Raw genomic sequence first — 115343 nt, forward strand, 5'->3', positions numbered from 1 at the left:
GCGGGTCTTCGCGGCCGTCGCCAAGCCGCTCATCATCGTGCTCAACGGCTCGGCCAACCGCTTCCTGCGCGCGGTGGGCATCGAGCCGCAGGAGGAGCTGTCGGGCGCGCGCACGCCGCAGGAGCTCGCGAGCCTCGTGCAGCGTTCCGCCGACGCCGGCACGCTCGACATCACGACCGCGCGCATGCTCACCCGCTCGCTCGGCTTCGGCGAGCGGACGGCCGACGACGTCATGACGCCGCGGGTGCGCTGCACGGGCATCCACCGCGACGAGTCGGCCGAGGACGTGCTGCGCCTGTCGCGACGCACCGGCCACTCCCGCTTCCCGGTGCTCGGCGACGACTGGGACGACATCGACGGCGTCGTCCACGTCAAGAAGGCGATGGCCGTGCCGCACGAGCGGCGCAAGGACGTGCCGGTGTCGGCCCTGATGTCCGACCGTCTCGTCGTGCCCGAGACGATCCGCCTCGACCCGCTGCTGCGCGAGCTGCGTGAGGGTGGTTTCCAGATGGCCGTCGTCGTCGACGAGTACGGCGGCACCTCGGGCATCGTCACCCTCGAGGACGTCGTCGAGGAGATCGTCGGCGAGGTCGCCGACGAGCACGACCGCACCCGGCAGAGCGGGCGCGAGCTCGTCGACGGGTCGTGGACGGTGCCCGGACTGTGGCGCCCCGACGAGGTGCGTGACGCCTTCGACGCCGACGTGCCCGACGGCTCGACCTACGAGACCATGGGCGGCTTCGTCATGAGCAGCCTCGGCCGGGTGCCCGTCGTCGGCGACGTCGTCACCCTGCCCGGCTGGCGGATCGTCGTCGCCGGCATGGCCGGCCGTCGCGTCGACCGGCTGCGCTTCGTGCCCGACCCCGACTCGCTGCCGCCGGATGCGTCGGCGGGGGCATCGGCGACGTCGTCGCCCGCGTCCTCGCCTCCTGCGGAGGGTCAGCCGTGAGCGGGCCCTGGGTCTACGTCGTGTCGTTGCTGCTCCTGCTCGGCAACTCCTTCTTCGTCGGCGCGGAGTTCGCGGCCATGGCGGTGCGCCGCTCCACGCTGGAGCCCCTCGCGGATGCCGGCAGCAAGCGCGCCGCGTCGTGCCTCCAGGCGCTCGAGCGGCTGGGCTCCATGCTCGTCACGGCCCAGCTCGGCATCACGGTGTGCTCGGTGGGTCTCGGTGCGCTCGCCGAGGCCGCCCTGCACCACCTCTTCGAGCCGATCTTCCACTCCTGGGGGCTCTCCGACGCGTGGGCCAGTGGCGTCGCGCTCGCGATCGCGCTGCTCATCGTCAGCTACCTCCACGTCGTCGTCGGCGAGATGATCCCGAAGAACCTCGCGATCGCCGGACCGGACCGCGCGGCGCTCGTCCTCGTGCCGCCGCTCTTCTTCCTCGCCCGCAGCCTGCGCCACATCGTCAGCGCCATGGAGAGCACCGCGAAGTGGATGGTGCGCCGCTTCGGCATCGAGCCCAAGGACGAGATCGCCTCGGCCTTCACCGCCGAGGAGGTCGCGCACATCGTCGGGGAGTCGCGCCGGGAGGGGCTGATCGAGGAGGAGCGCCACGGCCTCGTCGCCAAGACGCTGGAGTTCTCCGACAAGCGCGCGCACGAGGTCGCGGTCGGCCTCGACGCGCTGACGACCGTGCCGCTCGGGGCCACGCCGGCAGACATCGAGCGGCTCGTCGCGAAGCAGGGCTTCTCGCGCTACCCCGTGCGTGACGCCGCCGACGAGATCGCGGGCTACCTCCACCTCAAGGACGTCCTCTACGCCGACGACGAGCGGCACGAGCTGCCGATCCCGCCCAAGCGCATCCGCCGTCTCGCGACGGTCCGTCAGCAGGACGAGGTCGAGGACGTGCTCGCGACGATGCAGCTGACCGGCTCGCACCTCGCCCGCGTCATCGACGACGAGGGTGTGGTCACGGGCGTCGTCTTCCTCGAGGACGTCATCGAGGAGCTCGTCGGCGAGGTCACCGACACCACTCAGCGCTGACGGTCAGCTCCCTTGCCGTGCAAGCCAGTCGAGGTATGCCGCCCCGCGGGGTGAGAGCTCGTAGCCGACGTCGTGGCTGATGGTGAGTCCCAACGCCTTGAGCTTGCGGATGTCGACCTTCATCGGCAGCAGCTCGACGTCGCGCAGGGCCGCCAGCTCCTTGGAGACGACATGGGGGTTGTCGCGGATCCACTCGAGAATGTCTCGGGTCCACGGGCCCGAGGGGCGGGCGTCGAGGCGCGAGAGCCGCGTCCGGATGTCGATCAGCGTCTCGTCGTCGGGGAGATTGTCGCGCAAGGCGATTCGCGGATCCTCGCCGGCCCAGCTCAGTCTGATCCGATAGACCTTCTCACCGCCGCGCCCTCCCCGCGCCGAAGGCTTGCGCGTCGTCGGCGCGAGGAACCTCTGCAGGGTGGCGAGGTCCTTGACCCCGGCCCGCTTCGCGTCGCGCTCGGTGAGCCGGGAGGGGTCGCGGACCTGGCTCACGGCCTCGAAGCGGACGAGGCCCGACGGGGTCAGCTGCACTCCACCGACCTTGACTCGTGGCGCGTCCCACCGGCGGAAGGCCTGCGTCACCGTGCCGGCACGGATCGCCTCGGCGACGGGCTTCGAGATGAGCACGCCCCATCGTGGCACGACGCAGCGGGGTAGCGTCGGTGCGTGGAGACGCGACGAACGGCCTTCGTGCTCGGTGGTGGCGGGCTGCTCGGCGCCGTGGAGGTCGGCATGCTGCGCGCTCTGCTCGACGCCGGCATCAGGCCGGACCTCGTCGTGGGCACGTCGGTCGGTGCGCTCAACGGTGCTCTCGTCGCAGCGGATCCGACGCCGGCTGTCGTCGACCGGCTCGTCGGCCTGTGGCGCAGTGCGTCGGAGGGGCGCGAGATCTACGGCGACAACGTGCTGCGCCAGGCCGCCCGGGCCATGCGCACCCGAACGCACCTGCACTCGGCAAACCCCTTGCGCCAGCGCATCGCCGAGGAGCTGGGCGACCGGACCTTCGCCGACCTCGCCGTGCCGTTCCAGTGCTGCGCGGCCTCCATCGAGCGGGCGACGGAGCACTGGTTCACCTCCGGCAGTGTCGTCGACGCGGTCGTCGCGTCGGCCGCGGTGCCCGGCCTGCTGCCCCCGGCCGAGGTGGACGGCGAGCACTACCTCGACGGCGGCATCGTCAACTCGATCCCGCTCGGGCGGGCCGTCGAGCTCGGGGCCAGGCGCATCTACGTCCTCCAGGTGGGCCGGGCCGAGAAGCCGCTGACGGTGCCGACACGCCCGTGGGAGGTCGCTCGCGTCTCCTTCGAGATCGCCCGTCGCCACCGCTACGTGCGCGAGCTCGCCGCGGTTCCGGCGGGGGTCGAGGTGCACGTCATGCCGACCGGGAGCACGGGTGAGGGCGACGACTCCATCCTCGCCTACCGGAGCTTCGGAGCCGTGGGCCGACGGATCGAGCAGGCGCACCTGGCCTCGGCGGCATACCTCGCGGGGGTGTCGTGACGGGCTTGCTGCGCCGCACGGCGCTCGGCGTCGCGATGGTCGCGCTGACGGTGCTGCTCGTCGTCACAGTGCCCCTCTGGCTCGTCGTCGCAGCAGCGGCCTCACCCCTGGTGCCGGGCCGGCTGCGCCCGCTGCGGCTCGTGTGGCTGCTCGTGCTCCACATGGTCCTCGAGACGGCGATGATCATCGTCATGCTCGTGCTGTGGCTGGCATCGGGCTTCGGCTGGGCCATCCGAAGGCCGTGGTTCGAGCGAGCGCACTACGGGCTCATGCGGGGCTACCTCGTCGTGATGTTCCGTGCGGCGCGGCGCGTCCTCAGGCTGCAGATCACCGTCGAGGGCGAGCCGCCCCGACCGACCGAGCCCGGCGGCATCCTCGTGCTCTCGCGTCACGCGGGGCCGGGCGACTCGTTCATCCTCATCTATGCGCTGCTCCACTGGTACGGCCGCGAGCCCCGCGTCGTGCTCAAGGACACGATGGCGCTCGACCCTGCGATCGGGCTGCTCCTGCACCGCCTGCCGGCCCGCTTCATCTCCCCGAACCCCGGCTCCGCAGAGGCGGGTGCTGCGGTCGAGGCGCAGATCACCGAGCTCGCGACGGGGCTCGACGACGACGACGCATTCGTCATCTTCCCGGAGGGCGGCAACTTCACCGAGGCGCGCCGCGACCGGGCGATCGCCTCGCTCCACCGTCTCGGGCTGCACGCCATGGCGCGACGGGCGGAGCGGATGACGAACGTGCTCGCGCCCCGCCCAGGCGGTGTGCTCGCCGCGCTCGACGCGGCTCCCGAGGCCGACATCGCGCTCGTCGGGCACACGGGGCTCGACCACATGGTGACGGTCACCGACATCTGGCGCGAGCTGCCGATGGACAAGGAGATCGTCATGCGGTGGTGGCGGGTGCCCCGCTCCGAGGTGCCGCAGGGGCGCGACGAGCGCATCGACTGGCTCTTCACCCGCTGGGAGCAGATCGACGCGTGGATCGACGAGCACCAGCCGGTCGACCTGCCGCACGGCCGCCTGCCGGCCCACCCGGTCCTCGAACGGCCCGCACCGACGCCGTGAGGCGCGCCGCACCCCGGCCCAGCGGCCGGGCCCGGTGGGTGGAGGTCATACTTCGTGCAGGGACGCGACAGGGTTGGGAGCGGATGTGGACAACGACGGGTCGGCCATCGGGATGCTGCGGCCCCAGAGCCTCGTCGAGCTCGCCACCGACCGGCTTCGCAGCGAGATCCTGTCCGGTGCGCTCGTGCCGGGGGAGCGGCTGGTCGAGGAACAGCTGACGCAGCGCTTCCAGATCAGTCGCGCGCCGCTGCGCGAGGCACTGCGCCTGCTCATGGAGCAGGGCCTCGTCGAGCACCTTCCCCGCCGGGGTGCCCGCGTGCAGACCTACTCCGACCGCGACTTCGATGAGCTCTTCGCCGTGCGCAATGCGCTCGAGCGCTTTGCGCTGACGCAGACGGGGGACCAGGGTCTCGAGGGGCGCGACCTCAGCGGGGTCGAGTCCGCCCTCGCGACCCTGCGTGACGCCGCCCAGCGCAGCGACCGGCTGGAGGCGAGCAACGCGCACCGGGCCTTCCACCTCGCTCTCGTCGCCCTCGCCGGCAACCGACAGCTGCTCGTGTCCTACGAGCCCATCATCGTCAAGCTCCAGCTCTACATGGCGGCGAACCTCCGGCGCGAAGCGGACACGAGCTCGCCCATCGAGGGCGTGCGTCGCCACGAGCGGCTCCTCGAGGCGCTGCTGTCGGGTGACCCCGTCCGGATCGGCGATGAGCTCGACCGCCACGGGGCACGTCGGTACTTCCACTAGCCACAGCCGGTGGCGGACCGGTATGCCCGGTTCCGAAACGTGACCTTTACGTCCGCGCAACCTGCGTTCCCTGCAAACGGTCGACAATCGACATCAAGCAGCGATGAGCAGGAGGTGAGGAAGATCGACACACGCACCATCCCCGTGAATCGAGCGCCCGAACGTGTCGGGCGCACCGAGAGCTGGTCCGTCGGACCGGTCGCGGCCACGCCCTATGCCTGGCCCTACGACGGTCGAGTCGACACCCGGCACCTGGCCGTCATCTGCATCGACTGGCAGGTCGACTTCTGCGGCCAAGGCGGTTACGTCGACCGAATGGGCTATGACATCGGCCTGACCCGGTCGGGCCTCCCGGCCACCGCGATGCTGCTCGAGCACGCCCGGGCAACCGGCATGACCGTGATCCACACCCGGGAGGGTCACGCTCCCGACCTCGGGGACCTCCCGGCGAACAAGCGCTGGCGCTCGGCGCAGATCGGGGCCGAGATCGGCTCGGTGGGTCCACGCGGACGCATCCTCGTCCGCGGCGAACCCGGCTGGGAGATCGTCCCGGAGGTGGCACCTGCCCCCGGCGAGTTCGTCGTCGACAAGCCGGGCAAGGGGGCGTTCTACGCCACCAACCTCGACCTGCTGCTCCGCACGAACCAGATCACCCACCTGCTGCTCACGGGCATCACGACCGACGTGTGCGTCCACACGACGATGCGCGAGGCCAACGACCGTGGCTACGAGTGCCTCGTCCTCTCCGACTGCACGGGGGCCACCGACCCGTCCAACCATGACGCTGCCCTGCACATGGTCACGATGCAGGGTGGTGTCTTCGGTGCGGTGGCAAAGGCGGCCGACGTCATCGCCGCAACCTCCGGAGGAGAACAGCAATGACCGAGATCATCGTCGAGGCCGCGCCCTCGCCGTTCCGCTTCGACCCGGCCAGCACCGCCCTGGTGCTCATCGACATGCAGCGGGACTTCGTCGAGCCCGGCGGCTTCGGGGAGTCGCTCGGCAACGACGTGTCAATCCTCCAGGCCGTCGTGCCTCCGCTCCAGGCCGTGCTGGCAGATGCTCGCGAGCGCCGGCTCACGGTCATCCACACGCGTGAGGGCCACCTGCCCGACCTGTCGGACTGCCCGACCGCCAAGCTCACGCGGGGCGCACCGTCGATGCGGATCGGCGACCCGGGTCCCAAGGGTCGCATCCTCATCCGTGGGGAGTACGGCCACGACATCATCGACGACCTCGCACCCCTGCCGGGCGAGCTCGTCGTCGACAAGCCGGGCAAGGGTTCCTTCCACGCGACCGGGCTGGACGAGCACCTGCGCGATGCGGGCATCACGTCCCTCATCGTCACCGGAGTCACGACCGAGGTGTGCGTGCACACCACGGTGCGTGAAGCGAACGACCGCGGCTACGAGTGCCTGGTCCTGTCGGACTGCGTCGGCTCGTACTTCCCGGAGTTCCAGCAGGCAGCGCTGGCCATGATCAGCGCGCAGGGCGGCATCTTCGGCTGGGTCGCCCCGTCGGCCGCCTACCTGTCGGCCCTCACGGCGGACACGACGACACTCCCCGCCTGATCTCCTCCAGCCCCCATGAGTGGGCAGCGCGCGAGGGCCAGCGACATGGTCCGGGCGTCAGCTCCCACCGACAGAACCACAGAAGACGGGTCCCCTCGCAACCCGCGAGTGGTCCTGCACTGCCAACGCGTGATCCCTGCGTGCCCAGCACCGACGTCCAAGGAGGAAGTCCCATGTCCGTCCTCACCCGCCCGTTCCGCCCCACGCCGAAACCCGACCTCCATCTGCCGTGGTGGACGCCGGGCGACACCAACGCCGCCTTCGGACTCGGTTTCAACGTCCTCGTCAACGTGCTCGTCCTCAGCTCGCTGTGCATCGGGGTCCTGCGGATGTCCGAGGCCAGCGTCTACGGGGTCATCGTCCCGGCGCTCGGGATCCAGCTGCTCATCGGCAACGTCTACTACACCTATCTCGCCCGCCGGCTGGCCTATCGGGAGAAGCGCGACGACGTCACCGCGATGCCTTACGGCCCCAGCGTGCCCCACATGTTCATCGTCACCTTTCTCATCATGCTGCCGGTCTACCTCGCCACCAAAGATCCGATCAAGGCCTGGCAGACCGGCCTCGCGTGGGCCTTCATCATCGGCATCATCGTCGTCATCGGGGCGTTCGTCGGCCCCTACATCCGCCGCTTCACGCCACGAGCCGCGATGCTCGGCACCCTGGCCGGCATCTCCCTGGCGTTCATCTCAATGCGTCCGGCAGCCCAGATGTGGGACACCGCGTGGATCGCGCTTCCCGTGTTCGTCATCATCCTGGCCGGCTTCTTCGCCAACGTGAGGATGCCCTTCGGCCTGCCGGTCGGGCTGGTCGCACTGCTCGTCGGCACGGCCATCGGCTGGGCCGGGGGGTTCATGTCCGCACCCGACGTCGCGTCCGCCGCACGGGATATCGCGATCGGGCTCCCGTCCCTCCAGCTCGACCTGCTCGTCAACGGCCTCAAGGACATCCTGCCGCTGCTCGCCACGGCCATCCCGCTGGGGATCTACAACTTCACCGAAGGCATGAGCAACGTCGAGAGCGCTGCCGCCGCCGGTGACAGCTACAACCTCCGGAGTGTTCTTCTCGCGGACGGGGCGGGTGCCATCGTCGGCTCGGCGCTCGGCTCGCCGTTCCCGCCCGCCGTTTACATCGGTCACCCCGGGTGGAAGGCCGCCGGCGGGCGGACCGGCTACTCGCTCGGCAGCGGTGTCGTCATCGCGCTGCTGTGCTTCGTCGGCCTGTTCGGCCTGATCAACACGCTGCTGCCGACTCCCGCCATCGTCCCGATCCTGCTCTACATCGGCCTCGTGATCGGTGCCCAGGCGTTCCGCGCGGTGCCGAAGGCCCACTACGTCGCAGTCGTCATCGCCATCATCCCCAACATCGCGGCATGGGCCCAAGGCCTCATCGACAACGCCCTCGGTGCCGCCGGGACGTCTGCCGCCAAGGTGGGGGAGGCCGCTCTCGAGAGCAACAGCGTCCTCTACCACGGCCTGCTCATCCTCGGCAGCGGCGCGGTCCTCGCCGGCATGATGATCGGGGCCGTGGTCGCCTTCATCGTCGACCGCAACTTCGTCTGGGCTGCGGGCTACCTCGTCGGGGCGGCCGCGCTCAGCTTCTTCGGCATCATCAATGCCCAGCAGGTCGAGCTCAACGCCAATGCGGAGGTCACCCTGGGCTACCTCTTCGCCGCGGCCGTCTGCGTCGCCTTCGCCATGATGAGGCTCCCTCGCCGAGAGAAGGATGCCGACGAGCTCGAGCTCGACGCGGAGGAGGGCATGGTCTCGCGCCCTGCCGACGTGGCGGAGCCCGAGCCGACCGGGGCGGCCTGACCGTGTCGTCCACGAGATCCGTTCACGAGACCGAGGTGGACGAGGTGAGGCGATGCTTCATGGCGTACGAGGCAGCCCTGTCGGCGGGCGACACAGCGCAGATGGACTCCTGGTTCGCAGCCGACTCCCGGACGATCCGTTTCGGGATCGGCGAGGAGCACTGGGGTGCGGACGCGATCCGGCGGTGGCGGCACAGTGCCTCGCCGGTCCCGCCCGGGCGCCTGCTCAGCGAGACACGGGTCGACCTCTGGGCCGATGATCTCGCCGTGGTGACGACGCTCTTCACGTACCCCTCGTCGAGCGCGGTCGGGCGCCAGAGCCAGACCTGGCTGCGGACCCCTCCGGGGTGGCGGATCGTCCATGCGCACGTCTCCGAGCGGGTGTGAGGCCGATGACTCATCCGCCGGCGACCCAGCGCTGGGACGTCGACTCCGCCGTGACGCGCGCACGGCTGCTCGACAACCCGGCCTTCATCAGCTTCTTGGATGACTCGAGCGGCGCTGACCCGGAACACCTTGTGGGACAGAGTGATTCGTCTGAACGGGAGGGGGCGTCCGTGTCGCGGCCCCTGCTCGGAATGCCGTTTGCCGTCAAGGACAACATCGACGTCGCGGGTCTGCCCACGACAGGCGCCTGCCCGACGCTGACGACGCCGGCCGTGCGGAGCGCGCACGTCGTCGAGCTGCTCGTGGCGGCTGGGGCCATCCCCATCGGCAAGACGAACATGGACCAGTTCGCCACGGGGCTGGTCGGCACACGGTCGCCGTACGGCGAGTGTCACAGCGTGGACTCCGAGGATCACGTCAGTGGAGGCAGCAGCTCGGGTAGCGCTGTTGCCGTGGCAGCGGGTGTCGTGCCCTTCGCCCTCGGGACCGACACCGCGGGCAGCGGGCGCGTCCCGGCGGCGTTCAACGGCCTCGTCGGGTACAAGCCCACGCGTGGGCTCGTGAGCACCCGAGGTGTGCTGCCTGCGTGCCCGTCCCTCGACTGCGTGTCCGTCTTCACCGGGACGGTCTCCCTCGCACGAGCCGTCCACGACGTCATCGTGGGCTTCGACCCCGAGGACCCGTGGTCTCGTTGGCGCCCCAGCCCTCCGCTTGCCGGGATCGCCCGGGTCATGGGCGTCCTCGGCGTGCCGGACGCGCCGATCGATCTGGAGCCGGGGCATCGCGTCGCGTGGGAGGCGGCCCTCGAACGCTTCTCCGGGCTGGTCCGTCTCGTGCCCGTGGACGTGTCGGCGATGCTCGAGGCGGCGACCCTGCTCTACGACGCCCCTTTCGTCGCGGAGCGACTCGCTGCGTTCGGACACCTGCTCGATCCGGACGGGCCGCACCTCGACCCGACCGTCCGCGGGATCGTCCTCGGCGCACGGGGGATGCGGGCGGATCGCCTCTTCGCCGCTCAGCACCGTCTGGCGTGGCTGGCCAGAGAGGCTGCTGTCGCGACGGCTGGCGTCGACGCGGTCCTGCTGCCGACGACGCCGTTCCACCCGACGCTCTGCGCTGTCGCCGCCGACCCCATCGGGACGAACAGCCGGCTGGGGACCTACACCAACATGGCCAACCTCCTCGACCTCTGCGCGGTGGCCATCCCGGCCGGGCGGCGCCCTGACGGCCTGCCGTTCGGTGTCCAGGTTGTCGCGCCTGCCTTCTCGGACGAGTCGCTCCTCGACCTGGCCTCGCTGCTCGCCGGTGAGCGGGCGGCCGATGGCGGGGCTCCCGTGCCGTCGGGACGTCGCCTGCTCGCCGTGTGCGGGGCACACCTCTCGGGGCAACCGCTGAACGACGTCCTGACCCGCGCCGGTGCACGGCTCCACCGGCGCGGACGCACCGCGCCGGGCCACCGGATGGTCCGCATCGACGGCGCCATACCCCGCCCCGGGCTGCTCGACGACGGCACGGGCCCCCACGCCGGCATCGAGGTCGAGCTCTGGGAGGTGTCGGACGAGCTGCACGCGCAGCTCGTCCTCGACGTCGATCCGCCGCTCGAGATCGGCATCGTCCGGCTGTGGGACGGCTCGGAGGTCCAGGGGTTCGTCGCGAACGCGGCTGCGCAGGGCGAGCCGGACATCAGCGCGGCCGGGAGCTGGCGCGCCCACCTCGCAGGCCTCCCTGCGGCGCGGGACCGTCGCTGACTCCGGCCGCCCCCGTTCCACGTTTGGCTCGCCCGGCTGCTAATCTCACCGGGCGCACGCAAACACGTGCCCGCCCCCGTAGCTCAGGGGATAGAGCACCGCCCTCCGGAGGCGGGAGCGCAGGTTCGAATCCTGCCGGGGGCACAGAAGATCAGGGCCGGTGTGACCGCTGCGAAGCGAGGTCACACCGGCCCTGATGCGTGTGGCCCCGGGCCTCAGCCATTTCTCGGGTGCCGGCTCCTCGCGCGTGGTTCGATGGCGACCCTGCTGGGTCGCGAGTGCGTGGAGGCTGAGATGGAACCCACCGAGGGCGCTGCCGTCCACGAGGTCGAGGGCGAAGCGGCCTCCCCTCAGGGCGAGCGGCGCGAGCTGAAGAGCCCCGGCTACGAGATCTTCATCGCCGCGCTGTCGATCCTGTCCATCGTCAACCTCGTGCTGGGCCTCGTCGTGAGGGAGGCCGCACTCGATGCGGTCCTCAGCGCAATGAATGCGGGCCTCAGCGTCATCCTCTTCATCGACTTCCTCGTGCGGCTGCGCACGGCACCGTCGCGGTCCGACTACTTCTTCCGCAGCTTCGGGTGGGCCGACCTGCTCGCCAGCCTGCCGCTGCCACAGCTGAAGATCCTCAGGCTCTTCCGCCTGGCACGCGTGTACCGCCTCCTCCGGGCCTACGGAGCGCGCAACATCGGTCGCAGCCTGCTCCGTGAGCGCGCCGGCAGCGCCCTGCTCAGCCTGCTCTTCATCGCCATCCTCGTCCTCGAGTTCGGCAGCCTGTGGATGCTGCGCCTCGAGTCGACCGCCACCGACCACAACATCACCACCGCCTCCGACGCGATGTGGTACGTGATCGTGACGATCTCGACGGTCGGCTACGGCGACCAGTACCCCGTGACCACCTCCGGCCGGGTGCTGGGCACGATCATCATCGTCCTCGGTGTCGCGATCTTCGGCACCCTCACGGGCTACCTCGCCAACCTCTTCCTCTCTCCCACGTCGGACGACAAGGCTGGCAGTGACGACACCGCCGGCGCCGCGGAGGATGCTCGCGACCGTCGCCTCGCGCAGCTCACCCGAGCCGGGGAGCTGCACCGTGCCGGCGTGCTGAGCCAGGCGGAGTTCGAGCTCTTCAAGGCCGAGATCCTGTCGGCGCCCCCGGCCTGAGCCGGCGCCCCGTCTGCTGCTCCAGGGTGCTGGCGCCCTTTCGTAGACTCGGGCCATGACGCCCGAGCAACTGCGCGACCTGCTCGTGGCCGTCGCCGCGCGGGCCTCGGACGTCGGGGCCCTCCCGGAGGGTGCCGAGGCCGGTCCACCCGCCGGGGTGCTCTTCCGGCCGGCCGAGCCGCGGGGTGCGGGAGTCGTCGCCGACTGGGTCACGCCCGTGGCCCAGCGCTGGGTGCGGCTGCTCGACACCGACCTCGAGCCGCGCGCGTTGGCTCGCGTCCTCGCCCAGGGCCTGTCGGAGCGGCGCGAGGTCGAGGCCGTCGAGGTCGCGCCGTCGGGGCTCATCGCGATCACCCTCGACGACGCGGTGCGCGCGAGCATCATCGACGTCGTGCGCAGCGCCCCCGAGACGTATGCCGCGAGGCCGGGTGGGCGCTACCGTCCCGTCGTCGAGCGGCCGGGGTGGCGCGCCCTCGACGACCCGCTGCGCGGCGTGCAGCACGCTCACGCGCGCCTCTGCCGGTTGCTGCGCAACGCCGCGGCGACGGGGGTGCAGCAGCGGGCAACCGACCGGCTGGAGGTGCTCACCCACGTGCCGGAGCGCCACCTGCTCGTCGCCGTCGCCGACCTGCCCCAGCGCCTCGAGGCCCACGCCGGCGATGATCACGCCTGCCGCCAGGCGCTCGTCGAGCTGGGGCGCCTCGCCGACGCCTGGGACCACCCCACGCGGCCCCTGCTCGTGGGGGCTTCACCCGAGCACGTCCACGGCGCCCGGATGGCGCTGGCCGACACCGTGCGCATCGTCTTGCGCAATGGACTCGCCCGGCTCGGCGCCGCGGCCCCCGAGAGGATGTAGGGATGCACGCACACGAAGCCGGAGCGCTGCACGCAGAGGGTTATCGCGGTCCGTCATGGCTCCGGACGCCGGTCGACGTCAACGCCCTCGTCCCCTCCCTCTGGGCGACCTCCGTCGGTCGTGGTGGCGACGGCGTGCTCACCGTCGGGGGAGTGAGCGTCACCGAGCTGGCACGCGAGTTCGGCACGCCGGCATACGTCATCGACGAGGACGACTTCCGTTCGCGCGCAAGGGATTTCAAGCAGACGTATGCCGAGGTGTTCGACGGCCTCTCAGGTGGAGCCGACGTCTTCTATGCCGGAAAGGCGTTCCTCTGCACGGAGGTCGCCAGGTGGATCCACGACGAGGGCCTCTACCTCGACGTGTGCACCGGCGGCGAGCTGGCGGTCGCGATCCGGGCCGGGGTGCCGGGGGAGCGGATCGGTCTGCACGGCAACAACAAGAGCGTCGCCGAGATCCGCGCAGCCCTCGAGCACGGGGTCAGCCGCATCGTCATCGACTCCTTCGACGAGATCGAGCGCGTGTCGTCCGTGGCGAGCGAGCTCGGGGTCGTGGCACCCGTGCTCATCCGCGTCACGGTCGGCGTCGAGGCGCACACGCACGAGTTCATCGCGACCGCGCACGAGGACCAGAAGTTCGGCCTGTCGCTCTCGGGCGGCCACGCCTTCGACGCGGCACGGCGCATCCTCGAGCGGCCCGACACGCTGCGCCTGCTCGGCCTGCACAGCCACATCGGGTCGCAGATCTTCGACACGTCCGGCTTCGAGGTGTCGGCGCGCCGCATCCTCGGTCTGCACACCCAGATCGCGAAGGAGCTCGGCGTGGAGCTGCCCGAGCTCGACCTCGGCGGCGGCTTCGGCATCGCCTACACGACCGAGCACGACCCGTTGCCGCCCAAGAACCTCGCCGCCGGCATGGCCGAGATCATCGAGCGCGAGTGCCGCGCAGACGGCGTCGCGGTGCCGCGCATCTCGATCGAGCCGGGCCGCGCGATCGCCGGTCCGAGCACCTTCACGCTCTACGAGGTCGGCACCGTGAAGCCGGTCGACCTCGACGGGGGAGCGTCGCGGGTCTACGTGTCGGTCGACGGAGGCATGAGCGACAACGTGCGCACGGCCCTCTACGACGCCAACTACTCCTGCACGCTCGCGAGCCGCACCTCCGAGGCCACCCCCGCCCTGGCCCGCGTCGTGGGCCGGCACTGCGAGAGCGGCGACATCATCGTCAAGGACGAGTTCCTGCCGGCCGACGTCACCGCCGGCGACCTCATCGCAGTGCCCGGCACCGGCGCATACTGCCGGTCGCTGTCGAGCCAGTACAACCACACCCCGCGACCGCCCGTGATCGCCGTGCGCGACGGCCGCGCCCGGGTGATCGTGCGCCGCGAGACCATCGACGACCTGCTCGCCCTCGACGTCTGAGATGCGGGACATGAGGCGCAGATGTCGCAGATCCTTCGCCGCCGATGTCCGGATCGCGAAACAATGAGCGTCCATCAGGCGGACAGACGGCAGGATTCGCAGCGTGGATAGCGCCGTGAGCACCCAACGACCGCTGCGCGTGGCCCTTCTCGGGGCCGGCGTGGTCGGCGGAGCCGTCGCGCGCCTGCTCACCGAGCACGCCAGCGACATGGCAGCCCGGGTTGGCGCGCCACTCGAGATCGTCGGCATCGCCGTGCGCCGGGCCGGGCGCGACCGGTCCGACCTCGGCATCGACCCGAGCCTCTTCACGACCGACGCCGACGACCTCGTCACCCGTGCCGACGTCGTCGTCGAGGTGATCGGCGGCATCGAGCCCGCCCGCTCGCTCATCCTCAGCGCCATGAAGCACGGCGCCTCGGTGGTCACGGCCAACAAGGCGCTGCTCGCCGAGGACGGTCCGGCGCTCTACGCCGCGGCCGCCGAGCACGGCGTCGACCTCTACTACGAGGCCGCCGTGGCGGGAGCCATCCCGCTTCTGCGGCCGCTGCGCGAGTCGCTCGCCGGTGACGACGTCACCAAGGTGCTCGGCATCGTCAACGGCACGACCAACTACGTGCTCGACAAGATGGACACGACCGGTGCCGGCTTCGCCGACGCCGTCGAGCAGGCCCAGGCGCTCGGCTACGCCGAGGCCGACCCCACGGCCGACGTCGAGGGCTTCGACGCGGCTGCCAAGGCCGCGATCCTCGCCTCGCTCGCCTTCCACACCCGTGTCTCCGGCGCCGACGTCTACCGTGAGGGCATCACCGAGGTAACCGCGTCAGACGTCGCGGCGGCCCGCGAGATGGACTCCGTCGTCAAGCTGCTCGCGATCTGCGAGCGCACCGAGGCCGGCGTCAGCGTCCGGGTGCACCCGGCGATGATCCCGCGGTCGCACCCGCTGGCCGGGGTCCGCGAGGCCTTCAACGCCGTCTTCGTCGAAGCCGACGCCGCCGGGCAGCTGATGTTCTACGGCCGCGGTGCCGGTGGCGACCCGACCGCGTCGGCCGTGCTCGGCGACCTCGTCGCCGTGGCCCGCCACCGGGTCGGCGGTGGGCTCGGCCCGGGGGAGAGCAGCTATGCCGACCTGCCCGTGCTCACCATGGGCGACGCGCTGACGCGCTACCACATCAGCCTCGATGTCGAGGACCGCTCCGGTGTCCTCGCCCAGGTCGCGGCGGCCTTCGCCGACCACGACGTGTCGATCGAGACGGTGCGCCAGCAGCTCGTCCGCGAGGAGGGCGACGGAGGCCATCGCGCCAACCTCATCATCGTCACGCACACCGCGACCGATGCCGCACTGTCCTCCACTGTCGAGCGCCTGCGTACGCTCGACGTCGTGCGAGGTGTCAACTCCGTCATGCGCGTCGAAGGTTCGTGATGGCCCACCAGTGGCGCGGCGTGATGCGGGAGTATGCCGACCGGTTGCCGATGCTCGACGGGGCCCCCGTCGTGACCCTGCACGAGGGCGGCACGCCGCTCATCCACGCGGAGAAGCTGTCGGCGCGGGTCGGCGCCGAGGTCTACCTCAAGTACGAAGGTCTCAACCCGACCGGCTCCTTCAAGGACCGCGGCATGACGACCGCCATCAGCCTCGCCGCCAAGCGCGGCGCCAGGGCCGTCATCTGCGCGAGCACCGGCAACACGAGCGCGTCCGCCGCGGCCTATGCCACCAAGGCGGGCATGACCTGTGGCGTCCTCGTGCCCGACGGCAAGATCGCGATGAGCAAGCTGAGCCAGGCGATCGCCCACGGCGCCACACTGCTCCAGGTCGACGGCAACTTCGACGACTGCCTCACCCTCGCGCGCAAGCTCGCGGAGGCCTACCCCGTCGAGCTCGTCAACTCGGTCAACCCGGCGCGTATCGAGGGCCAGAAGACGGCGAGCTTCGAGGTCGTCGACGCCCTCGGCGACGCTCCCGACATCCACTGCCTGCCCGTCGGCAACGCCGGCAACATCACGGCCTACTGGAAGGGCTACCGCGAGTACGTCTCCGACCCCTCCGTGAGCGACCAGCCGGGTCCGGCGACGCACCTGCCCGTCATGTGGGGCTTCCAGGCGGCCGGGGCGGCCCCGCTCGTCCTCGGCCACCCGGTCGACGACCCCGAGACGATCGCCACGGCGATCCGCATCGGCAACCCCGCGTCCTGGGACCAGGCGATCGCGGCGCGTGACGAGTCCGGTGGTCGCATCGCGGCCGTCACCGACGAGCAGATCCTCGAGGCGCACCGCTACCTCTCCTCGCAGGAGGGCGTCTTCGTCGAGCCGGGCTCGGCGGCGTCGGTCGCAGGCCTGTTCGCGAGCCACGCCGAGGGTCTCGTGCCGCCCGGCGCTCGGATCGTCTGCACCGTCACGGGCCACGGCCTCAAGGACCCCCAGTGGGCCCTGCGCACGGCCGACGGCAGCGAGATCGTGCCGACCCGCGTCTCCGTCGACGCCTTCTCGGCCGCGCAGGCGCTCGGTCTCGAGGGGTGACCGCGTGAGCCGCGTGCCCGGGGGACGCTCCGTCCTGGTGGGGGTGCCAGCGAGCAGCGCGAACCTCGGCCCGGGCTTCGACTCCATCGGTCTGGCCCTCGGGCTCTGGGACCGCTACGTCATCACCACCTCGGACACCCCGGGCCTCGTCATCGAGGTGTCGGGCGAGGGCGCCGACGACGTGCCGACCGACGAGCGTCACCTCGTGCACGCCACCATGCGGCATACCTGGGCGGTGCTGGGGTGCGAGCCCCCCGCGGGCCTGCGCATCGAGGCGCGCAACGGTGTGCCGCACAGCCGCGGGCTCGGGTCGTCTGCGACCGCGATCGCTGCGGGGGTCGTTGCGGCGCAAGCACTTTCGTCAGACACCTACCCCGCCGAGGGAGAGCCGGTCGAGCTCGACCGGGGGCTGGCGACGCACATCGCGAGCGTCCTCGAGGGTCACCCCGACAACGCATCGGCGAGCGTGCTCGGCGGCCTCACGGTTAGCTGGATGCCTGACGACAGCGGCCTCGACCGCGGTGACCGGACGGTCACGGCCTCGATCGCGCTGCACCCCGAGGTGGAGGTCGTCGTGCTCGTCCCCGAGACGCAGCTCGCCACCCGCACAGCGCGGGCGGTGCTGCCCGCGACCGTGCCGCTCGCGGCTGCGGCGGCCGGTGCGGGGCGGGCCGCCCTGCTCGTGCACGCGCTGACGTCCGACCCCAGCCACCTCCACGCCGCGACCCGCGACTGGCTGCACCAGGAGGCGCGACGGCCTGCCTACCCCGAGACGATGCGCCTCGTCGATGCCCTGCGGACCGAGGGACACGCCGCCGTCGTCTCCGGCGCTGGGCCGAGCGTCCTCGTGCTCACGACTCGTGGGGCCGTCGACAGCGTGCAGGTCCCCGCAGGGTGCGCGGGCTGGCGACGGCTGACGCCGGGGGTGCCCGTGCGAGGTGCCATCGTCACCGCGTGCTGACCTGCGCTCCTGCCGCCGGTGTCGGGGTGTCGGGTGGTATCTTGAGCCTCGCACCACTCGCCGCGTTCACGCAGGCCGGTGCACCACCCCCACGCTGAGGCAGTTCTTTCTGCCTCTCGGTGCAGTGCACCGATGTGGTTCACAGTCGGCCAGAGACAACTGGCCCCAGTTCGGCTCCGCGAGGTCTTCGCCGGGTCGCGAACGAGGGGGAAGGATCCTTCGTGTCAGAAACCACCACCCGTCCTGTGTCTGGCCTCGCCGCCATGAAGCTGGACGAGCTCAAGGGCGTCGCCTCGTCCATGGGCATCAAGGGCACGACGAAGATGCGCAAGAGCGATCTCGTCGAGGCCATCAAGGCACGCCAGGCCGGCGGCAGCGCCGGGCAGGGGTCCACCCCCTCGTCCGCCCCCACCGCTGCTGCGGCCACCACCGAGCGCCAGGAGCCGGCCACCGACGCCGGGGCCGGCGCCGCCAAGGCTGACGAGCCCGCGCCGCAGCGTCGCGAGCGCTCGACCCGACGTCAGGACACGGAGCCCGCCTCCGAGCAGGTATCCGACCAGGCATCCGGGCAGACGTCCGAGCGCCCAGCCGAGTCCGACGGCGACGCGTCGCAGGGTTCGACGCAGGGTGCGCCCGACCGCGCGCCGCGGCAGGAGCGACGCACGAGCCGCACCGGTCGGACCAGCCGTGAGACCCGCGAGCCCCGTGAGGAGCCGCGTCTGCCCGAGGGCATCGAGCTCGCCGAGGCGGCCGTCGACCGGGCCGAGCGCACGCAGCGCGGCGACCGTCAGCAGGAGCGTCAGCAGGGCGACCGTCAGCAGGATCGTCAGCAGGGCGACCGCCAGCAGGACCGCCAGCAGCGTGACGACCGTCAGCCGGATCGTCAGCAGGGCGACCGTCAGCAGGACAGCTCCACCCAGCCCCGCCAGGGTGCGCAGAGCCACCAGGGCGGCCAGAACACCCAGAACACCCAGGGCGGCCAGGGCCACCAGGGCAGCCAGTACTCCCAGGGCGGCCAGGCCAACCAGGGCAACGGCCCCCAGGGTCGCTTCGATGACGACGACGACCGCAACGGCACGCGCCGCAGCCGCAACCGCCAGCGCAGCCGTGACCGCAAGCGTGGTCGCACGCGCGACGGCCAGGACTGGGTCGAGACCGAGCCGCAGGTGCAGGAGGACGACGTCCTCGTGCCGGTCGCCGGCATCCTCGACGTGCTCGACAACTACGCCTTCGTGCGCACGACCGGCTACCTGCCCGGCCCGAACGACGTCTACGTGCCGCTCGGCATGGTCAAGAAGCACGGGCTGCGCAAGGGCGACGGGGTCACCGGTGCGGTCAAGGCGCTCCGCGAGGGCGAGCAGCCGTCGGGCAACGTCGGCCGCCAGAAGTTCAACGCGCTCGTGCGCCTCGACTCGGTCAACGGCGCGACGCCCGAGGAGTCGCTCAAGCGCGTCGAGTTCGGCAAGCTGACACCGCTCTATCCGCAGGAGCGCCTCCGCCTCGAGACCGAGAGCACCGCCCTCACGACGCGGATCATCGACCTCGTCGCCCCCATCGGCAAGGGCCAGCGCGGTCTCATCGTCGCCCCGGCCAAGGCCGGCAAGACGATGGTCATGCAGGCGCTCGCCAACGCGATCACGACGAACAACCCCGAGTGCCACCTCATGGTCGTCCTCGTCGACGAGCGGCCCGAAGAGGTCACCGACATGCAGCGGGCCGTCAAGGGTGAGGTCATCGCCTCCACCTTCGACCGCCCGGCCGAGGACCACACGACGGTTGCCGAGCTCGCCATCGAGCGGGCCAAGCGCCTCGTCGAGCTCGGTCACGACGTCGTCGTGCTCCTCGACTCGATCACCAAGCTCGGTCGCGCCTACAACCTCGCCGCCCCGGCGAGCGGGCGCATCCTCTCGGGCGGTGTCGACTCGGCCGCGCTCTACCCGCCGAAGAAGTTCTTCGGCGCCGCGCGCAACATCGAGAACGGCGGGTCGCTGACGATCCTCGCCACGGCGCTCGTCGAGACCGGCTCCAAGATGGACGAGGTGATCTTCGAGGAGTTCAAGGGCACCGGAAACATGGAGCTCAAGCTCTCGCGCGAGCTCGCCAACCGGCGCATCTTCCCGGCGGTCGACATCAACGCGTCGGGTACCCGCCGCGAGGAGATCCTCCTCGCGAGCGAGGAGCTGAAGATCATGTGGAAGCTCCGGCGCGTGCTCGCCGCCCTCGACCCCGTCCAGGGCATCGAGCTGCTGACCGACCGCCTCAAGAAGACCCGCACGAACTACGAGTTCCTGCTCCAGGTGCAGCAGACCTCGTCGATGAAGATCGACGACGAGGCCTGACCCGCACTCCACCAGCACCATCCCGTATGCCGCTCGCCCACCCCGGGCGAGCGGCATACGTGCGTCTGACACCCCCGAGCCTGCACGGGTGCCAGACGCACGATCAGTCGCGCGATCGGCACCTTCAGCCGCTGGCAGGTGCCAGACGCTCAGGCAATTCCCGGGACCAACGCCGGTGAGCCCGGACGACCTGGTTGAGGAAGGCGTTGGGGTCAAGGCGCAGGCCGAGCACGGGGATGCGCAGGACGCGCTCGGAGCCGAGCACGACCTCGTTCTGGCGCAGGGCATCGTCGACGGGGTTGAGGGCGAGGGCGTGGTGGCCCCCGTCGATCTCGACCACGAGCCCGATCTCGTCCCAGGCGACGTCGAGGTAGATCCGACCGTTCGGGAACACCCGCACCGCCTGCCGGCTCGGCTCCGGCAGGCCCCGGCCACGACAGTGTGCAGCGAAGTCGAGCTCACCCAAGGACTGGGCGCCGTCGCAGACGTCGCGCACGACGGAGTCGATGAGGGACCGACGGGCCGACCGGGTCACGCCTTGCCAGGCCGAGAGCAACGCCGCCGGCGGCACGAGCCGCTGCTGCAGCGCGAGGCATAGGACGAGAGCGGCCTGACGGTCGGAGCGGGCCGACTGTGCGGCGTGGATCACCGCCAGCTCCGGCCGCACCCGAGGGATGCCGACCCCGACGACGGGCAGTGGGCTGACCCGCCGGTGCCGGCGCACCCCCGCCACCGTATGTCGTCGGTTGTCGGTCGGCAGCGAGACGTCGATCGTCTCGGGCGCGAACCCCGTGAGCCCGGCGGCCAGCAGCGCTGCGGCCCCATCGAGGGCGGCGCCCGAGCCGGTCTCCCAGACGGCCCTCCACCACAGCGCTTCACCGGTCGGGCAGCCCGAGCCGATGACCACGGTGTGGCGGCCGGCCCGTTGCCAGCGACCGGCACGCACCTCGGATGCCACGTCATGACGCGACAGACCCGCCGCCCGGAGCTCGGACCGGTGGGCCACGCCGTCGTGGAGGGCCGCGATCGACGCGCCCACCCGTGCGCGGACCTGCCGACTCTGTCTCGTCGTGCGTGTCGCCATGCCGTCGAGTCTGACGAGCCGGACGCCTGCCCCGCTGCCGTCGTGCACAGGTGCTCTCCGCGCATCTGACACCTGCGACATCGAACAGGTGCCAGACGCTCGATCTGTCGTGCGTCCGGCACCCCTACCGCGCCGAGGGTGCCGAACGCACGCGCGGGGCGGGTTGCGGGAATGCCGGGGCGGGTGCTGACGTTTTGGGTGACGTGCCACACCTCTGGCACAATCTTCCTTTGGACCGGTTCACGGACGAGCAGGCGCCCCACGGGCGCTGCGAAGACTCCGACCCGGCCACCTCATCTCAAGGAGACGCTGTGAAGAAGGACCTGCACCCCGCCTACGTCGAGACCACGGTGACCTGCACCTGTGGCAGCACGTTCACGACGCGTAGCACCGAGACGTCGGGCAAGATCTCGGCCGACGTGTGCTCGCAGTGCCACCCGTTCTACACGGGCAAGCAGAAGATCCTCGACACCGGTGGCCGCGTGGCCCGGTTCGAGGCCCGTTACGGCAAGAAGGCCGCCAAGTAGGTCTCCCGCACGCCGGCTCCCACGACTTCGGTCGTCGGGGGCCGGCGTTCGTTTTGACCATGACGTGACCGCGACCTCCACCTGCGAGAGGTGACCACCGTGCTCGACTCCGTCCAGTCGATCCTCGACGAGTACTCCGAGCTCGAGCGTCGCCTTGCCGACCCGGCCGTCCACACCGACCAGGACCTCGTGCGCACCCTCAACAAGAGGTATGCCGCGCTGGCCCCCACCGTTGCAGCCGCCCGGTCCTGGCAGGCGGCCGTCGACGACCTCGGGGCCGCACGCGAGCTGGCGACCGAGGACGAGTCCTTCGCCGCCGAGGTGCCCTCGCTCGAGGCCCGGGAGGCGGCGGCCGAGGAGCACCTGCGCCGGATGCTCGTGCCACGCGACCCCGAGGACGACCGCGACGTCATCCTCGAGGTCAAGGCGGGCGAGGGCGGCGACGAGTCGGCCCTGTTCGCCGGCGACCTGCTGCGCATGTACCTGCGCTACGCCGAGCAGCGTGGCTGGCGCACCGTCGTCGAGGACGCGACCGAGAGCGACCTCGGCGGCTACAAGGACGTCCGCGTCTCCGTGCGCGCCAAGGGCACGCCGGGTCTCGGCGAGGGCCCGTGGGCGCGCCTCAAGTACGAAGGCGGCGTGCACCGGGTCCAGCGCGTGCCCGTCACCGAGAGCCAGGGCCGCATCCACACCTCCGCGGCGGGCGTGCTCGTCATGCCCGAGGCCGAGGAGGTCGAGGTGACGATCGACCCGAACGACCTGCGCATCGACGTCTACCGCAGCAGCGGGCCCGGCGGCCAGAGCGTCAACACGACCGACTCCGCCGTACGGATCACCCACGTGCCCACCGGGCTCGTCGTCTCGTGCCAGAACGAGAAGTCGCAGCTGCAGAACAAGGAGGCCGCCATGCGCGTCCTCCGGGCGCGCCTGCACCAGCTCGCCCAGGACGAGGCCGACGCCGAGGCGAGCGCTGCCCGCCGCTCGCAGGTGCGCACCGTCGACCGCTCCGAGCGCATCCGCACCTACAACTTCCCGGAGAACCGCATCTCCGACCACCGCACCGGCTACAAGTCCTACAACCTCGACGCCGTGCTCGACGGCGACCTCGACCCGGTCGTCCAGTCGGCGATCGACGCCGACGAGGCCGCCAAGCTGAGCGCCCTCGCCGGGGCACCCGAATGAGCCGTCGGTGACGGACCTGCGTGTCGGCATACGTGCTGCGACGGCGCGGCTGGCCGAGGCCGGAGTGCCCTCCCCGCAGCCTGACGCCCTGGCTCTCGCCGCCCACGCGCTCGGGGTCGACGTCGCCGAGGTGCGCCGGCTCATGGTGCTCGGCGGACGCACCCTCCCACCGGCGTATGCCGTCCTCGTCGACGAGCGCGCCCGTCGCGTGCCGCTCCAGCACCTCACGGGCCAGGCGGACTTCCGGCACCTGACGCTCGCGGTAGGCCCCGGGGTCTTCGTGCCGCGGCCGGAGACCGAGGTCCTCGTCGACCTCGCGCTCGCCGAGGTCGACCGGGTCAAGGATCTGGGCGAAGGGCTCGACGAGGCGCGAGCCGTGCGGGTCGTCGACCTCTGCTCGGGATCCGGCGCGATCGCCCTCTCGATCGCGCACGAGCGGCCGGGCGCCGAGGTGCGCGGCCTCGAGGTATCGCCCGAGGCGTGGGCCTGGTCGACCGCGAACCGCGACCGGCTCGGGCTCGACGTCGACCTCGTCCTCGGCGACGCGACCTCGCCCTGCTTCGAGGACTGGACCGGCACGGTCGACGTCGTGACGGTCAACCCGCCCTACATCCCGGTGGGAGCCGTCCCGGTCGACCCCGAGGTGCGCGACCACGACCCACAGATCGCGCTCTACGGAGGCAGCGAGGACGGGCTCGCCATCCCGCTCGCAGTCGTGCGGGTCGCCGCCGGTTTGCTGCACCCCGGGGGCCTCGTGCTCGTCGAGCACGCCGACAGCCAGGGCGAGAGCCTGCCCCGGCGGATGCGGGCCACGGGGGAGTGGTCGGAGGTCGGCGACCACCTCGACCTCGCCGGACGTCCACGGGTGACGACCGCGCGCCGGTCTCCCACGAGCGCGGACTAGGCTTCGGGCCGTGAGCGAGCGCTACGACTGCACAGACCCGAGCGGCCGCGCCGAAGGGGTGCCCGCGGCTGCGGGTGCGATCCGCCGCGGCGAGGTCATCGTGCTGCCCACCGACACCGTCTACGGCATCGGGTGCGACGCCTTCGACGCCAACGCCGTGGCCTCGGTCCTGGCCGCCAAGGGGCGCGGCCGCGACATGCCGCCACCCGTGCTCATCCCGACCGCGCGCACGGCCCAGGGGCTCGCGACCGCGGTGCCCGACTATGCGCAGCGGCTCATGGAGAAGTTCTGGCCGGGACCGCTCACGGTCGTGCTCAAGGCCCAGACCTCGCTGCACTGGGACCTCGGCGAGACCAACGGCACCGTCGCGCTGCGCGTGCCCGACCACGAGGTCACCCTCGAGCTGCTCGGCGACGTCGGCCCGATGGCCGTGACGAGCGCCAACACGACCGGCGACCCTGCTGCGCGCACGGTCGACGAGGCGCTCGCGATGCTCGGCGAGTCCGTCTCCGTCTACCTCGACGCCGGCCCGGCCGGCGAAGGCGAGCCGTCGACGATCATCGACTGCACGGGCGAGGCCCCCGTCACCCTGCGCCTCGGGGCGATCCCGCAGGCCGACATCGATGCCGCGCTGCTCCCGGCCGACGACGTCGTCGTGGGGGACGACACCGAGCCTTCGGACGAGCCCGCCGGTGATGTGGCGGACGAGCACGCCAGCGAGCCGGCCGACGAGCCCGCCGCCGACGCCGATGCAGATCTCGGTGCTGAGGCGGCTGGTGCAGCTCCCGAGCCGACCGCCGACGCCGACACGACCGGCTCCTGGCCCGAGGTGGCGCAGGAGGAGCACCCGGACCCCCTCGCCGAGGTGCCGGCCCCCACCGTCGGCGACACCGTCGACGAGTGGCACGACGTGGCGCAGGACGCCCGCCCCGATGTCACCGCGGACCCGCCGGACCGGGCCACCGGCGCCGACCCGCTCGCTCCGATCGCGGAGTCGCCGGACGCCCCCACCGACACGCACGCCACCAACGGCGGCGCGCCCACGCAATAGAGTTGGCACGCGCCCGACTCCCGAGACCCCAACCGGAGATGCACCATGGCTGACGACACGTTCTACGGCTCCGACTTCGGTGCCCTGCAGTCCCTCGACCCCGACATCGCCGGGGTGCTCCTGTCGGAGCTCGACCGCATCCGCGGCGGACTGCAGCTCATCGCGAGCGAGAACATCAGCTCGCCCGCCGTGCTGACGGCCCTCGGGTCGACCCTGTCGAACAAGTACGCCGAGGGCTACCCCGGGCGGCGCTACTACGGCGGCTGCTCCGAGGTCGACAAGGCCGAGCAGATCGCCATCGACCGGGCCAAGGAGCTCTTCGGTGCCGACCACGCCAACGTCCAGGCGCACTCGGGCGCGAGCGCGAACCAGGCCGTCTACGGCGCCTTCATGGCCCCGGGCGACACCATCCTCGCGATGTCGCTCCCGATGGGCGGCCACCTCACCCACGGCACGAAGGTCTCCTTCTCCGGCAAGTGGTTCAACGCCGTCCACTACGGCGTCGACAAGCTGAGCGAGGACATCGACTACGACCAGGTCGAGGCGCTCGCCAAGGAGCACCGCCCGAAGGTCATCTGCGCCGGTGGGTCGGCGATCCCGCGCCTCATCGACTTCGAGCGCTTCCGCGCGATCGCCGACGAGGTCGGCGCGATCCTCTGGGTCGACGCCGCCCACTTCATCGGTCTCGTCGCCGGCAAGGCCATCCCGTCGCCCGTGCCCCACGCCGACGTCGTCACCTTCACGACGCACAAGGTGCTGCGCGGCCCGCGGTCCGGCGCCCTCGTCTGCAAGGCCGAGCACGCCGCGGCCATGGACAAGGCGATCTTCCCGATGATGCAGGGCGGCCCGCAGATGCACACCATCGCGGCCAAGGCGGTCAACTTCAAGGAGGCCGCGACCCCGGAGTACGCCCAGTACGCCAAGGACGTCATCGCCAACAGCCAGCAGCTCGCTGCGAGCCTGCTCGAGCTCGGCATCCGCCCGACCACCGGCGGCACCGACACCCACCTCGCCCTGCTCGACCTGCAGGGTGTGGGCGTCACGGGCAAGGACGCCGAGGAGCGCGCCGACGCCGCCGGAATCGTGCTCAACAAGAACGCCATCCCCTTCGACCCGCAGAAGGCCAACATCGCCTCCGGCATCCGGGTCGGCACGCCGTCGGTGACGACGCAGGGCATGGGCGTCGAGGAGATGAAGCAGATCGCCGCGCTCATCCACAAGGCCGTGACCGAGGGTGACGCCGATCCCGACCACGCGGTGAGCAAGGACGTCCGCGCGCAGGTCACGGACCTCGTGACGCGCTTCCCGGCATACCCCCGCTGACTCCGGCGACCCGCCAGCGTCGGCGCCCGAGCGAAGGTCGGTAGGTGCACGAGTACGTTCTCGTCCTCATCGTGGCCGCGGCGGTCACCTACCTCGTGACCCCGTTCATCCGCAGCCTCGCCGTGGCCACGGGCGCCTTCACGGCGGTGCGCGAGCGCGACGTCCACACGACCCCGATCCCGCGGCTCGGGGGAGTGGGCATCTACATCGGCTTCGTCGCGGCCGCGCTCGTCGCCCGTGCGCTGCCCTACCTCGGCACGCTCTTCTCGACGCGCCAGATCCTCGGGGTCATCGCGGCAGGCGGCGTCGTCTGCCTCCTCGGCGCGTTCGACGACATCCGTGAGCTCGACTGGGTGACCAAGCTCGCCGGGCAGATGCTCGCGGCCGGCCTCATGGCCTACACCGGGGTGCAGCTGCTGTCCCTGCCGATCTTCGGCACGACGATCCTGCCGGTGCCGGTGCTCGTCAGCTTCACCGTCATCGTCGTGCTCGTGTGGACCAACGCCGTCAACTTCATCGACGGCCTCGACGGGCTGGCCGCTGGGGTCGTCGGCATCGCCGCCCTCGCCTTCTTCACCTACAGCTACCTCGTGTCGCGCTCGTTCGTGCCGGCCAACGTCTTCTCGACCGCGACCTTCATCTCGGCGGCGCTCGTGGGCTGCTGCGCCGGCTTCCTCCCGCACAACTTCCACCCCGCGCGCCTTTTCATGGGCGACTCCGGGGCCCTCACCCTCGGCCTGCTCATGTCGGCGGCGACGATCACCCTGACGGGCAACGTCGACCCCACCCAAGTGAGCACCAACGAGGTGTCGGCGGCGTTCCTGCCCATCCTGCTGCCGCTCGCGGTGCTCCTGCTGCCGCTCCTCGACATGGTGCTCGCGATCGTGCGCCGCACCATGGCGGGGCAGCGGCCCTGGCACCCGGACGCCAAGCACCTGCACCACCGCATGCTGAGCATCGGTCACACCCACCGGCGGGCCGTGCTAATCCTCTACCTGTGGGCCGCGATCGTGGCGCTCGGGTCGGTGTCGTTCGTCATCTGGGACGGGTGGCGCCCGCTCGTCGTCGTGGCGGCAGCCGCGGCGGTCGGCGTGGTTCTCACGGTCCGGCTTCCACGGTGGAGGGCGTCCGAACGCTTGTGATAGCATTCACAAGCACCTTGGGAGAACCTGAGAACCGGTCGCCAGGTGGTGCGGAAAGCCTTCCCGCACAAGACGATCGAGCCCGACCCGGCCCCGCCAGCAACACGCCTCACGACGCAGACCAGGCAGGTTTTTCTTGAGCGCCACACCGGCCCGCACCGCATCACAGTCCGATGCGTTCGCGCAGCTCCTCCGGGGCTCGCTCCTGCCGACCGTCGTCGCCGCGCTCGCCTGCATCGTCGTGGGCCTCTTCTCGAGCCCCAAGGCCGCGTGGTCGGCCGCCCTCGGCGCCGCTCTCGTCATCTTCTTCTTCAGCCTGACGCTGCTCGTCATGAAGCGCACGGCCGACCTGCCGCCCACGACCGTCATGATCGTCGTGATGCTGACCTACACCTTCAAGGTCGTCGTGCTCGGCGTCGCGATGTTCCTGCTGCGCGACGTCAGCTGGGTGTCGGGGTATGCCGTGGGGCTGGCCATCACCGTCTGCGCCCTCGTGTGGCTCTTCTTCGAGATGCGGGCCTACAAGCGGCTGCGCATCTTCGCCTACGATCCTGACGGCGCTGCTGCCCTCGACACGACGTCTCGGGAGCCGCGTGATGAGTCGTGAGATCGGAGGGCGCGATGTCGACCCCACCGTCCGGTGCCCCGGGCGTCGAGGACAACTCCGGCGAGAGCGCGGAGGACAAGAAGGAGCGCGAGCGGCAGTTCAACCTGCGCGAGTCCAACTCCGCATGGAAGGCCGTCGCCTACCTCATCACCGGTCCGCTGATCTACGGCGGGCTGGGGGCCCTGCTCGACCACTGGCTGGGCACGACCTGGCTGGTCGGAGCGGGGATCGTCGGTGGGATGGCCCTGTCGCTCTACCTGATCTGGTTCCGATACGGTACCCATTGAGCCACCCGGCGGGCCGGCTCGTCCCCGCGCCCCCCGACGGTGTGCGAGTGACCGGCCCCGCTGGCCGGAGCCCCGTCGGTCCGGAGCCCACCACAGACTTTTCGACCGTCGAGATGCAGCGCGTCGCGACACCTGCCCAAGTCCTACAAAGGAGTAACCCGTGAGCCTCGTGTCCGCCGCGCCCTCGGAGTACACCGCGCCCGGTGTCGAGGAGTTCTGGCAGCCGCTCTTCGGGACCGACGGTCCCTGGGCGATCACACGCCCGATGTTCCTCATCGTCATCTCGGTGGGCCTCATCATCTGGTACCTCCTCGCCACGACGCGCAAGAAGGCGCTCGTCCCGAGCCGCGGGCAGATGGCGACCGAGGCGGTCTACGGGCTGGTGCGCAACGGCATCGCCAAGGACCTCATCGGCAGCAAGGAGTTCATGCGGTTCGTCCCGCTGCTGTTCTCCCTCTTCATGATCATCCTGGTCAACAACTTCTTCGGCGTCATGCCGCCGTTCAGCTACCCGACGATGAGCCGCATCGGCTTCCCGATCGCGCTGTCGCTCATCGTGTGGGTCGTCTTCCACGTCGTCGGCATGAAGAAGCACGGCTTCTTCGGCTACTGGAAGTCGCTCGTGCCCTCCGGCCTGCCGAAGGGGATGATCCTGCCGATCTTCTTCCTCGAGCTCATCACCGACCTGTTCACCCGGCCGGTCACCCTCGCCCTGCGACTCTTCGGCAACATGTTCGCCGGCCACATCCTCATCGTGCTGTTCATCACCGGCGGCTGGTACATGCTGACCAACGGCGGCATCCTCGTCATCGCCGGCGGTGTGACCTGGGTCTTCGCCCTCGTCATGACCCTCTTCGAGCTGCTGGTCGAGTTCCTGCAGGCCTACGTCTTCACCCTCCTCGCGGCTCTCTACATCGGCGGCGCCATCGCCGACGAGCACTGAGCTCCGCGCGCTCCACCGCACCACTGCGTTCCACCCCAGCACGACCCCGTACGACCCCGGCGGCAGACGTCTCCGGGAACGACAAGAAGGAAATGGACACAACATGACTGGCAACATCGCCATCCTCGGTTACGGCCTCTCCGCCATCGGCCCCGGTATCGGTGTCGGTCTCATCTTCGCCGCCTACATCAACGGCGTTGCCCGTCAGCCCGAGGCTCGCGGCATGCTCCAGCCGATCGCCTTCCTCGGCATGGCCATCACCGAGGCGCTCGCCATCTTCGGTATCGCGCTCGCGTTCGTCTTCAAGGCCTGACGCCCTCCGGGGCCGATCAGGACCGTCGACGCACTCGATTCTCTCTAGGAGACCCGCATGCAAGCATCGTTCGTGTTCGCCGAGGGCGGCGAAGAGGGCTTCTGGGCCACTGCGGCACCGATCATTCCGCACCCCCTCGAGTTCTTCTTCGGCCTTGCCACCTTCGCGCTTCTGTACTTCGTCGTGAAGGCCAAGGTCGTCCCGCGCCTGGAGCAGATCTACGCCGAACGCACTGCGGCGATCGAGGGCGGGATGAACAAGGCCGAGGAGGCCCAGGCCCAGGCCCAGGCTGCCCTCGAGCAGTACCAGGCCCAGCTCGTCGAGGCCCGGGCGGAGGCCTCACGCATCCGTGAGGACGCCAAGGCACAGGGCGCGCAGATCATCGCCGAGATGCGCGAGCAGGCCGCCGCCGACGCGTCGCGCATCACCGAGACCGCGCACAAGCAGATCGAGGCCGAGCGCCAGCAGGCGGTCGTCTCGCTCCGCGGTGACGTGGGCCGCATGTCCACCGAGCTCGCGAGCCGCATCGTCGGTGAGTCGCTCGAGGACGAGGCTCGCCAGCGCGGCATCGTCGAGCGCTTCCTCGCCGAGCTCGAGTCGGGCGACGTCGTGCGCGAGAAGGTCGGAGACGCCTGATGCAGGGATCCTCACGCGCAGCTGCGGCCGGGAGCCGCGAGGCGTTCACCGGTGTGCTCGCTGCCGGCGCCGACCGCACGCGGTTGGCCGAGGAGCTCTTCGCCGTCGTCGCCCTGCTCGACGGCAACGTCACCCTGCGTCGCGCGGTCGCGGACCCGTCCCAGGACGCCGCCCGCAAGACCGACCTCGCCGAGCGGCTCTTCGCGAGCCGGGTCGGGGCCGAGGCGCTGGTGGTGCTCAAGGGCGTCGTCAGCCAGCGGTGGAGCTCCGAGCGCGACCTCTCCGACACCCTGGAGCGGTATGCCGTGGAGTCCGTCGTCGCCGACGCCGAGACCCAGGACTCCGCCGACCAGGTCGAGGACGAGCTCTTCCGCTTCGAGCGGATCGTCGCGGCCGACACGGCCCTGCGCACGGCTCTCACCGACGAGTCCGCGTCGGCCGAACGGCGCACCGCGCTGCTCGGCTCGTTGCTGGCCGGCAAGGTGACGCCGCAGACCCTGGTGCTCGCGCGCCAGGCCGTCGCCGCACCACGAGGGCGTCGCTTCGACGCCGTCGTGCGTGAGTACCTCGAGATCGCGGCGACGCGTCGCGAGCAGCAGACGGCCACCGTGATCTCGGCCGTGCCGCTGGGTGCGCAGGAGCGATCCCGCCTCGCAGCGGGCCTCTCGGCGATCTACGGCGGCAAGGTCCACGTCAACACCGTCGTCGACCCGCGGGTCCTGGGCGGCATCAAGGTCGAGATCGGTGACGAGGTCATCGACGGCACCGTCATCCGCAAGCTCGACGCGGCCCGCCGCGCCATGGGTGCCTGAGCACCAACCCCCCAGCTCTAGAGAAACCACCGACCCGCACGCGGGTCGAAACCGAGGAGAAGATCTGACATGACGGAGCTTTCGATCCGTCCGGAGGAGATCCGGGACGCGCTGGACTCGTTCGTCCAGTCCTACGAGCCCGGTGCGGCCTCCCGCGAAGAGGTCGGCCGCGTCACGGACGCCGGCGACGGCATCGCCCACGTCGAGGGTCTTCCCTCGGCCATGACCAACGAGCTGCTGCAGTTCGAGGACGGCACGCTGGGCCTCGCGCTCAACCTCGACGTCCACGAGATCGGCGTCGTCGTCCTCGGTGACTTCGCCGGCATCGAGGAGGGCCAGGTCGTCAAGCGCACGGGCGAGGTCCTCTCCGTTCCCGTGGGCGACGCCTTCCTCGGCCGCGTCGTCGACCCGCTGGGCACGCCGATCGACGGTCTCGGCGACATCGAGGCCGAGGGCCGCCGCGCCCTCGAGCTCCAGGCGCCCAACGTCGTGCAGCGCAAGTCGGTGCACGAGCCGCTCCAGACCGGCATCAAGTCGATCGACGCGATGACCCCGATCGGCCGCGGCCAGCGCCAGCTCATCATCGGCGACCGCCAGACCGGCAAGACGACGGTCGCGATCGACACGATCATCAACCAGAAGCGCAACTGGGAGTCGGGCGACCCCGACCAGCAGGTGCGGTGCATCTACGTCGGCATCGGCCAGAAGGGCTCGACCATCGCGTCGGTCCGCGGCACCCTCGAGGAGGCCGGCGCGCTGGAGTACACCACGATCGTCGCGGCTCCCGCGTCCGACTCGGCCGGCTTCAAGTACCTCGCTCCCTACACCGGTTCGGCCATCGGCCAGCACTGGATGTACCAGGGCAAGCACGTCCTCATCGTCTTCGACGACCTGAGCAAGCAGGCCGAGGCCTACCGCGCCGTGTCGCTGCTGCTGCGCCGTCCGCCGGGCCGCGAGGCCTACCCGGGTGACGTCTTCTACCTGCACTCGCGTCTCCTCGAGCGTTGCGCGAAGCTCTCCGACGACCTGGGCCACGGCTCGATGACCGGCCTGCCGATCATCGAGACCAAGGCCGGTGACGTGTCGGCCTACATCCCGACCAACGTCATCTCGATCACCGACGGCCAGATCTACCTCCAGGCCGACCTGTTCAACGCCAACGTCCGTCCCGCCATCGACGTGGGTGTCTCGGTCTCCCGAGTCGGCGGCGCGGCGCAGATCAAGGCGATGAAGTCGGTCGCCGGTCGTCTCAAGCTCGACCTCGCGCAGTTCCGCGCCATGGAGGCCTTCGCGATGTTCGCCTCCGACCTCGACCCCGCCTCGCGAGCCCAGCTCGCCCGTGGTGCGCGCCTCGTCGAGCTGCTCAAGCAGCCGCAGAGCAACCCGTACCCCGTCGAGGAGCAGGTCGTCTCGGTGTGGGCCGGCACGACGGGCAAGCTCGACGACGTCGCGGTCGAGGACGTCCGCGCCTTCGAGACCGAGCTGCTCGAGACCCTGCGTCGCGACGGCAAGATCCTCCAGACGATCCGCGAGACCCAGAAGCTCGACGACGACACCGAGAACGCTCTCGCCAAGGTCGTCGACGACGTGAAGTTCACCTTCCGCGGCACGGGCCGTGACGGCCTTCAGGCCGGCCAGGAGGACGTCGAGGAGCTCGAGGAGACCGAGATCGACCAGGCGAGGATCGTCAAGAACAAGTAGCACGACCCGGTATGCCGTCCTGACCGGCGCCGCCCGCGCGTGACGCGGGTGCCCGGCGGACGGCATACCGGAACGGCTGTCGCCGACCGAACGCCCACACCCCACACCGACCAAGAGAGGCGGAGCGCATGGGAGCGCAGATGCGGATCTACCGCCAGCGCATCAAGTCCGTCAACTCCATCAAGAAGATCACGAACGCGATGGAGCTGATCGCGGCAGCGCGCGTCATCAAGGCCCGGCAGCGGGCCACTGAGGCGATGCCGTACACCACCGCGCTGACCCGGGCCGTGAGCGCGGTCGCGTCGAACACCAACGAGGACCACCCGCTGACGACCACGAACACCGACGCCAAGCGCGCCGGCGTCGTGATCATCACGGCCGACCGTGGTCTCGCCGGTGCCTACTCGGTGGCCGCCCTCAAGCGCGCCGCCGAGCTCGTCGCCCTCCTCGAGAGCGAGGGCAAGGAGGTCGTGCCCTACCTCGTCGGTCGCAAGGCGGTCAGCTACTACAAGTTCCGCAAGCGCGCGTACGCGCAGGAGTGGACCGGCTTCTCCGACGCCCCGACGTTCGAGAACGCCAAGGACATCGCCGACCGGATCACGGCCGACTTCCTCAAGGAGTACGCCGACGGCGGCATGGACGAGATCCACCTCGTCTACACCCGCTTCCGCTCGATGGTGCGCCAGGACCCGCACGTGCTGCGCCTGCTGCCGCTCGAGGTCGTCGACAAGGACGTCGAGGGCGACAGCGACCGTGGTCTCGACTTCACGGTCCAGCACTACGACGAGGGCCAGCTCGCGCCGGAGTACGACTTCGAGCCGAGCGCCTCGGAGGTGCTCGACCGGCTGCTGCCGAAGTACGTGCGCAACCGCATCTACACGGCGCTGCTCAGCTCGTCGGCCTCGGAGCTCGCTGCCCGCCAGCGTGCGATGAAGTCGGCCACCGACAACGCGACGGAGCTGATCAAGACCTACCAGCGCCTCGCCAACCAGGCCCGCCAGGCCGGTATCACCCAAGAGATCAGCGAAATCGTGGGCGGCGCCAACGCCCTCGCGGACGCCAAGAAGTAACGCCCACAGGTAAGGAAGCAGACCACCATGACTGCCACTGTCAGCGACACCACGTGGACGGCCCCGCCCGCGGGCGGCGTCGGACGCATCTCCCGCATCATCGGCCCGGTCGTCGACGTCGAGTTCCCGGCCGACGCGATGCCCGAGCAGTACAACCTGCTCACGACCCAGGTCGCGCTCGCCGGCGAGACCAAGAACATCAACCTCGAGGTCGCCCAGCACATCGGCGACAGCATGGTCCGCGCCATCTCGCTGCAGCCGACCGACGGCCTCGTGCGGGGCTCGGCCGTGCAGGACACCGGCGGCCCGATCACCGTGCCGGTGGGCGACGTGACGCTCGGCCACGTGTTCAACACGACCGGCGAGTGCATGAACCTCGCCGAGGGCGAGACGCTCGAGATCAAGGAGCGGTGGGGCATCCACCGCAAGGCTCCCGCCTTCGACCAGCTCGAGTCGAAGACGACGATGTTCGAGACCGGCATCAAGGTCATCGACCTGCTGACCCCCTACGTGCAGGGTGGCAAGATCGGCCTCTTCGGTGGTGCCGGTGTCGGCAAGACGGTGCTCATCCAGGAGATGATCGCCCGAGTCGCCCGCGACCACGGTGGTGTGTCGGTGTTCGCCGGTGTCGGCGAGCGCACCCGTGAGGGCAACGACCTCATGGTGGAGATGGAGGAGGCCGGCGTCCTCGGCCAGACCGCCCTCGTCTTCGGTCAGATGGACGAGCCGCCGGGCACGCGTCTTCGCGTCGCCCTGTCGGCCCTGACGATGGCGGAGTACTTCCGCGACGTGCAGAAGCAGGACGTCCTGCTCTTCATCGACAACATCTTCCGCTTCACGCAGGCGGGCTCCGAGGTCTCGACCCTCCTCGGCCGTATGCCGTCCGCCGTGGGCTACCAGCCCACGCTCGCCGACGAGATGGGCGTCCTCCAGGAGCGCATCACCTCGACGCGTGGCCACTCGATCACCTCGATGCAGGCGATCTACGTGCCGGCCGACGACTACACCGACCCGGCGCCGGCCACGACGTTCGCGCACCTCGACGCGACGACCGAGCTCTCCCGTGACATCGCGTCGATGGGTATCTACCCCGCCGTCGACCCGCTGTCCTCGACCTCGCGAATCCTCGACCCGCGCTACATCACGGCCGACCACTACAACACGGCCGTGCGCATCAAGTCGATCCTCCAGCGCAACAAGGAGCTGCAGGACATCATCGCGATCCTCGGTATCGACGAGCTCTCCGAAGAGGACAAGATCCTCGTCAACCGCGCCCGTCGCATCCAGCGCTTCCTGTCGCAGAACACCTACGTCGCGAAGCAGTTCACCGGCATCGAGGGCTCGACCGTGTCGCTCGCCGACTCGATCGAGGGCTTCACGAAGATCGCCGACGGCGAGTACGACCACGTCGCCGAGCAGGCCTTCTTCATGTGTGGTGGCCTCGACGACGTCGAGCGTCAGTGGTCGGAGATCCAGAAGAACCTCTGAGCATCCTTCGACCGGAGTGACCGGACGAACCCGACGACGGGGAGGCGCCTTGACGGCCCTCCCCGTTGGTCGTCTCGCGATCCCTGTCCTCATCGTCGTGGTCGCCGCGGTGCTCGGCCTGCGGGCGCGCCTCGGTCTCGACCTCGGCGACGGCACCCACGCCGTCGAGCTGTCGATGCGGCTCGCCCGTGGCGACCAGCCCTTCCGCGACGAGATGAACCTCCAGGTGCTCGGCGCCTGGCCGGCCGTGCCGTTCGTCTGGGTGTGGCTGCACACCGTCGGCGTCGACGGCATCGTCCTCGCCTCACGGGTCTACTTCGTCCTGCTCGCCCTCGCTGGGGCCGCTCTGGCGTGGCGCGCGGTCGGCGGCGCGCTCGGGCGGGTCAGCACCGGCGTCGCGGCCGTCGCAGCCGTCGTCCCGACGGCCTACAACCTGCAGCTCGTCGGCTACAACACGACGCCTGCGCTGCTCTACCTCGTGGCCGCGAGCAGTGCCGTCGGAGCGATGGTCAGGGGAGCCGCCGCCCCGTCTCCAGCCTCATCGGTGTCGTCAGTCCCGTCGGTGTCATCGGTGTCATCAGCATCGTCGTCCCGTTGGCCGGTCGTGTGGGCGGTGGTCGCGGGAGCGGCGGCGGCGCTGGGCGCCGTGAGCCATCCCGTGACGGCACCGGCTGGGGTTCTGCTGCTGCTCGTGAGCGTGCTGTGGGCCCGGGGCCGGGTGCGCCTGGCTCTCGTCGGTGGCGCCGCCGGCGCCTCCCTCGTGGTCGCTGCCCTCGCGGTCGCCCTGTGGGGGGTCAGCCAGGTGCGCGAGACGCTCGCCTTCACGGCCGACTACCAGAGTGCGCGAGTCGACCGGGTCGGCCGCGTCGCCGGGTGGCTGGGCTACCTCGGCGGTGAGCTGGCCCAGCCCGCAGTCCTCCTCGCCCTCGGCCTCGGCATCGCCGCGGGAGTGGCCCTCTCGCGTCGCAGCCGCCTCGCCGGGCCGCTCCTGCTGGGCGCGGTCGCCCTGACAGCGGGCACTGGCCTGACCCGCAGCGCGAGCTCCGCCACCTTCAGCGTGAGCGCGTGGCTCAGCCCGGTGATGGCGCTCGTGCTCTCGCTCGTCCTGCTGCCGGCGGCCGTCGTGTCGGCGACGCTCCTGCGCGGGGCAGCCGTGCGCCTTCTGACGGTGGGGGCGATCCCGAGCGCGGTGGGAGCAGTGTGCGTCGCGGGCTTCACGGCGTCGTCGCCGACGTGGGGCGCGGTCGGATCCTGCCTCGCACCAGGTGTGTTCGCCGTCATCGCGTGCGCCCTCTCGGGTCTCCTACGGTTGCGGGCGCCGGCCGGCGCTGACTCGTCTCGGCGCCGCGGCGCGGTCGCCCGGTGGTCGACGGCTGCTGTCGGCTCGGCAGTGCTCGTCGCACTGCTGGCCTCGCACGTGGCGACGAGCTTCCGCGACGGCCCGGTCGGGCGGCTCGACGCCGCAGCGCCGACCGGGGCGTATGCCGGCCTGCTCACGACCGATCGTCGTGCCGCTGACGTGGCCGCAGCCCAAGGCGTTCTGCGCTCCTGCGCCACGACGGGGTCGAGCGTGCTGGCGATCGGCTACCCGGCGGCATACCTCATGGGTGACGTCCGGTTCGCCACGCCGGTCACGTGGCTCGCCGACTTCGGGCCGAGCACCTCGCACCTGGTCCGGTGGTTCGACGAGCGCGGGACCCTCCCCGACTGCGTCGTGCGCCCGGCGCGCTGGTGGCAGGGCAGTGGTGGCGCGCCCGAGGCCGACCCGCTGCGGGCGTGGGTGGAGGCCCGCTACGTCACCGCCGCTGCGACCCCGACGCTGGTCGTGCTGCGCAGGACCGACCGATGACGTGGAGACTGGAGCCCGTGTGGAGTCGGTCACACGGGTTCGACCGCCGGCCGGGACGGGCATGGTCCCTCCCGAGCCGGTGTTGACGCCAGTGATGACCGCACCACCGACGACGACGTCGAGCATGACCGACCATGAACGACAAGCACCAAGGAGCCCCACGTGAGCACGTCCACCCAGCAGCCCCGACACCGGGTGGTGGTCATCGGTTCCGGATTCGGCGGGCTCTTCAGCACCCAGCGGCTGAAGCGCGCCGACGTCGACGTGACCATCATCGCCCGCACGACCCACCACCTCTTCCAGCCGCTGCTCTACCAGGTGGCGACCGGCATCCTCTCCGAGGGCGAGATCGCGCCCTCGACGCGTGAGGTGCTGCGCCGCCAGGACAACGCCACCGTCCTGCTCGGCGAGGTCACCGACATCGACCTCGAGGCACGCACGGTGACCCACTCCACCGTGGGGCGCGAGAGCGTCACGCCCTACGACACGCTGATCGTCGCGGCCGGCGCGGGCCAGTCCTACTTCGGCAACGACGAGTTCTCACGGCACGCACCCGGCATGAAGTCGATCGACGACGCCCTCGAGCTGCGCGGCCGCATCTTCGGGTCCTTCGAGCTCGCCGAGCTCGCCTCGACCCCGGCGGAGATCGACCGGCTCATGACCTTCGTCGTCGTCGGCGCCGGGCCGACCGGTGTCGAGATGGCCGGTCAGATCTCCGAGCTGGCACGGCGCACCCTCAAGCGCGACTTCCGCCGGATCGACCCGACCAAGGCCCGGGTCATCCTGCTCGACGCCGCTCCGGCCGTGCTCGGCTCGTTCGGCGAGAAGCTCGGCGACCGGGCCGTCAGCCGGCTCACCGAGATGGGGGTCGAGGTTCGACTCGGCGCCAAGGTCGTCGACGTCGACTCCACCGGCATCGAGGTCGAGCACCCCGACGGCACGCGCGAGCGCATCGAGTCGGTGTGCAAGGTGTGGGCTGCCGGTGTCAGCGCGTCGCCGCTCGGCCGGATCCTGGCCGAGCAGACCGGCGCGGAGGTCGACCGCGCCGGGCGCATCCAGGTGCAGGACGACCTCACCCTGCCGGGACACCCCGAGGTCTTCGTCGTCGGCGACATGATGGCCCTCAAGGGGCTGCCCGGTGTGGCGCAGGTGGCGATCCAGGGCGGGCGCTACGCCGCCGACCAGATCGTGCGCAGGCAGAAGGGGCAGGAGCCCAAGGGGCCCTTCGAGTACTTCGACAAGGGCTCCATGGCCACGATCTCGCGCTTCTCGGCCGTCGCCTCGGTCGGCAAGGCGCAGTTCAGCGGGTTCTTCGCGTGGATCCTCTGGCTCGCCGTGCACCTCGTCTACATCATCGGCTTCAAGCACCGCATCACGACCCTCATGCACTGGATCGTCACCTTCGTCGGACGTGGCCGGTCGGAGCGGGTGGTCACCGAGCAGCAGGTCTTCGCCCGGCAGGCGATCTCCGACCTCGGTGAGGAGTTCGCCCCGCAGCTGCCCCGTCTCGCCAAGGACCGGCCACACGAGTCGGGCCACCAGTCGGCCCACGAGTCGGGCCACGAGCCCGGCCAAGAGTCGTCAGACGAGGCTCACGGTGCGGCGAAGGACCTCGCTCCTGACGCTCTGACGGCGCAGGTGCGCCAGCCCGAGCCCCAGGTGCAGGGGGAGCGGGGGGCCTGAGGCCACCGGACGGCATACCGGCGCGGGTCGGGAGTCGTCAGCGGACATGACGGAGGGCAGGACGCGTGCGCGTCCTGCGCTCTGGTCGTGCGGTGCGTGACGTCAGGCGACGACGCGCTCGACCGCGGTGCCCAGCCGGGGGAGGGCGGCGACGACGTGCTCCTTCGCCTTGCCCCGCAGGGAGCCGTAGACCTTGGCGGCAGCGCCGTGCGAGGTGTTCGCGGCCTTGGCGTCGGTGACGGCGAGCAGCGCGTCGGCCGCGGCCTCGGGCTGGCTCGCGAGGTGCGCGCCGAAGGGCTGGTCGCCCTTCGTCGCCCAGAACGGGTCGAGTGCCGAGGCGAACTGCGGCAGGAGGCGGTCGGTCGCGCTCGAGACGAAGTCGCCGCCGAGCCGCTTGGCAGCCGCGTAGCCGGCCTTGACGGCCGCGCCGCCGAAGCCGGACTTGTCGGCGACCTCGGCGTCGATGACCTCGGTGAGGGCCGCGACGGCCGCCGGGCGGCGGGTCGGCTCGAGGAGGGCGTCGGACACGGTGGTGCTCACAGGGGTGCTCCTAGGAAGATATGTGGAGGGTGTCGGGAGGTGCTCGCGCGCCCGCGCGGACGGCGAGTACGGAGCATCCTCGCAGAGGCACTAAACTTCCAAGAACACCCCCACGAACCGGAGGACTACGTGAGTTCGCTCAAGGTTGAGATGGTTGCCGCCGACCGCAAGGTCTGGGAGGGAGAGGCGCGCTTCGTCCGCGCTCGCTCCATCTCCGGCGAGCTCGGCATCCTGCCCGGCCACACGCCCCTGCTCGGCATCCTCGTCGAGGGCGACGTGAGCATCGAGTCGGTCGACGGCCAGCGCCAGACGGTCACCGTCGACGGTGGGTTCCTCTCCGTGGACTCCGACGTGGTGACGATCGTCGCGGAGCACGTCGACGCCTCATCGCTGCAGGTCACGGGCAACTGAGGCCCGCGCGTGCCGTCCGCTCTCGTCTCCACCGAGATCGTGATCGGCACGCTCATCCTGGTCGCGGCGGTCGTGCTCGCCACGACCTACCTGCGCCGCCGCTACATCGCCGGTGGCCTGCCGCTGACGCTCTGTGCGATGCGCCCGGCCGGCACCGACCGCTGGCGCCTCGGGCTCATCAGGTTCGGCGACAACGCCCTCGAGTGGTTCACGCTCGGGGGCGTCTCGCTGCGCCCGCGCCACCGCTGGCTGCGGCAGCGCCTCCTGCTCGACGCCCCGGTGCGCCTCGTCGGGTCCGACGCGATCCCGCTGCTGCCGGACGCCTTCCGGGTGCCGTGCACCGACGGAGACGACGACTTCGAGCTCGCCCTCCAGGGGCCTGACTACACCGCACTGCGGTCCTGGCAGGAAGCCGCACCCCCGGGCTACAACGTCAACGTCGCCTGACGGCATACGGCAGTCGGGCTCACGGGCGCCTGCTGACTCCGCTCATCGCGCACACCGGGGTCAGGCGCCCCCCTGAGGCACGGTCGCACACCGTATGCCGTGTGCGACCGGCCCGCAGGTGTGTGGCTGGCGCTCTGGCTGGCTCTTCAGGCCCCCTCAGGGCGCCGGTTCACTCGCTGGCACTCTTGGCGCGCTTCGTCGGCTTCTCGACGCGGCCGCCGCCGGGCTGCCAGAGGATGTCGCCGCCGATCTGCTTGTTGGCGATCCGCGCGAGAATGAAGAGCAGGTCGGACAGGCGGTTGAGGTAGGTCGCGGTCAGCACGTTGATGCCGCCGACCCCCTTCTCGCCCGCGGGCTCGGTGCCGTGGTGCTCGATGGCCGCCCACGTCGCCCGCTCGGCGCGCCGCACGACGGTCGTCGCGACGTGCAGGTGGGCCGAGCCGGCGGTGCCGCCGGGCAGGATGAAGGAGCGCAGCTTCTCGACCTGCTCGAGGTAGTGGTCGCAGTCGTGCTCGAGGTCGTCGATCCAGGGCTGCTCGACGCGTAGGGGCGGGTAGTCGTAGCTCGTGCGCAAGGGCGTCGACAGGTCGGCCCCGACGTCGAAGAGCTCGTTCTGCACCCGCTTGAGGGTCGCGCGCACCTCGTCGGGCAGGTCGCCGCAGGCGAGGGCGACCCCGATGGCGGCGTTGGCCTCGTTGGTGTCGGCGTAGGCGTGCAGCCGCAGGTCGTTCTTGCTCGTGCGCGAGAAGTCGCCGAGGCTCGTCGTGCCGTCGTCGCCGGTGCGCGTGTAGATCCTCGTCAGGTTGACCATGGGGCCACTCTCTCACCAGCCCTCATCGGTAGGGTTGCCGGGTGAGAGAGCGCTTCCGTGTCGTGGGCGGGGCCCGGCTGTCGGGCGAGGTCGCCGTCGTCGGGGCCAAGAACAGCGCCCTCAAGCTGATGGCGGTGGCGCTGCTCGCGGCCGGCCGCACGACCCTGACCAACGTGCCCGCCATCGCCGACGTGGCGATCATGGCCGAGCTGCTCCGGCGGCTCGGCGTGACCGTCGACGACGACCCGCTGACCGGCACCGTCGTGCTCGACGTGCCCGAGGAGCTCGGTCACCGCGCCGACTACGAGCTCGTGCGGGCGCTGCGGGCCTCGATCTCGGTCCTCGGCCCGCTCGTGGCCCGCGTCGGGCTCGCCGACGTCGCGGTGCCAGGCGGCGACGCCATCGGCTCGCGCGGCCTCGACCTGCATGCGGCCGGACTCGAGGCGCTCGGGGCCACGGTCCACGTCACCCACGGCTACCTCGTCGCCGAGGCCCCGCACGGCCTGACGGGCGCCGACATCCGCCTCGACTTCCCGAGCGTGGGAGCGACCGAGAACGTCCTCACCGCCTCGGTGCTCGCCCGCGGCACGACGACGATCGACAACGTCGCCAAGGAGCCCGAGATCGTCGACATCGCCGAGATGCTCGTCTCGATGGGCGCCCGCATCGAGGGCGCCGGCACGTCACGCCTCGTCGTCCACGGTGTCGACCGGCTCCACCCGACACGGCACGCGGTCGTGCCCGACCGCATCGCGGCCGGCACGTGGGCCTTCGCCGCCGCGACGACCCGCGGCGACGTCGAGGTCGTCGGCGGTGTCGCCGACCACCTGCGCACGCCCCTCGCCGCGCTCGAGGCGGCCGGCTGCCACGTCGAGGTCACCGACCGCGGCTTCCGCGTGGCCGCCGACCGGCGCCCGCTCGCCTTCGACGTCGCGACGCTGCCCTACCCGGGCTTCCCGACCGACCTTCAGCCGTTCGCCCTCACCTACAACGTCGTCGCCGACGGCTCCGCGATGGTCACGGAGAACCTCTTCGAGGCCCGCTTCCGCACCGTGCAGGAGCTCGCGCGCCTCGGCGCCGACGCGCAGATCGACGGTCACCACGTCATGACGCACGGGGTGCCGCTGCTCTCCGGGGCGCCGGTCGAGAGCAGCGACATCCGCTCCGGGGCGGCCCTCGTCATCGCCGGGCTGGTCGCCGACGGTGAGACGCTCGTCAGCGGCGTCCACCACATCGACCGTGGCTACCCCCGCTTCGAGGAGGCCATGCGGGCGCTCGGCGCCGACGTCACGCGCGAGCCCGACGACCCCTGGTTCGAGTGACCCCGTCGCCCTCGTGACCGGCCCGTCCTCCCGCCCGTCGGCCCGCGCCCGCACCCTCCACTCAAGCGTCCGTATGCCGTCCGGCGGGCCCCAGCGGGACGGCATACCGCCCCGATCGCCTCCTCGGAGGCACTTCTTGGCGAGAAGTTCGTATTTTCTTGACCGATTCTTGACTCCGAGGGGCAACGTTCCGCCGCGCTGAGGCGTCATCATGGGTGACGGCACAGCGTTTGAGAGGGGTCAACATGACGCTGCACACCCACTGCAGGGGTCCGATCCGGGTGATCGACGCCCCGGACGGCCACGATGTCACCATCGAGGGGCGCCTCGACGTCCACTCCGTGCCCGACATCCGTGACGCGATCCACGCGGTCATCGTCGCCGGTGAGGGCGAGGTGCGCCTGCACGTCGGGAAGGCCGAGATCGGCGACGCCACGGGCCTCGGCGTCATCGTCCACCTGCACCGCCGCGCGACCCGGGCCGGGCGCCGCCTCGTCATCGTCGACGCGAGCGACCGCACGACCCGGCTGCTCCGGGCCTGCCGGCTCGAGCGCATCATCGCCCCCCGCCACCCGGTGGCCGCTGCCGCCCACCCGGCCACGCTGACTGTGGCGCCTCTCACCGCCTGAGCACCTGCCCACCACGGGTGGGCCGCACTACCGTCGAGCCATGTCTTCGACGGAGAGCATGCCGGTCCCGCGCGTCCACGTGACGCCCGATCGTCCCTGGGTCATGCGGACGTATGCCGGCCACTCCAGCGCCGCCGCGAGCAACGCTCTCTACCGCCGCAACCTCGACAAGGGCCAGACCGGCCTCTCGGTCGCCTTCGACCTGCCGACGCAGACGGGCTACGACCCCGACCACTCCCTGGCCCGCGGCGAGGTCGGCAAGGTCGGGGTGCCGATCAGCCACATCGGCGACATGGATGCGCTCTTCGCCGACATCCCCCTGCGCGAGATGAACACCTCGATGACGATCAACGCGACGGCGATGTGGTTGCTCGCGCTCTACCAGGTCGCCGCCGAGCGCCAGGCCGCTGCCGCGGGGGAGGACCCGGCGCAGTGGGTGCACGCCCTCGCCGGCACGACCCAGAACGACATCATCAAGGAGTACCTCTCGCGCGGGACCTACGTCTTCCCGCCGGCGCCCTCGCTGCGGCTCATCACCGACATGGTCGCCTACACGGTGCGCGAGATCCCGAAGTGGAACCCCATCAACATCTGCAGCTACCACCTCCAGGAGGCGGGGGCGACGCCGGTGCAGGAGATCGCCTACGCGATGTCGACGGCGGTCGCCGTGCTCGACGCGGTGCGCGACTCCGGGCAGGTGCCGCCGGAGGAGTTCGCGAGCGTCGTCGCGCGCATCTCCTTCTTCGTCAACGCCGGCGTGCGCTTCGTCGAGGAGATGTGCAAGATGCGCGCCTTCGTGCAGCTCTGGGACGAGCTGACGCGCGACCGCTACGGCGTGACGGACGACAAGGCCCGGCGCTTCCGCTACGGCGTGCAGGTCAACAGCCTCGGCCTCACCGAGGCGCAGCCCGAGAACAACGTCCAGCGCATCGTCCTAGAGATGCTCGCGGTCACCCTGTCCAAGGACGCGCGGGCCCGGGCGATCCAGCTGCCGGCGTGGAACGAGGCGCTGGGCCTGCCGCGCCCCTGGGACCAGCAGTGGAGCCTGCGCCTCCAGCAGGTGCTCGCCTACGAGTCCGACCTGCTGGAGTACGACGACCTCTTCACCGGGTCCGTCGTCGTCGAGCGCAAGGTCGCCGAGCTCGTCGAGGGCGCTCGCGCGGAGATGAACCGCATCGAGGAGATGGGCGGGGCCGTCGCGGCCGTCGAGTCGGGCTACATGAAGTCGGCCCTCGTGGCCTCCCACGCCGAGCGGCGCCGGCGCATCGAGTCGGGTGAGGCGGTCATCGTCGGTCTCAACCGCTTCGAGACGACCGAGCCCAACCCGCTCACAGCCGACCTCGAGACGGCCATCCAGACCGTCGACCCGGGGGTCGAGCGCGCGGCAGCCGACGCCGTGCGCGCCTGGCGCGAGCGTCGTGACTCCGACCCGGAGCGGCGTACCCGCGCCGTGGCGGCGCTCGAGCGCCTGCGGGCCGACGCGGCCTCCGGCGCCAACCTCGTGGCGGCCTCGGTCGAGTGCGCGCGCGCCGAGGTGACGACGGGGGAGTGGACGAGTGCCCTGCGCGAGGAGTTCGGCGAGTACCGCGCCCCCACGGGGGTCTCGGGGTCGGTGGGTGTCAGCGCCTCGGAGCCCGGTGACGCCCTCGGGCGGGTGCGTGACCTCGTGGCCCGCACCGGCGAGGAGCTCGGTGAGAAGCTGCGCATCCTCGTCGGCAAGCCCGGCCTCGACGGGCACAGCAACGGCGCGGAGCAGGTGGCCGTGCGGGCGCGCGACGCCGGCTTCGAGGTCGTCTACCAGGGCATCCGCCTGACGCCGGAGCAGATCGTCGCCGCCGCCGTGGCCGAGGACGTGCACCTCGTGGGCCTGTCGATCCTCAGCGGGTCGCACATGGAGCTCGTGCCCGAGGTCCTGCGGGGCCTGCGCGAGGCCGGGGCGGGCGACGTGCCCGTCATCGTCGGCGGCATCATCCCCGAGGGCGACGCCGCCGCCCTGCGCGCCGCCGGGGTCGCCATGGTCTTCACCCCCAAGGACTTCGGGCTCAACGACATCATGAGCGAGCTCGTCGGTGTGATCCGTCGCTCACGGGGTCTCGCGGATCTCGAGGTCGCGCCCGCCTGACCCGGCGTACGGTTCAAGGGTGAGCGATCTGCAGTGCGCCGCCCGGATCATCGTCGTCAACCCGCCGGGCCTCGGTGACGTCGCCTGGCTCGCCTCGTCGCTGGCCCGCGAGAAGGCCACCGCCGTGTATGCCGCCGACGACGTCCCCGACACCGGCCCCGTCGAGTCGCTCGCCGACGACCTCGGCGTGCCCTCGCACCTCGGCCATGGCGACCTCGCGGACGGCACGAGCGGCCTCGAGGAGATCGTCGACCGGCACCGCGGCGAGACCGCGGTCGTCGTGCGCGGCGGCGGCGCCGTGCAGCCCGTGCTCATACTCGTCGACGCCGACGGCCAGACGGTGTCGCCGCTGACCTGAGCGCGTGGCGTTGCGTCCGGGAGCCGCCTAGAAGAGGCGCGACTCGGCGTCGTCGATGCCCTTGAGGGCGTCGTAGTCGAGCACGACGCAGCGGATGCCGCGGTCCTCGGCGAGGGTGCGGGCCTGGGGCTTGATCTGCTGCGCGGCGAAGACCCCCGTCACGGGTGCGAGGTGCGGGTCGCGGTTCATCAGCTCGAGGTAGCGGGTCAGCTGCTCGACCCCGTCGATCTCGCCGCGGCGCTTGATCTCGACGGCGACGCTCGTGCCGCTCGAGTCCTTGGCGAGGATGTCGACCGGCCCGATGGCGGTCATGTACTCCCGGCGCACGAGCGACCAGCCGTGGCCGAGGGTGTGGATGTGCTCGGCGAGCAGGCGCTGCAGGTGCGCCTCGACCCCGTCCTTGACCAGGCCCGGGTCGACGCCGAGCTCGTGGGCCGAGTCGTGCACGACCTCGTGGATCAGCACCGTGAGACGGTCCTCGCTCTTGGCGTGCTGGACCCGCCACACCGCGACGACTCCCTCGGCCGTCTGGGTCTCGTCGGGCTCGACCTCGGCCATCGTGCACGGCGGCGACATCCAGTTGAGCGGCTTGTAGGAGCCCCCGTCGCTGTGCACGAGCACCGAGCCGTCGGCCTTGACGACGAGCAGCCGTGTCGCGAGGGGCAGGTGGGCGGTGAGGCGGCCGTCGTAGTCGACGCTGCAGCGGGCAATGACGAGACGCACGGCGACCACCCTAGATCACCCGAGAACGCCGCCGGTGCCAGCCGACCGGGGTGGGGAGCGTCACGCACCCAACGGGTGTGAGCGGCATACGGGCTCTGGGAGACTCCACGCATGGCTCGTGATTTCACCAAGGTCGGCGTGATCGGACTCGGCACCATGGGTGCCGGCATCGTGGAGGTCTTTGCCCGCAACGGCATCGACGTCGTCGCGGTCGAGGTGACCGACGCCGCGGTCGAGAAGGGGCGGGGCGTCCTGACGCACTCGACCGACCGCGCCGTCTCGCGGGGCAAGCTGAGCGAGCAGGACCGCGACGCCCTGCACAGCCGGGTGCAGTTCACGAGCGACATGGCCGACCTCAAGGAGTGCCAGCTCGTCGTCGAGGCGGTGCCCGAGCACCTCGACCTCAAGAAGGAGATCTTCGCGCGGCTCGACACGATCGTCTCCGACGACGCGATCCTCGCGACGAACACGAGCTCACTTCCCGTCACCGAGATCGCGGTCGCCACGATCAACCCCAAGCGCGTCGTCGGCATGCACTTCTTCAACCCGGCGCCGGTGCTCCAGTTCGTTGAGGTCATCAAGACCGTCATCACGAGCGACGAGATCTTCGAGGAGGTCAAGGCGCTCGCCGAGCGGCTCGGCAAGAAGCCGGTCATCGTCGGCGACAAGGCCGGCTTCATCGCCAACGCCCTGCTCTTCGGCTACCTCAACCACGCCGTGTCGATGTTCGAGAGCAAGTACGCGACGCGCGAGGACATCGACGCGGCGATGAAGCTCGGCTGCGGCTACCCCATGGGCCCGCTCGCCCTCATGGACCTCATCGGCCTCGACACCGCCTACGAGATCCTCGACACGATGTACAAGCAGGGCCGCGACCGCCTGCACGCGCCGACCCCGATCATCAAGCAGATGGTCAGCGCCGGCCTCAAGGGCCGCAAGAGCGGCCGCGGCTTCTACACGTATGCCGCCGCCGGCAGCTCGCAGGTCGTCGACGACGCGCTGACCCCCACGGCCGCCGCGGACGGCGCCACGGCGACCCGCCCGATCCGCACCGTCGGGGTGATCGGCTCCGGCACGATGGCGACCGGGATGGTCGAGGTCTTCGCCAAGGCCGGCCTCGACGTCGTCTTCGTCGCACGCAGCGAGGCCAAGGTCGACGCGGTGCGCGCCGGCGTCGAGAAGAGCCTCGACAAGGCGATCGCCCGGGGCAAGGCCACCGAGGAGCAGCGTGACGCGGCCCTGGCCCACCTGCGCGGCACGACGAGCCTCGAGGACCTCGCCGAGGTCGACCTCGTCGTCGAGGCCGTCGTCGAGGACCTCGCCGTCAAGCGCGAGCTCTTCGGCCGGCTCGACGAGATCTGCCGTCCCGGCGCGATCCTCGCGACGACGACGAGCTCGCTGCCCGTCGTCGAGTGCGCCGCAGCGACCTCGCGCCCCGAGGACGTCATCGGCATGCACTTCTTCAACCCGGCCCAGGTCATGCGCCTCGTCGAGGTCGTCCACACCGTCTCGACGGCCGCCGACGTCACCGCGACGGTGCAGCAGCTGTGCGCGACCATCGGCAAGCACCCCGTCACGTGCGGCGACCGCGCCGGCTTCATCGTCAACGCGCTGCTCTTCCCCTACCTCAACGACGCCGTGAAGATGCTCGAGGCGAACTACTCGACCGCCGACGACATCGACACGGCGATGAAGACCGGCTGCGGCCTGCCGATGGGTCCCTTCGAGCTGCTCGACGTCGTCGGTCTCGACGTGTCGCTCGCCATCGAGCGCGAGCTCTACCTCGAGTTCCGCGAGCGCGGCTACGCCCCGGCCCCGCTGCTCGAGCACCTCGTCACCGCCGGCTACCTCGGCCGCAAGACCGGTCGCGGCTTCCGCACCTACCCCTGACACCCGGCGGGGCGGCATACCCCGGCTGTGCCCGACAATGGGCTCATGCCGTCACGCCGTCGACCCAGCAAGCACGCCCGCGACCACGTGCCGCTCGACGTGACGCGCATCCAGGGCGGCGCCACGCGCGAGGAGTCGTATGCCGGTGGGCGCTGGACCGTCCGCTCCGTGACGGGGGCGTCGGCGACGCGGCCCTACCTGTGCCCCGGGTGCCAGCAGGACATCCCGCCCGGCCTGCCGCACGTCGTCGTGTGGCCCGCCGACGGGGTCGGGGGAGTGGGCGACCGGCGGCACTGGCACACCGGGTGCTGGCAGCGTCGTGACGCGCGGCCGCCCGGCAACGCCTACCGCTGAGCACCCGGCGGGGCGTCGAGGACGGGTGCGAGCTCGCGGGCCACGAGCCGCAGCGGAGCGGTGTCGCGGCGGGCGCGAGCCATGAGGATGGCACCTTCGAGGGCGCAGAGCATGAGCGTCGAGAGCGAGTCGGCCCGCCGGCGCGAGCGACCCATGTCGACCAGGGCCTCGGCGAGGGGGCGCCGCCAGGTCTCGAGAGCCGTGTCGGCGGCGCGCCGCACCGTCTCGTTGGTGTCGGCGCAGTCGACGACGGCCGCGGCGACGGGGCAGCCGCGGGCGAACTCGCGGGCGTCGAGGTCGGCCGCCCAGTCGTCGACGACGGCGGTGAAGAGGCGGCTCGGCGTCGGACGCCTCATCCGAGAGAGGTGCTCCCCGACGCGCGCCGCGGCCCAGGTGCCGGCCCAGTCGAGCGCCTCGGCGACGAGCTGGTCCTTGCCGCCCGGGAAGTAGTGCTGCAGCGACCCCCTCGGGGCGTCGGCGTCGATGACGACCTGCCGCAGGCCTGTCCCACTGACCCCTGCGCGCCGCAGGTGCTGGGCAGTCGCGTAGACCATGCGGTCGCGAGGACCGCGGGTGTCCGACGACATGTGACCTCCGAACTCTCTTTGTCACGTGAACTATGACAGTTGTCATAGTTCGATGACTACTATGACGAGTGTCATAGTAGTGAAGGGAGATTGGTGTGGAGTCCATGGTGGGTTTCATCGGGCTGGGGATCATGGGGCGACCCATGGCGGCCAACTTGGTTCGGGCGGGAGTGCCTCTGCGCGTGTGGAACCGGTCGCCAGCCGGCGCGGCGGCGCTGGCGGAGCTGGGGGCCGTCGTCGAGGACTCACCCGCGGCCGTCTTCGCGGCCAGCGACGTCGTGCTGCTCATGCTGGCCGATGAGCACGCTGTCGACGAGGTGCTGCACCGCGGGAGCGAGGCATTTGCCGCGATGGTTGCGGGCCGGACCGTCGTGCACCTCGGCACGACGTCTCCTGAGTTCTCGAGCGGGCTCGGGCGAGACGTCGAGGCCGCCGGCGGTGACTACGTCGAGGCCCCCGTCTCCGGCTCGCGCCTCCCCGCGGAGCGCGGGGAGCTCGTCGCGCTCGTGGCCGGAAGAGACGCGGCCGTGGACCGCATCGCCCCGCTCCTGGCGCCCATGTGCCGCGAGGTCGTGCGCTGTGGCTCCGTGCCCGCGGGCACGGGCACGAAGCTCGCGGTCAACCTCTACCTGTGCACCATGGTCGCCGGGCTCGCGGAGGCCTTCCACCTCGCCGAGCGGCTCGACCTCGACCTCGAGGTCTTCAGGCGTGCCCTCGACTCGGGGCCCATGGCCAGCGCCGTCTCGACCGTGAAGCTGGCGAAGCTCGTGGCGCGCGACTTCGACGCCCAGGCGGCGGTGCGCGACGTGCACACCAACACCCGCCTCATCGCGGCGGCCGCACGGTCCGTGGGGGCGTCGAGCCCGCTGCTCGACGCGACCCGCCGGCTCTTCCGCGAGACCGAGGACGCCGGCCTCGGGTCCCTCGACATGGCTGCGGTCGTCACCGCTCTCGAGACGAGGGCCGGCCCACCGTGATGGTGGGCCGGCCCTCGTCCTGTCGGGGTGCGGCCTACTGGCCTACTGGTCGCTGAAGCGGGTGATCTTCGGCAGGAGCGCCGCGCGCTTCTCCGGGTCCGTGACACCGAGGCCCGGCTCGGGCGAGAGCGTCAGCACGCCGACCTTGCCCTGGTGGGCGTTCTGGTGGACGTCGAGGGCGGCCTGCCCCACCTCGTCGAGCGTGTACGTCTTGCTCAGCGTCGGCTGGATGAGCCCGCGGTTGATGAGCTCGTTGGCCTCCCACGCCTCGCGGTAGTTGGCGAAGTGCGAGCTGACGATGCGCTTGAGGTTCATCCAGAGGTAGCGGTTGTCGTACTCGTGCATGTAGCCCGACGTCGAGGCGCACGTGACGATCGTGCCGCCCTTGCGCGCGACGTAGACGCTCGCGCCGAAGGTCTCGCGGCCCGGGTGCTCGAAGACGATGTCGACGTCGTAGCCGCCGGTCAGCTCACGGATCTTCTTGCCCAGACGCTGCCACTCCTTGGGGTTCTGGGCGGTGCCCTCGTCGTTCCAGAAGCGGTAGCCCTCGGCGTTGCGGTCGATGATGAGCTCGGCGCCCATCGCGCGGCAGATCTCGGCCTTCTCGGGGGAGGAGACGACGCAGATCGGCGTCGCCCCACCGGCGAGCGCCATCTGCGTGGCGTAGGAGCCGAGGCCGCCCGACGCGCCCCAGATGAGGACCCGGTCGCCGAGCTTCATCGCCGCGCCGTTCTTGGAGATGAGCTGCCGGTAGGCCGTCGAGTTGACGAGGCCGGGGGACGCCGCCTCCTCCCAGGTCAGGTGGGCAGGCTTGGGCATCAGCTGGTTCGCCTTGACGATGGCGAGCTCCGCGAGTCCGCCGAAGTTCGTCTCGAAGCCCCAGATGCGCTGCTGCGGGTCGAGCATCGTGTCGTTGTGGCCCTCGGCGTCCTCGAGCTCGACCGACAGGCAGTGGGCGACGACCTCGGTGCCCGGCTTCCACTTCGTCACGCCAGGCCCGGTGCGCAGGATGACGCCCGCGAGGTCGGAGCCGACGACGTGGTAGGGCAGGTCGTGGCGCTTGGCGAACTCCGACATCCGCCCGTAGCGCTCGAGGAACCCGAACGTCGAGACGGGCTCGAAGATCGAGGTCCACACGGTGTTGTAGTTGATGGCACTCGCCATCACCGCGACGAGCGCCTCGCCGGGCGCCAGCTCGGGCACCGGCACCTCGTCGATGTGGAGTGACTTGCGGGGATCCTTGTCGCGGGTGGCGAGTCCCTCGAACATCGTGACCTCGTCCTTGTGGACGGTCGCACCGCGATAGGTCGCGGGGATCTCGATGTTCGCGTAGGTCTCCTGGGTGCGGTCGCCGGAGAGGATGGCGTCGCGGATGGCCTGCATGGTGAAGGTCCTTCGGTCGCAGCGTCATTGGTCGTCGAAGTGGTGCGTACTGCCCCGAACGTAGCGAGGCGGTGTTGCCCCGGGCCGCTTCTGAGACCCCCACCACAGGGTGACCTGGGTCACCCGACGGCCCATGGGCTGACGGACCCCTACCCGTCGGTATGCCGGTGGGTCGCCCAGCATGGTGAAGGTGGAGTCAGACCGACCGACCGCCACGAGCGCGTATGCCGTCGGCTGGCCGTGCGTGGGTCAGGTGACGTCGCGTGGTCGTGGCGGTCCGTCCGGCCGGGGGCTACGGTCGGGCGGTGCGACCGAACCGGCTGGGCAGCGTGGCGTGGCTCGTGCAGCCGCTCTACGTCGCGGTCGAGCTCCTCGTCGCTGGTGTGGCGTCGGCGAGCTACAGCCTGCGCGACGACACGATCAGCGCTCTGGGCCAGCTGACCTGCGCTCCCGGCCACTCCGGCTCGACGGTCGTGGTGTGCTCGCCGGGCCACGTTGCGCTCAACGAGGCGTTCGTGGTCTTCGCGAGCCTCCGCGTACTGGGGGCCGTGCTGTTGCGCCCGTCCCTCGCCGAGGGGTGGGTGCGAGGCGCCGCGACAGCCCTCTGGGCCGTCTCCGGAATCTGCTCTGCGGCAGTCGGGTTCGTCCCCGTCGACCAGTGGCCGGGGCCGCATGCCCTCGTCGCTGCGCCGGTCTTCGCGCTGCAGCCGCTCGCGGTGCTCGCCACCGCTGCCGCGCTCCGGCGGACGCCGGGCTCAGTGCCCCGGTGGGTCGTCACGACCGGCGTCGCAGTCGCTGCGCTGACCGCAGCGGCCGCGGTCGCCTTCGGCCTTCGCCTGGGGGAGGCGACGTGGGTGGGCGGCCTCGAACGCCTGGCGTTGTGGCCGGCATACCTCTGGCTGGGTGTTGTCGGGGCGGCCCTGCTCAGCCGGCGGGGTCGCGTCAGTGGGCCGGGCTGACGGCGGGCTCCACGAGCTCGACGAGCACGCCGCCGGCGTCCTTGGGGTGGATGAAGTTGACCCGGCTGTCGCTCGTGCCGCGCTTGGGGTTCTCGTAGAGCAGCCGCAGGCCGCGCTCGCGCAGCGTCGCGCACACGGCGTCGATGTCGGCGACGCGGTAGGCGAGCTGCTGGATGCCGGGCCCGCTGCGGTCCAGGAACTTCGCGATGGTCGACTCGGGGGAGAGGGGGGCGAGGAGCTGGATGCACGAGCCGGAGTCGCCGACGGCCATCATCGCCTCGCGGACGCCCTGCTCCTCGTTGGTCTCCTCGTGGAGCAGCGTCATGCCGTACTTCTCCACGTAGAAGGCGATGGCGGCGTCGAGGTCAGGGACCGCGATGCCGACGTGGTCGATGTGGGTGAAGAGGGAGTCGCTCGTGCCGGTCATGGCCCCAGCCTAGGAGCGCAGGCACGGCCGAGTCAGGGCGTCGCCATGTGGCAAGGACCACGCACTCCTCTTATCACTTAAGGCAACAAGTGATAATCTGAGTCGGTGACCACGGACGACGCAGCGGGTGCCGCCGCTCGCTGGCCGGCGCTCAGTTTCGAGACGTTCGCCTGGGAGCCCGGTCCCGGCCTCGAGGGCGTCACGCGGGCCGAGCGCGCCGCGGTGGGTCGCCCGTATGCCGCGGCCGTCGTCCCCGAGATCTCCGGGCTCAGCCCGGCGCCCCGCCCCCAGGTCGTCGCCCAGGCGGAGGAGGCGGTGGCGGAGGTGCGGGCGTTCGACGCCGAGACCGACGAGCCGGGGTCACGGGGTCCCGGCGGACCCCCGGCGCTCGACGCGATCCTGCTCCGCAGCGAGTCGGCGTCGTCGTCGCAGATCGAGCAGCTGACCGCCTCGGCCCGCGCCGTCGCCGAGGCGGAGCTCACGGGCACCGGCAGGGGCAATGCTGCGGTCGTCGCGGCCAACGTCGACGCCATGACCGCGGCCATCGCGCTCGCCGACCGGCTCGACGCCGATGCCGTCCTGCGGATGCAGGCCGCCCTGCTCGGCGGCACGTCGCCGCACCTCGTCGGGTGGCGGGAGGAGCCGGTGTGGATCGGCGCCCCCGGAAGCACCCCGGTCACCGCCGAGTTCGTGCCGCCCCACCACACCCGGATCGAGGCGGCGATCGCCGACCTCGTCGACTTCATGGCCCGCGACGACCTGCCCGTGCTCATCCAGGCGGCCGTCGCCCACGCCCAGTTCGAGACGATCCACCCGTTCGCCGACGGCAACGGGCGCACGGGCCGCGCGCTCGTCCACGCCCTGCTCCGCGCCAAGGGCGTGACGCGGCACGTCACCGTGCCGGTGTCGGGGGGACTGCTCCACGACCGCGCGGGCTACGTCGCCGCGCTCGACGCATACCGCCGGGGTGAGATCGAGCCGATCGTCACGGCCTTCGCCCTGGCCGGTCTGCGGGCCGTCCAGCACGGGCGCACGATGCGCCGCCGCCTCGACGACGTGCGAGCCCAGTGGCGCCAGCGGGTGCGCGCCCGGTCGGACTCCGCGGTCTGGCGGCTGCTCGACGTCGTCGTCGCCCACCCGGTGCTCGACGCGGCCACGGCCGCCGCGGCGCTCGGCATCGCCGAGCCCAACGTGCACCGCCACTTGCGGGTGCTCACCGAGGCCGGCGTGCTCGTCGGGCGGCAGCACTACCCCGACCGGCGCACGCTGTGGCGCTCGCCCGACGTGCTCGGGGTGCTCGACGACTATGCCGCCGACGTCGGGCGGCGCTCGCGCTGATCCTCTGACGAGGCTGACGCGGCCGTCTCTGCCGTCTCGGCCGTATGCCGTGTGCGCTTGGTCATGCTGCGGGCGGGCGTGTCAGGGGCCGCTACTACAGTGTCACCGACATCCCCAATGACGTCGGAAGAGGCTGTTCCATGAGTGCTGACCGTCCCACCTCCGTGATCGTCGCAGGAGCCAGGACCCCGATGGGGCGCCTGCTCGGCTCGCTCAAGGACTTCTCCGGAGCGGACCTCGGTGGCGTCGCCATCAAGGGCGCGCTCGAGAAGGCGGGCGTCGCCCCCGAGCAGGTCGACTACGTCATCATGGGCCAGGTGCTGCAGGCCGGCGCGGGCCAGATCCCGGCTCGTCAGGCCGCCCACGCCGCCGGCATCCCCATGACGGTGCCCGCCCTGACGATCAACAAGGTGTGCCTCTCGGGCATCAACGCGATCGCCATGGCCGACCAGCTCATCCGCGCGGGCGAGTTCGAGATCGTCGTCGCCGGTGGCCAGGAGTCGATGACCAACGCGCCGCACCTCATGACGAAGTCGCGCGAGGGCTACAAGTACGGCGACGTGACGATGCGCGACCACATGGCCTTCGACGGTCTCTGGGACGCCTTCACCGACCAGGCGATGGGGTTGCTCACCGAGCAGGCCAACACCGGCGAGCAGGCCTTCACCCGTGAGGAGCAGGACGAGTTCTCCGCGCGCAGCCACCAGCTCGCGGCCAAGGCGTGGAAGGATGGCCTCTTCGACGACGAGGTCGTCTCGGTGAGCATCCCGCAGCGCAAGGGCGACCCGATCGAGTTCAAGACCGACGAGGGCATCCGCGCCGACACGACGTCGGCCTCGCTGGGTGCGCTCCGTCCGGCCTTCAGCAAGGACGGCACGATCACGGCCGGCTCGGCCTCGCAGATCTCCGACGGCGCCGCGGCCGTCGTCGTCATGAGCAAGGCCAAGGCCGAGGAGCTCGGCCTCACCTGGCTCGCCGAGATCGGCGCCCACGGTGTCGTCGCCGGGCCCGACTCGACCCTCCAGCAGCAGCCCGCCCGGGCGATCGCCCGGGCCTGCGAGCGCGAGGGCATCACCCCGGCAGACCTCGACCTCATCGAGATCAACGAGGCCTTCGCGGCCGTCGGCCTCGCCTCGGCCAAGGAGCTCGGCATCGACGTCGACAAGGTCAACGTCAACGGCGGTGCCATCGCCCTCGGCCACCCGATCGGCATGTCTGGCGCTCGCATCGCCCTGCACCTCGCACTCGAGCTCAAGCGTCGTGGTGGTGGTGTCGGCGCGGCGGCCCTCTGCGGCGGCGGCGGTCAGGGTGATGCCCTCATCGTCCGCGTGCCGGCTTCGGCCTGACCCGCGCACGGCTGAGTTCGCTTGGTGCGCCGCGCAGTCGACGTCCCCGCCCTGGTCGAGTCGGCCCGGGCGGGGTCTCCGCGCGCCGTCGCGCGCCTCATCTCCCTCGTCGAGGACGGCCACCCGGCCCTGCGTGAGGTGATGGCCGCGCTGGCACCGCACAGCGGGTCGGCCTACGTCATCGGGATCACCGGCTCGCCCGGAGTGGGCAAGTCGACCTCGACGACGGCGCTCGTCGGCGCCTTCCGCGAGCAGCGCCTGCGCGTCGGGGTGCTCGCGGTCGACCCGAGCTCGCCCTTCTCGGGCGGCGCACTGCTCGGCGACCGGGTGCGCATGCAGGACCACGCGCTCGACCCCGAGGTCTACATCCGCTCGATGGCCTCGCGCGGGCACCTCGGCGGCCTGTCGTGGACGACCCCCCAGGCGATCCGGGTGCTCGATGCCGCAGGCTGCGACGTCGTGCTCGTCGAGACCGTGGGCGTCGGGCAGTCGGAGGTCGAGATCGCCGGCCTCGCCGACACCTCGATCGTGCTGCTCGCGCCGGGCATGGGCGACGGCATCCAGGCAGCCAAGGCGGGCATCCTCGAGATCGGCGACGTCTTCGTCGTCAACAAGGCCGACCGTGACGGCGCTGACGCCACGGTGCGCGACCTGCGCCACATGATCTCGCTCGGCGACCGCTCCGAGCCCGGGCTGTGGCGACCCCCCGTCGTCAAGACCGTGGCCTCGCAGAAGGTCGGCCTCGACGAGGTGATGGAGGCACTCGACAAGCACCGCGCCTTCATCGCCGAGAGTGGCGAGCTCGTCCGCCGGCGCGAGCGGCGGGCTGCCGACGAGATCGAGTCAATCGCTTTGGCAGCGTTGCGCGCCCGCTTCGGTCACGTCGCGGGGCACCATGGGCTCGGCGCGCTCGCGCGTCGAGTCGTCGCAGGCGAGATCGACCCGTATGCCGCGGCCGACCGTCTCGTCGACCGACTCGAGGTCTGAGTCCTCCGCGTCAGCCGCGCGGCCGGAGCGCGTAAATGCGTTGTCGTGACCGGCGCCGTGGTGTCACCGTCGAGTCATGGACATCATCCCGCTCGACCGTGACGACGACGTCATGCTCAAGGAGATCTTCGGGGTCGCCTGCCGCAGCGAGGCCGTCTCGCGCGTGCAGCCGATCCAGCGCACCGAGGAGGAGTTCCTCAAGATGGTGCGCTTCGACTTCCCCGGCGAACGCGAGGAGGGCGCCGTCGCGATGGTCGACGGCTCGCCTGCGGGCTGGGCACGGGTCTTCTTCCCAGAGCGCGACAACCTCGACAAGTGCTGGACCCAGCTCGAGGTCGACCCGCAGCACCGCGGGGAGGGCCTCGGCTCGGCGCTCGTGACCTGGACGGAGGAGCGGGCCCGCGCCGCGAAGCGCGACATGCTCCTCACCGAGGTGTTCGTGCCCGTCGGCGCCCGCGAGTCGCACGCCGACCGCGAGTTCGCCCTGCGCCGGGGGTATGCCGTGTCGAGCGTCGAGATCGTCCGCTCGCTCCCGCTGCCCGTCGACCGCGACGCGGTGGCCCGGCACCAGGAGCGGGCCAGCGAGGCCATGGGCGACGCCTACGAGCTCAGCGTGCACGTCAACGGCGTGCCGCACGAGCTGCGCCAGGGCGTCTGCGACGCCTCGAACCGGCTCATCCTCGACGCCCCGACGGGCGACGTGGAGTTCGAGCCGGAGTCGATGACGGTCGAGGACTACCAGGTGATGCTCGACCAGCAGCGCGACGCGGGCCGCACGATCATCACGACCGTCGCCCTGCACCGCGAGACGGGGGCCGTTGCCGCCTACACCGATCTCGTCATGCCGAGTGGTGACCCGCACATCGTCTTCCAGTGGGGCACGCTCGTGCTGCCCGAGCACCGCGGCCACCGCCTGGGTATGGCGGTGAAGATCGCCAACCTCGAGGAGCTCACGCGCCTGGCCCCGGAGCGTCGCACGGTGCAGACGATGAACGACGAGCAGAACCCGTGGATGGTCGAGATCAACAAGGACCTCGGCTTCGAGATCATCGAGGAAGCCCTGACGATGAAGACGGCCTTCTGAGAGGCACTCGAAGGGTGGCTCGGGTGCGGGTCGAGCGGGCTACGACGGGGCCACGACGAGACCGGGGGCGGCCGACCGAGGACGGTCGGGGCGGCATACGGTGGGCTCATGCTGATCGCCTTCTCCGTCGCCCCCACGGTTGCCGCCGATGACACGGGGTCGGTGAGCGATGCCGTGGCGCGTGCGATCCGGGTCGTGCGCGACTCCGGGCTGCCGCACCGCACCGACGCCATGTTCACGACGATCGAGGGGGGGTGGGACGAGTGCATGGCTGTCGTGAAGCAGTGCTGCGACGTGCTGGCGCAGAGCTCGCCGCGTGTCGGGCTCGTGCTCAAGGCCGACATCCGGCCCGGCTTCACCGGAGAGCTCGATGCCAAGCTCGAGCGCCTCGAGGACGCCTTGGGCCGCCAGCAGGCTGACTGAGCCTCGTGAGTCGCCTGAGCCTCGTGAGTCGCTGAGCCACTGGGCCGGCAGTTTGGGCGGCCGAACGTGACCGGTCTGACAGGCGGCCGCACTCGCCGCCGCGGAACCTCCCGGTTCGTCCGTTCTGCGGGCGGTGTTGTGGAGCCGAGCCGGCCTCTGGCGATTGGGGAAGGCGGGCCCACCGTGCGTATCGTGGATGGCGGTTCGCCCTCTCCCGAGGGTGTGCCAACCCCCTGTGTCACCACGAAAGGCCTTCTTCATGCCCCGCTCCGCGACCCGTCGCCGCGCCTTCGCGGCCGCTCTGGCCTGTGCCGCGATGCTCAGCGCCTGCACCGGGAACGCCGACGACGGCCCTGACGGCGGTGCAGCGACCGCCACGCCCGTCGTGGCCCCGTCAGCCGCTGACAGCTCCGCCCAGTCCGCCGTGAGCGCTGCAGTGGCAGCATCCACCGACGTGACTGCCGCCGGCGCCGCAGCGCGGGCCAAGGCCTTCACCGGTTCCGCGCTCGTGTCGGCGAACGCCGCCGCGAAGATGCTGCCCGGCCGCACCGCGGGCGAGAAGGCCGATGCCGAGGTGTCGACCGAGGGCGTCAAGGTGCTCGCCGTGTCGCGTGCCGGCGACACGCCCGCCCAGATCCTCGCCCAGACGACGCTGAAGAAGACGGGCGCCCCGGTGCTCGTCCTGCTGACGGCGAAGACCCCGGCCGGTCCCTACCAGGTGGCCGCTCTCACGCCGGTCCTGCCGAGCGCGAAGATCGACTCGTTCGACCCGACGATCGACGGCTCGCCCGCGATCGGCAACGGCAAGGGTCTGGCCGCCACGCCCGATGAGGTCGTGGCCTCCTTCGCCGACTCCGTGCGCTTCCCCGGCCCGGCGACCTCCAAGCTGCTCGCCGTCGACCCGTTCACCGAGCAGCTGCGGCAGTCAGCGAGCGCCCAGTCGCAGGCGCTCAACAACCAGGGCACCTTCACGCAGAGCTGGACCCCCAAGGACGTCATCGGCGGGGTTCGCCTCAAGGACGGCCAGGGCGCCATCGTCTTCGCCGACCTCGAGCGCCACGACGCGATCGCGATGCGCACGCCGCAGAAGCTCACTCCCGACAAGGAGCTGACGCTGCTGACCGGCATCAAGCAGATCACCTCCGAGGCCAAGCTGACGTCCAACGAGATCATCGCGATCGTCATCCCGGCGAGCGGCCAGTCCCGTGTGGTGGCCGCCTCGGACCAGATCGTCGCCGGGTCGGGTCGGTGAGGCAGGATTGACCTATGAGTCACCAGCCATTCACCGCAGCGGCGCTGCGCGGTGCCGTCGACCTGTCCTCGCTCAAGCGGCCGGCCCCGCCGGCTGGCCCCGCATCCGGCGCGGACGCCACCTCGACGGCCGGTGCGTCCGGCGTCGTCATCGAGGGTACTGACGCCTCGATCGGCGAGCTCGTCAGGCCCACCGTCCCCTACCCCGTGGTCATGGTGCTGTGGTCGCCCCGGCTCAAGGAGTCGGCCGACTTCGTGGCCACCTTCGGCGCCGTCGCAAGGCGGTATGCCGGCCGCTTCCAGCTCGTGACCGTCGACGTCGACGCCAACCCCGCCATCCTCCAGGCGTTCCAGGTCCAGGCCGTGCCGGTGAGCTTCGCGTTCCTCCAGGGCCAGCCGGTGCCGCTCTTCGAGGGCGCGCAGCCCGAGGCACAGATCACGGGTGTCATCGACCAGGTGCTCGCGCTCGCCGCGCAGAACGGGGTGACGGGCACCGTCGCGGGCGCCGATGCTGCCGGGGACGCGGCGGAGGTGGCCGACGAACCGCCGCTGCCGCCCCTCCACCAGCAGGCCTACGACGCCATCGAGGCCGGCGACCTCGACGGCGCCGCCGCGGCCTACCGCGAGGCGCTCGCGCAGAGCCCAGCCGACACCGACGCCAAGCTCGGCCTGGCGCAGGTGGGTCTCATGCAGCGCACGGCCGGCGTCGACCTGCAGGCCGCCCGCGCGGCCGCGGCGGCCGACCCGGCCGACGTCGACGCCCAGATCGTCGTCGCCGACCTCGACCTGCTCGGCGGCCACGTCGAGGACGCCTTCGTGCGCCTCATCGACACCGTGCGGATCACCGCCGACACCGACCGCAACAAGGCCCGCGAGCACCTCGTCGAGCTCTTCGAGGTCATCGGCACCGGCGACGAGCGAGTCGTCAAGGCCCGCAAGTCCCTCATGAGCGCCCTCTTCTGACCGAAAGACCAGCGCGCCCAGCCCGCTGATCGAAAGGCCGCGCACCTCAACAATCGAGAGAGCAGTTCGTCGGCCTCGGGGTCCCGACGAAGTGCCCTTTCGATTGTCAGCGTGGCCAGCCTTCTGATCGAGAGAGCAGTTCGTCGGCTTCGGGGTCCCGACGGAGTGCTCTTTCGATTGGGTCAGGTGGGGTCGGCGGTGACGACGAGGGCTTCGTCGAGGCGCGCGAGGACACTCTCGGCCATTGCGTCCAGCTCAGCCACCGTGTCCACCTCAGCCATCGTGTCTGGCTCAGCCGCCTCAGCCGCCTCGTTTGCGGGGGTCGGCTCGTCGACCCACAGTCCCCAGCGCGGGGTTGATGGGTCGACGCCTGCGGCGATGACGACGAGGTGCACCGGCTCCGGGTCGACGAGGTCGAGGAGGTCCTCGAGACGCTCACCGAGGGCGTCCTCGACGAGCACGGCATCCCAGCCCTCCAGCTGGTGGGTCTCCGCGACGGCGAGCGCCGCCGACCAGCGCAGCAGGCGGTCGCGCAGCTGAGCGGAGGTGGGCGTGCCCGTCCACGGCTCGAGGGACCCGATGCGGACCAACCGCTCTAGCGCCTCCCCGTCGATCACGACCGCCCGGCCGATCCGCCGGGCCAGCGCCGCTGCGAGCGACCGACGCTGCTCCGGATCGGTCCCGGTGACGAGGAAGAGGCGCCCGCGGTCCGAGTCAGGGCCCCGGTCGCTCATCCCCCGAGGGCCGCGCTGACGACGTCCTTGGCCTCGGCCTGCACGCGGGCGAGGTGCTCGGGCCCCTGGAACGACTCGGCGTAGATCTTGTAGACGTCCTCGGTGCCGGAGGGGCGAGCGGCGAACCACGCGCTCTCGGTCGTCACCTTGAGGCCGCCGATCTTTGCGCCGTTGCCCGGGGCCTCGGTCAGCTTGCCCGTGATCGCCTCTCCCGCAAGGGTTTCGGCAGTGACGTCGCCGGGGGAGAGGGCGCCGAGCTTGGCCTTCTCCTCGCGCGACGCCGCCGCGTCGATGCGGGCGTATGCCGGGTCGCCGTGTCGGGCGGTCAGCTCGGCATAGTGCTGGCTGGGTGTCTTGCCCGTCGTGGCCAGGATCTCCGACGCGAGCAGCGCGAGGAGGATGCCGTCCTTGTCGGTGGACCAGACCGAGCCGTCGAAGCGCAGGAAGCTCGCACCGGCCGACTCCTCGCCGCCGAATCCCACACTGCCGTCGAGGAGCCCGGGCACGAACCACTTGAAGCCGACCGGCACCTCGAGCAGCGTGCGACCGAGGTCGGAGGCGACCCGGTCGATCATCGACGACGACACGAGCGTCTTGCCGATGGCCGTGCTCGCGGGCCAGTCAGGGCGCGCGCCACCGTAGAGGTACTGGATCGCGACGGCGAGGTAGTGGTTGGGGTTCATCAACCCGGCGTCCGGGGTGACGATGCCGTGACGGTCGGCGTCGGCGTCGTTGCCCGTCGAGATGTCGTAGGCGTCCTTGTTGCGGATGAGCGAGGCCATCGCCGAGGGGGAGGAGCAGTCCATGCGGATCTTGCCGTCCCAGTCGAGCGTCATGAAGGCCCACTGCGGGTCGACCCGCGGGTTGACGACCGTGAGGTCGAGGCCGTGGCGCTCGCCGATCTCGCCCCAGTAGGCGACCGAGGCGCCGCCGAGCGGGTCCGCGCCGATGCGGACGCCGGCGTCGCGGATGCGCGCGAGGTCGACGACGCCGACGAGGTCGTCGACGTAGGTGCCCATGAAGTCGTAGGAGCCGGCGTCGGCCCGTGCCTGCTCGAAGGAGACGCGCCGGACGTCCTTGAGCCCATCACGGATGAGGTCGTTGGCGCGCTTCGCGATGACCGACGTCGCATCGGTGTCGGCGGGTCCGCCGTGCGGCGGGTTGTACTTGAACCCACCGTCGGCGGGCGGGTTGTGCGACGGCGTCACGACGATGCCGTCGGCGAGACCCGTTGCACCAGAAGCCTTGCCGCGGTTGGCCCGGAGGATCGCGTGCGAGACCGCCGGCGTGGGCGTGAAGCCGTCGCGGTCGTCGACGAGCACCTGCACGCCATTTGCGACGAGCACCTCGAGAGCCGAGCGCCACGCCGGCTCGGACAGGCCGTGGGTGTCGCGACCGATGAAGAGCGGCCCGTCGAAGCCCTGCGAGACGCGGTAGTCGACGATGGCCTGCGTCGTGGCGAGGATGTGGTCCTCGTTGAACGCGGTGCGCAGGCTCGACCCCCGGTGGCCCGACGTGCCGAACGCGACCTGCTGGTCGGGGTCGTCGACGTCGGGGTGCCGGTCGTAGTACGCACCGATCAGGGCATCGACGTCGACGAGGTCCTCGGCCTGAGCCTGCTGACCGGCGCGCGGGTGGGTCATGACGGGTCTCCGTTCGTGGTCGTGACAGGGGCGGACGAGGCGTCGGCGGCGAGCGCCGGCGGGGCTGGCTCGTCAAGCGGGACGAGCCAGACGGTCGAGAGGCGCGGCACCGTCAGGTCAGCGGAGTACGGCTGCTGGTGCCAGGCCTCCGCCCGCGCCTCGACGACGACGCCGGCGCTGCTCGGCGCGTCGGGGTGGTAGCCCGCGGTGTCGAGCACGACTGTCCAGCGCCCGCCGCGCGGCAGCCCGATGCGGTAGGACTGCTGCGTCTCACCGCTGAAGTTCATGACGCAGGCCACGACCGGAGCATCGGTCGTCCGGTCGCCACGGCCGAAGCGCAGCCACGAGAAGGTGTTGTGGTCTGCGTCGTCGGCCTCGAGCCACTCGAAGCCCGAGCGGTCGGCGTCGAGCTCCCACAGCGCCGTGTTGCCCCGGTAGATCCCGTTGAGGTCCTTGACGAGGTTGTGCACACGGTAGTGCAGCGGCTGCTCGAGCAGCCACCAGTCGAGGCTGCGGCCCTCGGACCACTCCGACTCCTGGCCGAACTCGCAGCCCATGAAGAGCAGCTGCTTGCCCGGGTGGCACCACAGGTAGGCGAGGAACGCGCGCAGGGTCGCGACCTGCTCCTCGCGCGTGCCGCGCGACTTGCGCAGCAGCGAGCCCTTGCCGTGGACGACCTCGTCGTGGCTGATCGGCAGCACGAAGTTCTCGTCGAAGGCGTACATGAGCGAGAAGGTCAGCTTGCCGTGGTGGTACTTGCGGTAGATGGGCTCCTCGCCGAGGTACTTGAGCGAGTCGTTCATCCAGCCCATGTTCCACTTGAAGCCGAAGCCGAGACCGCCCTGGTCGGTCGGCTTCGTGACGCCCGGCCACGTCGTCGACTCCTCGGCGATCATGACGATGCCGCCGACGCGCTTGTAGGCGGTGCCGTTGGTCTCCTTGAGCAGCTCGACGGCTTCGAGGTTCTCGCGCCCGCCGTTGCGGTTGGGCACCCAGGCGCCCTCGTCGCGGGCGTAGTCGAGGTAGAGCATCGAGGCGACGCCGTCGACGCGCAGGCCGTCGATGTGGAAGTCCTCGAGCCAGTAGAGCGCGTTGGCGACGAGGAAGTTGCGTACCTCGGGCCGGCCGTAGTCGAAGATGTTGGAGCCCCACTCGGGGTGCCAGCCGAGCCGCGGGTCCGGGTGCTCGTAGAGCGGCAGGCCGTCGAATCGCGCGAGCGCCCACTCGTCGGTGGCGAAGTGGCCCGGGACCCAGTCGAGCAGCACCCCGATGCCGGCCCGGTGGAGCTCGTCGACGAGGTAGCGGAAGTCGTCGGGCCGGCCCCAGCGCGAGCTCGGCGCGTAGTAGCCGGTGACGTGGTAGCCCCACGACGGCACGTAGGGGTGCTCCATGACGGGGAGGAACTCCACGTGGGTGAAGCCGAGGTCGCGCACGTAGTTGACGAGGTGCTCGGCGAGCCCGTGGTAGCCGAGGTCCTGGCGCCACGAGCCGAGGTGCACCTCGTAGATGCTCATCGGGCCCTGGTGGGCGTTGGAGGTGCGCCGGTGCTCCATCCACTCGTCGTCGCGCCACGTGTAGTGCGTCTCCGTCACGATGGCGGCCTGCTTCGGCGCGACCTCGGTCATGCGCGCCATCGGGTCGCTCTTCAGCCGGACCAGCTCGTCGGGCCCGCGCACCGCGAACTGGTAGTTCATCCCCTCCTGCGCGCCGGGCAGGAAGAGCTCCCAGATGCCGCTGTCGCCGAGGGCACGCATCGGGTGGCTGCGGCGGTCCCAGTCGTTGAAGTCGCCGATGACGTGGACGGCCTTGGCCCGCGGTGCCCACAGGGCGAACGACACTCCCCAGACGTCGCCGAGGGGGCCGCCGTAGTGACGCACGTGCGCGCCGAGCACGGTCCACAGCTGCTCGTGGCGACCCTCGTTGATGAGGTGGCGGTCCATCTCGCCGAGCGTCGGTGCGAAGCGGTAGGGGTCGTCCTGCTCGTGGGCGATGCCGTCGCCGTACTCGACGAGAAGGCGGTAGTCGTGCGTGGTGCCGAAGTCGGGTGAGGTCATGGACCAGATGCCGTCCCGCACGTGCTGCAGGTCGACCCGCTCGCCGGAGTCGAGCCGCGCGCCCACGCGCGTCGCAAACGGGCGGTATGCCGTGATGGTCAGCCCCCCGGGCCCGACGTGGTGCCCCAGCAGGTCGTGCGGCTGCCCGTTGCGGCCGTGGAGGAAGGCGGTGATGGCGGCGTCGTCGAGCGAGGGGCCGGAGTTCTGGGGGGTCATGGCGTGCCTTCCTCGGTGGTGAGTCGCTCGACGGCGCCGAGCGGGATGGGCAGCCACGTCGGCCTGTTGCGGGCCTCGTAGACGACCTCGTAGAGAGCCTTGTCGAGCTCGAGGGCCTGCACGAGCGCGGTGTCGTCGGCGTCAGCCGGCCCCGCGACGGAGGCGTAGCCCTCGAGGAAGGCGGCACGGCAGGCCGAGGCCCAGCCGGTGGCGTCGCGGGACGGGTCGGCGAGGCCGACCGAGCCGGCGGCGTAGTCGAAGGAGCGGAGCATGCCTGCCACGTCGCGCTGGGTCAGGTCGGGCTGCACCCGTTCGGCGAGCGGGCGCAGGGGCTCGCCCTCGAAGTCGAGCGCGACCCAGCCGCGCTCGGGCACGTCGAGGACCTGGCCGAGGTGGTAGTCGCCGTGGATACGTTGCAGCGCAGGCCATCTCACGGCGCGCACCGACTCGATGACGTGCTCGACGGAGGCGGAGCGGGAGGCCAGCGCGGGCACGAGAGCCACCGCTGCGGCATACCTCGAGCGCATCGAGGCGACGAGCGCGTCGCGCGCGCTGTCGGTCGCCTCCACGGTGCCGAGCGCGTGGGCGAGGGCGGCGTGGATCTGCGCGGTGACGACGCCGAGGTCGCGGGCGCGGGCCGTGAAGTCGTGGCCCGAGGCTGCGGCGACGAGCGCGACCCGCCACGCGTCCTCGACCCCCGGGATGAACTCCTGCGCAAAGGCGAGGTCGCCGTGCTCGAGGCCCTCGCCGGACGGGTCGTCCCACGCGCCGCTGAGGTGGCCCACGGCCATCGGCACCCGGTCGGAGCCCTCCCTCGTCAGGGCCGACTGCACGACGACGTCGGGGTTGTCGCCGTGCTGCAGGGTGCGGAACACCTTGACGATCAACGGCTCTGCCGGCCCGCCGTCGGTGGTGAGCATGCGGCAGATGACGGAGGTGTTGGACTGCTCGCCGGTCAGCACCGTCGAGCTGCCGACCGAGCCGAGCACCTGCCCGGTCGAGCTGCCGCGGGCCAGCTCGTTGCTGCCGACGGAGGCCTGGGCCTCGTCGGACTGCCGCGACCGCAGGATCGTGTCGACGAGCTGGTCGACGTAGACGGGGTCGTGGGGGCCGTCGTAGACCCACCGCCGGCCGAGCACGCTGTGCTCCATGGTGCCGAGCAGCGCGTGCTCGCCGCCCTCGAGCGGCGCGCCCCGGTAGGTGAGCGGCACCTGGTAGACGACGACGGGGTCGGCGGCGGTGTCGGCGAGCAAGAGCGTCTCGATGCCCACCTCGCCCTCGGGGTCCTCGAAGCGGAAGCCACCCACGCGGCGCAGCACCGGGTCGTGGCCCTTGCCGTGGTACCAGCGCTGGTGAGGCATCCACGCGCCCACCATCTCGGTCTTGGTCGGCACGATGGACGCGCCCTTGTGCACGATCGCCATCAGCGGTTGTCCTCTCCGCCGCGAAGTTGGAGCCAGAAGAAGTCACGCGAGCCGAGCGTGAGCGTGACCCGGCCGTCCTCGGCCACCCACGGGAAGCCGCTCCCACCGAAGAGGTCGATGAGCTGTCGGCCCGACAGCGAGGACGGGAGCTCGATCGTCGCGGCCTGCGGCCGGCTCGAGAGGTTGTTGACGCAGAGCACCGCCTCGGCCGGGTCGTCGCCCTGCGCCTCCATGACGCGGGTGAAGGCGAGGATGTGGTCGTTGTCGGCCGGGACCACCTCGAACGTACCGAGCCCGAAGACGGGGTGGCGCGACCGCACCTGGAGCATGCCGCGCAGCCAGTGGAGCAGGGACGCCGACGAGGCCATCTGCGCCTCGACGTTCACGTTGTTGTAGTGGTAGACGAGGCTGCTGATGACCGGCAGGTAGAGCTTGCCCGGGTCGACGCTCGAGAAGCCGGCGTTGCGGTCGGGTGTCCACTGCATCGGCGTGCGCACCGCGTCGCGGTCGGTCAGCCAGATGTTGTCGCCCATGCCGATCTCGTCGCCGTAGTAGAGGCAGGGGGAGCCGGGCAGCGAGAGCACGAGCGCATGGATGAGCTCGATCTCGGGGCGCGAGTTGTCGAGCAGGGGAGCGAGCCGGCGCCGGATGCCGACGTTGGCGCGCATGCGCGGGTCGGGGGCGTACCAGCCGTACATCGCCGCGCGCTCCTCCGGCGTCACCATCTCGAGCGTCAGCTCGTCGTGGTTGCGCAGGAAGGTGCCCCACTGGGTGCCGGCCGGGATGGCGGGGGTGTCGGCGAGGACCTCGATGATCGGCTGCGCCGTCTCCTCGCGGAGGGAGTAGTAGAGCCGCGGCATGACCGGGAAGTGGAAGCACATCTGGCACTCCGGCGCCTCCTCGGTGCCGAAGTAGTCGACGACCTCCGCCGGCGGCTGGTTGGCCTCGGCGAGCAGGATCCGTCCGGGGTACTCCTTGTCGACCATGGCGCGCAGCTTCGCGAGGAACTCGTGGGTGCGCGGGAGGTTCTCGCAGTTGGTGCCCTCCTCCTCGAAGAGGTAGGGGACGGCGTCGAGCCGGAAGCCGTCGATGCCGAGGTCCATCCAGAAGCGCACGATGTCGAACATCGCCTCCTGCACGGCCTCGTTCTCGAAGTTGAGGTCGGGCTGGTGGCTGAAGAAGCGGTGCCAGAAGAACTGCCGCCGCACAGGGTCGAAGGTCCAGTTCGAGACCTCGGTGTCGACGAAGATGATGCGCGCGTCGTCGTAGCCGTCGTCGGTGTCGGACCACACGTAGAAGTCGCCGAAGGGGCCGTCGGGCTCGGCGCGGCTCGCCTGGAACCACGGGTGCTGGTCGCTCGTGTGGTTCATCACGAGGTCGGTGACGATGCGGATGCCGCGGGCGTGGGCCTGCGAGACGAGCTCGGTGAACTCCGGCAGGGTGCCGAACTCCGGCAGCACCGCCTTGTAGTCGGAGATGTCGTAGCCGCCGTCGCGCAGCGGCGACGCGTAGAAGGGCGGCAGCCAGAGGCAGTCGACGCCGAGCCACTGGAGGTAGTCGAGGCGCTGGATGAGCCCCGTGAAGTCGCCCGCGCCCACCCCCTTGGAGTCGGCGAAGGCGCGGACCAGCACCTCGTAGAAGACGGCCTTGCGGAACCACTGCGGGTCGTGCTTCAGCCCCGGCTGGGAGAGGTTGAGTCCCTGCATGCGGTCAGTGGCTCCTCACGCTGATGACGTGGACCGGCTCGCTGTCGGGGCCGAGCCTCACGAAGTTGTCCTGGCGCCACTGCCAGGTCTGGTTGGTGATGTGGTCGTGCGCGTCGAACGACGACCACGTCGCCATACCCAGCGCCTCCAGGTCGAGGTGCACCCACGTCTCACGCGTCGCGTGCGGGTCGAGGTTGGCGATGACGATCACGGTGTCGCGCTCGCCGGTCGCGCGGTCAACGATGCGGCTCTTGCTGAAGACCATGACGAACTCGTCGTCGGCGGCGTGGAAGCGCAGGTTGCGCATCCACCGCAGGGCAGGGTGCCACCCGCGAATGTCGTTGAGCCGCTTGAGATACCACGCGAGCGATCGGCTCTCGAGCGGGCCGCCCGGCTCGTAGAGATACCACTGGCGGTCCTTGTACTCGTACTTCTCGTTGTCGATCTGCTCCTCGGCGCCGGGCCGGGCCACGTGCTCCATGAGCTCGTAGCCGGCGTAGATGCCGTAGGTCGGCACCATCGTCGCGGCCAGCGCCGCGCGCAGCTTCCAGGCCGTCGGTCCGCCGTACTGCATGTAGGGCGTGAGGATGTCGTGGGTCGTCGGCCAGAACGACGGACGCATGTATGCCGCCCCGTCGCCTGCCAGCTCGCGGCCGTACTCCTCGAGCTCCCACTTCTCGTTGCGCCAGGCGTAGTAGGTGTAGCTCTGCTGGAAGCCGGCCTTGGCCAGCTGGTGCATCATCGCCGGCTTCGTGAACGCCTCGGAGAGCCAGATCGTGTCGGGGTGCTCGAGCGCGACATCGGCAATCAGCCACTGCCAGAAGCCAACCGGCTTGGTGTGGGGGTTGTCGACACGGAAGATGCGCACGCCGTGGTCGAGCCACACCTGGATGACCCGGCGCACCTCCGCGTAGGCCTCGGCGGGGTCGTTGTCGAAGTTGAGCGGGTAGATGTCCTGGTACTTCTTGGGCGGGTTCTCGGCGTAGGCGATCGTGCCGTCGGCCCGTGTGGTGAAGAGCGAGGGGTGGGTCTGCACCCACGGGTGGTCGGGTGAGGCCTGCAGGGCGATGTCGAGCGCCACCTCGAGGCCGTTGCGGGCGGCCTCGGCCACGAAGAAGTCGAAGTCCTCGAAGGTGCCGAGGTCGGGGTGGATCGCGTCGTGCCCGCCGTCGGGCGAGCCGATGGCATAAGGGGATCCGGGGTCGCCGGGCACCGCGGCGAGGCTGTTGTTGCGGCCCTTGCGCGCCGTCGTGCCGATGGGGTGGATGGGCGTCAGGTAGATGACGTCGAAGCCCATCTCGGCGATGGCGGGCAGGCGCAGCGACGCCGAGCGGAAGGTGCCCGAGACCCACAGGCCCGTCTCCGGGTCGACGTGGCACCCCTCGGAGCGGGGGAAGATCTCGTACCACGCGCCGTAGAGCGCGCGCTCGCGCTCGACGAGCAGGGCGTACTCGGGGGAGGGGGAGACGAACTCGCGCAGCGGCATGATCGCGGCGAGTCCCTGGATCTCCGGCGAGGTCGCCGCGCCGAAGCGGTGGGCGGCCGGGCGCGAGGTGTCGCGCAGCGCGTGCGCCCCCTTGTCGATCTCGGAGGCGTCGGCCCCCTGGCCGCGCACGGCGTCGGCGAAGCGCTCGAGCACGAGCACGCCCTCCGCGCACATGAGCTCCTCGTCGACCCCGGCCGCGATCTTGATGCCGGCGTCGTGCACCCACGTCGCATACGGGTCGGACCAGCCCTCGACCCGGTAGGTCCACCAGCCCTGCGCGTCAGCAACGACGGTCGTCGACCACTCCGACGTGCCGGGGTTGTCGCACTGCATGGCGAAGTAGTGCTGGCCGCCGTCAGGGTCGGTGAGCACCGCCGTCGCGTTGACGGCGTCGTGGCCCTCACGGAAGACCTTGGCGCGCACGTCGAACTCCTCGCCGACGACCGACTTCGCCGGTCTCGTGCCCCCGTCGACGAGCGGACGGACGTCGCTCACGGGGATGCGTCCCATGGGGAGCGCGCCACCCGGCATACCGGCGACGGTGGGGGGCGTGCTCGCGGGATGCTCCGGGGCCAGGTGCACGGCCCCCGCCTCACCCTCGTCGATCACCGCGGCCCGCGCTGAGGGGGTCGCATCAGGGCGCGGACGCCGGGGCTTGTTCGGACGGGACTTCGTTGGTCTGCCGCTCACGGAGTCGACCGTATCGAAAAGCCGGGCGCACCGACATGAGGCAGCGCAGGAGCGCCTGTGCCGTCCCGAGGGCTGAAACGGTGTCTGCAAGGTCTGCAAGAAGCCGTCAGGCCGACCCCTATGCTTCTCCTCGTGAAGGCCATCCGACGCTTCAACGTCCGCACCGTCCTGCCCTCCCGCATCGAGGGGCTCGGCGTGCTCGCCAGCAACCTGCGCTGGTCGTGGCACCCGCCGACCCGTGACCTCTTCGAGAGCATCGACCCGCGCCGCTGGGTCGAAGCCGGCGAAGACCCGGTCAAGCTCCTCTCGCGCCTGTCTTCCGACGAGCTCGCCGCTCTCGCCGCCGACGACGACTTCGTCAGCAGCGTCGTGGCCGCCAACGAGGACCTCCACCACTACCAGACCGACGAGCGCTGGTACCAGCGGTGGAGCCGCGAGCAGGAGGCTGCGGGCAAGGCCGCCCCGAGTGCCATCGCCTACTTCAGCCCCGAGTTCGGCATCACCGCAGTGCTGCCGCAGTACTCCGGCGGCCTCGGCATCCTCGCCGGCGACCACCTCAAGACCGCCTCGGACCTCGGCGTGCCGATCGTCGGCGTCGGTCTCTTCTACAAGACCGGCTACTTCAAGCAGGCGCTCTCGCGTGACGGCTGGCAGGTCGAGACCTACCCCGTGCTCGACCCCGACGGTCTGCCGCTCGCGCTGCTGCGCGAGCCGGACGGCACTCCCGCCGTCGTCACGATCGACCTCCCGGCCGGTCGCCAGCTGCACGCCCACGTCTGGAAGGCGCAGGTCGGCCGCGTGCCCCTGCTGCTGCTCGACTCCGACGTGCCCGGCAACGACGAGACGACCCGCGCGGTCACCGAGACCCTCTACGGCGGCGGTGGCGACACCCGCCTCGAGCAGGAGCTGCTGCTCGGCATCGGCGGCGTGCGTGCGCTGCGCCTCTGGTCGCGCCTCTCGGGCGCCCCGACGCCGGAGGTCTACCACACCAACGAGGGCCACGCCGGCTTCCTCGGCGTCGAGCGCATCGCCGAGCTCGTGCGCGACCACGACCTGACCTTCGACGAGGCCCTCGAAGCGGTCCGCGCCGCAACGGTGTTCACGACGCACACCCCCGTCCCGGCCGGCATCGACCGGTTCGACGCCGCGAAGATCAACCTCTTCTTCGGCGGCCCCCGCGCCATCCCCGGCGTGCCCGTCGACCGCCTCCTCGCCCTCGGTGCCGAGGACTACGCGGGCGGCCAGCCCGGCATCTTCAACATGGCCGTCATGGGCCTCCGTCTCGCCCAGCGCGCCAACGGTGTCTCGCAGCTGCACGGCGTCGTGAGCCGCGAGATGTTCGACGGACTCTGGCCGGGCTTCGACGACGTCGAGGTGCCGATCACCAGCATCACCAACGGTGTCCACGCCCCGACGTGGGTCGATCGCTCGGTCTACGACGTCGCCCGCAAGCACCTCGGCACCGCCGACGTCGCGCGCGCCGACCTCTGGCACCGCATCGACGAGGTGCCCGCCGACGCCGTGTGGAGCACGAAGCGCGAGATGCGCGAGAAGCTCGTGCTCGACGCCCGCCGTCGCGTCAAGTCCTCGTGGCACAAGCGCGGCGCGAGCGACGCCGAGCTCGGCTGGGTCGATGACGTGCTGAGCCCCGACGTGCTGACGATCGGCTTCGCCCGGCGCGTGCCGACCTACAAGCGGCTCACCCTCATGTTGCGTGACCCCGAGCGGCTGAAGCGCCTCCTGCTCCATCCGGAGCGCCCGGTGCAGCTCATCATCGCCGGCAAGTCGCACCCTGCCGACGAGACGGGCAAGCGCCTCATCCAGGAGATGGTGCGCTTCGCCGACGACCCCGAGGTGCGCCACCGCATCGTCTTCCTGCCCAACTACGACATCGCCATGGCGCAGCACCTCTACCCGGGCTGCGACGTCTGGCTCAACAACCCGCTGCGACCCTTCGAGGCGTGCGGCACGTCGGGCATGAAGGCGGCGCTCAACGGTGGGCTCAACCTCTCGATCCTCGACGGCTGGTGGGACGAGTGGTTCGACGGTCGCAACGGCTGGGCGATCCCGACCGCCGACGGCGTCGAGGACCCCGACCACCGTGACGACATCGAGGCGGCCGCACTCTACGACCTCATCGAGAACGACGTTGCGGCGAAGTTCTACGACCGCGACGACGCCGGCCTGCCGCAGGGCTGGATCGCGATGATGATCCACACCCTCAAGACCCTCGGTCCCAAGGTGCTGGCCAGCCGCATGGTCGAGGACTACACGGTGCAGCTCTACAGCCCGGCCGCCGGGGCGGGCCGCGCCCTCGATGGTCCGACGTTCGCCGGCGCCAAGGACCTCGCGGCCTACAAGGCCAAGGTCCGCGCCGCGTGGCCGAGCGTCAAGGTCGAGCACGTCGAGCCGTCAGGCGTCTCCGACTCGCCGCTCATCGGCGACACCCTCGACGTCAAGACCTACGTCGACCTCGGGGGCCTCGAGCCCGACGAGGTCGAGGTGCAGCTCGTGCACGGTCACGTCACCGACACCGACGAGATCTGGGGCACGGAGGTCGCGCCCCTGTCGCTCGTCGAGTCCTACGACGGCGGTCGGCACCAGTTCGCCGGCTCGCAGTCGCTGCGCCGCACCGGGTCCTTCGGCTACAGCGTGCGCGTCGTGCCGAAGCACCCCGCGCTCGCGACCTCGGCCGAGCTGGGGCTCGCCCGCAACGCCTGAGTCCTCAGGGCCTCACGTCGTGGCGCGCCAGGCGCGCATCGAGGCCGGAGCCATCGTGACGACCGTCCCCGCTCCCACCGGTTCTCCGGGGGGAGCGGGGACGTCGTCGTTGCTGTCCCAGAGCAGCTCGTATGCCGTCGCGCCGGGTGCCGTGGGCAGCGTGACCTCGACCTCGTGCGCGGCCCCGTTGAGCGAGAGCAGCACGGTGCGCTGGCCGAGCCACACGCCGTCGTAGAGCGCCTGCACGACCTCGACCCACGAGTGGCCCCAGCGGTCGCCCATCGGGTGCCCGTCGGCACCGAACCAGGCGAGGTCGGTCGTGCCGTCCTCGTGCACCTGGCGCCCGGAGAAGAACGAGCGCTGACGCAGCACGGGGTGCTCCTGGCGCAGCCGCACGAGGTGACGGGTCGTCTCGAGGAGGTCCTGCTGCCAGGGCTCGTGGTCCCACGACATCCAGCTGATCTCGTTGTCCTGCGAGTAGGGGTTGTTGTTGCCCCGCTGGCTGCGGCCGAACTCGTCACCGGCGTTGATCATCGGCACGCCGGTCGCGAGCAGCAGGGTGCCGAGCAGGTTGCGCATCGAGCGCCGTCTGCTCGCGAGGGTCGCCGGGTCGTCGGTGCGGCCCTCGACGCCGTGGTTCCACGAGCGGTTGTCGTTGGAGCCGTCGGTGCCGCCGTGGCCGTTCGCGCCGTTGTGCTTGACGTCGTATGCCGTGAGGTCGGCGAGCGTGAAGCCGTCGTGGGCGGTGACGAAGTTGATCGACGCGATGGTGCCGCGACCGTGGGTGTCGAAGAGGTCCTGCGACCCCGCGAGCCGCGTCGCGAGCTCCTGGGCCCCGTGCCTCGCGCCGCCGTGGAGCGACGCCCTCACGTCGGTCAGCCAGAAGGTGCGGACGGTGTCGCGGAAGCGGTCGTTCCACTCCGAGAAGGGCGGCGGAAAGCGGCCCGTGCGCCAGCCGTGGATCCCGACGTCCCACGGCTCGGCGATGAGCTTGGTGCGCGAGAGGACCGGGTCGGTGCGCAGGGCGATGAGGAAGGGGTGGTCGCGGTCGTAGGCGTCGTCCTTGCCGCGGCCGAGCGAGACGGCCAGGTCGAAACGGAAGCCGTCGACGTGGCACTCCTGCACCCAGTAGCGCAGCGAGTCGAGCACCATGCGGGCGACGACCGGGTGGGTGAGGTCGAGGGTGTTGCCACAGCCCGTGACGTCGATGTCCTGCCCGCGGCCGTCGAGGCGGTAGTAGGCGCGCTCGTCGAGGCCACGCCACGAGAGCGTCATCATGTCGCGGGAGTTCTCGGCGGTGTGGTTGTAGACGACGTCGAGGAGCACCTCGATGCCGGCGGCGTGCAGGTCCTTGACCATCGACTTGAACTCGTCGAGGACGCCCTGGGGGTCGCTCGCCGCGGCGTAGTCGGCGTGCGGGGCGAAGAAGCCCATCGTGTTGTAGCCCCAGTGGTTCTTCAGGCCGCGCAGGACGAGGTCGGGCTCGTGGGTGAAGGTGTGCACGGGCAGCAGCTCCACGGCGGTGACACCGAGCTGGAGCAGGTGCTCGACGAAGGCAGGGTGGGCGAGACCGGCATACGTGCCCTGAAGCTCGGGCGGGACACCGGGGTGCAGGCGCGTGGCGCTCTTGACGTGGACCTCGTAGATGAGCGACTGCAGGAGCGAGCGCCGCGGGAAGTCGTCTGTGCCCCAGTCGAACTCGGTGTCCACGATGACGCAGCGCGGCATGTGCGGTGCGCTGTCACGGTCGTCGCGCACGGCGATGTCGCCCCGCAGGTCGGCACCGACGTGGTGTCCGTAGAGGGACGGGTCGAGGTGCACCTCGCCGTCGATGGCGCGGGCGTAGGGGTCGAGCAGGAGCTTGGCGGGGTTGTAGAGCAGTGCCGCGTCTGGGTCCCACGCGCCGTCGACGCGAACGGCATACCGCTGCCCGAGGCCGACGCCCGCGATCGTGTCGAACCAGAAGCCGTGGGCGCGGTGGCGAAGGGGCACGCGGCGCTCGACCTCGGTGCTGTCGTCACCCGGGTCGAAGAGGCAGATCTCGACGGCGGTCGCGTGCCCGGCGTAGACGCAGAACTCGGCTCCGCCGTCGATGAGGCGGACCCCGGGCTCGGGGGGAAGATCCGGTGACGTCGGCGGCATGGGCCACAGCGTAGGGGCAGGCGGGCAGAGCGCCACGGAGCTGTCGAAGGTGTGGAACTCAGCCCTCGAGCTCGAAGTCGCAGACGACAGCGCGGTGGTCGGAGGCGATGTCGAAGACGGCCGAGTCGAGCAGCCTGAGGTCGCGGTAGAGCACGACGTCGAGCTGGGCGTCGAAGCTCGCGAGGTCGCGCCGCGTCGCGGTCGCCGCCAGCCGCGCCATCCACTCGTGCTTCGACCCGCTGATCCGCCACGTCGGCTCGTGGAGCGGCACGTGGGTGAGGCCGCCGGCCTCGTGCATCGCCCGGTCGGCCGCGGCGGGGCGCGGGTAGTGGTTCATGTCGCCCGTCAGCACGTGCGGCCCGCGGCTCAGCGGCTCCTGCTGGAGGGCCGCCCGCAGGGCCCGCACCTGCTTCGTGCGCGCGTGCGCCCGCGCGAAGACGATGAGGTGCGCCGTCGACAGGGTGAGGGGACCGGCCTCGGTCTCGAACGCCGCACTGACCATGCCGCGCTCGTGCCAGTGGTCGGAGATGCGCAGCAGCGGTCCGGCCGCCTTGAGCGTCGTGACGACGGGCTCGCCGACGGGCGCCGCGACCTGCGGGTCGTGGGCCAGCACGAGCCCTGCGGGGGCGTGCCAGTGGGTGAGGGCGAGCCCGACCTCGCCGAGCGCGGCGCGCAGCTGGGCCTCGGTGACGCCGAAGACCTCCTGGAGACCGACGAGCCCGGCACCCGCCGCGCGGAAGGGCTCGAGGCCGCCGGGAGTGCGCAGCAGGTCGCCGGTGCAGGTGTTGGCCGTCGCCACCGTGAGGGTCGTGCTCGTCATGGCCAGGCGCTCGTGCTCGTCGTCGCCGCCGCGACGGGGGGCGACGGGCTCGGTCTCGTCATGGGTCACCTCGCGTGGGTCCGTGCTCGCAGTCTACGGTTGGCTGCATGACCGATCCGACTTCGCTGCCCAACTTCACGCCGCAGACGCCGGCGCCCACGCCCAACGGCGCCCCCGTGAGCGACACTCCGGTGCGCGACCGCATCATCGGGATCCTCCGGGGTCTGGACATCGACGCCACCGTCGACGGTGACGGCGACATCGAGTTCGCCATCGTCGACGACCAGGGCACGAGCACGACCCTCTTCGCGCGCGTTGCCGAGGGTGACCTCGCACTCGTGCGCTTCTTCGGTCAGTGGCAGCTCGCCGAGCCCGTCTCGCCCGACCGCAACGAGCGCCTCGCGCGCTGCAACGACATGACGATGCAGCTCAACATCGTCAAGGTGACGCTCGTGCAGGAGAGCCTCGTCGTGTCGGCCGAGCACGTCGTCACCCCGAACGCCGACCTCGACGTCCTCGTGCCGCTGTCGATCAACCACATCCTCCAGAGCGTCGGCTTCTTCTTCCAGTCGTGGCTGCCCGCCGAGGGCGAGCCGGGCACCGCAGTCTGATGGGCGAGTTCGTCCGCCTCGAGGTCGAGGACGGCGTCGGGACGATCCGTCTCGACCGGCCGAAGATGAACGCCCTAAACGTGCAGGTCCAGGAGGAGATCCGGGCCGCAGCCCAGGAGGCGACGGCCCGCACCGACGTCAAGGCGGTCATCGTCTACGGCGGCGAGCGCGTCTTTGCCGCGGGGGCGGACATCAAGGAGATGCAGGCGATGTCGTACACCGACATGGTCGAGCGCTCCGGCCCGCTCATGAGCTCGATCTCGGCGGTCGCGCGCATCCCGAAGCCGGTCATCGCCGCGATCACGGGGTATGCGCTGGGCGGCGGCTGCGAGCTCGCGCTCGCCTGCGACTTCCGCGTCGTGGCCGACGACGCCAAGCTCGGCCAGCCCGAGATCCTGCTCGGCATCATCCCCGGAGCCGGCGGCACGCAGCGCCTCTCGCGCCTCGTCGGCGCCTCGCGGGCCAAGGAGATCATCTTCAGCGGCCGCTTCGTCGACGCGCAGGAGGCTCTCGCGATCGGCCTCGCCGACAAGGTCGTGCCCGCCGCCGAGGTCTACTCCGCCTCTCGCGCGTGGGCCTCGACGTTCGTCGGCGCCGCGTCGTATGCCGTCCGCGCCGCCAAGGAGGCCATCGACCGGGGTCTCGAGGTCGACCTCGAGACCGGTCTCGAGATCGAGCGCCTGCTCTTCGCGTCGCTCTTCGCGACGAAGGACCGCGAGATCGGCATGACCTCGTTCGTCGAGCACGGACCGGGCAAGGCGCAGTTCGAGGGCCGGTGACGCCGCCGCTCGACGTCCTCGTCTTCTACGTGCCGGTCGACGACACGGAGCGGGTCCTGGACGCGGTGCTCGCTGCGGGTGCCGGCGCCGTCGGCGACTACCGGGACTGCGCCTTCGTCACGGCCGGCACGGGGCAGTTCCGTCCCGTCGCCGGCGCCCGGCCCGCCATCGGCACGGTCGGAGAGCTCGAGAAGGTCGCCGAGAACCGGGTCGAGCTCGTGCTCGACCGGGCGCTGCGCGCAGCGGTCGTCGCCGCCCTGCGCGCTGCTCATCCCTACGAGGAGCCGGCCTTCCACGTCCTCGAGACCGCACAGCTCTGAGGTCGCCTTCTCGCGACTGGAGGTGATGCCGCCACGCACGTCGGTGCCGGCATCACCTCGACCGGGGGAGAAGCGGGCGAGACGCGGGGGAGAGGCGGGCGGGGAGGGGCGCGGGCGGCATACGTCATCGGTGTCTGGTGGTGAGCGTCACGCCGGGCGCGTACGGACTGAGCGGGCGCTCAGTGAGAGGATGGCGGGCAGTGCCGGGGCGACCTCCGGCAGCTCCAGGAGCACCACCACCAGCAACGGAAGAGGACGTTCACCCATGAACATCGTCGTCTGTGTCAAGTACGTGCCGGACGCCCAGGCCGAGCGCACGTTCAACGCATCTGACAACACGACCGACCGCGACAACGTGGACGGCCTGCTGTCCGAGCTCGACGAGTACGCCGTCGAGGAGGCGCTCAAGATCGTCGAAGCCGGCGAGGGCGAGGTGACCGTCCTGACGGTCGGCCCCGCCCAGGCCGCCGACGCCATCAAGAAGGCCCTCCAGATGGGCGCCCACAAGGGTGTCCACGTGGACGACGACGCGATCCACGGCTCCGACGCCGTCGCCACCTCGCTCGTGCTCGCCGAGGCGATCAAGAAGATCGGCAACGAGGCGCCCGTCGACCTCGTCGTCACCGGCATGGCCTCGACCGACGGCACGATGGGCGTCGTCCCGACGATGCTCGCCGAGCGACTCGGGCTGCCGGCCGTCACCTTCGCCTCGGAGCTCACCATCGACGGTGGCGCGGGTGGCACGGCCACGATCCACCGCGACGGCGACGCCTCGACGCAGACGATCACCGCCACGCTGCCGGCGCTCGTCTCGGTCACCGACCAGATCAACGAGCCGCGCTACCCCTCCTTCAAGGGCATCATGGCGGCCAAGAAGAAGCCGGTCGAGAAGTGGGCGCTCGCCGACCTCGGCATCGACCCCTCGCAGGTCGGCCTCGACGCCGCCTGGACCAAGGTCGAGGCCTTCGCCGCACGGCCCCCGCGCTCGCAGGGCGAGATCGTCCCCGACGAGGGCGACGGCGGCCGGAAGCTCGCGGCCTTCCTCACCGAGCACAAGTTCGTCTGAGCGTCCGAAACCCCAGCCACAGAAGGAGATCCACACACCATGGCTGAAGTACTCGTCCTCGTCGACCACGTCGACGGCAAGGTCCGCAAGACGACGTCCGAGCTGCTCACGATCGCCCGCCGCATCGGCGAGCCGTCGGCCGTCTTCGTCGGCACCGGCTTCGACGCCGCCAAGGAGACCCTCGCCCGCTTCGGCGCCGAGAAGATCTACCGCGTCGAGTCTCCCGAGGTGCTCGAGCACCTCGTCGTCCCGCAGGCCGAGGTGCTCGCGCAGCTCGTCGCGTCGGCCTCGCCGGCCGCCGTGCTCGTGCCCTCCACCCCGGAGGGCAAGGAGATCGCCGCCCGCCTCGCCGTCAAGACGGAGTCGGGCCTGATCACCGACGCCGTCGACGTGCAGGCGGCCAGTGACGGCAGCGGTGGCATCGCCACGACGCAGTCGGTCTTCGCCGGCTCCTACACCGTGTCGGCGACCGTCACGAAGGGCACGCCGATCATCACCGTCAAGCCCAACTCGGCCACCCCGGAGGAGGTCGCAGGTGCGGCCGCCGACGAGGTCGTCGACTTCACCCCGTCCGACGCCGCCAAGGGCGCCCGGATCACCGAGTCCAAGCCCAAGCAGGCCACCGGGCGGCCGGAGCTCACCGAGGCCGCGATCGTCGTCTCGGGTGGCCGCGGCACCGCCGGCGACTTCTCCAAGGTCGAGGCCTTCGCCGACTCGCTCGGCGCGGCCGTGGGCGCCTCGCGTGCCGCGGTCGACGCGGGCTGGTACCCCCACACCTCGCAGGTCGGCCAGACCGGCAAGCAGGTGAGCCCGCAGCTCTACGTCGCGTGCGGCATCTCCGGCGCGATCCAGCACCGCGCAGGCATGCAGACGTCCAAGACGATCGTCGCGATCAACAAGGACAACGAGGCCCCAATCTTCGAGCTCGTCGACTTCGGAGTCGTCGGTGACCTCTTCGCCGTCCTGCCGCAGGCGACGGAGACGATCGAGGCGGGCAAGGACTGACCCTCCGCACCCTCCGACGCACGACGCGAGGCCGGCCCCGGCACCCCGGGGCCGGCCTCCTGCGTGTCAGTCGCCCTCGCCCTGTGCGACGTCGTGCGGCATCGTCCGCAGCCAGCTGCGGGCCTGCTCGCGGTTGAGGGCGTATGCCGTCCGGCCCGTCCTCAGGGTCCACCAAGGACCGTGCAGGGCCTCCGCAGGCAGCCGCATCGCGCGCTCCGTGCCCGGGCGCCACTCGACCCGGCCGGACTCGGCGATGCGCTTGACGACTCGCCGCTCGACGCGGGTCGTCGCCAGGGTGTTGTGCACGAGCATCGACCGGGTGCCGAGGTCGATGCGCGCGGTCCACGCGCGCCACCCCACGACGACCCCGAGAAGGAGGCACACGGCATACGTCGGCAGCGTCGGCAGCGCGGGCACGAGCCGGAGCAGCAGGCGCGCGACGAGGTAGGCGATGACGGGGTTGGCGCCGGCCGCGACGGCTCGGTGGACGGCGGGCGCGCGCAGGGTGTCGTCGGCGCCACCTTCGTGCCTGCCTGCCATGCGCAGATCATAGGCAGGCAGGCGGCGCCCGCAGCCCGATCCAGGTCGGCGCCTCGTGCGGCGCAGCCTAGAATCGGTGGGTGACCGCCTATCTCGACCACGCGGCGACGACGCCGATGCTGCCCGCGGCGCTGACCGCCATGACGGAGCAGCTCGCCGTGGTCGGCAACGCCTCGTCGTTGCACCGCACGGGTCGGGCGTCGCGGCGCGCCGTCGAGGAGTCGCGCGAGAAGATCTCGCGCTGCCTCGGCGCGCGCCCGTCCGAGGTGCTCTTCACCTCAGGCGGCACCGAGTCCGACAACCTCGCCGTCAAGGGCACCTACTGGGCGCGCCGCGACGCCGACCCGGCCCGGGTGCGTCTGCTCGTGTCGGCGATCGAGCACCACGCCGTGCTCGACTGTGTCGACTTCCTCGTGGCGCACGAGGGCGCCAAGGTCACCTGGCTCGAGTCCACGGCCGACGGACTGGTCGAGCCAGCCACCGTCCGGGCCGCGATCGAGGCCGACCCCGAGTCGGTCGCGCTCGTCAGCGTCATGTGGGCCAACAACGAGGTCGGCGCCGTGCAGGACGTCGCGGGCATCGCGGCCGTGGCGCGCGAGCACGGCATCCCGTTCCACACCGACGCCGTGCAGGCGGCAGGGCACCTGCCGGTCGACTTCGCCGCGAGCGGCGCCGACCTGCTCTCGGTCACGGCGCACAAGCTCGGCGGCCCGATCGGGGTGGGAGCCCTCGTCGCCCGGCGCGACGCTCGCCTCGTGCCCCTGACCCACGGCGGTGGCCAGGAGCGCCAGGTGCGCTCCGGCACCCTCGACACCCCCGCCATCGTCGGCTTCGCCACGGCGATCGTCGCCGCGACCGAGTCGATGGAGGCCGAGGCGGTGCGCCTGACCGCCCTGCGCGACGACCTCATCGAGCGAGCGATGGCCCTCGGCGCCGGTATTCGCCCGACCGGCTTCTGGCAGCGCGGCGACGGGGTGCACCGCCTGCCCGGCAACGTCCACCTCCTCGTGCCCGGGTGCGACGGCGACTCGCTGCTCTACCTGCTCGACGCTGCCGGGGTCTCCTGCTCGACCGGTTCGGCCTGCCAGGCGGGCGTGCCGCAGCCGAGCCACGTCCTGCTGGCCATGGGCATCTCCGAGAGCGACGCCCGGGGCGCGCTGCGCCTCACGCTCGGTCACACCTCGACGCAGGGCGACGTCGACGCCGTCGTCGACGCGCTGCCCGCCGCCATCGAGCGTGCCCGTCGCGCCCGCGAGGCGACGGCCTCGTGACGGCGGTCGTGGGCCTCGCGGGTCGGAGAGCGTCATGAGGGTCGTGGCAGCCATGAGCGGCGGCGTCGACTCGGCGGTGGCGGCGGCGCGCATGCTCGATGCCGGTCACGAGGTCGTCGGGGTGCACCTCGCGCTCAGCCAGAGCGCCGCGACGCTGCGCGAGTCGGCCCGTGGTTGCTGCACCATCGAGGACGCCGGCGACGCGCGCAGGGTGGCCGACGTGCTGGGCATCCCGTTCTACGTCTGGGACATGGCGGCCCGCTTCACCCGCGACGTCGTCGACGACTTCACGCGGGAGTATGCCGCCGGGCGCACCCCCAACCCGTGCCTGCGCTGCAACGAGAAGATCAAGTTCTCCGCCCTGCTCGACAAGGCGGTGGCGCTCGGGTTCGACGCGGTCGCCACCGGCCACTACGCCCAGATCGTCGAGACCACCGACGGCCGGCGCGAGCTGCACCGGGCCGTCGACGCTGCGAAGGACCAGAGCTACGTCCTCGGGGTGCTCGACGCCGACCAGCTCTCCCGCGCCTTCTTCCCGCTCGGCGACACCGAGAAGCCGCGCATCCGCGAGGAGGCTGCGCAGAGAGGCTTCTTCATCGCCAAGAAGCCTGACAGCCACGACATCTGCTTCATCCCCGACGGAGACACTCGCGGCTGGCTGACCCGCAGGCTGGGAGAGGCGCCCGGCGACATCGTCGACACCTCCGGCGAGGTCCTCGGCCACCACGACGGCGCCTTCGCCTACACCGTCGGCCAGCGGCGCGGGCTGGGGCTGTCCCGGCCGGCGGCGGACGGCGAGCCGCGCTACGTCGTCGAGGTGCGACCGCGCACCAACCAGGTCGTCGTCGGCCCGGCCGAGCTCCTCGGCGTGAACGCGATCTCCGGCGACCACGCCCGCTGGTGCGGCCCGGCTCCCGAGGGTGTCGTGCGGGTCGGCGCCCAGGTGCGGGCGCACGGCGAGGAGCATGCCGCGACGGCCTGGGCCGACGAGGGCCGCGTCGAGGTCCGCCTCGACGAGCGGATCCGCGGCGTCGCACCGGGCCAGTCGGTCGTGCTCTACGACGGCACGCGGGTCATCGGGTCGGCGACCATCGCCGCCTCCCGCCTCGAGCGTGAGTCTTCAGCAGCTCCTTCGGTTCGCTCTGCCGGCTGACGAGGCGCAGGCCCTGTCCCGGCGTTGACGCTGGACGCCTCGCGCTGAAGATCGGGCGACCCGAGCCGCTGACTAACCGTCCTTCGTGGACGGACCGTGCAGGTAGGTGACGCGCTTGCCCAACGATTCGGCGTACGCGATCTCGCGCCGGGTGGCCGCTCCGATGTAGCCACTCGGGTTCACGACTCGCACCTCATCTGCGAGGTCGATCCGGCGGAGGTGCAGCTCTCCCAACGAGCGGACGAGGGCTGGGTCCGGCACGGCCCCCTCGGTCGCCTCGGGAGCCAGGACGATCGCCAGATCGAGTGTCAGGCGCGTGCGCTCAGCCGCAAGCTCCCCGCCGAAGCGTAGGGACCCGCACAGACAAACGATCCTTGGGCGAACAGGCGGGAGGTCGGACATGGGCACCTTTCACGAGCCACGAACCGTGCGTGTCTCATGATGCCCATCTGGGCATCATGAGACGGACACGGTCGCCATTCGGTTGTCCTTCGGTTGTCATCGGGCCAGGTGGGCCAAGGTGCAGTCATCGAGCCATCGACCGTCCCTGCCCAGCGCTGCGGCACGTTCCGTGCCCTCGAGGCGGAAGCCGTTCTTGGTCAGGACCCGGATGAAGGCCTCGTTCTCAGCGAACGTCTTGGCCACGATGCGGCGAATCCCGCCGCAGTGCAGCGCCGTCACCAGCAGCGCTGCCGCTCTACTGGCGATGCCCTGGTTCCAGTGATCCGGGTTGACTGAGTAGCCGAGGTAGAAGTCGTGGACGTCAGGATCGGGGCCCAGGGACTCTGGTCGATACCGCCGATGTCGCCGACGACGCTTCCGCCCACGACGAGCGCACACAGCAACGAGTCTGGCTGCGAGAGGCGGTCGTCGATCAAGGCTCTCGATTGTTCGAGGGTGTCGACGGTCCGGGTGACGTAGGCCTGGCACTCAGGGCGACGCTTGTAGTCCAGGAATGCCGCGGCGTCACCAGCTTCCGCCGGCCGCACAGTCACCAAGCCATCGGTCAGGGGCCACGAGAGTTCCATACCGACCGGACCGTAACCCATCTGCGCGGACTGAGGCGTCACCTTTGTTCTCCGCATTGAGCGGAGATGGCGGACGACTCCGGTCAACGAGACCCGACGCCTTCCGATCGGCTCCGCCAATGCCGTCGGACAGCGTCGACTTGAGCGTCCAGCGTCATGCCAGACACGTCGAGCTCGGAGTCGGTCTCGAGCGGCTCGGTCTGTTGGCGGTGGAGCATCTCGAACTCCTCGATGGTGAGATGCACCGGCCGAGTGCTGGCCCGTGCCCGTGCGGTCGCAAGGTCGCAGGCCAGCCGGATGGTCACCAGCTCCGGCACCAGGTCTCGGTAGATGCTCAGAAGGTCTTGGGTGACGACATCGCTCAGGATCACGTTGATCCCCGCGTCGGTGAAGTTGGCGACCAACACCGCAGCGTTGCGGATGCCCAAGAGGTGCTGGGCGCGGCCCTCCGCGCCTTTCCATGGTGCGACCCCGCCGCTCTTGATCATCTGGCGCACGTCATCCACGTCGACGTATGCGCACGGCTCCGTCGTCTCGGCCAGGGCTCGCGCGGTCGTGGTCTTGCCGACCGCCGGCCCGCCTGTCAGGAGCAGTGGACGAAGTGCGGTCACCCATCGGAGGGTACGGGACGAGCAGTTGCTGCGCCCGGAACCGAGCTCACGCACCCAACGATCTGGTCGCGGCAGACGAGCGCGTCCAGTCAGCGGCGACGGCGGCGGAGGCGATGTCGACGATGTCGGACTTGGCATCGAGCCCCTCGACCCGGTTGAGCGGGACCCACCGGGCGAAGTCGGTTGAGCCGCCGACCTCGATGGTGCCGAGGCTGCCTCCGACGATGTCGCCGAGAACACGATGCGAACGGATTTGTACGGGCGCCCGTCGCCGGCCCAGGCGGCAGGGCCCATGTCACGACCGAGCCGTAGCCGATCCCGCGCGGTCGGCTACTTGAGCGTGAACCCTGCGGGGACGACCGTCCCGATGTTGAGCGGGCCGTTCGGATCGGCATCCACCGTGTTGACGATCACCGTGACCTTCTGACCGACCGTCGGTACGGCTGCTCCTGATGTTGCGAGCCGTCCGCACCACTGCTCCCCGGACTGCGGAGCGACGCAGATCTTCGTCCCGTCGGCGTTCACGAGAGCGACCGTGCCTGCAAGCACGGTGGGCCTGTCCTTCAGTGCCCGCCAGCCAACGACCGCCAGCACGAAGAGGAGCACCCCGACAGCGGCGATGAGGAACCGGACACGTATGCCGGTCTGCTCGTCCGTCAGTGGAGCCGCCATGTCATCATCACCTTCAGACTTCCGTTGGAGTAGCCCGGGTTCGTCTTCACTGACGCGCTGTCAGCCTCGGCCGTCGGTCCGGGTCGCGACGTCGACGAGAGCGCGAGCCGACGCCTTTGCTGCGTCTGGTGCATCCGGACTCGCGTCGAGAGAGCCGCTGGCCAGCCCACCATCGAGCAGCAACGTCAGTGTCCTCGCCAGTGCGCCCGGGTCGCGCGCCCCGGCCCGCTCGGCAAGCTCGTGCACCCACGAGAGGACGGCCGTCTTGTGGGCGACGGTGCGGTCGTGCACGGCTGTGCCGGGCTGGGACTCGGCGGCGGCGTTGATGAAGGCGCAGCCCCGGTAGCCCTCGCGACGGCACGAGGCCCGCAAGGCATCGAAGAGGCCGACGAGCTGAGCCGCCGGGTCCGGTCCGGCGGCCGCCGCGGCCTCGTGAAGCTGTCCCGTCCAGACGCCGTCGACCTTGTCGAGATAGGCCACCACGAGGTCGTCCTTGGCCGGGAAGTGCTTGTAGAAGGTGGCTTTCGCGACATCCGACTCCGCAATGATGCGGTCCACTCCCACCGCCCGTATGCCGTGGGCGTAGAACAACGCGAACGCCGTCTCGAGGATCCGTTCGCGGGCGGCGCTCGGGCGTACAGGTGCGGTGGTGGACATCTGGCTCCTCGGCTGGCTCCTGGTACTGCGACCTCAGCATACCTTGAAGGTAGACAGATCTGTCTGTTACGGTCGCACATCAGATAGACAGATCTGTCTATCGTTACTCACCCCGGCATTCAGGAGCACCCGTGAAGATCGCAGTCCTCGGCACCGGCATGGTCGGCCAGGCCCTCGCAAACCGCCTGTCCAGCCTCGGGCACGTCGTCACCGTCGGTACCCGTGACCCTCAGGCGACGCTCGCCCGGACCGAACCGGACGGCATGGGCAGGCCGCCCTACTCCGTGTGGGCCGCGGAGCGCCCGGACATTCGTCTCGCGACGTTCGCGGACGCCGCCGCCTCCGCCGAACTGGTCGTCAACGCCACCAGCGGGTTCGGTGCGATGCCCGCGCTCGAGCAGGCCGGGGCACACACCCTCGCCGGCAAGGTGCTCATCGACATCTCCAACCCGCTCGACTTCAGCAAGGGCTTCCCGCCCAGCCTCTTCGTCAAGGACACGGACTCCCTCGGCGAGCAGATCCAGCGTGCCTTTCCTGACGCTCGTGTCGTCAAGGCCCTCAACACCCTCACCGCCAACCTCATGGTCAACCCGAAGGAGCTCGGTGCGGAGTCGACGGTCTTCATCGCCGGCAACCACGCCGAGGCCAAGGCGAGCGTCACCGACCTGCTACACAGCTTCGGGCACAGCGACGTCATCGACCTCGGCGACATCAGCGGCGCCCGTGGCACCGAGATGCTGCTGCCCGTGTGGCTGCGGCTCATGGGTACGCTCGGCACCGCGAACTTCAACTTCAGCATCGTGCGGTGACATCAATGCGATGGCGTCGGTGGTCGGCAAGACCGTGCTCGCCACGGGCGGCACTGGCGCTATAGGCATGGCCACCGCCTCCAGAGGTGCTCCACTGGGTGGATTCGGAAGTTCTTCGACTATCTGAGATGAGGTGAATGACAGGGCAACCCGCAGGCCCAACCACGACCGCACCGGTTTGGACGAGCTCGACCCATCGACTCACCAGGCCCGCGACGCCGCGTCATTCCGCCGCATCATCGCCGCCAGGCATCAGCTGGCGGACGCTGAGCAGGAGCTGCGGTCACGGGCCCACCCGACGCCTGCCACCAGGCGAGCGCGCCCGAAGTCACCGTTGGGACATGGCGTGCGGCATTGTTGACGGCATCAACATTGCGCGAGTAGAAGGACAGCCATGTCGCAGTACGCCGTCATGTTCCCCGCCGACAACGAGGATCAGTGGGAGGCCGCCGGTGACGTCGAGCGCCAAGTCACGTTCGATACCGACTACGAGTTCGGGCAGTTGCTCGCGGCTCGTGGTGGCGCCGTCATCGGAGGAGCGGGGTTGCAGGACAGCAGGCACACACGAACCCTCAGCCGCGGCTCGGACTCTCAGGCGGTCGTCTCGGCCGGGCCATGGCGGCCGGGGTCTGAGCAACTGACCGGCTTCTTCCTCGTTACATGCGACGACTTCGACGCCCTGGTCGAGGCGGCAGAGGTGCTCGTCAAGGTCCACCCCGTCGTCGAGATCCGTCCGACAACCGAGTTCTGAGGTCAGCTCGGAGAGTTGCCGTGTTGAGGTGCGAGCCAGGTGCCTGCATCGACCCCGCTGCCGCCGCACCGTCCTGCGGACCTCCTGGGTCCCGGGGGATGCCTGTTGTCGGACTGGCCCCTTTGGGAGTGACCCTTTGATGTTCAGGCGCGTCCACCCCCGTGATGAGGCGCGAGCTCGTGCGCCGCTAGCTCGCGAGATCTGCAGCTCACGCAGGGCACGACCGATCGCCGGCGCAAGAGGACGTTTGTTGACGGACTCTGTCGTGTGAGGGCCGCGGCGCTGGGACGAGGGGTGAGGGCGCGGCGCAGGAACGAGGCGCCACCGCAACAAGTCGTTTGCCGGATCGCACGCCATCGTGAAGGGTCGCGGTCATTGTCGACGACGCCTGAAAACTGACCCTGTATCGACGGTCGAATTTTGACCCCCTGCAGAGACCCTGTCCTCAGCTTCGAGGCAGGGAGGCAGGAGTGTTGTCGGTGGAGGACTGGGCAGAGATCCGCAGGTTGCACCGGGCTGAGGAGATGCCGATCAAGGTGATCGCCAGGACGTTGGGCGTCGCCCGGAACACGGTGCGTGCCGCGTTGGCCGCGGACGGGCCGCCGAAGTACGCGCGGACACCGGCGGGGTCGGCCGTGGACGCGTTCGAGGCGCTGATCCGTGAGCAGCTGCAGGCGGTGCCGACGATGCCGGCGACGGTGATCGCCGAACGGGTCGGGTGGACGCGCGGGTTGACGGTGTTCAAGGAGCGGGTGCGGGAGCTGCGGCCGGCGTACCTGCCGCCGGACCCGGCCTCACGCACCACGTATGAGGCGGGTGAGCTGGCCCAGTTCGACTTCTGGTTCCCACCGATCGAGCTGCCGGTCGGGTTCGGCCAGTCCCGCACGGCGAAGCGGTTGCCGGTGATGACGATGGTGTCGGGGTACTCCCGGTTCGCGGGTGCGACTTTGATCCCGTCCCGGGACACGGAGGATCTGTATGCCGGCTGGTGGCGGCTGCTGTCCGAGCAGCTCGGCGCCGTGCCCAGGACGCTGGTGTGGGACGGGGAGGGCGCGGTCGGGCGGTGGCGGGCGCGGGCGCCGGAGCTGACCTTGGACTGTCAGGCCTTCCGCGGGGTGCTCGGGGTGAAGGTGTACATCTGTAAGCCGGCCGACCCCGAAGCGAAGGGCATGCTGGAGCGGTTCCACGACTACCTCGAGCGATCCTTCCTGCCGGGCCGTCGGTTCACGTCGCCGGCGGACTTCAACACCCAGCTCGCGGGGTTCCTCGTGAAGGCCAACGCGCGCCGGATGCGGGTGCTCGGCTGCCGACCGGACGACCGGGTCGGCGCGGACCGGGCGGCGATGCTGGCGTTGCCGCCAGTGGCCCCGGAGGTCGGTTGGCGGGCCACGACCCGGCTGCCTCGGGACCACTACATCCGCCTCGACTCGAACGACTACTCGGTCCACCCGTCCGTGATCGGTCGCCGGGTCGAGGTCCACGCCGACCTGGACCGGGTGTGGGTCACCTGCGAGGGCACGGTCGTGGCCGACCACGCCCGGGTGTGGGCCTGGCACCAGACGATCACCGACTTCGAGCACGCCGTGGCCGCGAAGCTGCTGCGCCGGGGCCGCGCGGACCTGCTGCGCCCGGTCCCCGACCCTGGCAGCGGTGATCAGGTGGAGGTCCGCCCGCTGGGCACCTACGACGCCGCGTTCGGCCTCGACGGGCTGGACGACGAGCTCGATGGGCAGGTGTCGTGATGGCCACCAGGACGACGAGCACTCGGCAGGCTCGGGACGTCGCCTCGGAGCTGGAGTACCTGACCCGGGCCTTGAAGGCGCCCACGCTTCGCGAGTCGATCGACCGGCTCGCCCAACGCGCCCGTGAGGAGGGTTGGAGCCACGAGGAGTTCCTCGCCGCCTGCCTGCAACGCGAGGTCGCCGCCCGCGAGGCCCACGGCGGTGAGGGACGGATCCGCGCTGCCCGGTTCCCCGCCCGTAAGTCTCTCGAGGACTTCGACTACGACCACGCCCGCGGCCTGAAACGAGAGACCATCGCCCACCTGGGCACCCTCGACTTCGTCGCCGCCAAGGAGAACGTCGTCCTGCTCGGACCACCTGGCACCGGCAAGACCCACCTCGCGACCGGACTCGCGGTGCGGGCCTGCCAAGCTGGCCACCGCGTCCAGTTCGCCACCGCCTCCCAATGGGTCGACCGGCTCGCCGAGGCCCACCACACCGGACGGCTGCAGGACGAGCTGCGCCGCCTCGTCCGCTATCCCGTCCTGGTCATCGACGAGGTCGGCTACATCCCGTTCGAACCCGAAGCCGCCAACCTGTTCTTCCAGCTCGTCTCCTCCCGATACGAACGAGCCAGCCTGATCGTCACCAGCAACAAGACCTTCGCCCGCTGGGGCGAGGTCTTCGGCGACGACACCGTGGCCGCCGCCATGATCGACCGGCTGGTCCACCACGCCGAGGTCATCGCCCTCAAGGGCGACTCCTACCGGCTCAAGAACCGAGACCTCGGCCGCGTCCCCGCGGCCGTCCCCGAAGAGAACTAGGACCCCAGGGGGTCAACTTTCAACCGACGATTGGGGGTCAGTTTTCGGCCGCCGTTGACAGTCATGTCTGAGCCCCCGTTCGGCCTCAAGCCCACACTTGCCGGCGCACTGGTCACGCTACGACCGATCACCGCCGCCGACGCCGACACCATCGACAGGATCGTGCGTGAGGACCCCGAGGTCGCGAGGCTGACAGGCTCGGTTCACACGAGCACCGAGCAGGTCGAGGGCATGCCGATCGAGGACCTGCGAGCCATCTACGGCCGCTGGGCGACGGCGGATGATCGCCTGGTTCTGGCCGTGGTCGACCAAGCCACCCAGGAGATGGTTGGTGAGGTCGTCCTCAACAAGTGGGGAGAGGACAACCGGTCGTGCAGCTACCGGACTCTGATCGGAGCGCAAGGACGTGGGCGAGGACTTGGAACTGAGGCCACCCGCCTGGTGGTTGAGCATGCCTTGACCACGATGGGCCTCCATCGGGTGATGCTCGAGGTCTACGACTTCAACCCTCGGGCTCGGCACGTTCACGAGAAGGTCGGGTTCCGGCACGAGGGCACCGGCCTGGATGCGCGGTTCTTCGACGGAGAGTGGATCGACGTGCACTACATGGCCGTGCTCGCGCATGACCTCCCCGCCGAGGTCACGGCGTGAACGTGCCGATTGGGACGTACGCGCACGCTCAGCGCAGCCAACACGCCCGGAGTGCGCCAGGTTCGGACGGTCCTTGGGCCCTCTGTCCGGCTGCGGCCCGACAGCACTGCGTACTGTGAGTTCCGTGGACGTCGCCACGGCCAACCAGAAGGCAGTCGAAGCAGTGTGGACCTCGTACGTCGCAGACAGCGGGTACGACGGACCGCTCGTGACGAGCTTCGCCTTCGGCGACTCCGCGGAGATGGCTGACGAGCTCGGCCTCCTGGTCTTGCACGGCCCCAAGAGGGCAACGGCGAGTCTCGTGCAGGAGTTCGTGGCGGAGGACGAGCCGTTGCCTCGCGCGGGGGATCGATGCGCAGTGATCGGTGGCGATGGCCGGCCAATGGCGATCGTGCGCACGACAGACGTACGAGTCGGTCCGCTCTCGTCGGTCGACGACCGCTTCGCGTGGGACGAGGGCGAGGGTGACCGAACGCGGGCCTGGTGGCTGGAGGCACACACGCGCTTCTTCACCCGTCAGTGCGCGGCGATGGGCTTGACCTTCTCCGAAGATGTTGCAGTGGTGTTCGAGCGGTTCGAGCTCGTCTGGCCACCAATCACCACCTGAACAGACAACGCCCCGGGTGCTTGAAGGCCGAGATCTGTCATCGAGGACTGCCTCGTCATCTCAGCCGCGCGGACAGGGGTGTGAGCGATCATCGTGGCGTCAGGTGCTGTGCGTCGAGTCACGGCCCGCCACTGAGCCCGTACGCCATGTAGTGGTCGTTACCGGTCTTGAGATAGAGCGCCATCGCGCAAGGTGTCCCGAGCTGCTGTCGTTGGGCCTCAGGGGTGACGGCTGCCAGCATGTCCGCACCGACGACCGGTGGAGTCTTGCCAATGCTGACGAGCGGGTCCGCAGCGCCGCCCGGCAGAGCTGTTCGGCTCACGCGTTGACGGACATCCGCAAGGCTGAGGTCAGGAGTGCCGGGAACGTAGGTTCGACCGCAGTAGGGGATGCGTTGCGGAGACTGCCACCAAGAGCCGTACGTGTATCTGTACGCGAACGTGCCTGCGCTCAGCACGACCGCTGTGAGGGCCAACACGGCCGTGGCCCACCTACGCACCATGGCCGCGATGCTAACTCCCGCCGCGAATCGCTGCTCTGTCGGCGGCACGAGCGAGCGTCCGCGCGCCGCCGAGGTCAGTCGTCGGCTCCCGTCGGATCGCCGTCGTCCCAAGCCGCCGCAGCCACCTGTCGGAGGTGCTCGACGTAGCCAGTCAGTAGCCCAAGGACTTCCTCGTCATCGAGGTCTGCAGTGACACGGACACTCCATCCCGTCCCCCCGTCGGGCTCCTGCAGCTTCACGAATGCGAGCAAACCTGCGGGTGATGTCCCTTCTGGCAAAGGTGGGATGCGCACTACAAGGCAGATCAGAGCGCCAGCTCGTAGAAGTGCGAGTTCGGATCTTCGATGTAGCCGGCGAACGGCCCTCGCTGCGTGAACTGGTGTCGCTCGTAGAGGCGTCGCGCAGGGGCGAAGAACTGCTGGGAGCCGGTCTCCAGCAAGACACGCTTGGCGCCGCGGCGCCGTGCCTCGTCCAGTAGGTGTCGCAGCATCACCGTTCCAACGCCCTTGCCGCGCGACGCCGCCGAGGTGCGCATGGACTTCAGCTCGACGTCATCGTCGTTCAGGTCCTTGAGAGCGCCGCAACCGACAGCCAACGGCCCGTCCCAAGCCGCCCAGAACACCACGTCGGGACCCCTCAAGGCGTCGAGGTCGAGCGCGTGCACGGATTCTGCCGGCGAAGTGGCGTACATGTCAGCAATGTGCTCGGCGAGCAGCAGCTGCACCCGTTCATCGTCCAATCCACCGGCGCGGATCTTGACCACGGCTGCACCATACCGGGCGCTGAGGACCGTGTTCCGCAGCTTGCGAGACGTCCGCGCTGGGCACGAGCGATCGGCCGCATGACCGGGCGAGGGTAGACGTCCTCAACGCGTCTTGACCGGCCGTCCTCAGGATTGCTCGTGCACGGAGACGAGGGCGCTGAGGGCCTCGCGTGAGTCGCTGGTCTCGATCAGCGCGCGCGGCCCATCGCGCTCGGTATCCCATGGCACCCAGGCTTGGCCTTCGACCTCGTCCCATGACGGAACCTGCTGGTGCGGCATGTCCGGCGTTCGCGCCTCGACACGACGGCGGTGCTCGAGCCGGTCCGGCAGCCAGGTCTCCACGTGCAGCAACCGAGCCCGGCCCCGGTCGGCGGCTTCTCGCCATCCCGCCCGAGCCTCCGGAACAGGGTTGACGGCGTCGACGACGACATCCCGACCGAGCAGGAGATTGGAGACGGCAAGCTCGTGGATCACGGCATAGCCCTCGATCCCAACGGACAAGCCCGTTCGTTCAAGCGCCGTCTCTGCCGCATCAACCCGCAAGTAGCAGACCCGCAGATGCCGAGCGAACGCTGTGGCCAGCGTCGTCTTGCCGGTTCCAGGACGCCCCGAGAGGACGATCAAGCTTGCTGCCATGCCCACGGGTCCGTCCGATGTAGTGCTCATCAGGTCATCAAAGCGCGCAAGAGCCAACCAGCACACCCAGTGGCAGACTCGGATGTTCGTCAGTGGATCGACCACGAGCGGCCCGGACCTCGTTTGCTGGTTCGTTCACGTCGGCATGCTCCTCGACGGGGCTACGGGTGCAGAGCCCCGTTGGTCACCAGCGACCCTGATGGACGACATCGGCGTATGGCCGCCGGTCTGGCCTGTCGATGACGGCCAGCGGTCTGCCGGCTGGGTAGCCGACCGACAGCATGAACGCCAAGAACTTGCCGTCGGGAAACGCGAGGACACCCTGCGCCTTCGCCTGGTCCTCGACGGCCGAATGCGCGCTTGCGATGCCCAGGTCGGCCGCAGCCAAGGCCATGACCATCGTGGCTTGCCCAAGATCGAAGGCGAGGATGGACCGCTGCATCTCATCGCCGGGCACAGACGAGACCAGCGCGATCACGGCTTGGGCGCCAGCGACATGCCCGGCCCCCTGCCACACTCCCGCGAGCGCCTGCAACTGGTCACGATCTCGCACCACGACGAAGTCCCACGGCTGAAGGTTGCCCGCGGACGGCGCGCGGCGGCCGGCATCGAGGACTCGCTCGAGGTGTGCGTCGGCGATGGGCCTCTCGCTGAACTGACGCACGTCGCGTCTGGACCTGATGGCGTCCCATGTCTCCATAAGGCATCTTCGTCAGAGATCACCCTGCCTGACCAGTACCCCGGCCCATCCAAGCCGGCCCCGATCCGCCTGCCGTGCACGGTCATCCTGACGGATGCCTTGCCTTCCTCTCGCGTGCGACGACCTTCCCGACGATCTTGCTGACCGTGAGATACACAACGACACCACCAACGCCGGCGAGGACCCAGCCGAGGGGCCCGAATAGTCGATCCATGAGGACGTTGCCCGTCACGAGTCCCAGGACAAAGGCAGGGGTATAGGCCAGCAAGCTCCGCTTGCGCTGCTCGATCAGGCTCATCGGCCCCTGCTGCGAAATGCTCGCAACGTACTCGGCCGGCCAGCACTCGTCAGGAGGACTTCGCGGGAAACGTCGGACGTCCCGTCCTCCGAGCGGCATGAACGCGCGGGCCGCGAGCAGGCGGTCAGAACCAGTGCAGGCAGTGAGGGGAGCGTTCGGCGCGAAAGATGGTGTCGGCCAGGGCTGCTGCGCCTTCGTGGTGGGCACGGATGTGCCCCGCACGCACGAGTGCGCTCGGAGCTGTTCCGCCGAGGTAGATGGAGCCCAGGTCGCTGACGTCGAGGGACAGGTCGGGCTCGCGCTCCGTGGGGACGCAATCGGCGCTGCCGCCCTGAACGGTCAGAAGGTAGCGATTGTGCTCGCCGAGGAAGGGGTCGTCGACGTCGAGGACGAGCTCACCGTCCGTGGACCAGCCTCGCGTGATCAGCGCGCGCGGAACGTCCAGCAGCCGCACCCAGAGCCAGTCCCCGACATGGTCCACCTGCGCAGCTCGCAGGTCGGCGAGCTGCCAGCGCAGGGGGTGGTCGGCTGGGACGTGCTTCAACACGCACGTGGTGACCAGGTCGTGTCCGAGGGCGAACCGCGCCAAGGCCGTGAAGACCGTGTCGTCGGAAGTGATGGTCTCGTCGACCGTCAGGGTTCCGCTGTCGATCGAGTAGCTGGCGTACCCATCGGGGACTCCGTCGCCGTCGCGGTGGACGGCGACGTAGCGCGGAGCTGGAGTGATCGGCGGCGCCCCCGCGCCCAAGGTCCACCAGTGGTGCGGACGGCCCAGCGCGCCGGGCTGCGCGCGACGATAGCGGTCGTAGACCTCCTCGATGACCTGACCGCACTCGTCGCGCCGCAGCATCTCGATCGAGCCAAGATCAGAACCCGTCACCAGGGCGCCGGTCGTTGCGCGCGCCCTGGGTTTGGCGAAGGCGGCCCGATGACGCTGCAGCGTCAGGTGCGCGGTGTAGGTCGCCGGTCCGTAACCGAACCTCTGGTAGATCGGGGCCTCGCTCGCCAGCAGGACGGCAAGGAACTCGCCCCGGGCCCGTAGCTCGGCGAGCTGGTGGCGCATCATCGCGCTCAGTACACCTTGACGTCGGTGAGAGGGCAGGACGCCGACGGCGCTCACGCCGGCGGCCGGGGCGACGCAACCACCCGGGAGGGTGAGTTCGAACGAGTACGCCGCGGCGCTTCCGACGGGTCGCCCGTCCGCCGTGAGAGCCAGCAGTCCGCGGTCCATCTCGATCGCGGACCACCACAGGCCGCCGCCGGCGATCGGGGTCTCCGTGAACCGCCCGAATGCAGCATGAACCACGTCGAGGAAGACCGAGAGGTCCTGGTCCGTCGTTGCACGGATCTGCATCGCTACTCCCGGGTTGAGGTGTCGTGACGCACGCGACGTGCACCGCCGTTCAGTGTCGACATCGACAGGTCTCGCTTCGCGGCCGCGCTGACCGTACAGGCCGTCTGCCGGCCAAGGCCAAGGGTTAATGTTCTTGGCTCATCGGCAAGAGTCGGACCCCAGGACCCGAGGACCATCCGTCATCGGCAGGCGATCTCGGCGTCGTGCACGAGCCGGACGATCATCGCCGCCAGCCGTGGGCCCGCCGCAAGGATCCGCTCGACCCGTCGATGACCAGCTGTGGCGTGGTGGGGGAGCGGCGTGGACGGCTGCTACTCGAGCGAGCGGGTCCAGGTCACGGTGCGCGCGGTCGGTCGGAAGCCGATCGAGCGATAGAGCCGTTGCGGCCCCGGATACGCGTCGTCGCCCCGCGGCGTCACCTGGGCCACGGTGCCACCCGCCGAGCGCAGGGCTTGCAGTGCAGCGAGCGTGACCGCGCGGGCCAGTCCCTGACCCCGGTGGGCCGGCACGCAGCCGACCGGCTCGACGAGGCCGGCTCCGGTGGCGGGGTCGAGCCAGACGAGCGCCGATGCCACGAGGTCGCCCGCAGCGTCGGTGACGACCCAGTCGAGGTCGACGCGATACGGCCACGCGGCCATGAGCTGGGTGTAGGCCCGCTCGTCGACCAGCGACGGCGCGACATCCGACCAGGCCGCTGCGTGCACAGCCGCCCGCGCCCGCGCCTCACCTGCCTCGACCGGGCGCATGCCGTACCCCTCGAGGGCCGGCAACGGTGGCAGGTCGGCAAGGTCCATCACGTGGTGGACCATGAAGGGCCCATCCTCCTCCGGCGCGAATCCTGCTGCTGCCAAAGCCTGCTCGGCCACGTCACCCTCCATGACCAGGGCAGACTGCTGCTCCGCGTCGCTCACCTCCTCGAACCACTCGACGACCTCCTCGGCGACCTCGGGGTGCGCGGGATCGACCTGTAGCTCCAGCCAGTCGGGCGCCTCGGCCCAGCCGAACCCGACGGTCTCGCTGCCGTCCGACCAGATCGAGATCTCCTCGCCCTCCTCCAGCCCGAAGGGGTCGACGGGGCGGTAGTAGCGACTCCAGGCCAGCTGGCCGGGGTGGAAGCGGCTGCGAGGTGACCACAGCCTCGACGCCATGGACTGCATGTCGACGAGGTCGTCCGGACCCACGAAGTCTCTCCTCACGACCGCCAACCTAGCCGCCGCCCCGGGGGGCGGTGCGCCGACAGCCCCACCCGGCGGCATACTGGCGCGGTGACCCTCGCGACCGGTATCGGCTCCTGGCCAGGCATCTCGGTGCGCGATGCGCTGGGGCAGGTGCGCGAGCTGCTCGACGGGCAGCTGCCCTATCTGCCGGAGCTGCCCGAGCGCGGCCCGGGTGCCGACATGGTCGGGCGCACGGCAGGGTTGCTCGTCGAGCTGCCCGTCGACCTCCAGCCCGTGGGATGGCGGCTCGTCGACCGGCCGGGCCGAGACGCCCAGCGCACGGCGGCCCTCCTGCGCGAGGACCTCGACGAGCTCGCCGAGGCGTTCGACGGCCACACGGGCCCCCTCAAGGTGCAGGTGGTCGGGCCGTGGACCCTCGCCGCCGACCTGTGGCTGCACCGCGGCGAGCGGGTCATCGTCGACGAGGGCGCCTGCCGTGACCTCGTCGAGTCGCTTGCCGAGGGCGTGCGCCTGCACGTCGCGGCCGTGAGTGCGCTCGTGCCGGGCGCCCAGATCGTGCTCCAGGTCGACGAGCCCTCGCTGCCCACCGTGCTCGCGGGACGGCTGCCCACGTCGTCGGGCTGGGGAAGGCTGCCGAGCCTCGACCCGCAGGTGGCGGCCGCCGGGCTCGCGACGGTACTCGGCGCACACGACGGCGACACCGTCCTGCACTGCTGCGCAGCCGAGCCGCCGGTGCCCCTGCTCCGGGCCGCCGGCCCCACAGCGCTCTCGCTGGACACGTCGCTGCTGCGCCCCCGCGCGTGGGAAGGCATCGCGGTGGCCGTCGAGGACGGCATCCGCCTGCACGCCGGCCTCGTGCCCACCGACGGCAGCCGGCTGCGCGCGCAGGTTCTCGCTGACGACCTCGTCACACCCTGGCACCGCATCGGTATGCCGTCCGCCCGGCTCCTCGACGTCGTCGTGACCCCCGCCTGTGGTCTGGGCACCCGCGCCCCCGACGTCGCCAGGGCCGTGCAGCGGGCGGCGGTCGAGACGGCCCGCGAGCTCGAGGAACGCAGCGCCACCTGACCGGCTTTCCTTGGGGCACAGGCCTTCTGCGCGCACCCTGCATGCGGACACGCGAACGGCCGGCCACCTCGAGGGTGGCCGGCCGTGTCGTCAGCAGCGGTGGGGCAGCGTCAGAGCGCGGAGCCCGCAGCCCACTTGGCGGCGCTGAGGTTCCAGTCCGCGTAGCCGTTGCCCATCGTCATCGGGCGGTTCGTTCCGGTCGTCTCGACAACGTCGCCGATGATCATGTTCTTGTAGACCCACTCGGCGTTGGCGTCGCTCATTCCGGTGCAGCCGTGGCTCACGTTGCGCACGCCCTGGTCCTTGACCGACCACGGAGCGGAGTGGAGGAACTCACCGGAGTTCGTGACCCGCAGCGCCCACTTGACGGGCGTGTCGGAGTAGTAGCCGACGTCGCCCTTCTTGAGGCCGATCGTCTCGGCGCGCATCGTGATGTTGGTGACCTTGTCCATGATGACCTTGACGCCCGAGCGGGTGATGAAGCCGGGCTGGCCACCGGTGACGGGGATGGTCTTGGCGACCTTGCCGTTGATGACGACCTTCATCTGGTGGCTCTTGAGGTCGACCTTGGCGATGACCGAGCGGCCGATCGTGAACTCGGACGTGCGGCTCATCTCGCCCCAGCGGCCGCCGCCGGCCGGCACGCCGTTGAGCTGTGCGTCGACCTTCACCTTGGTGCCGGGCTTCCAGTAGGTCGCGGGCCGCCAGTGGGCCTCCTTCGACGACAGCCAGTACCACGAGCCGGCCTGGGCGGGCGTCGTCGTCACGTGCATGTTCTTCTCGAAGTTCGCCTTGTCGACGACCGGCAGGTCGAAGCGGACGATGACCGGCATCCCGATGCCGACGGTGCCGCCGTCACGCGGTGAGACCGCGACGTAGACCTGCTGGTCGAGGGTGAGGTTGTCGGTCCGGAAGGTGCGGGTCGACTCGGTCGTCGTGCCGTCGGTCGTCTTGGCCTCGAGGGCGAGGGTGTACTTCACGCCCGGCTCGAGCAGGTCGCCCGCGGTCCACGTGCCGCCCTCGAGGGTGCCGTCGACCTTGACGGTGTTGCCCTTCTTGCTGACGTAGGAGAGCGACGCCTTCTCGAGGGTGCCCTTGTCGGCCGAGGCCGTCACGCGCGTGTCGACCGCGACGTTGGTCGCCTTGTCGTCCGGCGTGGTCTTCCACGTGACGGGGTCGACGGTGGGGGTCTGCGAGTTCGTCTGACCGCCCGCCGAGCTCGTCTGGTTGCCGCCGGCGCCGGTCCCGGCCGGGCTTCCGCCATCGGCGTTGGCCGACGCGTTGCAGGCAGAGACGGCCAGCACGGCCACGAGGGCCAGGCTGGAGACGACGGTGTGACGGATGGTGAGCTTCACGCAGCAATCCCCTCGATGACCCGCATGGGAGTGCTCCGCGCAGGTGGCGGAGTGGTGGACGAGTCGGTTGGAACCCCGTACCAGTGTCACCGATGACATGGCATACGACAAAATGGCGCGCCCGACCGTCCGCGTGTCGGTGGCTGTGCGGGTGCCGCCGAGACCTTACCGGCAGGTATGCCGTGGGGCCAAGCCGAACGGCATACCCGCGGGTATCGGGCTGGTCGGGGTGTCAGGCCGAGGGCCGCACCTCGCGCCGGAGGATCTTGCCCGTCGGGCCCTTGGGCAGCTCGGAGAGCAGCCAGAGCTTGCGGGGGTACTTGTAGGCGGCGAGGCGGTCCTTGACGTAGGTCTGGATGTCCTCGAGGGTCGCCGTCGCGCCGGGCCGCAGGACGACAGCGGCGCCGACCTCCTCGCCCATGAGCTCGTCGGGGATGGCGACGACGGCCGCCTCGAGCACCTCGGGGTGCGTGTAGAGCACCTCCTCGACCTCGCGCGGGTAGATGTTGAGCCCACCCCGGATGATCATGTCCTTCTTGCGGTCGACGATCGTGTAGTAGCCCTCGTCGTCGACGGTCGCGAGGTCGCCGGAGCGGAACCACCCGTCGGGGATGGCCTCCTTCGTCGCCTCTGGACGGTTCCAGTAGCCCTTCATGATGTTCTCGCCGCGGATCGCGATCTCGCCGATCTCGCCGGGAGGGGTGTCGTTGCCGTCGATGTCGACGAGCTTCATCTCGCACCCGGGGATGGCGCGACCGATCGTGCCGGGCTTCGTCGGCTTGTCGGGCATGTTGAAGGACGCGACGGGCGAGGTCTCGGACAGGCCGTAGCCCTCGAGGATCTGGCAGTGGAACTTCTCCTCGAAGGCCTTCATCACGGCCTCCGGCATCGCCGAGCCACCCGAGGCGCAGGTGCGCAGGCTGCTCGTGTCGGCCCGGTCGGCGTCCGCGTGGTGGAGGATCGCGGCATACATCGTCGGCACGCCCTGGAAGATCGTGACGTGGTCGCGGCCGAGCACCTCGATGGCCTTGGCCGGGTCGAAGCGCGGGATGAGGCTCAGGGTCGAGCCCCGCAGCACCGAGGTGTTGAGGCCGCACGTCAGGCCGAAGACGTGGAAGAGGGGCAGGCACCCCATGATGACGTCGTCCTCGCCGATCTGCATGATGTCGCTCGCCGACACCTCCGCGTTGCGGTGCAGGTTGAAGTGGGTGAGCTCGGCGCCCTTCGGCTTGCCCGTCGTGCCGCTCGTGTAGAGGATCACGGCCGTGTCCTGGTCGTCGCGCTCGACGGGGACGAGAACGGGGTCGGCGGCCGACTCGCTCGCGTCGAACTGGCCGTCGGCGGGGCCCATCGGTCCGCAGACGACGAGGCGGGTGCCCGTCTCGGCTGCGGCCTTGCCCGCCTCCTCGGCGAAGTCGGGCCATACGAAGCTGAAGCGCGCGCCGGAGTCCTCGTAGAAGTACTGGATCTCGCCGGCCTTGAGGAGCGGGTTCATCGGGACGACGACCCCGCCTGCGAGGAGCGTGCCGTAGAAGGCGACGGGGTAGGCCGGCACGTTGGGCAGGATGAGCGAGACCCGGTCGCCGGGCTCGAGGCCGGCCGCGCGCAGCTGGCCCGCGACCCGAGCCGCCGCCTGGTGCAGCTGGGTCCACGTCACACCCGCCTGGTCGAGGCGGATGCCCACCTTGTCGGGGATGCGCTCCGCCGTGGCGACGAGGTTGCTGGCGAGGTTGGTCATCGAGGCTCCTTTGCTCCGGCCGGTTCCGGCCCATTGTGACTGGTCGGTAGCGTGCTGAACAGGGCGGGGTGGTGCCCGTGCGGATGCCTCCGGGTGAGGGCGCAGCGTCGGTGCCGACTGGCAGGATGAACGCGTGACCGAGACCGGTGGTGCCCCCCTGACCGACGACATCCCCGCGGCCGTCCACCAGGAGTGGGCCGAGCTCGCCGAGCGCGCCAGCGCGGCCCAGTTCGCCTACCACGTCAAGGACGCGCCGACGATCAGCGATGCCGAGTACGACCAGATCATGCGCCGGCTGGTCGTCATCGAGGAGGAGCACCCCGCTCTGCGCACGCCCGAGAGCCCGACGCAGAACGTCGGGGGAGCGTCGTTCGCCACAGGCTTCGAGACCGTCGACCACGTCGAGCGCATGCTGAGCCTCGACAACGCCTTCTCCTTCGAGGAGCTGCGGGCCTGGGCCGAGCGGGTCGAGCGCGAGGTGGGCGCGGGGGCCCACTTCCTCACCGAGCTGAAGATCGACGGCCTCGCGATCAACCTGCTCTACGAGCAGGGCCGCCTCGTGCGAGCGCTCACCCGTGGAGACGGGCGCACCGGTGAGGACGTCACCCACAACGTCCGAACGATCAGCGGCATCCCCTCGCGCCTCACGGGCGATGACGTGCCCGAGCTCGTCGAGATCCGAGGCGAGGTCTTCTTCCCGACCGCCGCCTTCGCCGACCTCAACGCCAGCCTCGTCGAGGCGGGCAAGGCGCCCTTCGCCAACCCGCGCAACGCCGCGGCTGGCTCGCTGCGCCAGAAGGACCCGAAGGTCACGGCCTCGCGTCCGCTGCGCATGCTCGTCCACGGTCTGGGGGCTCGCCGCGGTTTCGACGTGGAACGTCAGAGCGAGGCGTATGCCGTCCTGCGCGCCTGGGGGCTGCCCACCTCCGACGAGGTGCGCGTCCTTGCCGACATCGCGGCGGTGGAGGAGTTCGTCACCTATCACGGTGAGCACCGCCACGACCGGGCCCACGACATCGACGGCATCGTCGTCAAGGTCGACGAGGTGGCCCTGCAGCGTCAGCTCGGGGCGACGTCGCGGGCCCCCCGCTGGGCCATCGCGTTCAAGTACCCGCCCGAGGAGGTCAACACCAAGCTGCTCGACATCCGGGTCAACGTGGGCCGCACCGGACGGGTCACCCCCTACGGGGTCATGGAGCCGATCGTCGTCGCGGGGTCGACGGTCGAGCAGGCGACGCTGCACAACGCCTACGAGGTGGAGCGCAAGGGCGTGCTCATCGGCGACGTCGTCGTGCTGCGCAAGGCCGGTGACGTCATCCCCGAGATCGTGGGGCCCGTCGTCGACCTGCGCGACGGGTCGGAGCGGGCCTTCGTCATGCCGACCGAGTGCCCCGCCTGCGGCACCCCGCTCGCCCCGGAGAAGGAGGGCGACAAGGACATCCGCTGCCCCAACACGCGCTCGTGCCCGAGCCAGCTGCGCGAGCGCGTCTTCGCCCTCGCCGGGCGCGGTGGCCTCGACATCGAGGCGCTCGGCTGGGAGGGCTCGATCGCCCTGCTCGAGTCGGGCATCATCACCGACGAGGGCGACCTCTTCGCGCCGCCGGCCGACAGCCCGGCCGCGGGGGAGTACGGCATCACCCGCGAGAAGCTCGCGCAGGTGCCGCTCTACACCCGCGCCGCGAAGAAGACCGACCCGGCGGAGTCGGTCGTCGACGGTCGCGTGCTGTCTGCGGGCGGCGAGAAGCTGCTCGCGGAGCTCGAGAAGGCCAAGAGCCAGCCGCTGTGGCGCGTCCTCGTGGCGCTGTCCATCCGTCACGTCGGACCGACGGCGGCCCGGGCGCTCGCGACCCACTTCGGCTCGATGGAGGCCATCCGGGCGGCCTCGACCGAGGAGCTCGCCGGAGCCGAGGGCGTCGGCGGAGTCATCGCCGAGGCCGTCACCACGTGGTTCGAGCTCGACTGGCACCAGGAGATCGTCCGCAAGTGGGCCGACGCCGGGGTGCGCATGGCCGACGAGGTCGACGAGTCGGTGGCCCGCACCCTCGAGGGCAAGACGGTCGTCGTCACGGGCTCGCTCGAGGGCTTCTCCCGCGACGAGACGAAGGAGGCCATCATCAGCCGCGGCGGCAAGGCGTCCGGGTCGGTGTCGAAGAAGACCGACTGGGTCGTCGTCGGGGCCAACGCCGGCAGCAAGGCGGCCAAGGCCGAGGAGCTCGGGCTCCCGGTCCTCGACGAGGCCGGCTTCCGCAGGCTGCTCGAGACGGGCTCGCCGGAGTGAGCATCACCCCATCGTGACCTGCGTGTGACCCGTCTGTGACCCCCGGGGGAGGGCTGGGCCGGCTCTGACATGGCCCTCACGTGGTCATGTGCGCGGCACCCATACAAGGCGCCGAGCTGTGTGAGGCGCGACCGTCCACAGCCCGTCGGGCCCTCCTAGAGTGTGCCGAGTCAATCACCGGGGACCACCCGGTGGACCGCCGGGCGAGATCGCCCCGACGACGCCGCAGACGCACGAGGAGGTGCCGGCCTTGACGGCTACCCCGCTGCTCGAGACCCGCTCCCTGACCAAGGAGTTCCGCGGGTTCCGAGCCGTCTCGGGCGTGGACCTCGCCGTCGAGCGTGGCACGATCCACGCCCTCGTCGGACCTAACGGAGCCGGCAAGACGACGCTGTTCAACCTGCTCACCGGCTTCCTCACGCCGACGTCGGGCACCGTCCACTTCGACGGACACGACATCACCGGCAAGGCGCCCGAGCAGATCGCCCCGCTCGGCATCGCGCGCTCCTTCCAGATCACGAGCCTCTTCGAGGCCATGACGCTGCAGGAGCACCTCGAGCTGGCGCTCGCGAGCCCCACGGGCCTCGCCAACCAGTGGTGGCGCTCGGTGACGAGGATGAGCCGCTTCCGGAAGCGCTCGCTCGAGCTGCTCGACCAGGTCGGCCTCGCCGACCGGGCCGGCGCTCCGGCCGCCTCCCTTGCCTACGGCCAGAAGCGCGCCCTCGAGCTCGCCATCGCCATGGCCCTCGACCCCAAGCTGCTGCTGCTCGACGAGCCGACGGCCGGGATGGGGCTCGAGGACGTCGACCGGACCATCGCCCTCGTCAAGTCGCTGTCCGCTGGGCGCACGGTGGTCTTCGTCGACCACAACATGCACGTCGTGGGGTCGCTCGCCGACCGGGTCACCGTTCTGCAGTCGGGGCAGGTGCTCGCGGAGGGTCCCTACGACGAGGTCCGTGCCGACGAACGCGTCATCACGGCATACCTCGGAGCCGTCCATGAGTGAGCGCATGAGTGAGCGGACGGATGAGCAGTCGGCTGAGCGGACGGCTGAGTGGACGGCTGAGCGCGCGAGCGACGCCGCCGGCGGGCAGGCCGCAACCGCGCCCTCGGGGCAGCCGGCCGATGACGCAGGCCCCGCCCTGCTCTCGGTCACCGACCTCTCGGCGTGGTACGGCGAGGCCCGCGTGCTCACCGACGTCTCCGTCACGGTCGCCCCGGGGGAGGTGGCCACGCTCGTCGGACGCAACGGCGCCGGCAAGACGACCCTGCTCCGCTCGGTCATGGGGCTGCACAAGCAGGTCAAGGGCGCCGTCGCCCTCGACGGGCGCGACCTCGGGCGGCGCAGCCCCGATGCGCGGGCCCGCGCCGGCATCGGCTGGGTGCCCGACGACCGTGGCATCTACGCGAGCCTCTCCGTCGAGGAGAACCTCCTGCTGCCGCCCGTCGTGCACGACTCGGCCTGGTCGATGGAGAAGGTCTACGACCACTTCCCGGTGCTCGCCGAGCGCCGCGACTTCCCGGGCACGAAGCTGTCAGGCGGCGAGCAGCAGATGCTCGCCATGGCCCGGGTGCTCCGGATGGGCTCGCGCCTGCTGCTGCTCGACGAGCCGAGCGAGGGCCTGGCCCCGGTGATCGTCCAGCGCATCGGCGAGATCATCCGCGAGATCAAGGCCCAGGGCGTGGGCGTGCTCCTTGTGGAGCAGAACGTCACCTTCGCGCGGTCGGTCGCCGACCGTCACTACCTGCTCGCGCAGGGCCAGGTCGTGGAGCACCTCTCCAACGACGCGTTCGCGGCCCGCGAGAGCGAGCTGCTCACCCATCTCGGGATGTAACCGGCTGGCGCCGGCCTGTCAGGCCGGGGCCACGACACGTCGCTCCGCTCAACCACACACGTCACGGGGCGGCACGCCAAGCCATGGCACCACTCATCGCACCACGTCCTCCACTCACCCTCAGCCATACCTCCACCACCCGACCGAAACCCCCAGGAGGGGACATGCGCAGCAGAACCACCACCGGCGTCTCGGCCATCGCGATCGCCGCCACCGCCTCGCTCGCCCTCGCCGCCTGCGGCGGCGCGGGCGGCCCGCAGGCCGCGGCGGCAGGCGGCCTGACCGACGGCAAGGTCGTCATCGGCCTGCTCAACGACCAGTCCGGCGTCTACAAGGACCTGTCCGGTCCGAACTCCAAGGTCGCGATCCAGATGGCGATCGACGACTACAAGGCGAAGTACGGCGACAAGGCCGTCGCCAAGGACATCGAGATCGTCACGGCCGACCACCAGAACAAGGCCGACATCGCCAACTCCAAGGCGCAGGAGATGTACGACCGCCAGAAGGCCGACATCATCCTCGACGTGCCGAACTCGGCCGCCGCGCTCGCCGTCGCCACTCAGGCGAAGAACAAGAAGAAGCTCTACATCAACATCGGTGCGGGCACGACGGCCCTGACGGGCGCCAGCTGCAACAGGTACACGTTCCACTGGGCCTACAACACCGCCGTCCTCGCGCGCGGCACTGCCGGCACGATCACCAAGGAGGGCGGGACGAGCTGGAACATCGTCTACCCCGACTACGCCTTCGGCCAGGACATGAACAAGTCGTTCAGCGCCGAGGTCACGAAGAACGGCGGCACCGTCGGCCAGTCGATCGCCTCGCCGTTCCCGAGCGACAACTTCGCCACCTTCATCACCAAGGCCGGCGAGGGCAACCCGAAGGTCATCGGCTCGATGCACGCCGGTGGCGACCTCATCAACTTCGTCAAGCAGTTCAACCAGAGCTCGCTCAAGGGCAAGGTCCAGCTCGCTGTCGGCCTGATGTTCATCACCGACATCCACTCGCTCGGGGTCGACCAGTTCGCCGGTACGCAGTTCACCGACGCGTGGTACTGGAACTTCGACGCGCAGAACAAGAAGTGGGCCGACCGCTTCAAGGAGAAGACGAACACCCGTCCGTCCTTCGCCCACGCCGCCAACTACTCGGCCGCGATGAACTACCTCGAGGCCGTCCAGGAGGCCGGCACCGATGACGCCGACACCATCGTCAGCAAGCTCGAGGGCAAGAAGATCAACGACGTGTTCCTGCGCAACGGCGAGATCCGCAAGGCCGACCACGCCGTGACCCACGACGTCTACCTCGCCAAGGTCAAGAGCTCCGCCCCGGAGGAGTGGGACTACGAGGACATCGTGAAGACGATCCCCGCCGCCGAGGCGTACGGCGCGGCCAACCCCGCCTGCACGATGGGCTGATTCCCGAGCACGTATGCCGTCCGGCCGCGTCCCACGAGCCGCGCCGGACGGCATACGGCAGGGATCCGTCCAGCCCGATCGACCGCGAACGAGCGAGAGACATGAGCGAATTCATCCAGTACACCCTCCAGGGGCTCGCCGCCGGCGGCTTCTACGCGCTCTCCGCGCTCGGCCTCGCCGTCATCTTCGGCGTCCTCGGGGTCGTCAACTTCTCCCACGGCGCCTGCTACATGCTCGGCGCCGTCATCGCGGCCGTCCTGCTGGCCGAGCTGAGCCTCGGCTTCTGGGTGGCGCTCGTCGTCGTGCCGGTGGTCATGTTCGGCTTCGGAGTGCTCATGGAGCGCCTCCTCGTGCAGTGGCTGCTCGCGCTGGACCCGCTCTACAACTTCCTGCTGACCTTCGGCCTCACGCTCATCCTCGTCGAGGCCGTGAAGCTGAGGTATGGCGTCTCGGGGCTGCCCTACGAGATCCCAGCAGGCCTCGGTGGGCAGGTGACGGTCGGCAGCGTCAACCTCTCGGTCTATGCGATCTTCGCGTGCGTCTTCTCCGTCGTCGTGTGCATCGCCGTCGGCCTGCTCATGACGAGGACGCGCATCGGCATGATCGTGCGCGCCGCCACCGAGGACGCCGGGCGCACCCGGGCCCTCGGCATCAACGTCGGTCGCTGGGTCACCCCGGTCTTCGGCTTCGGCATCGCGCTGGCCGGTCTCGCCGGCGTGCTCGCCGCGCCGACCCGGGCGATCACGGCCGAGATGGGCAGCAACTTCATCATCATCCTGTTCGCCGTCGTCGTCATCGGAGGCCTCGGCTCGATTCTCGGGGCGGTCGTCGCCGGCTTCCTCGTCGGCCTCGTCGAGGCCTACGGCGTCGCCTACGCGCCGGCCTATGCCCAGATCGTCATCTTCGTGCTGATGGCGGCCGTGATCCTCGTCCGGCCATCCGGACTCTTCGGAAGGGAGGAGGTCGCGTGAGCGAGCAGATGACCGCCAAGGTCGACGTCGACCTGGCTCAGCCCTCGATCCTGTCGCGGCGCAGCCCGTGGCGCTACCTCATGCTGCTGGCCGGCCTCGCTGTCCTCGTCCTGCTGCCCTACTGGATCTACCCGCCGGTTGCGATGGACATCCTGTGCTGGGGACTCTTCGCGATCAGCGTCGACCTGCTGCTCGGCTTCACCGGGCTGCTCAGCTTCGGGCACGCCGCCTTCTGGGGTGGCTCGGCCTACTGCACCGGACTGATCGCCATCACCTGGGGTGTGCCCTTCCCCGTCGCGGTGATCGGCGGCTCGGTCTTCGCGATGCTCATCGCCTGGCCGATCGGCTGGCTCTCGGTGCGCCGCACGGGCATCTACTTCGCGATGGTCACCCTGGCGTTCGCCCAGATGATCTACTTCATCGCCAACCAGCTGCGTGACCTCACGGGCGGCGAGAACGGCCTGCAGGGCATCCCGCGCACCTTCTTCGGCATCGACGCGGTCGAGAACGACTCCTTCTACTTCTACTACGCCGGCGCGGCGCTCATCGTCATCGGCATCGCGATCGCCTGGCGGGTCGTCAACTCGCCGTTCGGCCGGGTGCTCACCGCGGTCCGTGACAACCCGGCGCGGGCCCGCGCGCTCGGCTACGACGTCGAGGTCTTCAAGATCAAGGCCTTCGTCATCTCTGCCGGCCTCGCCGGGCTGGCGGGTGGCGTCTTCGCGATCAGCCACGGCTTCGCCTCGCTGCAGGAGCTCGCCTGGACCACCTCGGGCAAGGTCGTGCTCATCACGGTCCTCGGCGGCATCGGCACCCTCTGGGGCGGTCTCGTCGGCGCCGGCGTCGTCGTCACCCTCGAGGACTACCTGTCGAGCTCGGGCTTCGAGGGCATCGGCCTCATCACGGGTGGCATCTTCGTCGTCATCGTGCTGCTCTTCCGCCACGGCATCTGGGGCACGGCTCGCAACGCCCTGCGCCGGTTCGTCCTCGACCGGCGGCGTCAATCCCGGGACTGACTGACCCCGTCGGCCACCTCGAGTGGCCGCGTAACCTCACCTGTCACGAGTGGGATTCTCGGCGTGCCCGCACCGGCACCGGCATCCGCACCGGCACCTGGTCGGCGCGCCGGAGGCTGCCCCATAGACTGACCGGCATGTCCTCCCTGTCCCGCGACGACGTAGCCCATCTGGCCGGCCTCGCCCGCATCGAGCTCTCCGACGACGAGCTCGACCGCATGGTGGGTGAGCTCGGGGTCATCCTCGAGTCCGTGGCCAAGGTCCAGCAGGCCCCGACCGACGGCGTCGCCCCGATGTCGCACCCGATGCCGCTGACCAACGTGACCCGCCCCGACGTCGTGCGCCCGAGCCTCGGCGCCGCAGCCGTCCTGGCCGGCGCGCCCGAGGCCGAGCAGGAGCGCTTCTCCGTGCCCCGCATCCTCGACGAGGACTGAGCCTCCGCCGACGCCCGCGTATGCCGCTGGGCCGAGCCCCCGGCATACGCCCTCGCCCGTGACGGGCACCCACGAAACCCCCTGTCGCAGCTACGAATCGAAGGCACTGACGTGACCGACCTGCCAACTGACCTGACGAGGGCCACTGCCGCCGACCTGGCTGGTGCCCTCGCGAGCAAGACCATCAGCTCCGTCGAGGTGACGCAGGCGCACCTCGACCGGATCGCCGCTGTCGACGGGCAGGTGCACTCCTATCTCCATGTCGACGGCGAGGGGGCGCTCGCACAGGCCAGGGCGGTCGACGCGCGCCGCCAGTCCGGCGAGAGCCTCGGCGCGCTGGCCGGGGTGCCGATCGCCGTCAAGGACGTCATGACGACGAAGGGGCTGCCGACGACCTGCGGCAGCAAGATCCTCGAGGGCTGGATCCCGCCCTACGATGCGACGGTCGTGACGAAGCTGCGTGAGGCCGGGCTCCCGATCCTCGGCAAGACCAACATGGACGAGTTCGCGATGGGCAGCTCGACCGAGCACTCCGCCTACGGCCCGTCCCACAACCCGTGGGACCTCGACCGGATCCCCGGCGGCTCGGGCGGCGGCTCGAGCTCAGTGCTCGCGTCGTTCCAGGCGCCGCTCGCGACGGGCACCGACACCGGCGGGTCGATCCGCCAACCGGCGGCCGTCACTGCGACCGTGGGCACGAAGCCGACCTACGGCGGCGTCTCGCGCTACGGCCTCGTCGCCCTCGCGAGCTCGCTCGACCAGGCCGGGCCCTGCGGGCGCACCGTGCTCGACACCGCGCTGCTCCACGCCGTCATGGGCGGCCACGACCCCATGGACTCGACGTCGATCGACGCGCCGGTGCCGCCGGTCGTCGAGGCGGCGCGTGCCGCCGACGTGCGCGGGATGCGCATCGGCGTCGTCAAGGAGCTCGGTGGCGAGGGCTACCAGCCCGGCGTACGCGCGCGCTTCGACGAGTCCGTGGCGCTGCTCGAGGAGCTCGGTGCCGAGGTCGTCGAGGTCAGCTGCCCGAACTTCGAGTACGCCCTCGCGGCCTACTACCTCATCCTCCCGAGCGAGGCGTCGAGCAACCTCGCGAAGTTCGACGCCATGCGCTACGGCCTGCGGGTGCTGCCGGAGGGCGTCGACGCGCCGAGCGCGGAGCAGGTCATGGCGGCCACGCGCGACGCCGGCTTCGGACCCGAGGTCAAGCGCCGCATCATCCTCGGCACGTATGCCCTCAGCTCCGGCTACTACGACGCGTACTACGGCTCGGCCCAGAAGGTGCGTGCGCTCATCGCGCAGGACTTCGCGGCGGCATACGCACGCGTCGACGTGCTCGTCAGCCCGACGGCGCCGACCACGGCGTTCAAGCTCGGCGACAAGCTCGAGGACCCGATGGCGATGTACCTCAACGACATCGCCACGATCCCGGCCAACCTCGCCGGCGTGCCCGGCATGTCGATCCCCTCGGGTCTTGCGGACGAGGACGGCCTCCCCGCGGGCATCCAGATCCTCGCGCCCGCGACCAAGGACGAGCGCCTCTACTCCGTGGGCGCTGCCCTCGAGGCCGCGCTCGTCGACCGCTGGGGCGGTCCGATCCTCGACCGCGCGCCCGAGCTGGGCGGCGCTGCTGCTGCGAAGGGAGCCTGACATGAGCACGGTCACCGCCGACGCCGTCATGGACTACGACGAGGCCATGACGAAGTTCGACCCCGTCATGGGTCTCGAGGTCCACGTCGAGCTGCACACGGCGACGAAGATGTTCTGCGGCTGCCCGACCGAGTTCGGCGCCGCGCCCAACTCGCAGGTCTGCCCCGTCTGCCTCGGCCTGCCCGGTGCGCTGCCCGTCGTCAACGAGAAGGCCGTCGAGTCGGCCATCCGCATCGGCCTGGCGCTCAACTGCGAGATCGCGCAGTGGTGCCGCTTCGCCCGGAAGAACTACTTCTACCCGGACATGCCGAAGAACTTCCAGACCTCGCAGTACGACGAGCCGATCGCCTTCGAGGGCTACCTCGATGTCGAGCTCGAGGACGGCAGCACCTACCGCGTCGAGATCGAGCGCGCGCACATGGAGGAGGACACCGGCAAGTCGCTCCACATCGGCGGTGCGACGGGCCGCATCCACGGCGCCGACCACTCGCTCGTCGACTACAACCGCGCCGGCATCCCGCTCATCGAGATCGTGACAAAGCCGATGGTCGGGGCGGGGGAGCGCGCGCCCGAGGTCGCCAAGGCGTACGTCTCGGCCCTGCGCGACCTGCTCCGCGCCCTCGATGTCAGCGACGTCAAGATGGAGCAGGGCTCGATGCGCTGCGACGCAAACGTGTCGCTGCGTCCGCGTGTGGGTGAGCCCACGAGCGAGGAGCAGCTGGCCGTGCCTCTCGGCACGCGCACCGAGACGAAGAACGTCAACTCGCTGCGTTCGGTCGAGCGCGCGGTGCGCTACGAGATCTCGCGCCACGCGGCGATCCTCGACGGCGGCGGCACGATCCTGCAGGAGACGCGTCACTGGCACGAGGACACCGGCATCACTACCTCGGGCCGCGTCAAGTCCGACGCCGAGGACTACCGCTACTTCCCCGAGCCCGACCTCGTGCCCGTTGCGCCGACGCGCGAGACGGTCGAGACGCTGCGTGGCACCCTGCCCGAGCCTCCCGGCCTCCGCCGCAAGCGACTCCAGTCCGACTGGGGCTACAGCGATCTCGAGATGCGCGACGTCCTCAACGCGGGTGCCGTCGAGCTCATCGAGGAGACGGTCGCCGCTGGCGCGAGCGCCGCCGCCGCGAAGAAGTGGTGGCTCGGTGAGCCGTCGCGTCGCGCCAATGCCGAGGGCCAGGACATCGTCACGTATGCCGCCGGGCTCGGGCTCACGCCCGCCCACATCGCCGAGCTTGACGGGCTCGTCGCCGCGGGTCGGCTCAACGACTCGATGGCGCGGCAGGTGCTCGACGGCGTCCTCGGTGGTGAGGGGACACCCACCGCCGTCGCCGACGCCCGTGGGCTCGAGCTCGTCCAGGACGACGGCGCCCTCGAGGCGGCCGTCGACAAGGTCATCGCCGCCAACCCCGACGTCGCGGACAAGATCCGGGACGGCAAGGTGGCGGCCGCCGGTGCGCTCATCGGCCAGGTCATGAAGGAGATGAAGGGCCAGGCCGACGCCGGCAAGGCCCGCGAGCTCATCCTCGCCAAGCTCCAGTAACCGTCGAGTGGCCACACCTGGCCGCCTGCCCGAGTCGAGTGGCCACGGTTGGTCGCCCGGTCCGAGTCGAGTGGCCATGGTTGGTCGCCCGGTCCGAGTCGAGTGGCCATGGTTGGTCGCCCGGTCCGAGTCGAGTGGCCACCTCTTGTCGCTCGGTACAGTGTGGCCACTCGACTGGGTTCACGCGGCAGAGGGTGGCCACTCGACTGGGTTCACGCGGCAGAGTGTGGCCACTCGACTGGGTTCACGCGGCAGAGTGTGGCCACTCGACTTGGGGGTTGGGCTGAGGTGGGCAGCGCTGTCAGCGCTTTCCGCCACCCAGCAGGCCGCCGAGGATGCCACCGAGGATGTCGCCGGCCCCACCGCCAGGGCTGGATCCGCCACTACCGCCAGACGCCCCACCGAGGACCTGCCCGAGGATGTCCTCCAGCGGGTTGGACCCGCTGGCCGCAGGGGCGTCGCCACCGGGGGACTGGACCGAACCGCTGCCAGCGCCCTGGCCGCCCGGGAAAAGCGGACCGTTGTCGGAGGAGGATCCCGTGGCCTCGGCCGAGCCCGAGCCGCCGCCGAGGATGCTGCCCAGCCCGCCGCCCTGACCGATCTTGTTGGCCAGCCACGACATGACGATGGGGGCGAGGATCGGCAGCAGCTTCTGCACGATCGACCCGGCCGAGCCGGATCCTCCGATGCCCGAGCCCACGCCGCCGAGCTGGCTCATCACCTGGTCGGTGTTGTCACCGAAGATGTTGCCGACGATCTTCTGACCGTCCTGCTCGTCGACGTCGGCGAGGCTGCTCACCGTCGTGCCCTGGTGGTCCGCGAGCGCCGATGCCAGCGACTGGGCTCCCGCCGGGTCGTGGGCGTTGGCCTGCAGACCGCCGAGGAGTGCCGGGAGTGCGGTCTGCACGGCCTGCTCGACCTCGCTCTCGTCCACCCCCCACTGGGATGCCAGCTGCTGGAGCGGCACCTGGCCGAGGATCTCGTCGTACGAAGCCATGCCCTGGGACCTCCTCGTCACGGAGCGGTCGGCGACCACTCTCCGGGCAAGGCTAACCACGGATCGGGTTCGGCCCCAGGGATGACGTGCACGAGGACCGACGGTCAGGTGGCGCCGACGTCGGAGAGGGGCAGCGACATCAGCCGGTCGTCGGAGCCGTTGTTGGTGAGGATCCAGGCTCGGCCGTCGACGAACCTGATGTCTCGCACCCGGCCGTAGATGCCCTCGAGGTGTCTCGTCGGCGTGCCGGCGGTGCCGTCGGCCTTCACCGGCACGCGCCAGACAGACTGGCCCCGGAGCGCCGCGAGGTAGACCGCCCCGTCGGGCCCGACGGTGATTCCGCTCGGCGAGGCCTCGGAGGTCGGCCACTGCACCACCGGGTCGACGAAGTCAGGGTTCTCGGCGACCCCCTCGACCTCGGGCCAGCCGTAGTTGTCGCCGGGCTTGATGAGGTTGAGCTCGTCCCACGTGTTGGCGCCGAACTCGCTGGCCCAGAGGCGCTTCTGGCTGTCCCACGCGAGCCCCTGCACGTTGCGGTGCCCATAGGACCAGATGGGGGAGCCGCCGAACGGGTTGCCGGGGGCGGCCTTGCCCTCCGGGGTGATCCGGAGGATCTTGCCGCCGAGCGATCCGAGGTTCTGCGACAGCGACGTGGCGCCGGCGTCACCGGTGCCGGCGTAGAGGTAGCCGTCCGGCCCGAAGGCGATGCGCCCGCCGTTGTGGTTGCGGCCCATCGGTATGCCGTCGAGGATGACCTGCGGCTCGCCGAGCGTGCCGTCGCGCCACGGAACCGCGGCGATGCGGTTGTCGCTCTCGGTCGAGTAGTACGCGTAGAAGACGGGGTTGGCCTCGAAGTCCTCGGGCACTGCCAGCCCGAGCAGACCCCCCTCGCCCGCCGTGCGCGTGATCGGAAGGGTGCCCGCGACCGTCGCCTGCCCTCCGGACCCCGGCTTGGGCACGTGGCGCACCTCCCCGGTGTTGCGGACGCTCACGAGCGAGCTGCCGTCGGGGAGCACCGCGATCGACCACGGCACGTCGAGTCCACTGAGCAGAGCCACCGGTGGGCCTGCCGCGTCGGGTGTGGCGGGGGACCCGGACGTCGCACCCGGGGACGAGCCCGCCGCCGTGGGTGTCGCCGAGCCGCTCGGGCCCGTGGTCGCCGCCGCAGTCCCGCTCGTGCCGGCGAGCGGTGCCGGCGTCGGTGACGACGTGCAGGCCCCGGTCGCCAGCACACCGACCAGCCCCACGGCGAGGGCACGGGCAACGACGAGGCGGGAGGGCGGCATACCCCATTCTGTCCCATGCGTGCCGACCCCCAGCCGGCCCGGCCCTGCGCGACGTCCCCTCACCCGGTGCGGCGCGCCAGGGTCCGCTCGAGATCCGTCTGGACCTCGGCGTCGATGACCCGCGCGTCGACCACGCGATGCATGGCGTCGAGATCACCGGTGAAGGCCCGGAAGAGCAGGAGCAGGTCGACGTCGTGCTCCGGTCGCTGGACGTGGACCGAGGCACCCGGCTCGATCGACCCCGGAGCCACCACGGAGAGGTAGGCGCCCGTGCGCCCCTCGTCGCTGAACCGACGGACCCAGCGGGGCTCGCCCATGTGCTCTGCGAAGGTGCCGCAGGGGATGCGCGGCACCTCGACGCGCAGCACGACGTCGCCGATCGTCCACAGCTCGCCGACGAGGGCGCGCGTCATCTCGACGCCCTCAGTCGTGAGGTTCTCGCCGAATCCGCCTGCGGCGATGGGCCGCCCGATCTGAGTGGACCACCAGCGCTGATCCTCCGACGCGTAGGCGTAGACCGCCTGCAACCGGCCGCCGTGGTGTCGGGGGTCGCCGATCTCGTCGCCGACGGCGCCGCTGCCGAGCCCGCCGCGCTTGGGCCCAGGGTCGCGCACCTTGATGTGGCCGACAGGCCGCTTGTCGATGGCTGTGCTCGGCACGTCGGGGCGACGCCGCGGCAAGCGGTGCCCCACGTTGACCGACACGATGCGACCGCTGACCGAGCTCTCCCTGGCGCCATCCACCGCGCGAGCCTAGCCGCCGGCGTTGGCTAGGTTGGGTCCATGAGTGCCGCCCCCGTGGTCGTGACCGTGCCCGACGAGGCGTATGCCGCCGCGCTGGCAGACGTCGACGGCGTCGACGTCGTCGTGTGGGACATGGAGCGGCCGCTCGAGCGCGGCAGTGAGGTGCGCCTCGCGGTCATGCCCTACATGACCCGGCTCACGGTGTCGGACATCAGTGCCGGCCTCGACTCGCTCGAGGCCGTGCAGATCCAGAGTGCGGGCTACGAGGGCTTCGTCGACGGGCTGCCCGAGGGCGTGGCACTCTGCAACGCAGCCGGGGTGCACGACGCCAGCACGGCAGAGCTCGCCCTGACGCTGACGCTGGCCTCGATCAGGGAGATCCCGGAGTTCGTTGCGGCACAACGCGACTCGCACTGGCCGCCGCTCACACTGCATCGAGCGCTGGCCGACCGGCGGGTGCTCGTGCTCGGCTACGGCAACATCGGTCGGGCCGTCGTGCGCCGCTTCCTGCCCTTCGAGGTGTCGGTGACGGCGGTCGCCTCACGCGCCCGGGCGGGCGACGACCTCGTCGACACGGTCCACGGCATCGACGAGCTGCCCGAGCTCGCAGCCGGAGCCGACGTGCTCGTGGTCATCGTCCCGCTCACCGACGCGACCCGTGGACTCGTCGACGCAGACCTCTTGGCACGGCTGCCCGACGGGGCGCTCGTCGTCAACGTCGCGCGCGGCCCGGTGGTCGACACCGGTGACCTGCTCGCGGAGTGCGCGTCCGGGCGCCTTCGCGCCGCGCTCGACGTGACCGACCCCGAGCCGCTGCCCGAGGACCACCCGCTGTGGGCGACCCCGGGCGTGCTCATCACGCCGCACGTCGGGG

General features: G+C 70.6%; 111 protein-coding genes and 1 tRNA gene (2 of these 112 cut by a window edge). 77 read left to right on the top strand and 35 right to left on the bottom strand.

All coding sequences use genetic code 11. From position 1 onward, the window contains the following. Positions 1-949, top strand: the 3' portion of a protein-coding gene (locus FHX52_RS00210; protein ID WP_141818892.1) for a hemolysin family protein. 428 nt of this gene lie to the left of the window's left edge; the window shows 949 of its 1377 coding nt (coding positions 429-1377); its start codon lies off the left edge, out of view; the stop codon is at positions 947-949. Then, positions 946-1983 carry a hemolysin family protein gene (locus FHX52_RS00215; RefSeq protein WP_141818894.1) on the top strand — a complete coding sequence of 346 codons (1038 nt, stop codon included), beginning with the start codon at positions 946-948 and terminating at the stop codon, positions 1981-1983. Before FHX52_RS00210 ends, FHX52_RS00215 begins: the two co-directional genes overlap by 4 nt. Positions 1984-1986: 3 nt before the next feature. On the opposite strand, the gene FHX52_RS00220 is transcribed toward FHX52_RS00215, so the two are convergent. Next, a complete protein-coding gene (locus FHX52_RS00220; RefSeq protein WP_141818896.1) occupies positions 1987-2604 on the bottom strand; it encodes an ASCH domain-containing protein in 618 nt (205 codons plus the stop codon). 39 nt (positions 2605-2643) lie between these two features. Between FHX52_RS00220 and FHX52_RS00225 the strand changes: the two genes are divergently transcribed. From FHX52_RS00225 to rho, 16 genes are all read left to right on the top strand, one after another. Continuing rightward, positions 2644-3474 carry a patatin-like phospholipase family protein gene (locus FHX52_RS00225; protein ID WP_246069539.1) on the top strand — a complete coding sequence of 277 codons (831 nt, stop codon included), beginning with the start codon at positions 2644-2646 and terminating at the stop codon, positions 3472-3474. Further along, positions 3471-4538: a 1-acyl-sn-glycerol-3-phosphate acyltransferase gene (locus FHX52_RS00230; protein WP_246069540.1), complete on the top strand. Its 1068-nt coding sequence runs from the start codon at positions 3471-3473 to the stop codon at positions 4536-4538. Before FHX52_RS00225 ends, FHX52_RS00230 begins: the two co-directional genes overlap by 4 nt. An 85-nt stretch (positions 4539-4623) precedes the next feature. Beyond that, positions 4624-5286, top strand: coding sequence for a GntR family transcriptional regulator (locus FHX52_RS00235; protein WP_221630382.1), 663 nt, complete (start codon positions 4624-4626; stop codon positions 5284-5286). A gap of 114 nt (positions 5287-5400) precedes the next feature. Continuing rightward, positions 5401-6168: a biuret amidohydrolase gene (gene biuH, locus FHX52_RS00240; protein WP_246069541.1), complete on the top strand. Its 768-nt coding sequence runs from the start codon at positions 5401-5403 to the stop codon at positions 6166-6168. Next, entirely contained in the window at positions 6165-6857 is a 693-nt protein-coding gene (locus FHX52_RS00245; protein ID WP_141818898.1) for a cysteine hydrolase family protein, read from the top strand. Before biuH ends, FHX52_RS00245 begins: the two co-directional genes overlap by 4 nt. Positions 6858-7030: 173 nt before the next feature. Continuing rightward, complete coding sequence (locus tag FHX52_RS00250) at positions 7031-8671, top strand: SulP family inorganic anion transporter (RefSeq protein WP_141818900.1); 1641 nt, start codon at positions 7031-7033, stop codon at positions 8669-8671. Between the two features lie 44 nt (positions 8672-8715). After that, positions 8716-9057: an AtzH-like domain-containing protein gene (locus tag FHX52_RS00255; protein WP_281287857.1), complete on the top strand. Its 342-nt coding sequence runs from the start codon at positions 8716-8718 to the stop codon at positions 9055-9057. A gap of 5 nt (positions 9058-9062) precedes the next feature. After that, entirely contained in the window at positions 9063-10805 is a 1743-nt protein-coding gene (gene atzF, locus FHX52_RS00260) for an allophanate hydrolase (RefSeq protein WP_221630389.1), read from the top strand. 72 nt (positions 10806-10877) lie between these two features. Beyond that, positions 10878-10949, top strand: a tRNA-Arg gene (locus FHX52_RS00265). Positions 10950-11099: 150 nt separating this feature from the next. After that, positions 11100-11966 (top strand): ion transporter, encoded by an 867-nt coding sequence (locus tag FHX52_RS00270; protein WP_141818904.1) that lies wholly within the window; start codon positions 11100-11102, stop codon positions 11964-11966. A 55-nt stretch (positions 11967-12021) separates the two neighbouring features. Beyond that, positions 12022-12822: a DALR anticodon-binding domain-containing protein gene (locus FHX52_RS00275; protein ID WP_141818906.1), complete on the top strand. Its 801-nt coding sequence runs from the start codon at positions 12022-12024 to the stop codon at positions 12820-12822. A gap of 2 nt (positions 12823-12824) precedes the next feature. Next, entirely contained in the window at positions 12825-14243 is a 1419-nt protein-coding gene (gene lysA / locus FHX52_RS00280) for a diaminopimelate decarboxylase (RefSeq protein WP_141818908.1), read from the top strand. 115 nt (positions 14244-14358) lie between these two features. After that, positions 14359-15663 (top strand): homoserine dehydrogenase, encoded by a 1305-nt coding sequence (locus FHX52_RS00285; protein WP_141821942.1) that lies wholly within the window; start codon positions 14359-14361, stop codon positions 15661-15663. Continuing rightward, positions 15663-16757, top strand: coding sequence for a threonine synthase (gene thrC, locus FHX52_RS00290; RefSeq protein WP_141818910.1), 1095 nt, complete (start codon positions 15663-15665; stop codon positions 16755-16757). The genes FHX52_RS00285 and thrC overlap by 1 nt, the downstream gene beginning before the upstream one ends. A 4-nt stretch (positions 16758-16761) precedes the next feature. Beyond that, entirely contained in the window at positions 16762-17718 is a 957-nt protein-coding gene (gene thrB / locus FHX52_RS00295) for a homoserine kinase (RefSeq protein WP_141818912.1), read from the top strand. A 263-nt stretch (positions 17719-17981) separates the two neighbouring features. After that, positions 17982-20057, top strand: a complete 2076-nt coding sequence (rho, locus tag FHX52_RS00300; protein WP_221630393.1) for a transcription termination factor Rho — start codon at positions 17982-17984, stop codon at positions 20055-20057. 124 nt (positions 20058-20181) lie between these two features. Here rho and FHX52_RS00305 read toward each other — a convergent pair whose 3' ends face one another. Continuing rightward, a complete protein-coding gene (locus FHX52_RS00305; RefSeq protein WP_141818916.1) occupies positions 20182-21141 on the bottom strand; it encodes a PDDEXK family nuclease in 960 nt (319 codons plus the stop codon). Positions 21142-21452: 311 nt separating this feature from the next. Between FHX52_RS00305 and rpmE the strand changes: the two genes are divergently transcribed. The 17 genes from rpmE to FHX52_RS00390 all read left to right on the top strand — a co-directional run bounded on the left by rpmE (position 21453) and on the right by FHX52_RS00390 (position 38659). After that, on the top strand, positions 21453-21668 hold the full coding sequence (gene rpmE, locus FHX52_RS00310) for a 50S ribosomal protein L31 (RefSeq protein WP_141818918.1): 216 nt from the start codon (positions 21453-21455) through the stop codon (positions 21666-21668). 99 nt (positions 21669-21767) lie between these two features. Beyond that, positions 21768-22850 carry a peptide chain release factor 1 gene (gene prfA / locus FHX52_RS00315; protein ID WP_141818920.1) on the top strand — a complete coding sequence of 361 codons (1083 nt, stop codon included), beginning with the start codon at positions 21768-21770 and terminating at the stop codon, positions 22848-22850. A 7-nt stretch (positions 22851-22857) separates the two neighbouring features. Continuing rightward, the gene (prmC, locus tag FHX52_RS00320) at positions 22858-23754 is read left to right on the top strand and encodes a peptide chain release factor N(5)-glutamine methyltransferase (RefSeq protein ID WP_141818922.1); all 897 of its coding nucleotides are present in this window, start codon (positions 22858-22860) and stop codon (positions 23752-23754) included. Positions 23755-23764: 10 nt separating this feature from the next. Next, a complete protein-coding gene (locus FHX52_RS24200; protein ID WP_246069542.1) occupies positions 23765-24805 on the top strand; it encodes an L-threonylcarbamoyladenylate synthase in 1041 nt (346 codons plus the stop codon). Between the two features lie 45 nt (positions 24806-24850). Further along, entirely contained in the window at positions 24851-26128 is a 1278-nt protein-coding gene (locus FHX52_RS00330; protein WP_141818924.1) for a serine hydroxymethyltransferase, read from the top strand. A gap of 44 nt (positions 26129-26172) precedes the next feature. Next, positions 26173-27270 carry a glycosyltransferase family 4 protein gene (locus FHX52_RS00335; RefSeq protein WP_141818926.1) on the top strand — a complete coding sequence of 366 codons (1098 nt, stop codon included), beginning with the start codon at positions 26173-26175 and terminating at the stop codon, positions 27268-27270. A gap of 136 nt (positions 27271-27406) precedes the next feature. Continuing rightward, positions 27407-27877, top strand: coding sequence for a Cg1360 family ATP-synthase-associated protein (locus FHX52_RS00340; RefSeq protein WP_141818928.1), 471 nt, complete (start codon positions 27407-27409; stop codon positions 27875-27877). Between the two features lie 14 nt (positions 27878-27891). Continuing rightward, complete coding sequence (locus tag FHX52_RS00345) at positions 27892-28164, top strand: AtpZ/AtpI family protein (RefSeq protein WP_221630395.1); 273 nt, start codon at positions 27892-27894, stop codon at positions 28162-28164. Between the two features lie 160 nt (positions 28165-28324). After that, positions 28325-29107, top strand: coding sequence for a F0F1 ATP synthase subunit A (gene atpB, locus FHX52_RS00350; RefSeq protein ID WP_141818930.1), 783 nt, complete (start codon positions 28325-28327; stop codon positions 29105-29107). Positions 29108-29210: 103 nt separating this feature from the next. Further along, positions 29211-29420, top strand: a complete 210-nt coding sequence (atpE, locus tag FHX52_RS00355) for an ATP synthase F0 subunit C (RefSeq protein ID WP_026863922.1) — start codon at positions 29211-29213, stop codon at positions 29418-29420. 57 nt (positions 29421-29477) lie between these two features. After that, on the top strand, positions 29478-30056 hold the full coding sequence (locus tag FHX52_RS00360) for a F0F1 ATP synthase subunit B (RefSeq protein ID WP_141818932.1): 579 nt from the start codon (positions 29478-29480) through the stop codon (positions 30054-30056). Then, on the top strand, positions 30056-30868 hold the full coding sequence (locus tag FHX52_RS00365; protein ID WP_141818934.1) for a F0F1 ATP synthase subunit delta: 813 nt from the start codon (positions 30056-30058) through the stop codon (positions 30866-30868). The genes FHX52_RS00360 and FHX52_RS00365 overlap by 1 nt, the downstream gene beginning before the upstream one ends. A 69-nt stretch (positions 30869-30937) precedes the next feature. Then, positions 30938-32569, top strand: coding sequence for a F0F1 ATP synthase subunit alpha (gene atpA, locus FHX52_RS00370; protein WP_141818936.1), 1632 nt, complete (start codon positions 30938-30940; stop codon positions 32567-32569). A gap of 128 nt (positions 32570-32697) precedes the next feature. Further along, entirely contained in the window at positions 32698-33639 is a 942-nt protein-coding gene (locus FHX52_RS00375; RefSeq protein ID WP_141818938.1) for a F0F1 ATP synthase subunit gamma, read from the top strand. Between the two features lie 27 nt (positions 33640-33666). Continuing rightward, positions 33667-35127 carry a F0F1 ATP synthase subunit beta gene (atpD, locus tag FHX52_RS00380; RefSeq protein ID WP_141818940.1) on the top strand — a complete coding sequence of 487 codons (1461 nt, stop codon included), beginning with the start codon at positions 33667-33669 and terminating at the stop codon, positions 35125-35127. Between the two features lie 49 nt (positions 35128-35176). Further along, positions 35177-36976 (top strand): hypothetical protein, encoded by a 1800-nt coding sequence (locus tag FHX52_RS00385; protein ID WP_141818942.1) that lies wholly within the window; start codon positions 35177-35179, stop codon positions 36974-36976. Positions 36977-37138: 162 nt separating this feature from the next. Beyond that, on the top strand, positions 37139-38659 hold the full coding sequence (locus FHX52_RS00390; RefSeq protein ID WP_141818944.1) for an NAD(P)/FAD-dependent oxidoreductase: 1521 nt from the start codon (positions 37139-37141) through the stop codon (positions 38657-38659). 102 nt (positions 38660-38761) lie between these two features. Here FHX52_RS00390 and FHX52_RS00395 read toward each other — a convergent pair whose 3' ends face one another. Beyond that, entirely contained in the window at positions 38762-39199 is a 438-nt protein-coding gene (locus FHX52_RS00395) for a DUF6918 family protein (RefSeq protein WP_246069543.1), read from the bottom strand. Between the two features lie 129 nt (positions 39200-39328). On the opposite strand from FHX52_RS00395, the gene FHX52_RS00400 reads away from it, so the two are divergent. Further along, the gene (locus FHX52_RS00400) at positions 39329-39610 is read left to right on the top strand and encodes a F0F1 ATP synthase subunit epsilon (RefSeq protein WP_141818946.1); all 282 of its coding nucleotides are present in this window, start codon (positions 39329-39331) and stop codon (positions 39608-39610) included. 9 nt (positions 39611-39619) lie between these two features. Next, positions 39620-40057, top strand: coding sequence for a DUF2550 domain-containing protein (locus tag FHX52_RS00405; RefSeq protein ID WP_141818948.1), 438 nt, complete (start codon positions 39620-39622; stop codon positions 40055-40057). Positions 40058-40226: 169 nt separating this feature from the next. Here the strand turns inward: FHX52_RS00405 and FHX52_RS00410 are convergent, their stop codons facing one another. Beyond that, complete coding sequence (locus FHX52_RS00410) at positions 40227-40868, bottom strand: cob(I)yrinic acid a,c-diamide adenosyltransferase (protein WP_141818951.1); 642 nt, start codon at positions 40866-40868, stop codon at positions 40227-40229. A 41-nt stretch (positions 40869-40909) separates the two neighbouring features. Between FHX52_RS00410 and murA the strand changes: the two genes are divergently transcribed. The 4 genes from murA to FHX52_RS00430 all read left to right on the top strand — a co-directional run bounded on the left by murA (position 40910) and on the right by FHX52_RS00430 (position 45299). After that, positions 40910-42190: a UDP-N-acetylglucosamine 1-carboxyvinyltransferase gene (gene murA, locus FHX52_RS00415; protein WP_141818953.1), complete on the top strand. Its 1281-nt coding sequence runs from the start codon at positions 40910-40912 to the stop codon at positions 42188-42190. Positions 42191-42435: 245 nt separating this feature from the next. Then, the gene (locus tag FHX52_RS00420) at positions 42436-42819 is read left to right on the top strand and encodes an STAS domain-containing protein (RefSeq protein WP_246069544.1); all 384 of its coding nucleotides are present in this window, start codon (positions 42436-42438) and stop codon (positions 42817-42819) included. Between the two features lie 103 nt (positions 42820-42922). Beyond that, complete coding sequence (locus tag FHX52_RS00425; RefSeq protein ID WP_246069830.1) at positions 42923-44941, top strand: protein meaA; 2019 nt, start codon at positions 42923-42925, stop codon at positions 44939-44941. A gap of 19 nt (positions 44942-44960) precedes the next feature. Next, the gene (locus FHX52_RS00430) at positions 44961-45299 is read left to right on the top strand and encodes a hypothetical protein (protein WP_141818955.1); all 339 of its coding nucleotides are present in this window, start codon (positions 44961-44963) and stop codon (positions 45297-45299) included. Positions 45300-45326: 27 nt separating this feature from the next. On the opposite strand, the gene nucS is transcribed toward FHX52_RS00430, so the two are convergent. Beyond that, on the bottom strand, positions 45327-46022 hold the full coding sequence (gene nucS / locus FHX52_RS00435) for an endonuclease NucS (protein WP_141818957.1): 696 nt from the start codon (positions 46020-46022) through the stop codon (positions 45327-45329). Between the two features lie 111 nt (positions 46023-46133). Here nucS and FHX52_RS00440 point away from each other — a divergent pair, with 111 nt between their 5' ends. Then, on the top strand, positions 46134-47912 hold the full coding sequence (locus FHX52_RS00440; RefSeq protein WP_141818959.1) for a 3-hydroxyacyl-CoA dehydrogenase family protein: 1779 nt from the start codon (positions 46134-46136) through the stop codon (positions 47910-47912). A gap of 45 nt (positions 47913-47957) precedes the next feature. After that, positions 47958-48266, top strand: a complete 309-nt coding sequence (locus FHX52_RS00445; protein ID WP_141818961.1) for a hypothetical protein — start codon at positions 47958-47960, stop codon at positions 48264-48266. On the opposite strand, the gene FHX52_RS00450 is transcribed toward FHX52_RS00445, so the two are convergent. Next, entirely contained in the window at positions 48257-48853 is a 597-nt protein-coding gene (locus tag FHX52_RS00450; protein WP_141818963.1) for an LmrA/YxaF family transcription factor, read from the bottom strand. The two genes, FHX52_RS00445 and FHX52_RS00450, sit on opposite strands and share 10 nt — an antisense overlap. A 104-nt stretch (positions 48854-48957) precedes the next feature. On the opposite strand from FHX52_RS00450, the gene FHX52_RS00455 reads away from it, so the two are divergent. Continuing rightward, positions 48958-49830, top strand: a complete 873-nt coding sequence (locus tag FHX52_RS00455; RefSeq protein WP_141821947.1) for an NAD(P)-dependent oxidoreductase — start codon at positions 48958-48960, stop codon at positions 49828-49830. A gap of 42 nt (positions 49831-49872) precedes the next feature. On the opposite strand, the gene ccrA is transcribed toward FHX52_RS00455, so the two are convergent. After that, the gene (gene ccrA, locus FHX52_RS00460) at positions 49873-51213 is read right to left on the bottom strand and encodes a crotonyl-CoA carboxylase/reductase (protein ID WP_141818965.1); all 1341 of its coding nucleotides are present in this window, start codon (positions 51211-51213) and stop codon (positions 49873-49875) included. Positions 51214-51518: 305 nt separating this feature from the next. Here ccrA and FHX52_RS00465 point away from each other — a divergent pair, with 305 nt between their 5' ends. Continuing rightward, positions 51519-52172 carry a DUF998 domain-containing protein gene (locus tag FHX52_RS00465; protein WP_185747019.1) on the top strand — a complete coding sequence of 218 codons (654 nt, stop codon included), beginning with the start codon at positions 51519-51521 and terminating at the stop codon, positions 52170-52172. On the opposite strand, the gene mce is transcribed toward FHX52_RS00465, so the two are convergent. Further along, the gene (gene mce, locus FHX52_RS00470) at positions 52156-52599 is read right to left on the bottom strand and encodes a methylmalonyl-CoA epimerase (RefSeq protein WP_141818969.1); all 444 of its coding nucleotides are present in this window, start codon (positions 52597-52599) and stop codon (positions 52156-52158) included. The two genes, FHX52_RS00465 and mce, sit on opposite strands and share 17 nt — an antisense overlap. Before the next feature lie 105 nt (positions 52600-52704). On the opposite strand from mce, the gene FHX52_RS24505 reads away from it, so the two are divergent. The 7 genes from FHX52_RS24505 (at position 52705) to FHX52_RS00505 (ending at position 59991) form a co-directional block, all read left to right on the top strand. After that, positions 52705-53937 (top strand): Fic family protein, encoded by a 1233-nt coding sequence (locus FHX52_RS24505; protein WP_141818971.1) that lies wholly within the window; start codon positions 52705-52707, stop codon positions 53935-53937. 140 nt (positions 53938-54077) lie between these two features. After that, positions 54078-55283 carry an acetyl-CoA C-acetyltransferase gene (locus FHX52_RS00480; RefSeq protein WP_141818973.1) on the top strand — a complete coding sequence of 402 codons (1206 nt, stop codon included), beginning with the start codon at positions 54078-54080 and terminating at the stop codon, positions 55281-55283. Positions 55284-55304: 21 nt separating this feature from the next. Continuing rightward, positions 55305-56270, top strand: a complete 966-nt coding sequence (meaB, locus tag FHX52_RS00485; RefSeq protein WP_141818975.1) for a methylmalonyl Co-A mutase-associated GTPase MeaB — start codon at positions 55305-55307, stop codon at positions 56268-56270. A gap of 76 nt (positions 56271-56346) precedes the next feature. Further along, positions 56347-57354 (top strand): GNAT family N-acetyltransferase, encoded by a 1008-nt coding sequence (locus tag FHX52_RS00490; RefSeq protein ID WP_141818977.1) that lies wholly within the window; start codon positions 56347-56349, stop codon positions 57352-57354. Positions 57355-57462: 108 nt separating this feature from the next. Beyond that, a complete protein-coding gene (locus tag FHX52_RS00495) occupies positions 57463-57777 on the top strand; it encodes a thiamine-binding protein (protein WP_141818979.1) in 315 nt (104 codons plus the stop codon). A gap of 259 nt (positions 57778-58036) precedes the next feature. Next, a complete protein-coding gene (locus tag FHX52_RS00500; RefSeq protein WP_246069545.1) occupies positions 58037-59029 on the top strand; it encodes a hypothetical protein in 993 nt (330 codons plus the stop codon). A gap of 14 nt (positions 59030-59043) precedes the next feature. After that, the gene (locus tag FHX52_RS00505) at positions 59044-59991 is read left to right on the top strand and encodes a tetratricopeptide repeat protein (RefSeq protein WP_141818981.1); all 948 of its coding nucleotides are present in this window, start codon (positions 59044-59046) and stop codon (positions 59989-59991) included. Positions 59992-60173: 182 nt separating this feature from the next. On the opposite strand, the gene FHX52_RS00510 is transcribed toward FHX52_RS00505, so the two are convergent. The 6 genes from FHX52_RS00510 to FHX52_RS00535 are packed head-to-tail and all read right to left on the bottom strand — an operon-like array spanning position 60174 to position 69785. Then, the gene (locus FHX52_RS00510) at positions 60174-60725 is read right to left on the bottom strand and encodes a hypothetical protein (protein WP_141818983.1); all 552 of its coding nucleotides are present in this window, start codon (positions 60723-60725) and stop codon (positions 60174-60176) included. Further along, on the bottom strand, positions 60722-62368 hold the full coding sequence (gene pgm, locus FHX52_RS00515; RefSeq protein WP_141818985.1) for a phosphoglucomutase (alpha-D-glucose-1,6-bisphosphate-dependent): 1647 nt from the start codon (positions 62366-62368) through the stop codon (positions 60722-60724). The genes FHX52_RS00510 and pgm overlap by 4 nt, the downstream gene beginning before the upstream one ends. After that, positions 62365-64638, bottom strand: coding sequence for a 1,4-alpha-glucan branching protein GlgB (gene glgB, locus FHX52_RS00520; RefSeq protein ID WP_141818988.1), 2274 nt, complete (start codon positions 64636-64638; stop codon positions 62365-62367). Before glgB ends, pgm begins: the two co-directional genes overlap by 4 nt. Continuing rightward, positions 64635-66062, bottom strand: coding sequence for a maltokinase N-terminal cap-like domain-containing protein (locus FHX52_RS00525; protein WP_141818990.1), 1428 nt, complete (start codon positions 66060-66062; stop codon positions 64635-64637). The genes glgB and FHX52_RS00525 overlap by 4 nt, the downstream gene beginning before the upstream one ends. Continuing rightward, the gene (gene treS, locus FHX52_RS00530) at positions 66062-67768 is read right to left on the bottom strand and encodes a maltose alpha-D-glucosyltransferase (RefSeq protein ID WP_141818992.1); all 1707 of its coding nucleotides are present in this window, start codon (positions 67766-67768) and stop codon (positions 66062-66064) included. The genes FHX52_RS00525 and treS overlap by 1 nt, the downstream gene beginning before the upstream one ends. A 4-nt stretch (positions 67769-67772) precedes the next feature. Continuing rightward, a complete protein-coding gene (locus tag FHX52_RS00535; protein ID WP_185747196.1) occupies positions 67773-69785 on the bottom strand; it encodes a maltotransferase domain-containing protein in 2013 nt (670 codons plus the stop codon). Between the two features lie 291 nt (positions 69786-70076). Between FHX52_RS00535 and glgP the strand changes: the two genes are divergently transcribed. Continuing rightward, on the top strand, positions 70077-72665 hold the full coding sequence (gene glgP, locus FHX52_RS00540) for an alpha-glucan family phosphorylase (RefSeq protein ID WP_141818996.1): 2589 nt from the start codon (positions 70077-70079) through the stop codon (positions 72663-72665). A gap of 12 nt (positions 72666-72677) precedes the next feature. On the opposite strand, the gene glgX is transcribed toward glgP, so the two are convergent. Continuing rightward, positions 72678-74807 (bottom strand): glycogen debranching protein GlgX, encoded by a 2130-nt coding sequence (glgX, locus tag FHX52_RS00545; RefSeq protein WP_141818998.1) that lies wholly within the window; start codon positions 74805-74807, stop codon positions 72678-72680. 58 nt (positions 74808-74865) lie between these two features. Then, a complete protein-coding gene (locus FHX52_RS00550; protein ID WP_141819000.1) occupies positions 74866-75696 on the bottom strand; it encodes an endonuclease/exonuclease/phosphatase family protein in 831 nt (276 codons plus the stop codon). 38 nt (positions 75697-75734) lie between these two features. Between FHX52_RS00550 and FHX52_RS00555 the strand changes: the two genes are divergently transcribed. The 5 genes from FHX52_RS00555 to FHX52_RS00575 all read left to right on the top strand — a co-directional run bounded on the left by FHX52_RS00555 (position 75735) and on the right by FHX52_RS00575 (position 79408). After that, complete coding sequence (locus FHX52_RS00555) at positions 75735-76238, top strand: YbjN domain-containing protein (RefSeq protein WP_141819002.1); 504 nt, start codon at positions 75735-75737, stop codon at positions 76236-76238. Continuing rightward, complete coding sequence (locus tag FHX52_RS00560) at positions 76238-77017, top strand: enoyl-CoA hydratase/isomerase family protein (RefSeq protein ID WP_141819004.1); 780 nt, start codon at positions 76238-76240, stop codon at positions 77015-77017. Before FHX52_RS00555 ends, FHX52_RS00560 begins: the two co-directional genes overlap by 1 nt. After that, positions 77014-77337 (top strand): YqfO family protein, encoded by a 324-nt coding sequence (locus FHX52_RS00565; RefSeq protein WP_141819006.1) that lies wholly within the window; start codon positions 77014-77016, stop codon positions 77335-77337. The genes FHX52_RS00560 and FHX52_RS00565 overlap by 4 nt, the downstream gene beginning before the upstream one ends. A 265-nt stretch (positions 77338-77602) precedes the next feature. Beyond that, a complete protein-coding gene (locus tag FHX52_RS00570) occupies positions 77603-78403 on the top strand; it encodes an electron transfer flavoprotein subunit beta/FixA family protein (protein WP_141819008.1) in 801 nt (266 codons plus the stop codon). Positions 78404-78442: 39 nt separating this feature from the next. Further along, positions 78443-79408 carry an electron transfer flavoprotein subunit alpha/FixB family protein gene (locus FHX52_RS00575; protein WP_141819010.1) on the top strand — a complete coding sequence of 322 codons (966 nt, stop codon included), beginning with the start codon at positions 78443-78445 and terminating at the stop codon, positions 79406-79408. A gap of 66 nt (positions 79409-79474) precedes the next feature. On the opposite strand, the gene FHX52_RS00580 is transcribed toward FHX52_RS00575, so the two are convergent. Beyond that, complete coding sequence (locus FHX52_RS00580) at positions 79475-79948, bottom strand: hypothetical protein (RefSeq protein ID WP_141819012.1); 474 nt, start codon at positions 79946-79948, stop codon at positions 79475-79477. Between the two features lie 80 nt (positions 79949-80028). Here FHX52_RS00580 and FHX52_RS00585 point away from each other — a divergent pair, with 80 nt between their 5' ends. Both FHX52_RS00585 and mnmA read left to right on the top strand, forming a co-directional pair. After that, on the top strand, positions 80029-81219 hold the full coding sequence (locus FHX52_RS00585; protein WP_141819014.1) for a cysteine desulfurase family protein: 1191 nt from the start codon (positions 80029-80031) through the stop codon (positions 81217-81219). Positions 81220-81253: 34 nt separating this feature from the next. Next, positions 81254-82372 carry a tRNA 2-thiouridine(34) synthase MnmA gene (mnmA, locus tag FHX52_RS00590; RefSeq protein ID WP_141819016.1) on the top strand — a complete coding sequence of 373 codons (1119 nt, stop codon included), beginning with the start codon at positions 81254-81256 and terminating at the stop codon, positions 82370-82372. 72 nt (positions 82373-82444) lie between these two features. Here mnmA and FHX52_RS24635 read toward each other — a convergent pair whose 3' ends face one another. The 5 genes from FHX52_RS24635 to FHX52_RS00615 all read right to left on the bottom strand — a co-directional run bounded on the left by FHX52_RS24635 (position 82445) and on the right by FHX52_RS00615 (position 85340). Further along, complete coding sequence (locus FHX52_RS24635; RefSeq protein WP_342777882.1) at positions 82445-82633, bottom strand: hypothetical protein; 189 nt, start codon at positions 82631-82633, stop codon at positions 82445-82447. Positions 82634-82870: 237 nt separating this feature from the next. Beyond that, complete coding sequence (locus FHX52_RS00600) at positions 82871-83302, bottom strand: GNAT family N-acetyltransferase (RefSeq protein WP_141819020.1); 432 nt, start codon at positions 83300-83302, stop codon at positions 82871-82873. Between the two features lie 181 nt (positions 83303-83483). Further along, positions 83484-84011 (bottom strand): AAA family ATPase, encoded by a 528-nt coding sequence (locus tag FHX52_RS00605; protein WP_185747021.1) that lies wholly within the window; start codon positions 84009-84011, stop codon positions 83484-83486. 330 nt (positions 84012-84341) lie between these two features. Further along, positions 84342-84683 carry a hypothetical protein gene (locus FHX52_RS00610; protein ID WP_141819023.1) on the bottom strand — a complete coding sequence of 114 codons (342 nt, stop codon included), beginning with the start codon at positions 84681-84683 and terminating at the stop codon, positions 84342-84344. Between the two features lie 60 nt (positions 84684-84743). Then, complete coding sequence (locus FHX52_RS00615; RefSeq protein WP_141819025.1) at positions 84744-85340, bottom strand: TetR/AcrR family transcriptional regulator; 597 nt, start codon at positions 85338-85340, stop codon at positions 84744-84746. A 131-nt stretch (positions 85341-85471) separates the two neighbouring features. Between FHX52_RS00615 and FHX52_RS00620 the strand changes: the two genes are divergently transcribed. From FHX52_RS00620 to FHX52_RS00650, 6 genes are all read left to right on the top strand, one after another. Next, positions 85472-86149 carry an NADPH-dependent F420 reductase gene (locus tag FHX52_RS00620; protein ID WP_141819027.1) on the top strand — a complete coding sequence of 226 codons (678 nt, stop codon included), beginning with the start codon at positions 85472-85474 and terminating at the stop codon, positions 86147-86149. 394 nt (positions 86150-86543) lie between these two features. After that, entirely contained in the window at positions 86544-86900 is a 357-nt protein-coding gene (locus FHX52_RS00630) for a YciI family protein (protein ID WP_141819029.1), read from the top strand. A 470-nt stretch (positions 86901-87370) separates the two neighbouring features. After that, on the top strand, positions 87371-88642 hold the full coding sequence (gene istA / locus FHX52_RS00635; protein ID WP_141819030.1) for an IS21 family transposase: 1272 nt from the start codon (positions 87371-87373) through the stop codon (positions 88640-88642). Beyond that, positions 88642-89445, top strand: coding sequence for an IS21-like element helper ATPase IstB (istB, locus tag FHX52_RS00640; protein ID WP_141819031.1), 804 nt, complete (start codon positions 88642-88644; stop codon positions 89443-89445). The genes istA and istB overlap by 1 nt, the downstream gene beginning before the upstream one ends. Before the next feature lie 63 nt (positions 89446-89508). Continuing rightward, positions 89509-90096 (top strand): GNAT family N-acetyltransferase, encoded by a 588-nt coding sequence (locus FHX52_RS00645; protein WP_141819032.1) that lies wholly within the window; start codon positions 89509-89511, stop codon positions 90094-90096. 124 nt (positions 90097-90220) lie between these two features. Next, on the top strand, positions 90221-90703 hold the full coding sequence (locus FHX52_RS00650; RefSeq protein ID WP_185747022.1) for an ASCH domain-containing protein: 483 nt from the start codon (positions 90221-90223) through the stop codon (positions 90701-90703). A gap of 118 nt (positions 90704-90821) precedes the next feature. On the opposite strand, the gene FHX52_RS00655 is transcribed toward FHX52_RS00650, so the two are convergent. From FHX52_RS00655 to FHX52_RS00685, 8 genes are all read right to left on the bottom strand, one after another. Next, positions 90822-91205: a hypothetical protein gene (locus FHX52_RS00655; RefSeq protein ID WP_141819034.1), complete on the bottom strand. Its 384-nt coding sequence runs from the start codon at positions 91203-91205 to the stop codon at positions 90822-90824. 74 nt (positions 91206-91279) lie between these two features. Then, the gene (locus FHX52_RS23685) at positions 91280-91444 is read right to left on the bottom strand and encodes a hypothetical protein (protein ID WP_185747023.1); all 165 of its coding nucleotides are present in this window, start codon (positions 91442-91444) and stop codon (positions 91280-91282) included. A 65-nt stretch (positions 91445-91509) separates the two neighbouring features. Then, positions 91510-91968 (bottom strand): GNAT family N-acetyltransferase, encoded by a 459-nt coding sequence (locus tag FHX52_RS00660; RefSeq protein ID WP_425460075.1) that lies wholly within the window; start codon positions 91966-91968, stop codon positions 91510-91512. Between the two features lie 126 nt (positions 91969-92094). Continuing rightward, a complete protein-coding gene (locus FHX52_RS00665; RefSeq protein ID WP_141819035.1) occupies positions 92095-92709 on the bottom strand; it encodes a P-loop nucleotide/nucleoside kinase family protein in 615 nt (204 codons plus the stop codon). A 79-nt stretch (positions 92710-92788) separates the two neighbouring features. After that, positions 92789-93304, bottom strand: a complete 516-nt coding sequence (locus FHX52_RS00670; protein WP_141819036.1) for a nitroreductase family protein — start codon at positions 93302-93304, stop codon at positions 92789-92791. 82 nt (positions 93305-93386) lie between these two features. Next, positions 93387-93602, bottom strand: a complete 216-nt coding sequence (locus FHX52_RS00675) for a hypothetical protein (RefSeq protein ID WP_141819037.1) — start codon at positions 93600-93602, stop codon at positions 93387-93389. A 124-nt stretch (positions 93603-93726) separates the two neighbouring features. After that, positions 93727-94956, bottom strand: coding sequence for a GNAT family N-acetyltransferase (locus FHX52_RS00680; protein WP_141819038.1), 1230 nt, complete (start codon positions 94954-94956; stop codon positions 93727-93729). Positions 94957-95267: 311 nt separating this feature from the next. Further along, positions 95268-96152 (bottom strand): GNAT family N-acetyltransferase, encoded by an 885-nt coding sequence (locus tag FHX52_RS00685; RefSeq protein ID WP_246069546.1) that lies wholly within the window; start codon positions 96150-96152, stop codon positions 95268-95270. A 69-nt stretch (positions 96153-96221) separates the two neighbouring features. On the opposite strand from FHX52_RS00685, the gene FHX52_RS00690 reads away from it, so the two are divergent. After that, positions 96222-97202, top strand: a complete 981-nt coding sequence (locus tag FHX52_RS00690; protein WP_141819039.1) for a uroporphyrinogen decarboxylase/cobalamine-independent methonine synthase family protein — start codon at positions 96222-96224, stop codon at positions 97200-97202. Positions 97203-97312: 110 nt separating this feature from the next. Here the strand turns inward: FHX52_RS00690 and FHX52_RS00695 are convergent, their stop codons facing one another. Continuing rightward, the gene (locus FHX52_RS00695) at positions 97313-98557 is read right to left on the bottom strand and encodes a L,D-transpeptidase (RefSeq protein ID WP_246069547.1); all 1245 of its coding nucleotides are present in this window, start codon (positions 98555-98557) and stop codon (positions 97313-97315) included. Between the two features lie 232 nt (positions 98558-98789). After that, positions 98790-100295, bottom strand: coding sequence for a long-chain-fatty-acid--CoA ligase (locus FHX52_RS00700; RefSeq protein WP_141819040.1), 1506 nt, complete (start codon positions 100293-100295; stop codon positions 98790-98792). Between the two features lie 133 nt (positions 100296-100428). Between FHX52_RS00700 and ligA the strand changes: the two genes are divergently transcribed. The 9 genes from ligA (at position 100429) to gatB (ending at position 111443) form a co-directional block, all read left to right on the top strand. Then, complete coding sequence (ligA, locus tag FHX52_RS00705) at positions 100429-102573, top strand: NAD-dependent DNA ligase LigA (protein ID WP_141819041.1); 2145 nt, start codon at positions 100429-100431, stop codon at positions 102571-102573. 241 nt (positions 102574-102814) lie between these two features. Continuing rightward, positions 102815-103579 carry an ABC transporter ATP-binding protein gene (locus tag FHX52_RS00710; protein WP_425460076.1) on the top strand — a complete coding sequence of 255 codons (765 nt, stop codon included), beginning with the start codon at positions 102815-102817 and terminating at the stop codon, positions 103577-103579. Between the two features lie 4 nt (positions 103580-103583). Further along, a complete protein-coding gene (locus FHX52_RS00715; protein ID WP_221630409.1) occupies positions 103584-104408 on the top strand; it encodes an ABC transporter ATP-binding protein in 825 nt (274 codons plus the stop codon). Positions 104409-104572: 164 nt separating this feature from the next. Further along, on the top strand, positions 104573-105823 hold the full coding sequence (locus tag FHX52_RS00720) for an ABC transporter substrate-binding protein (RefSeq protein ID WP_141819042.1): 1251 nt from the start codon (positions 104573-104575) through the stop codon (positions 105821-105823). Between the two features lie 101 nt (positions 105824-105924). Continuing rightward, positions 105925-106794, top strand: coding sequence for a branched-chain amino acid ABC transporter permease (locus tag FHX52_RS00725; protein ID WP_141819043.1), 870 nt, complete (start codon positions 105925-105927; stop codon positions 106792-106794). After that, positions 106791-107810 carry a branched-chain amino acid ABC transporter permease gene (locus tag FHX52_RS00730; protein ID WP_246069549.1) on the top strand — a complete coding sequence of 340 codons (1020 nt, stop codon included), beginning with the start codon at positions 106791-106793 and terminating at the stop codon, positions 107808-107810. The genes FHX52_RS00725 and FHX52_RS00730 overlap by 4 nt, the downstream gene beginning before the upstream one ends. A gap of 137 nt (positions 107811-107947) precedes the next feature. Continuing rightward, the gene (gatC, locus tag FHX52_RS00735; RefSeq protein ID WP_141819044.1) at positions 107948-108244 is read left to right on the top strand and encodes an Asp-tRNA(Asn)/Glu-tRNA(Gln) amidotransferase subunit GatC; all 297 of its coding nucleotides are present in this window, start codon (positions 107948-107950) and stop codon (positions 108242-108244) included. 120 nt (positions 108245-108364) lie between these two features. After that, a complete protein-coding gene (gene gatA, locus FHX52_RS00740; RefSeq protein ID WP_141821955.1) occupies positions 108365-109894 on the top strand; it encodes an Asp-tRNA(Asn)/Glu-tRNA(Gln) amidotransferase subunit GatA in 1530 nt (509 codons plus the stop codon). 1 nt (position 109895) lies between these two features. Further along, the gene (gene gatB / locus FHX52_RS00745) at positions 109896-111443 is read left to right on the top strand and encodes an Asp-tRNA(Asn)/Glu-tRNA(Gln) amidotransferase subunit GatB (RefSeq protein ID WP_141819045.1); all 1548 of its coding nucleotides are present in this window, start codon (positions 109896-109898) and stop codon (positions 111441-111443) included. A gap of 301 nt (positions 111444-111744) precedes the next feature. On the opposite strand, the gene FHX52_RS00750 is transcribed toward gatB, so the two are convergent. The 3 genes from FHX52_RS00750 to FHX52_RS00760 form a co-directional block, all read right to left on the bottom strand. Continuing rightward, complete coding sequence (locus FHX52_RS00750; protein ID WP_141819046.1) at positions 111745-112440, bottom strand: DUF937 domain-containing protein; 696 nt, start codon at positions 112438-112440, stop codon at positions 111745-111747. Between the two features lie 104 nt (positions 112441-112544). After that, entirely contained in the window at positions 112545-113726 is a 1182-nt protein-coding gene (locus tag FHX52_RS00755; RefSeq protein WP_141819047.1) for a PQQ-dependent sugar dehydrogenase, read from the bottom strand. Between the two features lie 59 nt (positions 113727-113785). Further along, positions 113786-114469 carry an MOSC domain-containing protein gene (locus FHX52_RS00760; RefSeq protein ID WP_246069550.1) on the bottom strand — a complete coding sequence of 228 codons (684 nt, stop codon included), beginning with the start codon at positions 114467-114469 and terminating at the stop codon, positions 113786-113788. Positions 114470-114508: 39 nt separating this feature from the next. Here FHX52_RS00760 and FHX52_RS00765 point away from each other — a divergent pair, with 39 nt between their 5' ends. After that, positions 114509-115343 carry the 5' portion of a 2-hydroxyacid dehydrogenase gene (locus tag FHX52_RS00765; protein WP_141819048.1) on the top strand. Its footprint extends 104 nt past the window's final position, so only the first 835 of its 939 coding nucleotides appear in the window; its start codon is at positions 114509-114511; its stop codon lies off the right edge, out of view.

Origin of the sequence: Humibacillus xanthopallidus (assembly GCF_006717145.1) — a bacterium.
In the GTDB taxonomy this organism is placed as follows: domain Bacteria; phylum Actinomycetota; class Actinomycetes; order Actinomycetales; family Dermatophilaceae; genus Humibacillus; species Humibacillus xanthopallidus.

Excerpts from the sequence above, each read along its gene's own strand:
- FHX52_RS00245 (WP_141818898.1), top strand. The coding sequence starts at position 6,165 with ATGACCGAGATCATCGTCGAGGCCGCGCCCTCGCCGTTCCGCTTCGAC.
- FHX52_RS00250 (WP_141818900.1), top strand. The coding sequence starts at position 7,031 with ATGTCCGTCCTCACCCGCCCGTTCCGCCCCACGCCGAAACCCGACCTC.
- atzF (WP_221630389.1), top strand. The coding sequence starts at position 9,063 with ATGACTCATCCGCCGGCGACCCAGCGCTGGGACGTCGACTCCGCCGTG.
- FHX52_RS00270 (WP_141818904.1), top strand. The coding sequence starts at position 11,100 with ATGGAACCCACCGAGGGCGCTGCCGTCCACGAGGTCGAGGGCGAAGCG.
- FHX52_RS00275 (WP_141818906.1), top strand. The coding sequence starts at position 12,022 with ATGACGCCCGAGCAACTGCGCGACCTGCTCGTGGCCGTCGCCGCGCGG.
- lysA (WP_141818908.1), top strand. The coding sequence starts at position 12,825 with ATGCACGCACACGAAGCCGGAGCGCTGCACGCAGAGGGTTATCGCGGT.
- thrC (WP_141818910.1), top strand. The coding sequence starts at position 15,663 with ATGGCCCACCAGTGGCGCGGCGTGATGCGGGAGTATGCCGACCGGTTG.
- rho (WP_221630393.1), top strand. The coding sequence starts at position 17,982 with ATGAAGCTGGACGAGCTCAAGGGCGTCGCCTCGTCCATGGGCATCAAG.
- FHX52_RS00305 (WP_141818916.1), bottom strand. The coding sequence starts at position 21,141 with ATGGCGACACGCACGACGAGACAGAGTCGGCAGGTCCGCGCACGGGTG.
- FHX52_RS00330 (WP_141818924.1), top strand. The coding sequence starts at position 24,851 with ATGGCTGACGACACGTTCTACGGCTCCGACTTCGGTGCCCTGCAGTCC.
- FHX52_RS00345 (WP_221630395.1), top strand. The coding sequence starts at position 27,892 with ATGTCGACCCCACCGTCCGGTGCCCCGGGCGTCGAGGACAACTCCGGC.
- atpE (WP_026863922.1), top strand. The coding sequence starts at position 29,211 with ATGACTGGCAACATCGCCATCCTCGGTTACGGCCTCTCCGCCATCGGC.
- FHX52_RS00360 (WP_141818932.1), top strand. The coding sequence starts at position 29,478 with ATGCAAGCATCGTTCGTGTTCGCCGAGGGCGGCGAAGAGGGCTTCTGG.
- FHX52_RS00365 (WP_141818934.1), top strand. The coding sequence starts at position 30,056 with ATGCAGGGATCCTCACGCGCAGCTGCGGCCGGGAGCCGCGAGGCGTTC.
- atpA (WP_141818936.1), top strand. The coding sequence starts at position 30,938 with ATGACGGAGCTTTCGATCCGTCCGGAGGAGATCCGGGACGCGCTGGAC.
- FHX52_RS00375 (WP_141818938.1), top strand. The coding sequence starts at position 32,698 with ATGGGAGCGCAGATGCGGATCTACCGCCAGCGCATCAAGTCCGTCAAC.
- atpD (WP_141818940.1), top strand. The coding sequence starts at position 33,667 with ATGACTGCCACTGTCAGCGACACCACGTGGACGGCCCCGCCCGCGGGC.
- FHX52_RS00410 (WP_141818951.1), bottom strand. The coding sequence starts at position 40,868 with ATGGTCAACCTGACGAGGATCTACACGCGCACCGGCGACGACGGCACG.
- FHX52_RS00420 (WP_246069544.1), top strand. The coding sequence starts at position 42,436 with ATGACGCTGCACACCCACTGCAGGGGTCCGATCCGGGTGATCGACGCC.
- FHX52_RS00425 (WP_246069830.1), top strand. The coding sequence starts at position 42,923 with ATGCGGACGTATGCCGGCCACTCCAGCGCCGCCGCGAGCAACGCTCTC.
- FHX52_RS00440 (WP_141818959.1), top strand. The coding sequence starts at position 46,134 with ATGGCTCGTGATTTCACCAAGGTCGGCGTGATCGGACTCGGCACCATG.
- FHX52_RS00445 (WP_141818961.1), top strand. The coding sequence starts at position 47,958 with ATGCCGTCACGCCGTCGACCCAGCAAGCACGCCCGCGACCACGTGCCG.
- FHX52_RS00450 (WP_141818963.1), bottom strand. The coding sequence starts at position 48,853 with ATGTCGTCGGACACCCGCGGTCCTCGCGACCGCATGGTCTACGCGACT.
- FHX52_RS00455 (WP_141821947.1), top strand. The coding sequence starts at position 48,958 with ATGGTGGGTTTCATCGGGCTGGGGATCATGGGGCGACCCATGGCGGCC.
- ccrA (WP_141818965.1), bottom strand. The coding sequence starts at position 51,213 with ATGCAGGCCATCCGCGACGCCATCCTCTCCGGCGACCGCACCCAGGAG.
- mce (WP_141818969.1), bottom strand. The coding sequence starts at position 52,599 with ATGACCGGCACGAGCGACTCCCTCTTCACCCACATCGACCACGTCGGC.
- FHX52_RS00480 (WP_141818973.1), top strand. The coding sequence starts at position 54,078 with ATGAGTGCTGACCGTCCCACCTCCGTGATCGTCGCAGGAGCCAGGACC.
- FHX52_RS00490 (WP_141818977.1), top strand. The coding sequence starts at position 56,347 with ATGGACATCATCCCGCTCGACCGTGACGACGACGTCATGCTCAAGGAG.
- FHX52_RS00495 (WP_141818979.1), top strand. The coding sequence starts at position 57,463 with ATGCTGATCGCCTTCTCCGTCGCCCCCACGGTTGCCGCCGATGACACG.
- FHX52_RS00500 (WP_246069545.1), top strand. The coding sequence starts at position 58,037 with ATGCCCCGCTCCGCGACCCGTCGCCGCGCCTTCGCGGCCGCTCTGGCC.
- FHX52_RS00505 (WP_141818981.1), top strand. The coding sequence starts at position 59,044 with ATGAGTCACCAGCCATTCACCGCAGCGGCGCTGCGCGGTGCCGTCGAC.
- FHX52_RS00510 (WP_141818983.1), bottom strand. The coding sequence starts at position 60,725 with ATGAGCGACCGGGGCCCTGACTCGGACCGCGGGCGCCTCTTCCTCGTC.
- pgm (WP_141818985.1), bottom strand. The coding sequence starts at position 62,368 with ATGACCCACCCGCGCGCCGGTCAGCAGGCTCAGGCCGAGGACCTCGTC.
- glgB (WP_141818988.1), bottom strand. The coding sequence starts at position 64,638 with ATGACCCCCCAGAACTCCGGCCCCTCGCTCGACGACGCCGCCATCACC.
- FHX52_RS00525 (WP_141818990.1), bottom strand. The coding sequence starts at position 66,062 with ATGGCGATCGTGCACAAGGGCGCGTCCATCGTGCCGACCAAGACCGAG.
- treS (WP_141818992.1), bottom strand. The coding sequence starts at position 67,768 with ATGCAGGGACTCAACCTCTCCCAGCCGGGGCTGAAGCACGACCCGCAG.
- FHX52_RS00535 (WP_185747196.1), bottom strand. The coding sequence starts at position 69,785 with ATGCCGGGTGGCGCGCTCCCCATGGGACGCATCCCCGTGAGCGACGTC.
- glgX (WP_141818998.1), bottom strand. The coding sequence starts at position 74,807 with ATGCCGCCGACGTCACCGGATCTTCCCCCCGAGCCCGGGGTCCGCCTC.
- FHX52_RS00555 (WP_141819002.1), top strand. The coding sequence starts at position 75,735 with ATGACCGATCCGACTTCGCTGCCCAACTTCACGCCGCAGACGCCGGCG.
- FHX52_RS00560 (WP_141819004.1), top strand. The coding sequence starts at position 76,238 with ATGGGCGAGTTCGTCCGCCTCGAGGTCGAGGACGGCGTCGGGACGATC.
- FHX52_RS00570 (WP_141819008.1), top strand. The coding sequence starts at position 77,603 with ATGAACATCGTCGTCTGTGTCAAGTACGTGCCGGACGCCCAGGCCGAG.
- FHX52_RS00575 (WP_141819010.1), top strand. The coding sequence starts at position 78,443 with ATGGCTGAAGTACTCGTCCTCGTCGACCACGTCGACGGCAAGGTCCGC.
- FHX52_RS00580 (WP_141819012.1), bottom strand. The coding sequence starts at position 79,948 with ATGGCAGGCAGGCACGAAGGTGGCGCCGACGACACCCTGCGCGCGCCC.
- mnmA (WP_141819016.1), top strand. The coding sequence starts at position 81,254 with ATGAGGGTCGTGGCAGCCATGAGCGGCGGCGTCGACTCGGCGGTGGCG.
- FHX52_RS00610 (WP_141819023.1), bottom strand. The coding sequence starts at position 84,683 with ATGGCGGCTCCACTGACGGACGAGCAGACCGGCATACGTGTCCGGTTC.
- FHX52_RS00615 (WP_141819025.1), bottom strand. The coding sequence starts at position 85,340 with ATGTCCACCACCGCACCTGTACGCCCGAGCGCCGCCCGCGAACGGATC.
- FHX52_RS00630 (WP_141819029.1), top strand. The coding sequence starts at position 86,544 with ATGTCGCAGTACGCCGTCATGTTCCCCGCCGACAACGAGGATCAGTGG.
- istB (WP_141819031.1), top strand. The coding sequence starts at position 88,642 with ATGGCCACCAGGACGACGAGCACTCGGCAGGCTCGGGACGTCGCCTCG.
- FHX52_RS00645 (WP_141819032.1), top strand. The coding sequence starts at position 89,509 with ATGTCTGAGCCCCCGTTCGGCCTCAAGCCCACACTTGCCGGCGCACTG.
- FHX52_RS00655 (WP_141819034.1), bottom strand. The coding sequence starts at position 91,205 with ATGGTGCGTAGGTGGGCCACGGCCGTGTTGGCCCTCACAGCGGTCGTG.
- FHX52_RS00670 (WP_141819036.1), bottom strand. The coding sequence starts at position 93,304 with ATGGAGACATGGGACGCCATCAGGTCCAGACGCGACGTGCGTCAGTTC.
- FHX52_RS00675 (WP_141819037.1), bottom strand. The coding sequence starts at position 93,602 with ATGAGCCTGATCGAGCAGCGCAAGCGGAGCTTGCTGGCCTATACCCCT.
- FHX52_RS00680 (WP_141819038.1), bottom strand. The coding sequence starts at position 94,956 with ATGCAGATCCGTGCAACGACGGACCAGGACCTCTCGGTCTTCCTCGAC.
- FHX52_RS00700 (WP_141819040.1), bottom strand. The coding sequence starts at position 100,295 with ATGACCAACCTCGCCAGCAACCTCGTCGCCACGGCGGAGCGCATCCCC.
- FHX52_RS00715 (WP_221630409.1), top strand. The coding sequence starts at position 103,584 with ATGAGTGAGCGGACGGATGAGCAGTCGGCTGAGCGGACGGCTGAGTGG.
- FHX52_RS00720 (WP_141819042.1), top strand. The coding sequence starts at position 104,573 with ATGCGCAGCAGAACCACCACCGGCGTCTCGGCCATCGCGATCGCCGCC.
- FHX52_RS00725 (WP_141819043.1), top strand. The coding sequence starts at position 105,925 with ATGAGCGAATTCATCCAGTACACCCTCCAGGGGCTCGCCGCCGGCGGC.
- gatC (WP_141819044.1), top strand. The coding sequence starts at position 107,948 with ATGTCCTCCCTGTCCCGCGACGACGTAGCCCATCTGGCCGGCCTCGCC.
- gatB (WP_141819045.1), top strand. The coding sequence starts at position 109,896 with ATGAGCACGGTCACCGCCGACGCCGTCATGGACTACGACGAGGCCATG.
- FHX52_RS00750 (WP_141819046.1), bottom strand. The coding sequence starts at position 112,440 with ATGGCTTCGTACGACGAGATCCTCGGCCAGGTGCCGCTCCAGCAGCTG.
- FHX52_RS00755 (WP_141819047.1), bottom strand. The coding sequence starts at position 113,726 with ATGCCGCCCTCCCGCCTCGTCGTTGCCCGTGCCCTCGCCGTGGGGCTG.